Source organism: Methanobrevibacter sp. V14, assembly GCF_963082475.1.
Taxonomy (GTDB): Archaea; Methanobacteriota; Methanobacteria; order Methanobacteriales; family Methanobacteriaceae; genus Methanocatella.
Genome location: NZ_CAUJAM010000009.1, coordinates 1 through 115,343 on the forward strand (window position 1 = coordinate 1; position 115,343 = coordinate 115,343).

The window sequence follows — 115,343 nt, forward strand, 5'->3', positions numbered from 1 at the left end:
TCACGTGGCTACCTAGCTAGTGATACATGTCGGTATGAGGTGATGTAAGGGAGCTTGTGCTCCATTGTTAGTGCTTGTTTTTTTTTTTTTCAAGGAAAAGGCGGCCATCGGAGTGTAGAGGGGTTCCGTTGGCTCGGGAATGTGTATAAGAGACAGACATGATATAGTATAGTAGTTTTAAAAACGGTTGGGCGGATTTTATGCAAAGTTAAAAAACTAATTTGATTTTCAATGCATCCACCGTTATGTAAAAAATGTAGTTTATTAATATATTAAAATAAACCTTGTAGAAACCTTCTTTAAAATATTTGTATTGCTATGTAAATGTTATAGAATACATCTTTGAGTTTTGTTTCTTTATTTTGAAGGTTGTGCTTCGGCTATAGTTGCTATGTTTAATCTTTTTTTTATTACATATATCTACTTTCCACATTCATTTTTTGGGTATATGTGGTACCAGATGGGTTAGTACAATTTAGCAGATAATGTCCGGTTATATCTTTTTTAATGGTATGGTTAAATGCTCCTAATTCTTAATTTATGCATTTTTTTATGAGTTATGAATCATAAGCTTTATATGCCCGTATATAAATGTGGTTGAATTTGTTTTAATTGCATTATAGAAGATATTATGAATTGTGTGCCGTATTTTGAATCTCAATTTGCCGAATAATTTAAAATTATTCTTGTGTTGACATCAATTGAAATATGGTTTTTAATTTAGCTTTTTTAGATTTTTCATCTTATTTTACATAATATTGGTCTGCATAGTCACTTATATGTCCTGTCTCATAAATTACTGCTAATTTACAATCTATTGATGTAGGTATAGGATTAATTTGTTTAACTCTTTTAATCTTGTGTCTGACATTATTAAAAAGAATTTTGGGATTGTTATGTAATGGGGTAACTTTTTAAGTTTCAAATTGGGTTATTTTATCTGAAACTTCTAAATTTCTATTGTTTCAAGTAAGTTTGCATCGCTAAAATGGTGTGTAATTGTGATTGATTGTATTATATGGTTGCTATCACAGGAATGCTTTGTAATATCCATTTTTCAATAGTTGAATGTTAATTCAACAAAGTCAAGTAATTATTTTGATTTTGACCAAGTTCAAATAGTTTTTCATCTTTACTTTTTCCATTAATATTAATCCTAAAATTAAAAGAGTTAACATTCCTGAATTTAAATAATAATGTGGAAATAGTTTATTTTTTTATTTATATTAATAATTATTCTCAATTATGCATATTTATAATTTATTATTAGGTTTTTTAAATAATGTCATGTATTAATTCAAGTGTAAAAAAATTAAAGTAATCAAATAGCTTAAAATTAAAATCAAGGCGAGATATGAAAAAATTTTCTCAAAAGTAAAAGTGCAAGTGAAAAAGAGTAATCAATAAAAACATGTTAAAAATAAGAAAAAACCATTTAAAATGATTATTTAAATAAAACAAGCAAAAAAATTCGATATTCATCAAAATTTTAACATGCTTTCTACAAGGTTTAAAAATCTTTTTATATTATTTTTAACAAATACTTATAGAAAGTTGTGGTAATAATGTTCGGATTTTTAATGATAAATTGGGTTTATGTTATTCTTTTGTTTATTTTAGGTTTCATTACTTATAGAAGAAAATCTCTAGATTTATTTGGTTCAGCAGTTATGATTGTCATGGGAATAATAATTATATTCTCTGCAGGTACGAACTGGCTTTTATTAATTGTTCTATTCCTTGTCATGTCGTTAATTGCCACAAAATTCTCTAAAAAGTATAAAATGTCACTTGGAGAATTTGAAGGAAGGAGAACTTCTAAAAATGTAATCTCAAATGGTGTGGTCGCATGTTTTATGGCTGCATTTGGAGGATATTATTTGCCATTCGTTGGAGGATTTATTGGGGCTATTGCAACTGCAACTGCAGACACACTAGCTTCTGAAATTGGTGTATTGGATACTCATCCTCGTTTAATTACAACTTTGCAAAAAGTAGATCCCGGCACAAATGGCGCGGTTTCAGTATTGGGAACGGCAACTGGGATTTTTGGTGCAGCGATTATTGGTATTTCAGCATACTTTTTAGGAATTTTAGAAAATCCTCTCTCTGCAATTTTAGTTTCAATAGTTTCTGGAACCATTGGTTGTTTTATGGATAGTATTTTAGGAGCATTATTTGAAAATCAGGGACTTTTAACAAACGAACATGTTAATTTAATTGCAACTATCGTAGGAGCAATTGTTGCAATATTATTAATTTAGATTTATTTTGTTATAGTATATTATGAAAAGTTTATCTCTGAAATGACAAATATCTATTCATGAAAACTTCAGATAAACTTGAACATGATGAGATTAAATTACTTGAAGAGCATTTTAAAGAATATAGGCAAGCTCATAATATTTATATGAGAATACATCTTTAGAATGGTTAAATTTGGCCAAACCAGATCTCTGCTTGGTGAATATATTCATAGGATAGAGAAACAATTGGAAATCGGTGATGAAATTTTTTGGGGTAAACATTTCGTAAAATACTATGGAACAGGATTTGCTTAAGGAGGATATTAATAATCTTAAACGCATGATGGAAATAAATTATATTTCCCGCTATTTTTATAAATAGATTCTTATTATTCCTTGGATTTTATCAAAGTCTGAATCGAATGACACTGCAACAGAAGGGGTGCTGTCCATAATTGTGTTTAATATAGTGCAATCATAGTAGTTAACCCCTAGATTGTAATATTTAAATAGTTTTAGGATTTCTCCATAATCTTTATCTGTTAGAAAAACCACCTTGTCCCGGTTTAGCAGGACTTCTACTATTTCATCCGGTTCGATTTTGTAATCGTTCTTTTTTAGGCTGTTTAGCACTTCCACCAGTACTGTGTTATTGATTAGTTTCATTTCCTTGTGTTTTTCTGGTTTCAACAATTTTCAATTTCAGCAATTGTTTAAAGTCTTCATTTATTCTAATTGTTTTGACCATATAATAATCACATCCAATATTTGTATATTTCCAATACTTATCTGACAATGTCTTTATTAAATTAATGGGCAATGGAAATTACACATTTAAAAATTGCATATTTAATAATATTAATGCAACTGGATCACATCAGTCAGTAATCTGGTTAAATTACGGATATGCATTACTTGAAAATTGTTCTTTTACAAATTGCAGATGTAGTTTTGGTGCAGTAACCAATTATTGTTCCTCTTGGGGTACTGCAGTTAACAATGCTAGAATGACTGTTAAGAAGTCTATATTTAAAGATAATTATGCTACTACTGAACCTGGTGCAATTAATAATTGTGGACAATTAGTTGTTTATGATTCCATTTTTGAAAATAATGGTGCATACTGGTGGGCAGGAGCAATTCATACACATAGTAATGCTAATACAACAATTATTCGTTCTAATTTTACAAATAATTATGCCAGATGGAATGGCGGTGCATTATACACTTACAGTTATTTAACCGTCATTAATTCAACTTTTACAAATAATTATGCAACAACCAACACTGGTGGAGGTGCTATTGGGGCAAGTAATTATATGAGTACACCAAAAGTTGTTATTAAAAATTCAAAATTTAAAGACAACACTGCACTAACAGGTAATGGTGGAGCAATTGTTATAAGTTCAGGAACTTTAAACGTGGAAAATTCAAATTTCACTAATAATACTGCACTTAAATTAAATGGTGGTGCAATTTCAAGTAGCAGTTGTAATGCAAATATTTCCAATTGTAACTTCATAAACAATAGTGCTAATGAAACAGTTGGTAAAGGTGGAGCAGTATGTGGTGGTGGAAAAGGTAGCTTAAAAGTTGATAGGTGTGAATTTATCAATAATAGGGCTAATAATAATTCAGGCCATGCACTTGCATATTATTATACTGGAAACAGCAATACTGCAGCATACTTAACCTATACCAATAATGGATTTTATGGACCAAATAATGGTACTGGATCTGTTTTTGTGGCGAATGACAAAGTAAACGTTGTTCAATATAACAATACTATTTCTGATTATTCCAGTAATGTTGAGCCTGAAAACAACACAAATGGAACTAATACAGGCAATATAACAATTCCCCCAGAAACTAATGTAGGCAATGCTACTTGGAATATTTCTTTAGGTAGTGCATTAAGTGGCACTCCAGTTATTAGTGGCCAATATATTTTAATTCCGGCAAATCATAGTTTGTACTGTTTTAATCATACTAACCATGCTCTTGTTTGGAATTTCACAACTGAATTTGGATATTTCCATGAGCTATTAGTTGAGGGAAATACCATTTATGCGCCAGCATCATGGGACGCATTATATATCTTTAACTTGACAAATGGTGCATTTTTAACTAACGCAAACATTTATCAAGGCTCAAGCCTTTATAAACCGGTGATTTATAATAACACCATTTATATAAGCAGTGAATATGGATATGGCAACAATGATAATCATTGGATTTCAATGATTAAACATGATTCAGATTACTATTACTATGGTAGTATTTTAGAACTTACTAATGTAACTTATGGCACACCAGCAATATTATCCCAACCCTACATATATGGCAATACTCTTTATGTCAATACAATATATGGTTTAATTGCTTATAATTTAGTTGATGGGACAAGTCATAATATTAGCGGTACTGTAGGTAATCCTATTATTGATGCTAATGGAACTATCTGTGTTTTATCAAATAATGGCACTGCTATTTCATTATTAAATTCCAATTTAGAGGTTATTACTTCAACCACATTAAATGGTACTTGCAATAAGTTAATTACCGATGGTAATGGTAATGTTTACACTGTAGATGCTAATGGCTATATTTATTATGCTAGTTATACTAGTTCATCATTAACCTGCAGTAAAACTGATTTCAACATTAATCCAGTTACATCAGCCATGACATGTTATAATGGAACACTTTACATTGGAGACAATAACGGCATATTATGGGCATTTAATGCCAATATGTTAGATAAAAATATTACCCAAAGTTTAAGTTGGGCTTTTAATGCTGGTTCTGCTATTGTCGGCAATATTGTCGTTAATAACAATGGCACTGTATACATTGGTACTGACGATAAGCATTTTTATGCCATAAAATACTAGAAAAATCTAATTTATATTTAATAGGAAGTTTTCGAATAAAAAAATTTTGAAACATTCTATTATTTTTTTAAAAATGATTGAATAACTATGAGACTAAATAAAAGTGTTGTATTTGTATTAATGATTATTTTTTTATTGAGTTTGAATTTTATTGTTGCAAAAGATGTTAATAAAACTAACTTAAATGCAGATTCTTTTGAAATAGATAATGAAGATTCAATTTCCAATTCATATGATACAAATTTACAAGAGTTAAATCAAAATAATATTGTAAAAGCTGATGAAATATTAGAAAAATCAGATAATACACCAAATAGAATTCTAGAAGAAGATAGTAATAGTAGTGGGTGGTTAGGTGATGGTGTTAATTTAAAACACCTTTATGTTTCACCAGATGGTAACGGCAGTGGTTTAGATGAAAACAACCCCAGAGATTTTATAACAACATTAAAAAACCTTGAAGATAACACAGTTATCCATATGCTTAATGGAAATTATACACTTTCAGGCATTACTCCAAATGATTTTGTATTTGCCTATTTTTAAGTTTTTGATTTTTAGTGTTGCGATTCCGTGTTTGTTTGTTGTTTGTTTGTATGTTTTTCCTTCGAATTTGAATGTTATTGTTTTTTTAGGGTTTGCTTTTCCGTTTGTTTTTATTAGTTTGGCTTTGAATATTGTTGTTTTTGTTTTTTTCTTGACTACGTTATTGGCTGTTAGTACTGGTTTGATTTTGATTGTGTTTTTTTGTTTGAATTTGGAGTATTTTGTGGTTATTGTGTATTTTCCAGATTTTTGTAGGATTTCGTATTTTGCGTATCCGTTTTTGTTTGTTTTTTTAGCGTATGTTTTACCGTCAATGGTGAATTTAACTGTTTTTCCAGCCCCTACAGATTTTTTGTTTAGTTTGATTATTTTTACTTTAAATGTTCCTCCTAAAAAGTAGATTATCATGTTTTTGTTTTCTGTTATTGGAGATTTTATGATTTTTAGTGTGGTTTTATATAAACTTGATCCGTAGTCACGATCTCCGTTGAATCTGGTGATAACTAAGTATTTTCCAGGTTTTTGTTTAAGAAGTAAAATTGCATAACCCTTTTTGTTGGTTTTCACATAGTAGTTTTTATTTGCAATTGTGATTTTAACATTTTTATTAACTAAAGGATTACCTTTGTAGTTGGTTAGTTTAACCTTATACTTTGTTCCGTCGTTATAAAACATTAGAATATTTTTAGCCCTTAAATAAGTATCACCAGTTATAATTATGTAATTTGAAAAACCATTAAATACCATTTTAATAGTATTTTTTCCATTGCGTAAATTATTAAAAGTAATACCATTATTTAACAAAGAATTAACAATATTAATACCATTTTTATAGTATGCAACAGGATAGTTAGTCTCCGCATCGTAAATTAAATTTTTAACATTAACAGTAGCTGTTTTTTTAGGACGATAGATACTAAAAATACAATTATAAATCGCACTTGATTTATAAAAATAAATAGCATTACCTTTATTACTATCAGCATAGTTATTAACAAAAGAACAACCACTTAATTTACCATTATTAACATTCCAACAAACAGCACCACCATAATAGTCTTCAACATGGTTATTGTTAAAAGAAGAATAACTTAAAGCACCGTTAGACCATGCCAAAATACAACACCACCATAATAGTCTTCAACATGGTTATTGTTAAAAGAACAATGACTTAAAGCACCATTAGTGCCATCCCAAAATACAACACCACCTAATAGTCTTCAACATGGTTATTGTTAAAAGAAGAATAACTTAAAGCACCATTAGTGCCATCCCAAAATACAGCACCATAATAGTGTTCAACATGGTTATTGTTAAAAGAACAATGACTTAAAGCACCATTAGCACCATGCCAAAATACAGCACCACCATAATAGTCTTCAACATGGTTATTGTTAAAAGAACAATGACTTAAAGCACCATTAGCACCATGCCAAAATACAGCACCACCATAATAGTCTTCAACATGGTTATTGTTAAAAGAACAATGACTTAAAGCACCATTAGCACCATTCCATTCAACAGCACCACCATAATACTTAGCATTGTTATTGTTAAAAGAACAATAATTTGAAGCATACATTATCACCACTCCAATAAACAGCACCCCCATGCTGAGCAGTGTTGTCTATAAAAGTACAACTTGTTATTTGACAATTAAATCCTTGTAAGTAAATAACCACCAAAATTTTTAGCATGGTTATTCTCAAAATGACAATTATTTAAATTAGCATTATCCCCAAACCAATCAATGGCACCACCATAATCTGTTACTATATTATTAGCATTTATGAATCTTATATTTTTTAATGTAACTGGATTGCCTTTTATACAGAATATACTTGAAGCTGATTTACCATCAAGTGTGTGACCTTGTCCGTTGATAGTTATTGGTTTATTAATTGTTATCACATTGTCACCTGGTTCATAGGCATAGTTTTGATATAGATTTAATGCACCTCCATCAGGAGTAATGTCGATTAGGTTTTGCAAATCAGCAAATGCCGAACCACCTCCCCTTAATTCACTTTTATTCATTTCAACATTCAGTGTGTCATCATTTTCTTCAACTTCTACAATTGTTGTATTTTCATCTAAACCTATTTCAGATGTAGCATTATCCTGTGCCGAAACAGCAGAAATAGATAAAACTATTAAAAAAAGAAATACAATTACGAATTTGTTTAACTATGCCGAATAAAATGATTCTTTTAAAAATATTGTTGATTCGAAATTTTTATAGAAATGCTATTTGTATTTGAGTTTGTCCAATAAATTTATTACTAAAAAAAATATAACTTAAAACATAAGGAGACATATTATGGTTAAAATTAATTTGAAATTGACATTTTTACTTTTAGGATTGTTGTTTATATTAATTGGCGCTGCTTCTGCTAGTGAAAACACTACAGATTATAGCTAATGATGTAAATACCACACCCCCAGAAGAAGTTGAAAATATCTCAACTGACATCACCAATAGCTCAGTTGAAACAAATCCTGTTAAAAAACCCCCTGTAAAAATCGAAGCTAAACCTGTTAGTGGCAAACAAGGACAAAAAGTCAAAATAACAGCAAAATTTAAAACACAAGACAATAAAGTACTGAAAAATAAAAAAGTGACCTTCAAGTATGATGGTAAAACCTATAAAACCAAAACAGATAAAAAAGGAAAAGCCAGCATAACTATTAAACTTCCTAAAACAAAATACTTCAAAACTATCAAAAAACTAAAAGGAAAAATTCTTACAGTTGAAAAGGTTTATAAAACAACAAGAATTTGCAATATAAGTATTGGTGGGTCTGATACTCAACTTAAAGGTTCCGTTAATGTAAAAGTTACCTCTAAAAAGAAATCCAGCATTAAAAAGTACAAATATGCAAAATATAGAACAAATGTAATTCCTTTCAAAAAAGGAGAGCGAAAATACACAATTGGTTCTATAGTTATTGGAACTTTTAATTATGTAGAAAAAGACATGCAATATATTTTGGTAATAGCTGGGAATAAAACGGCAAAAACCTATCTGGACATCACAACAAAACTCAAAACACTCCACCATAATGGAAAATATTATTGGGACCGCTCTTGGGAGTCCTGCTTAGACTTTAATGGAACCCCTGGTGTAGTGTACTGTCATGATTTGAATAAGGTGAGTAAAATTAAAATCAGATACGAATCCCCACATTATGAGCGAATAAAATAATCGGGGAGTAATCCTCATTATTTTTATTTAAATGAATTATGGCATTTTATGAATAGGAATTACTTCTTTTCATAAGATTGTGGCAATCAACAGCGAATCTGATTCTTTTTTTAAGATTTCAACTATCCGAATTACTGCAAATCATTATGCTCTCCAATAAGACCATTATTATCAGAGTTACTTTGGATTATGCGGCAGGTATGGATATTAAATTGAGATGAATGGTTATGATGAAAGTTATTTTTTAATAAGTCCTATACCAAACCTTCGCTTTATAAGGAGCGTATCCTTTAATCAATCCTGTTGAAATATGAGCGCTATTTCCTTTGACTGTTTTGGTTTTCACGTGTTTTTTTACATTTTTAAAGTAAAATTTAACTTTAACTATCTTAGTGTGATGGGGTTCAATGTCCCCATTCATGCCATTTCCAATATACCATGCTGTAACGCCTGTTCCCCTGTCAAACTGCATATTGCCTGAGTATGTAACGTATCCGGCTATCGCATCCCCATTTTTAAGTTTGACCGCTTTTGGAGCCCATAATACTCCAGGTTTAAAATCATGAATCCTAACTGTTACTTTTTTAGTTTTAGCCGCATCCACATCTTTTGCTAAAGCCACACCCATAACAAGCAAAGCACAAATGAAAATTAATAAAATCATTGCATGTTTTTTATTGAATCCCATATTATCACTAAAAATAATTTATTTAACTCCTTCCATAGCCCCAATCATTAATGGCATGTTTTCTGATTTAATGACAACCAATTTATCATTTTTCATATAAGAAAATGTATAAGTGCCATTTTTATCTACAAGATAACCCTTTTGAGACCCAAGCATTGTTTTTCCGGAAGTGATGTTTTTTGACATGTCCTTTTTAACTTTTTCAACAGTTCCATTATCCGCAACAGAAATATTTAACTTGTTTTTTCCATGTTCGAAATCCATTTCAGTGTTATTTTCATAAGTTATATTATAATCTGCAGGTATTGTAAAGTTAATCCCATTTATCTCAAAGATTTCCACTTCCCTAAATGCAAATGTTCCAGATTCAGGAGTGAATTTCTCACCATGAACACATGCAATTAATGTAAATAAAATTAAAATTGCAAGAACATATCTGACTTTCATAACCATGATTTTGTTTAAATTTATTAATATAATTATTTACCAATTGAATTTTTAAAAATATAGATTGAATTTGATTTAGTCAAACCTAAATGCCTTGAATCAAAATTTAGGCATGTAAAAATAAATAAAACTTTAAATAAGACATATAATATATTACTATGCATAACACACTCCTGTGTTATACTAAAAAAATTTTTTAGTTTAAGTTCTAAAGGTACCATCCGCCTTTAGACTTAACAGTATTTATAAGATTACCTGAGACAACCTTGTTTCATTTGTAACAGCTATTATTATACCTTTATCACCTTGAACATATCCAAAGTAGTGTAAGCCGTCTTCAGTATAATTCCAACCAGTATGATTATTTATTGTTGATTTATTAGCACCCTTTTTGTACAATTCATCTAAACTCATGCCCATCCAGTCTGAGATGACGGTTATGATAATTTCTCCCTTGGCTTCATTAATATAAAAACAAGTTTTTCCATCAGATCCCAAATCATTGAAGTTTTCATTATCTTTTGATTCCCCATATCCTGCAGGAATTGTGAATTTCACATCCCTGAAGGTTATATTTTTTGCTTCATCTGAATACTTCACATCCTCGCTTGCACTTACAATACCCATAAGAAACATTGCCAAAAGCACAATAACTGCCAACTTCACTTTCATGGTTAAAATATTTATTTTAATATATGATAAATATTTCCATGCCCATTTACTAAAAGGATGAATAGACAATTTAGTTTAAATGACCCAAAAGTATTAAAATAATTAGCTGCAAAGTAAATATAATTAAACATACAAACTAAAGTGCAAAGGATTTGAGGATAATGAATACCAATTCACTAAAATATGGAATTTTCTCATTTATCATACCCGGTCTAAGCCAATATTTAAATGGGGACAAACAGAAAGGATTATGGCTTTTTAGCGCAGCAGTACTTATCCACATAATCGTATGGTTTTTTATAAATAACTCCCTTGGAAGTGGTCTTCAAACATTATACCACCTATACTCCGGATATGATGCATATAAAAATTATTAAATGATGTCAGTCATTTGCCGGTTTAATTTTTGTCAAAAGAATTGCAGCAAGAACTGCGGCAACAATAATCATTAAATCAACCATAATCTCAAATGTTTTTGCAGTTGAAAATAGCTGAACTATACCGATAGCCCACATCAGGATTAAAACACATGGAAGCAAATATTTAATCACAAATACCCAAGTTCTGCCAACTTTAAATGTAGAATGTTCGTTAAGTACAGACAGGAAACGTTCCACACCATAAAACCAAGCAAATGCAATACATTGAACACCTATTAAAAGTAGAATTCCGAATTCATTTACAAATGAATCTATAATACCAACAAGGTAACTGCTAATGCCTGTTGTTAAAATGACTGAAAATATGCATCCAACAATGCTTAAAACTGTTGCGGTTTTCTTTCTAGACCATCCAAGTTTATCTGATGTTGAATTTAACATCGGTTCTAAAAAACCTAAAGCTGAAGTAATGCCTGCAAATAATATGGCCAGGAATAGCAACGGCGCTAAAACTCTTCCGATTGGACCCATAATGTTGAAAATCATTGGAAAGACAATGAATATTAATCCGGTGCCTTCAGTGATTAACTGAACCATAGGAGTTCCTCCAGTATATGACATGTAACCTAAAATTGAAAATACTCCAAATGTAGTGCAAATTTCAAATAAAGAGTTAGATGCAACCACTATTAAAACATTATCGATTAACTTAGAGTTTTCCGGCAAATAACTTGCATAAGTAAGTGCAATGGCCTGACCCATACTTAAGGAGAAAATAATCTGTGCAAAAGCAGCAAGCCAAATGTTTACATCCAAAAGCTTATTCCAATCCGGAGTCAATAATGTTGTAACGCCAATACTTGCACCGGGCAAAGTCAATGCATAAACAATAATAGCCCCCATCATAATAAATAGAGAAGAAATAAGAATTTTAGATGCCTTTCCAATACCCTCCTCAACATTTTTATGTGAAATAAACCATAAAACACCCCATAGAAGTAAAACACCAACAGTTGTTGGAATTAATAAAAAACTAGCATTGTCAAGATTGGAACTTCCGCCTACGCTGTTAACGAAGTAGGCCGCCGCATCAGATCCCCAGCTAAATGTGAAGCTAGATCCAAGATATACCAAATCCCAACTTAAAATTACCATATAATAAACTGTAACAATAAAGACGAACAAAACCAAAATCCATGCAATAATCTCGAATTTCGTGTTGATTTTCTTCATAATATTCGAGAAAGATTCTTTAAACGAGAACCCCACACCATATTCAAGTATTAAAAATGGAATTCCCATGATGGCAATAGCAATAAGATAAGGAATGAAAAATGAACCTCCCCCATTAGAGTAGAGCACATAACTAAACCTCCATATATTGCCAAGCCCAACAGCTGCCCCAATCATGGCGAAAATGAATGCTGTCGATGAATCCCATTGATTTTTTTGTGACATAGGTATTACATTTGTAAAAAATATATAATAAACATTTACATATTAATAACTGATGAATGTTTTTGACAAATTTATAATGGGTGAAACCACAGGCATAAATTGGTGCTTTGAAAATCACCATTTTATCGAAAGGCTCAAAGATAACGGATTAAGTCGCGAATATGTTGTTAACTGCATACTATGTGAAGAACCTATAAATTACGAACACACAGAAAATAATCTATATGCCGTAGTCTACAATGCTCCTTCAAATAAGGATTATAAAGAAATACGAGTGATAATGGCATGCAGCGGCAATTCAATAGATCTTGTAACAGTAATGAGAAATAATGAAACAGCAACCAATCGCCAAAAGAAACAATACCAATCCGATAGGGAAAAAAATATTGAAAAAAAGCGCATAAAAGCACTAGCAAAAAGAAAATGGTAGAGTTAATAAAATTAACTCATTAAACTTTATTAAAATTAAAATTGCAACTTATACCAAATCTAAATAAAACAATTCCATTTGCCCCTCCATTTTTAGCGGCTTTTGCATCTTTTAAAAGAGCCTTATGAGACAATTTTATAGCATTGCTGTCTGAATGGTAAGATTGAAGGCCGCACCAGACTTGGGCTCCATTTGATTGATCGACAAAAGTCCTTGTAACTGAAGTAATCCAAGAAGTATCCTGACCATAATTTCCTTTATAAACCATCGGAAGTAGTGCATCCAAGTATCTGCTGATTTTTGGAACATCTTGACCATAATAATACTCCATCATGCCGGGTTCAGGCATTATAGCTCCTGAAACTATACACTTGGACTTAACTTTATGAACAGATACGCTAGCCTTTTTAACGAAATAATTAATAGCTTTTGTTGAAGTTTTATACAAGTGTGCTGTTCCTCCAAATCGCATATAGTCAAAGTGAATTCCATCAACACCTTTAATTTTAGCATATTTTTTAGCTTCTTTGACTTTCTTATTTAAAAACCAGTATTTTAAAGAACCATCTTTATTAACCGGCCTTACCCATTTTCCATTATTATAGCATACTTGCATCCATAAATGAACTTTAATTCCATATTTATGTGCTTTTTTAATAAATGATACTACAGAAGGTTTTCCATGCTGATATATGGCATGGACATGGAGGAAAATATGTTTAGTTCCTTTTCCAGACAGGCGTTTAAGATTTACTTTTTTCATATGAGAAGACCATAGCCAATAGCCATTGCCTTTAGGCATTTTATTTTTCACATCAATTTTATATGATCCGCTAGAAGAAAGATATGGAAAAGATGTTTTAAAGGAATATTTTACTTTATATTTACCCTTCTTAAGTTTTAAATAGATTTTAGCATTACCGTATGCGTTTGTTTTAACCGTATAATTTTTACCATCAACATTAAATGTAACCCACTGGTTTCCAATAGCATTTCCATTTGAATCAACTAGCTTAACATAAAATAAGCATTTAGAACCTTGGCGATAATTAATATCCTTATCTCCCAATTTAAGTTTGGTTTTAATTAGATCCATAACCATTAATTTTGAAGTTGCAACTGCATTGCTTGTTAAATTATCCCCATCGTGGAAAAATTGGGCAGTGTAGGAACCTTCAGCTAATTTAACATTTAAACTAACTTTACCGTTACTATCAGTGATTTTGTTATATGTTACCCCATTTAAAACAATTTTAACATTTTTAGAAGACAGTGGCGTTCCATTTGATGTTAATATCCCTGTGATTGTTGTGGGAAATGATTTATATCCGACCACATCTGAAGAGGATATTTCAGAAATAGCTATATCCTCATTAGTGTTTGTAGAATTTGTATTTTCAATTATTGAATCGTCAATTTCATTTATTTGAGATTCATTAGTAATTATGCTATCCTCCACTTCAAAAGTACCGGTTACATTATCATTTGCCGATATCGCAGAAGCGGATAAAATAGCCATTAAAATCATTGAAAAGATTAATATTTTATTGTTCATGATTAAACCTCTGCAAAGTCAATATAGTTAATTAAACCATACCTAAATAAGATTACTCCATATGCTCCACCAAGCGCTGCCGCATCTGCATCCCTCATCAGTTCTTTGGCTGAAATCTTTTTAATATTTGAATCTGATTTGTAAGTTTGAAGGCCTGTCCAGATTTTTGCCTTAGCTGATTTTTTAGAAAAGGACTTGGTTACCGATTTAATCCATTTTGAATTGGCATGATAATTCCCTTTATAAACCATAGGGACGATGATATCCAAGTATTTGCCCATTGTGGAGATGTCCTGACCATAATACGTCTTCATTGAAGAGGGTTCAGGCATAACTGCCGCCGATACAATGATTTTCTTATTTACTTTATGGATTTCCTTAGTTGCTTTTTTAGTAAACAAGTTAACTGCTTTTACAGCATTTTTATACTTATAAGCAGTGCCTGGGAAACGTAAATAATCAAAATGAACTCCGGAAACGCCTTTTATCTTGGCATATTTTTTAGCTTCCTTAACTTTTTTATCAATTAGTTTATGATTAATTTTGCCATTTTTAATTGGATTTACCCAACCTCCATCTGAGTTGTAAAATACCTGCATCCATAAATGAACTTTAATGCCTTTGGATTTAGCGGTTTTAATCCATGATTCAACATATTTTTTACCGAATCTTTCAATGCATTTGGAATTCAAGAAAATGTGCTTTGTTGAAATCTTTTTAAGGCTGGTAAAATTAACTTTGCCCATATCAATGGAAAGTAGCCACATTCCATTGTTTCGAGCCTGTTTTGGTTTAACTTTTATTTTAATAGTCTTTGAAGTTTTATTATATATTGAGGTCTTTTTAAATATCGCCTTTACTTTATATGTTCCTGTTTTTAATTTGATTTTAACTTTTGCAATTCCGTTGCCGTTTGTTTTTTTAATATATGTTTTGCCATTTACTTTAAAAGTAACTTTTTTGGATTTGAGCAAGTTTCCACGGGCATCATAAAGTTTGACCTTAAGATAATCGGCTTTTTTATGTCTATAAATTACAGAATTTTCCTTTTTAATTTTGGTAGGAATCCCTTTTATGACCTTAACTTTAGCTTTGCATTTTGCAGAATCAATATTGTCCTCACCATAATAATAGCAGCATATATTATAGGTTCCTTTAGGTTTTTCAATATTAAGACTTGCTCTGCCATTTCTGTTCGTTTTTTTGATATATTTTTTACCATCAATTTTAAAAACTATTTCCCTGCCGGATAATGGAACATCACCAACTGTTAAACAAACTGTGTATTTATTTTTAATCCCAATATAAGCATTATAATTTGAAGCCAATATCTTAGAAGCAGAAGTCGGGATGACAAATATTTTAGTTGAATTTTCACATCCAGCATATCCATCAGAAGAAAACGAGTATTTGACTGTGTATTTTCCAACATCCTTTAAAATCTTAAGTTTTGCAGTTCCATTTTCATCAGTCGTGACATTAGTGACTTGAGAATCCAGAGTGAACTGAACTGATTTATTTGCAACAGGTGTGGAATTTTCATCTGTTAATTGTACAGTGAAGTCATTGCCTTTAACAATATTAGTATTGTTGCTTTTAATTGTTGTTTGAATTTCTCTTTGATTGTCCAAAAGTACCTCATCGTCTAAAGAGTCATCAGGAGAATCAACTACATCGGTTTCATTAACTGCACTAACTGCACCTATCATGAAAAATAAGATTAGCACAATTGATAAAATCAATGTTTTGTTCTTCATCGAAATTTTTTCACCACCTCAAATTGAGTGATTAATGGTTTATATAAAAACATATATAAACCTTTTTAATAAGATATTTGGATTGAGATAGCTTAATTTTTAAAAAATAGCTTTAAACAGTATAGAACTAATTAAAAAAAGAATAATGATGATAAAATAAATTTAAATAAGTTGAATTAAAATTTATTTAATAATGAAATTATAAGATTTCAAATCTTGATTTGATAGAGTATTTAAGAAAAAATAAAAAGTATTTAACTGACAATAAGATATATCAGTTAAATCAAGAGCTATTCATCACCGGTTGCTTCATTTTCTTCAGAAAATAACTGATTCAGCATCCATTCAGCATCATATTCCCTGATGTCGTCATATCCTTGACCAACACCTAAAAACATGATCGGTTTTTTAATAACATGACCAATAGAAAGCGATGCGCCACCTTTACTATCAGCATCGGCCTTGGTAAGAATTACACCATCAATATCAATAGCTTCATTGAATTTTCTGGCCTGTTCGGTTGCATCATTACCAGTGATTGCATCTCCAACGAAAATGACCAAATCAGGTTTGGATACTCTTTTAATCTTTTTCATTTCATCCATAAGATTAGTGTTGGTTTGCATTCTACCTGCAGTATCTATCAAAACCAATTCTTTGCCTTGAGCACATGCATGTTCAACTGCATCATATGCAACGGCCGCAGGATCAGATCCCTTCTGGTGTTTGATGATTTTAACACCGACATTATCGGCATGATGAGTTACTTGTTCAATAGCCCCTGCCCTAAATGTATCTGAAGCGGCAATGACTGGAGTGTAACCTTTTTTTAAGTAATAATTAGCCAGTTTACCAATAGTGGTGGTTTTGCCTGTACCATTAATTCCAACAAACATTACCACTAATGGCTTCCTCTGTGCTTTTTTTTCTTCAAGCATTTCAGTAATTGATTTTGCAGGAATATCAATTATCTCGGAAATTGCATCTCTTAAGGCATAATAAACATATTCAGTAATATCATTGCTTCTTTTGATTTTTTTACCTATAAGATCCTCTTTAACGCTTTCTACAACCTCAGTTGCAACCTCCATTGCAACATCTCCCTGCAGCAATTCCATTTCAAGTTCAAATAGAATATCATCAACATGTTTTTCCTGAATGGTTTTTTCACGTACAAAAGAAAACATTCCACCTTTAGCTTCGCCGTCAACAGATTCAACAGGTTTTTTATCCCTTTTCCAGAAGTGAGATTTTTCCTCATCAACTTCCTCTTCAAAAATCTCCTCTTCCACTTCTTCAGGAATTTCACCAGCACCAGAGAGTGAATTTTCTTCCTCTTCTTCATTATTACGTCCAAATGAGAAAAATGAGAATCTGTCACCTGATTCTTCTTCGATATTGTCTTCATTTTTTGCTTCTTCAACAAGCTCTTCTTCTAATTTTTCACTTGTTTTTGAAAGTTTCTTTTTTAGTGATTCGAACAAAACTAACACAACCTGTTAAAATGTGAATATTAATAGTAAGTTTATCATTTATATTAAATAAATGGTTTTATAAAAAAAAGTGAAAAAAGATAATTTAACCCATTTGGGTCGTATTACCTTGTGCTGCAGCTGCAATTTGCTGTGCTTGAGCTTCAAGATTGCCGGCGATGTCGCTTACCTGTTGTAAATTAGCAAGCATTTTATCCAAACTGTCTTTTAATTCCTCTTTTTGTCCGGATAATATTTCACGAGCACCTTCGGCATCTTTTTTAACTGCAATTCCTGCACCGATACTGACAATGATTTCGTCAGTGCTTTTTAATTCTCCTTTAACAAAAGAACCGGCACCAACAGGTACAAATGCTTCAACAGATTCCTTACCTTCAATATCATCTAATGTAGTAAATAGTGCATCCACTTCACTAATAGAAGCCTGTATTAATTCAATTTGTTGTTGAATTAAATCTGCTTGTTGCCTATATACATTGATTTCATTAACAAGACTGTTTAATCTTTGTTGATCTTCCATGCCAATCCCCCAATGCAGTTATAAAATTTCTTTAACGACTGGGTCTATAACATCTTCAGGAGCAATTTCTTCAATTGATTTGATTGAAATTTGATTCCTGTTGATACCATGTTTACTTCCAAAATTAGAATAGATCTTGTCTTCTATATCACTTTCACAAGTTGCTTTGTATTCTTTAGTAAATCCATGGTATTCATCACCCATTACAAAAGTACCTTTAACTCTGTAAATTTTTGTTATCATATAAAATCCCTCATGATTATATTAATTAAAAATCATCTAAAAAGCCTAACGCTTCCTCAACTCTAGCCATTTCAGGACCAGTACTGCCTTTAGCGACTATTGCACCCTTGGAATTGCCAATAGTGCAGGCGCCTACTAATGGAATACCTCTTCCAACAGTACCTATATCTCCTTCAACACCAAATACTTCACGAGCGAAGTTAACTTCAGATTGCAGGGCGCTTGAACTGATTAGGAAACCCTTATTAGTTACTTTAATCAGTGAACCGATAATGTCACTTCCAACAATATGGGAAGTTTTAACATCAACATCTAAAGTTTCTTCAAGGACCTCAATAGCCTCGCCTTCCAAAAACGGACTAGCTATTGCACCATTATCGTTTGCGGCAACAATATTTCCAACTGCAGTATAATTGCCCGGAATTGTAGCAACGTTTAAGCCCATATCCCTGAATTGTTTAACTTCTCTATCCAAAACATGTGGGGAAACAACAATACCATTTGAATTAGCTACAGATAAAGATCCTATAAGGCTTGACCCTGAAATAGAAGATTTTAGTACCTCAACATCCAATGTTTCCTTAATAATATCTACTTTATCATCTAAAAGATTATAAGGAACAATTGCTAAATTATCGGTTGCTGTGATAAAAACTCCCACATTCGGATTTCCTACAATATCTACTCTTTTTAACATATTGTTACCTCACATTAATTATTGTGTGTCTATTCAGCTAAAGTAGCTTTTACAACACCATCATCATCTTTAACTGCTTTTACAGTGATTTTTGAAGGTATTTTTTGAATACCCCTTTCCCAAATAGCATGATTAATAGATTCGTCGATTTTAACTTCACTAGCTTTCATGTGTTTGGTTAAGAAATTTTTAATTTCCCTAATAGCTCTAGGAGCCCTGATAGTCCTTTTGACTTCTTTCACATTTCTAAGTGGAATTGTGTAAACTCTTTCCATAATTACCCCTCTTATAACTTAAGACTGTTTCTTCTCCAATGTCTAGGTTTAGGCCTGTATCTAAGTTTACGGTTAGTTTTAGCATAAGCCCAAATTGGAATTCTCCTATTTTGTTTATTTGCTTTTGCCATTCTTAATTTTTTAGCTAATGGTTTATTTCTACTCATTTTCTCACCTTAATAATAATTATTGTTTATATCCTATAACACGAGTTTGATAATGCACCGGGAATATGTCTAGAGAATTTCCCCCCATATCATCAATCATGGACCTTATCTCAACCTCAAAATCCGAACTATTGTCTTTGCTAGATTTCTCTTTTGAAATTTCAAATAAATTTTGCGTGATTAATCTGATTGATTTGTGACCAAAACTGTCTAAATTAATATATTGTACATCAAATCTATCTTCAAGACTTTTAATTTGATTGATATTTAATTTTGGAGTTCTATCATCTCGTCTTGTCCCATCTGCTATAATATCATGATTTTTAGCAAGTTCCTCAACTGTTTTTTCGTGGATGTATTTTATTCCATCATTTGGAAATCCATCTTCCAAGATTTTCTCACATGTTTCTTCTAATATGCTCCTATTCATTTTAAAAACATTGTGCTTAAAACCTAAAGACTTAGCGGATTTTGATGCAGGAACATACGAATCATAAACACCGAAGTTAGCCGTGTATAATTCAACGTCAAGACCCAGTCTTTTAAGCATGACCGCAACAAAAGATGAATCTTTACCACCGCTATATAAAACAGCTGCAGACATGATATTATTTCCTTGTAATCTTAATTTCTCTTTTTTGACCAGCAATTTGTCTAAGCAAGACCTTTAACTGTTCATCAGTGACTTTTCCTCTTAAGCTTCCAGATTGCGCTGATTGAATCAATTGAAGTTCGATTTGATTAACCAACTCAGGTTTGGTTAATTTAAGATTGGCCAATCTTTGACGAGCTTCAGGAGTCATGATTTGACCTAAGATTTGTTTTTTCTGAGCTTCGAATTGTGCTTGAGCTTCATGCTGTTGAGCTTGAGCCATAGCTTGTTGTTGAGCTTGGTTTTGTGCAGCAGCTTGCTGAGCTTGCAATTCAGCCATTCTTTTTTGACGAATTTCATCTAAATCGCTCATATCAAACTCTCCTAATATAATTAATATTTTGCAAGTTCAGGAATGTCTTTAATTATTTCTCCGGAAATTTTATCTAAAAAGGATCTTCCTTGAGGAGTGACAACTCTTCCACCTTTTACTTTTTCCACATATCCTGCATTTTCAAGTTGATGAAGTGCAGTTCTAATAATAGATCCGCTACCTTTCCTAAATGCTTCAGGGCGTACACCACGGTCTTTTTTACCACCGTAGAAAGTTCTTAAACTTGAAACACCAACAGGTCCATCAATGTAAACTCTTCTGATGATTGAAGCAGTTCTTATAAACCACCAATCAACATTTTCTGGTTTTCTTTCCTTGTGAACACCGGTTCTAACAAAATTGGACCATGCAGGAGACTCTATCTTATCATTTTCTTTAAATTCTTCTGCGACTTTTTCAATTAATAAATCTGCAGGTACATCAAATACAGTAGTCATATTAATTCTCCAATATTTTTTATTGTAGCTTAATCCACTGTAAACTTAAGACCTAAAAAAATAGGGCCTGTAACTCTAAATTTATAATGTTTAAGGCTTTTTCTTGTAAATAACAGCAACGTGTCCTCTAACGTCTATGAGCTTGGCTTTAGTTTTAGTGACAATTTCGTCGATGTATTTATCTTTATCGCGAGCGATATTTTTTGCAAATTTAAGTTTAACAATTTCATTAGCTTTAAGTTGACGTTTGATTTCTTCAATAACATTATCATTAACGCCTGATTTGCCAATGTTAATTGTCATCGCATTAAGAGCTCTATTCATCATTTCCTTCTTTTCTTGACTCATATTTAGCTCTCCTTTTAAACTTTTTCTCCTTTTTATAAGGAATCTTCATTACATGACCGCATTCACCACAAAAAATGTTAACCTCCTCGTTAACGAGCCGGACGGTGCAATTGCGACCAGGCTGTAGAAAGGATTTGCAACTCTTACAATACCTTCTTGACCATTCTTCAGGTATTTTGGTATTGTACTTAGTAGACAATTTAAGTGCTAATTCGACATAACGATTGGATCGCTCAGGATGGTTGATGAATTCCATCTCAGCACGGTTAAAAAGAATATTCATTCTCTCAATCGCTATTTCAATCATCCACTTTGGTCTTTTTCCTCTACTCAAAAATATCCTCCCTTAAAATGTAGGATATAATATTCAAAATTGAATTAAAATGATTTGCGCAAATTAAAACAAAAACCATAGTTAAAATAACCTTAGGTTAATATGAATATTAAGAATAATTATGTTTATTACTATTAATAAAGGTTGTGAATTTGAGACAATTCAGTACCTTCAAAAACTTGGATGATGGATTATTTTTTTGATTAATTGGAGTGTTGGCAGAAATTATTTGATTTTGAACATTTTTTCATTTTCAAAATTCTGAAAAGCTGACCATGAAATTAAATCTGCCATCTGCAAACCTTTATAATGCATTGAATCCGCATGTTCTATATTAATATGTTGCTTTTGAATATTATTCAGACTGTTTAAAAAGATATCATTGAAATTATCAATTTTTTCTTGCTTGTTTTTTGACCTGTCAATGAATATGAAAGTGGATTTATCGATATTAATTAATTCCGCCAGCTTTGAAGCTAAAATGTCATACACTTCCTTGTTGTCATATTCATAACCTATTTTATATCTGTTTAATTTGTCGAACGATTATGAAAACTTCATAATCCATGTCTTTTAACTTTTTGAGGATTTTGATTTTTAATTCATAGAGTAAGTTTCCGCCTTTGATTTCAGCAGAACTTAACATTTTCTTTCTAGAGAACCTTCGGATTTTCTTAATTATCTTATCTAACTTCTTGAATCCTCAACTTTAATGACAGCCATGATAAAATACTTTGAACTACCTTGTTTAGTTCCCAAATCACCGCTTTCATCAATATAAATATAAGACGTGTTTAAAACCAGATTATAATTATTTTAATAACACTATTACTCTAAAACACAACAATAACTTATTGTGCAATCAACCAATCCATAAAGTCAACACTGCCAACTGGATAATCTCCTCCATTAGCAATCACATCTTCAATTAGTCCAATTGCTTCACTAATTTCTAAATCACTAATATCCAACTCAAAGACTTTATCACCATATTTTTCATAGCTTTCAGCTGAACAAATCCCAAGCGCTTCTGCTTCTAGGTTTTCACGGATTTTTGAGGTGGAATAATTTCTTGCTTTAAGTCTTGACTCTAAAATTTCTGGACGGACCCTCAAAACGATTACCTTATCTGCCCCATCACATAAATGTGAGAGGTGACCTTCACAAATTACCACACCTTCAAAATCTTTAGTGATATCAGATATATGCTCGCTTAATCTTGGAATGTCAATGATCTTATATCCTTTATCCTCATCAATACCCAATAAAAAACCATTGTTTATTGCAACATCGTTTATTTTAATTAAGTGCCCATTTAATTTAGAGGCAATTGTTGTTTTGCCGACACATGGTGTGCCGGTTATAAAAATAGTTGTCATGATTATTTCTTTAAAATTACACGCAAAATATCTTCATCATCAAGTACATGATCAGGACCTACTTTTTGACCATGGAATTTAACAGAAGTTCCCCATACCTTGGCATGTCTAAAGTTTTTGACGAACTCGCGGTGAAGTTTGCCGCAGGCATCAATAACAGTGGAACCTTTTTTAATAACCAATGGGTCTTTCATGTCAGCTTTACGTCCTTGTGGTTTTAAATAAATCCGCACCAAATCAAGATTATCAAAGATAATGTCTTTTAACTCATCAATGTTAGTGTTTTTATCTGCGGAAATTGGAATGAAATCCGGAATATACTTCTTTAATTCATCAATATATGCATTATCGACCAAATCTACTTTGTTAAGTAAAATTAACATTGGAACGTATGATTTGTTGCGGTCCAATACATCAATGAACTGATCCATGCTTACATCATCACGGAAGAGCACATCAGCGTTAATATATCCATACTCGTTGAGGATTGATCTGATTGTTTTTTCATCCAATTGAGTTAGTTTGCAGGTGGATGAAACTTTAACCCCGCCCAGCTTTTTCCTTTTAACTGTGACATCAGGCGGTTGTTCATTCGGTCTAATGCCGATGACCCTAAGTTCTTTTAGAATAACATCCAGGTGTTGTGGATTAAGTGTATCGAGAACAACTAAAATTAAATCTGCAGTTCTTGCAACTGAAAGGATTTCCTTGCCTCTACCTTTACCGCTGCTGGCTCCTGTAATAATACCCGGAATATCAAATACTTGTATTTTGGCATTTTTATGCTCCATTACACCAGGTACAATATCTAAGGTGGTGAACTGATAAGCTCCAACCTTACTTTCTGCATTTGTGATGTTGTTTAATAATGTTGATTTGCCAACAGATGGAAACCCTACAAGCACTACTGTCGCATCACCGGTTTTCTTAACATGGAATCCTTGACCTTTAGACCCTCCACTGCTTCTCTGTAGAGATTCTTCTTTTAACTTGGATAATTTAGCTTTAAGCTTGCCAATATGATGTGAAGTAGCCTTATTATAAGGTGTTTTTTGAATTTCTTCCTCAATATCTTTAATCTTCTCCTCAATACCCATGTACGAAAACCTCTAAAAAAATTAGTCAATCTAAATAGTATATTAGATTATTATAATATAAATAAGTTTAAAAAATAAGAAAAAAGTAGTTAAATAAATTAACTTCCTTCTTTTGTTTTATTGGAGTTTTCTTTGAATAACCTTTCCCCGCTTTCAGTGTGTACTGGCTCAAATATTTTTTGGCCCGATCCTCCAAGTAGGTATAACTTAGTAAACATGGAATCGGTAAGTTCATTACTCATCAAGATTGGAGTATACTCGTTATTTTGTGCCATTACAAACAAAGTATAATTACCATCACTAGCACCTTTAATGGATTCATTCTTCATAACATATCCGTTTTCGATTAAAATTAACTTGGATGCTTTTAATGGATTATATTCACTACCATTAACTTCAATTGGCTTGCCTGTGTCGGTGTAAACTGATTCAACATGAACATTGGTAGTGTTATTACCGTTACCCCTTTCAATTACAGCATTTACTGTCATGCCTTGGTCTTCAAGTAATCGTACCTTAGCAGAATGTCCTGCAGTTACTTTCGCTGAATCATATGGCACATAGTAGTTGTAGTTTTCGGAAGATTGGTTTTTAAAGTTCCATGCACCAAAGTAACTCCACCATCCAGCTTTTTGAAGCATGTCTGAAGATGCGACAAATATCACAGGCCTTATCTTGCTTGGGTGAGTATATTTAACCGTTTGTTTAGCTTCAGCTGAAGTCAAATCATATTTACTGATTAATGTTTTTTGAGCATTTTCTTTAGTCATTGGCAGAATATCTATAAGTATCTTGGTTGTTTTACCTGTGCTGCCTGTTACATTTACTAAATACTCATCGGCCAAGGTACCGGTTGAATCCAGCATTCTAAATATGCCTGCAGACAATTCTAAATCCCCAGTAGTCATAGCCTGACCCAGCCAGAAAGCACGTTCCCCTGACTGGGAACCTCCATCGAATGTTACCTGCCTATCAGCAGCAACCTCAAAGAGGTAACCAAAGTCCCACCAGGATGTAAGTACAGTATCCTTAGGTTGAGTTTCATTAACCCATTCAAGTGCATTCCACATGTAATCATTTGTACCTGGAACAACATTTTCTGAAGTTTGATAAGCTCCGCAGACAACAGGAGTGATTAATGCAAGTATTACAACACAGATTAACACATATTTTTTAACTGGAACATAATTTTTATCTGCAGAGTTAGATTTAAGAGCATAAATACTAACTAAACCGATGGCGGCAATTGTAGCAAATGCTAAAATACCATAAGTCTTGTTGATTGTTGCAAGTGGCACACCCACTAAAAATCCGCAGAATGCTGTGCTTACTGCTAACAATTTATCATTGTTAAGTCTGAATTTAATATAATCATAAGCATAACCAACAAATACCCCTGCTAAAAGTGCAAACGGCAATACGATTGTGGTAATAAATCTTGAACCTTGGTTAACCGCTAAAGCAGTTACTACTACCCATACAACAAATAATGTTGCATATAATACGGTTAAACGTTTATTTGATAAAATTGGATCGTCCCCACCGAATTTTAAATCGGTAAGTGCAAGTTTGAATTTGCGACTGTCATCTAGTTTTTTAGCTGCAGATAATCTTTGACCTTTTTGAGGCTTTTCATTAACAACAGGTCTTTGACTTGAATTTCTGAATTTCCAAGCCCTTATAACTAAAATGACCAATACTGCAAGAGCTGCAAAGAATACTGCAATACCTCCGATACCATTTATGAAACCTTCGGTGTTTGCTAAAAACATTGAAGTCATTCCAGAACCTAACATATTAGGTGCTTGCATCTCTGCAACAGAAATGAGTACATTCGGGAATCCTCCTACAACAACAGATGCAGATTGTAAGCTTAATAAGCTAAATACTCTTGAAAATATTCCTAAAACACCACCAACACCTTTAAATATTGCAAGACCTGCAAAACCGACAATACCCATAAGTACAATAGACTGCAGTTCTTTATTATGAATCAGCCATTGACCTTTACTGTCATATAATTCTTTATCCTCATCAACATTGAATATGAATGTTGCAATTAAATATATTACTGCAAACAATCCCATCATCGCAACGTAAAAGATCCATCCTGTCCATTGAATAGAAAATAGTCCGATTGAGATAATTGAAAGTGCTGCAAAGACTACTTTCCAAATCCAATTATCACTTCTAATTGATTCTACAAAGAAGAATATGAATAAAAGTGAAAATATGTAATAGAACATATCTGTATCGAAAAATCCTGGGAACGTGTGCGCAAAGTAGTTCGGAGCAAGCGCAATAATCAATGTTGCAACTATTGCCCCATAATCGTTAGTTATCCTTCTTGAAAATATAAATGCCGGAATTACACATAAGGTTGATATAATCGCTCCTGTCCAAAATGCAACTTCTTTAACGGAGTAATCTCCAAAGAAAGTATTAACTACACCATGTAACCATGATGTCAAATAGACAATACCCAACTCATAATCAATTTCATTTCCTGTTGGGGCATACCTATGCATATCCCATTCACTACCATTTATAATTTTATCTCCCACATAACCATGATCTACATAATCATTAGTCAACCTGTAGTTATAATATGAATCCATTTCACTGAAATAAGGAAGACCAGATGAATCGGTGTATAAAGCTTTACCTTCATCATCAAAGTAATGTAAATCAGCTGCAGGAACTTTTAATGCAAAAACAACAGCTAAAAGAATTAAAACAATGATAATTCCTTTACCTACTGTTAATCATCACTACAAACACTTGATGAAAAGTTATTTTTATTAATTGATGAATCACACTTTGATAAAGATTGGTCAATTTCAGGTAAAATAATCACTGATAAATCTAAAAACATATTTGCGATTTTCACAGGTTCATCAGCAATAAATCTTGAATATAGTGCGGAAGCTGCAAGAAGGATGATAAGATATCCAATAACTCCCTTAAATTATTCACAACACTTAAAATTAAAATATAATTATCACACAGACATTTCCAACAATTTAATAGATTTAGTATTTAATGGTAATGTTGATGATGCAATAATAAAAGAAAAGCAGGTAAATCAGGATTTATTAAATCTAAAAAATTATCATTCAATGGATTGGGATAATTATTTTAAATTTGGCGGATTTCCATCAGTGATGCATGATACGAATCACAGAAATGCATTTAAAAAATTATACTACTCAGTTGAAACTGTAGTAACAAAAGATTTAGGGACAATGAATAACCTGACTGCAAATACACAAACAAATGCATTAAGATTAATGAAATTTTTAGCGGAAAAATATCCTGGGGACATTTCACAAAATGCACTTGCAAATAAAATCAAAACTTCTGCGGGAACTGTTAGTACAATAATGGACTTGCTTGAAAAGACTCATTTGATATTTCACATAGAACCCTATGCTGGTGCAAATGCAAGAGCAAAAAAATCATGGCAATATTATTTCGCAACACCAAGCATAATGCATGCAATAAATACAAAATTTGGATTTTCATCAATAAACTTAACAGAATATGAAGGAATATTGCTTGAAACATTAGTCGGATCAAACCTTGTCAACCTGAAAAATAGTGAACAGTTCTTTGAATTCAGTATATTCTACGACACCCATAAAGTGAAAAAACAAAAGGTTGACTTTATAATAAAAAAAGATTTTGATGAAGTAATTCCAATAGAAGTGGGGTATGGTAATAAGGATGATAATCAAATTAAGGATGCGATAAGGAGGTATAAATCTCCACATGGAATTGTTATATCGGATACAACAAAAACAATTGAAAAAGTTGATAATGTAATATTCGTGCCAATAAAAATATTTTCATTGATGTAAAATATTAATTGGGAAATATTATTTATTTTCCCTTTTATCTTAAATGTGAAAGAATATTCCGACCTCTGTAGGTCGGAGATGAATTTCACAAAAGGAGTGTGTTTGGTAAAAAATATTACTTATCAAACGCTCTACCACTTTTTATATATTATCTTATTTATATTATTATTTAGTATAACACTTTTAAAAAATATCTTAACTATCATCATTTAGGTTGTGATTATTATTACTGAATTTGTTAATAAGAATTTAAAAATCCGTATTTATCCATCTAAAGCAGATTTTAATGATAAAGATGAAAAGATTGTTAGTATTAGTAAAATTGAGCAGATTTCGGTAATTCAAGGTTTGTATGGAATCAAACATTAAGTTTCATAAAATATTTTAAGAAATTATTAATAAAATATGGATTTGATTCACATATTAAAGTCAATAATACTTCATGCAATATCATTTTAGACATGCTGAAAGAAGATAATACTTTTTTAGAATTATCTGAGTCAAGCAGCTTACAGCAAACGCTAAGAGACTTGAATACAGCATTTAAAAGATACTTTAATCCTAATTTAAAATCAGCCCATCCCAGATTTAAAAGCAAAAAGAACAAAAAAGAAAGTTTCAGAATACAAAACAACAATAACAATGTAAGACTAACAAAAAACAAATACTGTGGTTCATATAAATTAAAATTAGTAAAATTAGGAATAATAAAATTCAAAACCAGCAAAAAATACAAAAAATTACTAAAAAAAGGAAGCGATAAAAATGACCAAACAGTAAAAATACAACCTTGTAGAAACCCTCTTCTAAAAAATTTGTATGGTTCTGTAAATGTTATATAATACATCTTTGAGTTTTGTTTCTTTATTCTGTTGTCTTGTATTTCTACTAAAATTAATGCCATTAAATTCTTCTTTTTATTACGGAAATTACGCTTTCAACATTCATTCTTCGTGCATTGACATCATGCCAGAAGGATTGTAGCGCTATTTAATCTATAATGTCCTGTTGTCGCACCTTTTTTTTAATGGTATTTGGTCGAATGCTCCTACTTCTTCATTTTATGCATTTTTCTTATTTCTTCGGAAATCATATGCCTTGTCTGCTAGTATGTAATAGGGGTTTGTATGGTATTAATTGTCTAATTGAAGGTAATGCAAATTGTGTATCATGTTTTGGACTTTTATTTGCTGCGTAATTTTAGGATCATTCGTATGTCAACATTTGATTGCAATATTGGTTTTTAATGTAAGCATTTTCTGCATTTTCCCCTTATTTATGCGTAATAATGGTCAGCATAGTCACTTGTGTTTCTGTTCCATCCATATGGCAACTAATTTTACATTCTGATGGATGCATAAAAATTAATTAAGTCATTTAAATCTTTTAATTATGGTGTCTGAAATTCTTTTACAAAGAATTTTTGAATAGTTGTGAAGTGTGGTAACTTATTAAGACCTAGAAATTTTCTTATTTTATCCATAAGCTCCAAACATTCAATTATCTCGCGATAGGTTGTCTTTAAATAAGTTTTCATTGCTAAAATAGTGAATAATTGCGGGGCTGATTGTACATAATAGATTGCCTGTAATCACAGGAAATACTTTGGAAAAAATCCATCTGGAAATAGTTTATAGGTCAATTCAACAAAATTTTAACAGCATATATTTTCATGTTTAGCAATGGAAAAAATAGTTTTTCTTCTTGAGTTTCATTTGTTAATTTTAAATCCAAAATCCAAAAGGTTTAACTGTCTTGAATTCAAATAAATAATATGGAGAGTATTTTATTTTTCTGTACATATTAATATATATTCTCAATTTTACTATATATAGTTATTTATCGCATAATTTGGATAATAGTAAGTTATATTTTAAGTGTAAAAAATTAAAGAAATAAAATCGCTTAAAATTAAAATCTAAGCATTTTTGGAAAAATTTTTTTGCTAAGTACATGTTCAAGTGAAAAATAATAATGAATGAAAAACATGTTAAAATTAAAAATAAAGAATTTATATGACTTATTTAGACAAAACAACTAAATAAATTCGATGTTACCATAAATTTTGATATGGTTTCTACAAGGTTGATAATTTATAAGAATTTAGATGATAAAACTTTCAAAGAACGTGGGAAAGATTTTTTAATTAATTTTGGACTATCATCATTGCAATTTCTATTTTCGCAGTTATATGATAAATTTTCTAATAGTGGAGGTGCATTAAATGGAATTTCAATTTTATAATAAACATGAACTTAAATTATGTGCTATACGATGTTTTATTATTGGAATTATTATTATGGGACTTGGAGGATTAATTTTATTCCTCATTTCCCATAATTTTATTATTTCAAATTTTATAATAATTGGAGGAATTATTTCTTCAGCAGTATATTCCATCCTGATTTATTCAAGAGATTTTATTGATGAAAAATATGGAATATTTGATTCTGAATTTTCTGGTTTTTCATATCAATATATGGTCATATTACTAGGATGTTTATGTATTGGATTATCATTTGCCTCATTTGGCATAGGTTTAGTTCAAGGAGGCATTTATTCTGCTATTGCATTTAGTTTAACCAGTTATTTTCCATTTATTTTCATGTTTTTGCGATTAAATGTTTATAAAAATGAAAATTCAAGATGGTTAAAAGTTGAATGTGAAAATGGAGATGCATATTATAAAAAAGTTTTTGGATATCATCCTGTTTTTTATTATTTAATTGGAACAATCTTTGTTATGGGACCATTAGGAATGTCTACCCATAATATTTTAAATTCCATATTTTTAAAGAGTTATCCGGTAAACATGCAGAAAGATAAAAGATGATAAAAAAAAGAATAAAGTTAAGTAATTTAGTTAATTACTTTACTTTTGATAATTTCCACTCTTTTAAGTGGGTAGATTTTTTTAGCATTGTGATAAATTTCAGATGCTAATTTACCGTTTACACAAACATTTACCAAATCGTCAAAGGATTTTTCAGCAGCTGCATCAATGAGTAAATCTTCAATAGTTCTTCTCATGTATCTTTGTTGGGAAGATTTAGCTCTTCTAGTAGTTACAGCTAAAACGTGTAATTTTAATTTATAATTATCTTTGGTTTTAACTACTGTGGAAGCATCGATTCTGGAAGTTCCTCTTCTAATCATACTTCTTACATAATCAGTAGTGGTTTTGTGACCTGTGAATTTGGTGTTTGCAACATTGCCTGCAACATTGTCAATTTCAAATCTGAGTTTGATGTATTGTTTTGAGAAGTCTCCGGTTAATTCCCTCATGGTAACTTCCACACCTCTTCCAATGAGAAAATCTGGATCCCTAGATGGAGTTTCTCCAATTTCTTTATCTTCAAAGTTCACTGGTGTTTTAATAGTATACCAGGATTTTTCTTTCCATGTATCACGTACTCTACGTCTTGCTTTTGCTTTTGCCATTATATCTATCCTATAAATTTAATCTATAATATTAGCGTTGCGCCATTAAAATTTTAAAACTAGCCTTAACTAAATTGTAAAAATGATTTCAAATAAGTATAAATTTACAATCGTTAAAGAAACTCATGTGAGTTAATCTCACGTTATTTTAAGTAAATATTTTAAATAAAGTTTTAATTTATAAAACCCGCCCATAAAGGTTATAATTACTTATTTTATTCATAATATATAAAAGTTTTTGAATTTTAAAAATATAGGAAAAATTTTTGAAAAATAAAAAATAATAAAATTTTTAAAAGTTATTTATGATCATGTAAAAAAAGAAGCAAATATCTTAGATTTAAAAACCAAGTGCCGACATTTAGTTTTTCATGAAATTTACATGATCAATATATCTCTTCAAAACCTCTTCAATTGGCCCTTCATCCATGACCAATTTAACATCAGCATCGTCTGCTTTGATTTTAGATTTAAAACCATATTGAACTGAAATTATAGCATCACAATCCTTGCAAGCTTGAATTACTTTTCCGCCTTGATGTTTTGAATCATCAGAAATTTCTAATTCACGTTTTTCAACAAAATCCATGTCATCATAAACGTATATGGTTTTACCCTTTCCAAGATGAGTGTCAACATTTTTACCATCAGATGATACCACCGCCAAACGCATTTTGAAATCCTCCATTTTAATTAAATAATAATACAATTATAATACCACTTACACTCCAGCACCTTGCAATGCATGAAGACAACTGCAATCTTCCTCATCATCAACATTTTTTATGAAGTTATATATTAATTCATATAGGTCAACTTCTTTTTGAGCAAGCATCTCAAATACCTCATCTATCGTAAGCTCATTTTCAGAAATTCCAGAAGCGTAATTTGACACTATGCAAATGGAATTATAACAAATTTCTCTTTCACGGGCCAAGGTAACTTCAGGAAGTCCAGTCATTCCAACAATATCCCCCCCAAGCATTTTAAACATTTTAATCTCGGCAGGTGTTTCGAATCTGGGCCCTTCAGTGCAAACATAAATTCCCCCCAATATTACATCCCCTGAAGCATCTAAAACATTAGCCAAACTAGGACAATAAGGCTCTGTAACATCAATATGAACCACACAATCTTCATAGAAAGTTTTATCCCTGTTTTGTGAGAAATCTAAAAAATCATCTGGAACAACAAAAGATCCCGGAGGCATGTCCTTATTCATTGAACCAACAGAGTTAGTAGCTATTACCTTTGTAACCCCAACATTTTTAAGTGCATCAATATTTGCACGATAATTGATTTTATGTGGAGGAATAGAATGTCCAGAAGCATGACGAGGAATAAAAGCCACTTTTTTAGAACATATATCTAAAATGGATACCTCAACATTCCCATATTCAGTTTTGACTAACTCATTTTTACAAAAGTCGGCTTTTTGAGCAATTTCATAAACTCCGCTGCCTCCAATAATACCTATCATTGCAATCATCCTTTGCAAACGGACAACGGTTTTACTTTTGCAACCAATTTTGCAATACCTGTACTGTCAGAAACCCTAACTACTGAATCTACATCTTTATAAGCTCCAGGAGCTTCCTCTTCAATGACATGCTTACTGCTAGCTTTGACTTTAATACCTTTTGATGCTAAATCGTCAGTGATTTCATCTGCATCATAATCCTTCTTAGCTCTGGAACGTGACAGGATCCTGCCGGCTCCATGAGCTGTAGAACCAAATGTTTCCCTCATTGCAGTTTCGCTACCATACAATACATATGATGCAGTTCCCATTGTACCTGGAATTAAAACGGGCTGTCCCACATCCCTATATTTTTCAGGGACTTCCTCCCTTCCAGGACCGAATGCTCTTGTTGCTCCTTTACGGTGAACTATGACCTCTTCTTCGCGATTATAAATTTTATGGGTTTCCAATTTTGCAATATTGTGAGCCACATCATAAAGAATGCTCATTTCCATTTCTTTTGCAGATTTGCCTAAGACCTCTTCAAAAGTTTCCCTAATCCAATGAGTTATCATTTGTCTATTAGCCCATGCATAATTAGCCGCAGCAGACATTGCCTTAATATAATTATGTGCTTCTTTTGAATCAAGTGGAGCGCAAGCCAATTGCCTATCTGCAATATTAATTTTATAATTTTTATAAGTCTTATCCATTATTCTTAAATAATCAGAGCATACCTGATGTCCGCAGCCTCTTGAACCTGTGTGAACCATAACAACAATCATTCCTTTTTCAAGCCCAAATACTTCTGCAACTTCTTCATCATAGATTTCATCCACAATTTGAATTTCTAAAAAATGATTGCCTGAACCAAGTGAACCCAATTGTGGAATACCTCTTTTTTTAGCCTTATCAGAAACGATACTTGAATCGGCATCCTCCATCTTACCATTTTCTTCTAAAACTTCTAAATCTTCAGCCCATCCGTATCCATTATCTACAGCCCATTCAGCACCATAATCAAGTACATCGTTAATTTCATTTTCTTTCAGTCTGATTTTGCCTTTGCTGCCTACACCTGAAGGGATGTTTTCAAATAACTTTTCTGTAAGTTCATCTAGGCTATCTTCAATATCCTCCAATGCCAGATTTGATTTGATTAATCTGACTCCGCAGTTAATGTCAAATCCAACCCCTCCAGGAGATACGACACCATTTCTTATACTGAATGCTGCAACTCCCCCTATCGGAAATCCATATCCGAAATGAATATCAGGCAATCCTATTGCATATCTTTGAACACCTGGAAGACATGCCACATTAACAATTTGTTCAATAGCTCCCTCTTCCAAATCGTCAATGTATTCATCTGCAATATAAAATCTTCCAGAAGCCCTCATAGATTTGTTATAAGAACCCGGAATCTCATAAACATTATCTCTCACTTTTTTAATTTCGTCTTTAATTGTCATAGTATCACAAAAAATATAATTGCTTTTATATATATTATTGGCATTTAAATAAGGTTTTCTAAAAAATCATTTTCTAAATAATGATGAAACACCTGCAAGAAGTAAAAATATCGCACTTATCACATTAATATAATCAGATCCAAGAATAACGAACATAGTTGCGATTATAAAACCAATACCTGCAATCTCAGCATTTTTTCTAACATAATATGTTGAAGCAATACCTAAAAATGATGCAACGACTGCAATTAATCCTAAAAAAGGAGTATGTGCATTGGTTGGAACACTTCCAAGGAATATTAAAAAGGAACCTGAGAATATTCCGACTAGTGAACCAACAATACCCAATATCATTTCAAAAATTCTTGAGATGCTTTTAGTTCTTTTCATGATAATAAATTTATAAGGGATATTATAAATACTTTAAAAATCCCCTTCTTCATTGTTGTCAAAAAAATAGCTTTCCCTGACTTCGATTTTGGTCCTGCCCTGCAGGGTGTCTATGGTGTCCATGTTCAGTCCGATTTCACGAAGCTGGCTTGCATGGAATTTTTTCAGCATGTGGATAGGGAAGCGGTTGTTGTATCCACCTTTTCCCAGTCAAAGCTGGTTGTTGATTGTTCTGAACTTTTTGATGAAATGCTGTTCTCTTATTTTAAACAGTTGGGAGTCCGGTTGCAGATACCTGTTTTCGCTTAAAATGTAATTGATTATTTCAACTGTTGCTTCAGCTGCAGCAGGTGTAATAATACTTGTTTATTTTCTGCCTTTTAAGATAAAAGAGTGGCAAGATTGCCTGATTGTCTTTCATCCTTTTGAGTGTTTCATAGATGTCATCGATTGTGGCAGTCCTCGGTGGCTTTGATGAATTCACACTGTAAGGTTCAGTGTTTCCATTCTTGCACAGCTGATGAGCTCATGAATAGGATTATTGACTTCATGAGAGGAATGGATATTTTCAAAGCTTTTTTGATGATGTTTTTGTCAGGCAAGTCTTTAAAGCTGATTGCCACTTCATCTATGTTTTTGGTGCTGATTGGAAACAATGGACGTATCTCTATTTCTAAATGTCTGTAGAATGCCAAGAGTTTGCTGAATATGCTTTTGGTTGTGGAGCATGCGTGTTTTTCGTATAGGTATGCCCTGAAGCCCAATAGTCTTTTCTTAGAGTTCTGTATTTCCAGCGTCTTTCTTCTTCTTTTTCAGCCTCATCAAGGAGTTCCGCCCTGTTTTTTCATTGTAATTGGAGCATTCATGCTTTATGAAAATACTTCCTATGAAACTAATTATAAGTCAACAATAACCTGAAGCTCAACATGGTCTGTTTTTCTAACCTCCATTTTATGAAATGTTATTGCTTTTATTTCTGTTTTTCGCTCATGTTTATTCCAATTTATGGTTTCTCCTTTAATTTTAGCTTTTAGGTGTAAATTATCACTAATCTCAACATGAAATTCACTAAACAGCATGAATTTGATTTCATGATAGAACAGCAGCTCCTCCAAATAATCATATAAAAGAGATACTTCATCTTCTGAGGTTATTTCGAATTCAATTTCATTTAAAGGTTCTATATTTGAAGTATCAGATATTATATTAAAAATAGCCAGTCCCGCATTTTCAAATGCTTCGGTTATATCCATTCCATAAGATGTAAATCCAATATCTGCCGTGGCTTCAAAATATTCATAATTTTTCATGTGATTACCTCAAAAATAATATTCTTCAAATGCTCTCTATCTCTTTTTTTATATATGGATTTTAAACAATTTAAGATTAGGGATTAAAATGTTAGGCAATAAAGACACCTCAATTAAAGTAGATTTAAGAAAAAGAAATTCATTAAAAGACGAAATAATATATCACAATATAGACATTCAATCTTGCATGGTAATGCTTGTAGTAATAGCAGCATTACTTTTCTCTGTTATTTCAATTGTAGCAGCTCAAGCTCCAGTAGTATAACCTGGAGCATTAAATAGATGCCAAACCCTTAGTTGCACATTAGACTATGAGCTTGCCATGCAAAAAACTATACTCTAATGTTTAAAAACTAATTTCCAGTTACAGGAAAGGCTATTAAAAATCATAGTCCTTGGGGTTGAAACGCAATATAATTTCCCTAGAATTTCCTACAGCCCCTTTTCCTGTAAATTTGGTATCTATTAATCTTACAAATTCTAATTTGTCAACCACCCTATTAAATGAAGAGTAACTTGATCCTGTTTTTTCTTTATATATTTCGGACATCTCGCCAATAGTGTGCCTTCCTTCATTTTCAGAAATGAACTTTAAAACATCTTTTTCTGTATCGGTTAAAGTTTTTAATGTTTGAGATATGTTAACAGATACAAGTGAATCAATAGCCTTATCAAAATGTTCTTGAGCAATTTCACGGCTTGCATCAGCTTCAGCAATATTTCCGCAACTTCTCAAAAGATTAATTCCAACTCTCAAATCACCATTTTCAAAAGTGTACATAGCAACCTGCTCCAGGATATCATCAGAGACAACATCTGGGAAAAAACCTGCCTTAACCCTGTCACGTAAGATATCCTCTATTTCCGAGTAGGAATATAATGGGAATATTATTTCCTGAGGAATGAATACCGTAGTTACGTTTTTATCAAAAGCATATTTGAATTCCAAATCTGACAGGATTGCAAAAATAGATGTTTTTACACCAGGATACTCCTCATATGCCCTGAGCAAATCATATACTACTTTGTTAGCATTTTTTGATTGGAACAAATAGTTAATATCATCTAGCGCTACAACCAGAGATTTTCCGGTTTTTTGAAGTTCTTTCATTATTTGGCCATAGATTCTTGAAAATGGAACACCTGTTTCAGGTGGAATGTGTCCGAAGATTTTTTTATATATTTGTGAAAATATTCCAAAGCGTGTTGTGTGTAGCTGACAGTTAATATAAATGCACAATACTTTTTCTGTTGTCTTTTCGACTAACTCAAATACTTTTTTAATTGCTGTTGTCTTTCCAGTAGCAGGTGAGCCTAGGACTGTTGCATTTGATGGTTTTCCTCCCCGGATAGCTGGCCTTATTGACATTGCCATTGCTTCCATTTGAGTGTCTCTAAAATTATAGTTAGGAGGGAAATAATCTGGATCAAATGCGTTTATGTCTTGAAAAAGACTTTCATCATACATTAAAATATCTTCGATTCCCATGTTATCATATTATATTGTTTTATTATAAAACGATTATTATCTAGACAAGTTAACTATATCCACATCTTCATTGTCAATTATCCATTGTGTGAATTTCTCGGCGTAATACAGTTTTTTCTTTTTAAAGTCGTCTGCTTTGGCCAATGAAGTTTCTATATTGGGTCTTGAGTATTTGGTTATGATTTCACCGAAATCCATACCTGCAAGGGTGATTTCCTTTGCATTAAGTGCAACTGCTAAAAATAATGCCCTATCCCCATCGCTGAATCCTCCAAAGTTGTAAAGATTTCCAATTGGTTGGGATTGTGTAGTTCCAAGCACGCTTGTAAAGAATTTTGTTAAATTTGCAATTTTATCAATATTGTCCCCATGGGCATGGATTACAATGTTTGCTCCCCTAAAGTTAGCAAGCAATATGTCATCAAGATTTCCATCCAAATCCGTGGTGATTATGTCCGGTGCGATTTTCTCTTCAATCAGTGCAGTTGTTGCACCATCAGCTGCAACCAAAACATAATCTTTTAAATCATAGTTTTCCTTAAAGAATTTTACATGCTCTTTTAGAGATGGTCCTGCGCCAAATATGATGTATTTATCTGAAAAATCAACAAATTGAGATAGGGCATCTAAAGTTAAGCAGCCTTCACTTGATAAAATTTCGTCCAGCAGCAGTGCGGATTTCTCATCATTTTCACGCAAAAATCCGAAATCCTCAAGAATTTCCGTATAGTATTTTTCCCAAAGTCCAAAATCCATGGTTAAAACCTCATTATATTATATTTAAATTTTTGATTTATTAATCTATTTATTTGCAACCTTAATCTCAGAGCCTGTAATATAAGTATGCAAATTATTAATTTGTCTTAATGTAAATCCGACCATAAAAGCAGATATTACTGTTCCAATATTCACTGCCCCTAAAATGTTTGTATACCACAATCCACACATTATAAGCGATATCACAACCATCACCGCATCAAAAGCAATTTTTATAGTTGAAAATCTCCAGCCGCTTACGATTGCAATAGCTTCCACACATCCTTCACCAGGAAGTGGGGCAATATCAGCAGGCATATAGACAAATATTCCCAATGCTGTTAGGAATATACTTAAAATTAAAAATAGAATACTCATTTCTATTGATCCGTCAAACGGGATTAAAGAAACTGTGTTTAGTGCCAAATCAGAAAAATATCCAAATAACACGCAGTTAATCAGCTGCAATAATCTTTTTTTGTGAAATTTTGAGCGCAAAATGATGAACTGGATTAAAATTAAAGCTGTGTTAAAGATGAATGTTGTAATTCCAAGGCTGATGTTTGTTATTAAAACCAACGAATAAGAAATAGAGCTTATAGGAGTTGTTCCATATGCAGAAATTATTGCAAATGCCACACCAAATGACATCATTAGCAACCCAAAAGCAAATGAACAAATCCTTTTTATCATGATATAAGATATACCTTACATCATTTTTAAATCCAGATGATTTGGCCGAAAAGACTAAGTTGCCCAATAATTGGAGCTGGCGCTGATTCAAAAATACATTTGAAAAATCACTTAATGTTAACTTTTAAGCCACAAATTCCATACTAACAATCAGTTTTAAACAAACAGGAAGATTAATAATATTTTATTGCACAGCATAGTAAAATCGATATGTGAACATGTTCATTATTGAATAAATTATATATTGAAAATATTTAATAAGTATAAAAATTAAAGATAGTAATGCTAGAAAAGCTTATTACAATTGGAGGATATTTAATGAACGATATTTTGTTAATGCTTCCCGGACCAACAACAGTGCATCCTAGAGTACTCAATGCAATGTCACAGGCTGTTGTTAACCACAGAGGAGCTAAATACAGTAAAATCTTAACCGAAACTACTGAATTAATGAGCAAGGTTTTCCAAACTCAAAATGATTCTTATTTATTAACTGGATCCGGAACTGCAGCAATGGAAGCAGGCATTGCCAATACTGTAGCCCTTGGAGAAAAAATGTTAAATGTTGTAGGTGGAAAATTCGGAGAACGTTTCATGAAAATCGCTGAAACTCATGGAATCGATGCTCAAGAATTAGCAGTTGAGTGGGGAACTGCTGTAACACCCAAAGCAATCGAAGAAGCCCTTGAAGCTGATGAAGATATTAAAGCTGTAAGTGTTATCCACAATGAAACTTCCACAGGTGTGGCAGCACCTATCGAGGAAATTGGTAAAGTAATGAAAAATTATGATGCATTATACATTGTCGATACCGTATCTTCACTTGCAGGAGATGAAGTGAAGGTTGATAAATTCGGCATTGATGTTTGTCTTACCGGATCACAAAAATGTATTGCTGCGCCGCCAGGAATGGGAGCAATTACCTTAAGTGACGATGCTTGGGCGGCTGTTGATAAAGTAGAAAGCAACACTTTCTATTTGGATATGAAAGCGGCACGTAAAAGCGGGAATAAAGTGCCTCCTGAAACACCATACACCCCTTCCGTTTCACTTACATATGCAATGAATGAAGCTTTAAAAATGATTATGGAAGAGGGAATAGAAAACAGAGTTGCTCGCCACCACAAAGCTGCTAAAGCTAGTGTTGATGCAGTAAAGGCATTGGGGCTTGAATTGTTCGCTGACGAGGAAGTTTCTTCCGCAACTGTAACTGCCGTCAAAATACCTGAAGGAATTGCCGATGCTGAATTTAGAGGAACCACCCGTGACAAATATGGTGTTGAATTAGCTGGCGGTCAAGATCACTTAAAAGGAAACGTTTTCAGAATTGGACACATGGGTAATGTTTCATATAAAGAATTAACTCAGACTTTTGCTGCTATTGGCATGACTTTAAAAGGTTTAGGAGTTATTGATGAAGCTGGTGCCGGTGTAGCATCTATTGCAGAATCATACTTATGATTCTGATTTTTTTCTTTTTTTATTCAGTTTGATGTAACATATTTTTTATAGTAAGTTATAAGTGAAAAGTTACACTTGAAATGCATGTCTGCAAATTGTGTCTTAGAACTTATAAGTGAAAAGTTACACTTGAAATGAATGTCTCCACCTTGTGTATTAGAAGTTATAAGTGAAAAGTTACACTTGAAATACTCCTCTCCAAAAGGAATTTTTGAAGTTATAAGTGAAAAGTTACACTTGAAATACACGTCTAAAATTAGGTGTAATTAAAATTTTACACTTGAAACCTATGCATTATAAGTCTAAAAAGTAATACCCGAGCATACAATATAAAATTATTTAAAATAAAAATGCCAAACTTATATACATATAAAGGATGTGAAAACCATGTCAGAAAATATTAAAACAACTGTTGAAGAATTGCGCAAATTGATTAACGTGGACAATGTAATTGGAACTCCAATTGAAACTGAAGATAAAGTTCTCATTCCAGTGATGAAAATGGGAGTAGGATTTGGAGCCGGTGAAAACATACTTGGCAGTCAAGGTAGTGACGCGGCAGGTGCTGGAGCTGGAGTAGAACCAATATCAATGGTGATGATACCTAAAAAAGGCAACGATGCTGAAGGGGTCCGTGTACTTGACTTAAGCAAAGGAACCGAAACCAACAAAGCAATATCTGATATCGGATTGATAATTACTGATCTTGTAAAAAGCTTTTTAGACACACAGCAAGGTGTTGGTGAAGAATACTACGATGAATCAGAATACATTGAACCTGAATTCAGCACCAGTGATGATGCAAAAGAAGAATAGGGCTTTACTGCATGCTAAACATCCTAGAGGTGATTATCCTAATAATCATCTTTTTTATTATTATTTTACTTGCAACAGGAATCAAAATAATATTCAGGTATAATAAAACTGGCAGTGAAGTTAAAGGATGTTTAAAAATACTAATTTTTAAAAAAATCAAAATTTACAGTCTTGATTTACCCTTTGAAAATAAGGAAAATAAAGATAAAGACTTTAAAGAAATAGTGAAACTGGCCAAGCCTTGTTCTAAAGACTTGCTAAATTATTTAAAGCTTATTTTAAAAACAGTTGATATTAAAAAAATAGAAAATCACATTGTTTTTGGCCTTGAAAGCTATGCTGAAACTGGAAAATACATAGGCATCATCTGGGGGGTTTTAGCGGTGATAAATTCAGCCAATAAAAACCTGAAGATAAGTGCTGAACCATCATTCAGAGGAAGCGTATTTGACATGAAAGGTGAAAACGAATTTGAATTTTACCCATTTAAAATTTTAATGCCAACAATCAGGTTAATTTCAAAAAAAGAGATTAGACTATTAATAAGGAGTGTCTTAAATGGGTGAAAATTTTGCAGAGGACATAAAAGAGTTTTTCAAATGCAAAACAGATGAAATTATTGAGTTTAAAAAAATCTGCGGATTCACATTTGTTTTTATAACAAAAATAACCATGATTAGAGATAGATTATCTTCTGCCGAGATAAAACCGGTTGGCATAATTTATAATGAAAATGACCAATATTATTTTGCACCATTAAATGGAAATGTTAAAAATATAGAAGAGATTGTTGAAAAATATGTTAAGGAAGAGGAATATTTTCACTCTCAACAATAACTTCAACAACAAGAGGCCCTTCTAGATTCCTATCTAAAAGCAATTCCAAATCGTTTAAATTGTCTACTTTTACAGCATCAATCCCATAACTTGCAGCTAATTTTGCAAAATCAGGATTATTTAATTGTGTTTGATATGCATCCATCCCATAGACATCCTCTTGCCATTGGCGAATAATCCCATACTCCGAATTATTTAAGATGAAAATGATTACATCCAAATCCTGTTCTTTAATAGTTGCAAGCTCCTGGAGATTCATCTGGAAGTCTCCATCCCCATTGATAACAATGATTTTCTCATCAGTTGCAATGGCAGCTCCAATAGCTGCTGGAAGACCATAACCCATCGGTGCCATGGCTCCTGAGAATAATAATTGTCTTGGCTTTGAAGATTTCTTTAAAAGAGCGGTCCAAGTGGTATGGGATCCTGCATCTGAGACGACAATATTGTCATTGAACTTATCTAAAATTCTTTTAATGGCAGCTTGTGGTTTTAAATCATCATCAAGACCTTCTAGATGATATGAATCATCAATTTTAAAAATATCCTCAATCCAGTTGACTTCCTTAAATCTGGCTTCAAGCATGAATTCCATTACTTGCCCCTGAATTGGATAATCCCCAACCAAAACATCTTTATTGATATTTACATGAATGAAATTATCTGGAAGCTCAGTCAATGTCCTCTCACTAGCTTTAATGCCTAAACCAATTATGCAATCAGAATTTTCAAATGCATATTTAGCTTGAGGATTTGCCCGAATTCCACATAACCCCAAGTTTAGAGGAGATTCATCAGGAATTATTCCTTTTCCATGATAGGTTGTTGTTATTGGAATTTTATATTTCTTAGAAATCCTTTCAATGTTATCTCCATATGATATTGCCCCTGCACCTAAAATAAATAATGGCTTTTCAGCCTTATCGATCAGCTCTTGAGCCTTACCTAGATTTGACATGTCATCATCACACAAATAGCATAAATCAAAATCATTGAAATCCTCTTGAAGGAGAATGTCTTTTGATAAATTAATATGAATAGGACCTTTTGGGAAGTTTTTCAACTCATAAATAGAAGCACGCAATGCATACATTACTTCTGTACCATTTAAAGGATAATATGATGCTTGAGTAATGTTTTTAAAGATCTCAAACTGAGGAGTTGTTTGGAAATAATCGCTTCCTCTGTATTCTAAATCATTGTCTCCAGTTAGGAGCAATACCTGGAGGTTATCTTTAAAAGCGGTAGCCATTGCCATTGTAGCATTTAGTGCGCCCGGTGATGCAGTTGTAATGCATACTCCAATTTTGCCTGTTGACCTTGCAAATCCATCTGCTGCATGAGCCGCTGCTTGTTCATGACGTGTTAAGACATGATTAATTTCGCTTTCAGATAATGATTTATAAATAGGCATTATCTGCTCACCAGGAATTCCAAAAACAGTGACAATTCCTTCTTCAGCAAGTATTTTAACGATTTTATCAGCTACGTTCACATTTTTACCTCCTGATAAGAACCATTATATTCTCCCGAACCCTCAACAGAATACACAACAGCTTGTGCAATTCTATCTCCCGATTTGATTTCATATTCAAAGTCTCCATGATTGTATATTAAAAACATCAATGTTCCATAAAATCCAGGATCCCCAACAGCAGTTTGTACAGAGACAAATGACCTTAAAAGAGTAGATCTGGGCAAATACAACATTGCATAACCTTTCGGGATTTTAATTTTCCTTTTAATACTGGCAAGATATGCCGTATGAGGTTTTAAAGTGTATATATCCTCTTCAAGCTCTTCAATTTCAGGCAGGTTTTTTTCATTGTCAATAAGTGACCCTTCACTTTTTTGAACATAAACCTTGTCCAGTTCCAAGTCAATTCCAGAGGGCTGGACTAAATCTGCAAAATCTGGAAATAGTTTAACTAGTTCTTTTTCGCCAAGCATAATTATCAAATCCTTTTAATAATTTATTTATCTAGATAACTTAATATATTTTAATGGTGATAAAATGCCCGTAGTGACAATTGCTGGAAATGAAAAAATAAGTATTGAGAAAAAAAGAGAAATGGTTAAAAATGTATCTAAAACCGTAGCCGAAGCATATGATTTGCCTATTGAAGCTATTACTGTTTTAGTTCAAGCTTACCCTGCAGATAATGTTGGAGTAGCTGGTGAACTGTTAAGTGAAAGAGAATAAAAATTAAAAGGAGAGTTTATATGACTCTCCTATAAGTTCAAACCAAAAAAAGAAATTTGTATTTGAATAACAAATACGCATCAATATTAATCAAAGATATTATTTAAAAATTACTTTTTAGCGTAATAATTGCCATTTTTAACAATCAAATCTGATTTTATAAGATCCTCTAAGTTTTTTTGGATTTTTTCATCAAAATTCTTTGATTTAAATCTAATTAATGATTTTTTAATATCTTCAAAGCTGGAGTTATTAACCTCATCATAAACACTTTGCTGGAAAGGTGTTAAGTTAAATATAATATCGTTTAGAGGATTTTTCCTCTCTTTAAATGACCAAACCTCATCCTGAACTTCAATATTGAATTTGTCTTCTAAAGCAGGGATTTTATCCCTAAGCTCATCTAAATCCGGATGTTGGGCAAGTCCAAGTTTATGTTTAAATATTTTATTTAAGAATTTCTCGTGCAGTTCATTAAGATTAATATCTTCTTTAGTTTTAAATGAATCTAACACATATATCTTATCACCAATTACCTCTAGAACTTTATAACTGTTTGTTTCCTCGTCAAACTCGATTTGTTTAAATGCACCTAAATTCCAATGATTATCTAAAAGAAAGTTCCTCACAAATTCGGCATCTTCAAGAGAGTTATAATATCCAAAGATACAATCCTCACCAGCAATTTGTTTTTTAATAACAAATGTATCAAAGACTTTAGTAATGTTTAAACCATATTTTGAACTATTAGGATTTCTTTTATATTTTTTAACTATCCCATCAATTTTTGTGATGGTTTTCTTTTATATTTTTCAAGGAGATTTATTTTCCCATCAATACTTACAACAAAATAAGTATCCTCAAATTTATATAATTGTTTAATTGAGTCTAAATCCCAAGCATTATCTATTAATTCATCTCTAAAGAATCTTGCATCATCTAAACTTGCAAATTTACCATAATTTTTTGAATTTTTAATAATTGTATATGAACTATTAATCAATCGAATATATTTTTCAGCCATCAATATGACTTTGTTTTTAAAAACAGATAAGTTTTGAGATTGAAACTTTAGATAAGTTGTTTTATAAGTTACTTTTTTACCAATTTTAAGTTTAGACATTGTCTTTGATTCTAACCTGTTTTGAACAGTTAAACCTAATTATATAATGTTGTATAGGACCGGTGGTCTAGGGGTATGATTCCTCTTTGACGTGGAGGAGATCACGAGTTCGAATCTCGTTCGGTCCATATGCCATGGTAGTTCAGATGGGAGAACGCTAGACTGAAGATCTAGATGTCGCTGGTTCAAGTCCGGCCCATGGCATCCTATTTTATTATCTTTTTTTATAACTAATTTCCGGATACAATATTTTAATTTTGAACATAAAATAATTTAGAAAATCTTTATTATGCTCTTGGAGATATTGGATTAAAAAAGGTGATGGGTTTTTTAATCTATTTGCTGGTTTTACCTAAGGTAATTGGTTTAGGTTTTACTTGAGTGTTTTCTCTTAATGTTTTGTATCTTTTAACAATTTCATAACCTTTGTCACTTCCGATTAAATCTGCTCCTCCAGTTAAAATTTGGTTTGCAAATTTATATTCATCAACACCGCCATAAATTTCAATTTTTATTTGAGGTGCATATTTTTGGATAATGTTAATGTCATTTACATGTTCAAAGATATGGCCTGGAGCTACAAATCCGGTGGATGTTTTAATATAATCTGCTCCACTTTTTTCAACTACTCTGGCAGCATTAGCTTTTTCATAATCTTCTAAAGCTTTACTTTCAATAATTACTTTTAATACTTTGTCTCCCATAACTTCTTTGAGTTGCTTTATCTCATTTTCAAGTAAGGAATATTTTTCATCTTTGAGGTAGCTCAAATTCATCACTACTTCGATTTCATCCACTCCTTTATCAAGTAATTCTTTAGTTTCAGCTATTTTGCTTTCAGTATCTTCAAAACCTAAAGGAAATCCTACCACACTTCCAATCTTAACGTCACTGTCTTTTAAAACTTCTTTAGCTAATGATATATATGTTGGTGAAATAACTACTGAATTAAACTTCAATTCTTTTGCCTTTTCAAGAAATTCTTTCATTTCACTTTCAGTAATTATGTTGTTTAAATTGGTGTAGTTAATTAAACTTGCTAACTCTTTTGAATTTTTTATATTGTACATCATAACACCCTCTCTTAATTAGTTAGTATATATACGAACATCCTATTTAAATATTGTTATATTAATTTTTTCATCATATATGGTCCGACTTTTTCATAATCGAATTTGCGATAATAATTTCTAGATCCAATACCACTAATAATGGCCATTTCTTCTTTACCATTATCAATAGCAATATTTTCAGCCTCTTTTAGAAGTCTTTCACCAAATCCGGTATGCTGACCTATTTTAGGATTCCTACCGCCAATTTTGATCATATTTCCATAAACATGCAATTCCCGAACGAGCGCTGTGGATTCATTAATTTCAGCTCGAAAATGATTTTTTGATGGCAGGCGTAATCTTAAAAATCCTGCAATGCTTTCTTCATTTATATCTTCAATAGATAAGAAATGCTCTTCCCCTTTACATGCAGTATAACTTTCACTATACAATTCAAAATCCTCTAAACCATATTCTCTAGATGTTTTTTTATGGCCGATTTCACGGCAACGAATACACTGACAATTTATATGCTCTTTTTCTAAATTGTTGTAAACAAGTTCTCCAAGATTGGATTTTTTAACCCCCGCTTCAATAAGTGTTGAAGGAATATCTCTTTGAATTCTCATTGTTCTAACCCATTTTGGAAGAATTGATTTAACTTTCGTTATTAATTCAACAGCCTCGTCGTCATTATATGGATTATAATTTCCCTCTTTCCATAAATCATATAACTCGCTTCCTTTAGTAACTAGACATGGATAAATCTTCAACATATCTGGTTTAAAATTATCATCGCTAAATAATCGTTTAAACATTTTTAAATCTTGATTTTGGTTTGAAAATAACCCAGGCATCATATGCATAGCCACTTTGATAGATGAATCTCTTAAAAGCTGATTTGCCTCTATGACATCATTTATAGAGTGCCCACGTTTAATTCGTTTGTACAAATCATCTGATAATGTTTGAACGCCTAACTCGACTCTTGTTACTCCAAAATTAAGCATTCTATTGATATGTTCTTTTTTACAAAAATCAGGCCGTGTTTCAAAGGTCATGCCAACACATCTGACTTTTGAATTTTCATTAACCCTTTGAACATCTTCAATTAAAACATAATCGTTAGGTTCGTAAGTTTTTAAAACCCCTTTTTCGAATAATTTAATTTCGTCACGGTCAAGATTATAATCATAATTTTCTGGTTTATTTTCCATTATTAAACCAAAATCGCACATTGCCTTTAGGCATTGTGAAACAAACCATTCTTGATATGATAAATCTCTTGAAGGGAAAGTTCCTCCCATTATAATTAATTCAACTTTATCAATTGGATGGCCAATTTTTTTAAGTTGTTTCAAACGGTTAAAACATTGGATATATGGATGATATTCATACATCCTACCTCTAAGTGCGGCCGGTTCTTCACCAGTATAGCTGGGAGGAGCAATATCACTTTCCGGACAATAAATACATCTTCCATGAGGGCATTTATGTGGGTGGCACATTACTGCCACTATTGCAACCCCCGACATTGTTCTTGTTGGTTTTTTCTTTAAAAATCCAGAAATAATTTCCTTTTCTTCAGGTTTTGCAAATTCTAAGATGTCTGCATTGCTCATGAACTTGGATAATTTCAAATCACGACATAATTGTCTTTTTTCAACTTCTAGCTCTCTTCTAGTTGTGATTTTGCCGTTAAGAATGTCATTAATTATAATTTGACATGCATTTTCCATTTTTCAATCCTCATAATTTAAATAGTTAAACTTATATGTACAATTTATTTAAATATTTAATGATTTATACATTATATATAAAAGGTGAAATCATGAAAATTAAAGAATTTATCGGATCTACCGTTTTAGACAAAAATGCAAATGTAGTCGGAAGAGTTGATAATGTTGATTTTGACACTGAAACTGGTAAAATTGACACAATCACTTTAACCTTGCAAAAAAATATTTTCTCTAAAGATGAACTCGAAATCAGCTTTGAAGATATTGCAACTATCGGTGCATATGTTATCTTAAGCACTGAAATCACATACGAAAATGAAGAAGTAGAAGAAGACGAAGAAGTTAAAACTGTTGAAATTGAAGTTGAAGAATAGCCAGGTATTAATATGGTTTTTGATGCAAGGGGATTGGAAATTACTCTAGATTCTCATGTTAGATATGTTGACACAGGAACAATGGGTAAGGTCATTGATTTAAAATCAGAAAGTGGCTCAGAATGGGTAATGCTTGATAAAACCGAATTATGGTATCGTTCCGATTTAGTTGAATTGCTTGAAGAAAAGGACATTAAAAAATCTTCCTTTTATGATAGGGAAGATGATGGTGAAATTGACATCGATGCAATGAAAGAAAAAGCAAGAAAATTGGAAGATATTGAATTAGATTCTAATGTTGCTGAAGGGGGAGGTTAAAAACCCACCTTTTTTTAATTTTTTGCAAATAAACTTATTTTCTCAGCTAATTTAGGACCAATGCCTTCAACTTTTTGCAGTTCATTTTCAGAAATGCCACTTAAGTCATTTCCAAAGATATTGACTAAATTTCTAGCTCTTTTTCTTCCAAGTCTTTTAACGCCAACCACTAATGGAATAATGTCTTCTTTCACGCCGTAATATAATCTGGCAGATAAAAAGTCAAAGTCTTTTAATTTTGAATAATTTCCTAAGACCTCTGATGTATCCTTTGCAAATTTAACAAGGCGTGATGCTTCATAAGCAGATCTTCTAGTTGATGCGGAATAAACATTATATTTATTTTCAATTTCATATTCATTTCTCTCATCAACCCATTCCATTAATGACACGGCAGTAGCTTCAATGTTTCCAATGTCAACTGCAAATAATCCCTCTTCAGATAATTTGTCAAGAACAGGATCTTTTGATTTTCTTCCTTTAAACGAGATCAATGGCACATCAGGAGTTTCACATAATGCATAAATAAACTCACTAACATTAATTTTATCAATGCTTGAAACATATTCTTTAATTTTAACGGCAGTTTCAACTGAATAATTGGATTTGGCTATTAAATTACCAAAATCAGTCGTTGCTAATCCTTCAGGTGTTGCTCTTATGATTCTATTTTGAAGTAGAAAGTCTATTGCATTTTCAAGTTCATATTTGATGCTGTCTTCTGCGAATAATGCCATTGAAGGATTATTGGTCATTTGATAACCGTATAATGTTTTTCCAAAAAAGTCAGTTAGCTCATCAAGATTTTTGGAAAGTGATGAATTTATTTGGGCAATAATTTGTTTGTAGATTGCATCTTTATTGTCAACAAGTTTAGAGTTAGTTAATTCAATTTCTCCTTCAACGTAATAGTCTTGCAGGTTTGAAGCTTCATCCATAGTTTTAGCAACTAAGTAAGAATATCCTACATCATCGTATTGGGGCCTTCCAGCCCTACCGGACATTTGTTCATAATCAAAGACAGGTATTGGTTGAGGTCCATTTCCAGTCCAACGAGTAGTATCTCTAATTACAACTGTTTTTGAAGGTAAGTTAACTCCATACATTAAACTTGGAGTTGCAGTAATCATTAAAATATTGCCATTTCTAAATTCATCTTCAATAATTTCTTTTTGTTCATTAAACAATCCTGCATGGTGGAATGCAATACCATGTTCAAGGCTTTCAGCTAATTTAACACATGTGCTTGTTGGAAGTGAACCTTTCTTTTTTGGAACTTCCAATATTCTATCAGAGACTTTTTTAAATTGTTCTCTTTGTTTTAAATTGATTTTTTTGTTGATTTTTTTAGATACATATGTTGCAAGGCTTTCGGTAAACCGCCTTGTAGAAACAAATGCCAATGCTTGTGATTTGTCTTTAATTGATTTTTCTAATACTTTTACAATAACGTCATTTTTATTTTTAGTATTAAACATCTCCGCATCTAAAACTTTTTTGTGAAGAGGTACTGGGCGATAATCATGTTCAACACATTTTCCTTCAAGCCAGCCTTCTATTTCCTCAATATTTCTTAAAGTAGCAGATAATGCAATAATTCTCATAGATGGATTGATAATTTTAGCTCTTGTTATGGCTGATTCAAGAGTTGGTCCTCTTGTAAACTCCCCAATCATATGAAATTCATCGATGATTAATGTGTCAACGTCTCTTAGTGTGTTCCAGGAAAATCTTGTAAGCGCATCAAATGATTCAAAAACCATGACTGATAAATCAGAGCTTGCAGGGTGTCTACCAACATTAATTCCATGTTCTTCAAAGGATTTAAATTCTTTCACTTTTTCATTTTGTATTGAAAGTAATGGTGCAGCATAAACTGCTTTTCCGCCATCCAGTATTGTCTTTAGCATAGGAAGCACTCCTAAAACAGTTTTACCGCTAGCTGTTGGAATGCAGATAATATAATTTGATTTATCTTCTAGATAACCGGACTCGATTACCGCTTTTTGAGCAGGGTTAAATTCCTTAATATAAGGATACGCACTATTGATTATTGATTTGATATCGTCTCTTAAATTTTCCATTTTAATCATTTAATTATTTTTTTAATTAATATATAATAAATATTGTTAGGAGGTATAATATGGCTCTTTCAAAAACTTGTGTGATTTTTTTTGTTTTCATTTTTTATGTTCCAATAATTTAGTTTTAGCATGAATCGGCTTAAAAGACCCAATTCTATTTTCATTGTTCTTTTTATGTGTTTTGGGAATACTTTTTGGAATATATTTTCGATTTTATTGTTCGTAGATGGAATATTCGTGTTTTCAAGGTGGTTCGTTAATTTTTTAAAGTAAGGAATGATGAATTTCCATAGAATTTTGTTTGTGAAGTTGTTTTGAGGGTATTTTTTATCAATCAAAATATCTCGTAGTTTTTTAGCATCATTGAGTGTTTCTGCATCTAATATTTTATAAATATCTTGTTTTAAATCTGTTAAGATTTCTTTTTCTTCGTCTGTTAGTTGGTTTTTGTTGAAATAGTCTTTAAATCTTTTGTTTATGTTTTGTTTTACATGAAATTTGCAGAAATGATGTTTTACTTTTAATTTATTTATTGCTTCTTGATATTCGTGTTTTAAATCTGTTCCTATTGATATTTTCTTTTGATTTCTTAGGGATTCGTTTAAGAATTGATAAATGGTCTTAGAATCTTCTGATTCGACTAATTTGACTGAAACTAAAGTATTTAGTTTAACATCGAATAATGCTAAAAATATAATATCCAAATTCCATTAATTTTGACCCAAAGACTGTCGAATAAGTAATAAACCATAAATAAGTCCAATTTTCATGGTTAAATTGATAATTTGAGTTTAATAATATGTTTTCTATGCTTTGATGTGAGATTTCGATGTTGTGTTGATTTTTTAAGTCAAATCGTATTTTATGGAGTCCAGCTCCATAAATTTGATACAAATTCTCAATACAATCAACAACAGGCAATGTAATATTAGAATTAGAATAAACAAGTGAAGATAAATCTGTATAAAAGACTTTACCGCATTTTTTGCATTTATATTTTTGAATAGTGCACATTTGTTCTCCAATTCTTAAAAAAATTAGTTTTCTTTCGTAAGTTCCATTTTTAACATTATGTGTTGATTTACATCTTGGACAAATGCTAATTCTATTTTTCAAAAATAAGTTTTACCTCTTTTTTCCAGTCTAATATAGATTATCAGCAATATTTTCACAACCAAATCGGGAAAGATCATCAGATTGACGGAATTCAGAAAAAACTCTGGAATAAAATCGGAAAGTTTATATTCTTTTAACTCCATACATTCATATGGAGCTTTAATATTGTTATTAATCATATTAATATTTAAGTTCCACCTTATATATTAATTTTACTACTTTTAAATTAAAAATAAAGAAAAAATAGAACGAAAAAATTTCGTGACTCAAAAACTAGTAAAAATTCAAATCACACAAGTTTTTGAAAGTGCCAGACATTCCTAGAAACTTAAGGGTTTTCCAGATGAAATTTTTAATTATTATCATTATTAATAACATTGTTATATCACGTTTAGAGGAGGATTTGAATTTTCGTAAGCTTTATATATGTATTGTGAACAAAAAGGTAAACAAGAAAAGATTAATGCACTAAAAGTTAATGTGTCTTTAGTGTGTTTTTTTCTTGTTTCCCGGATGTTTGTTTTCAACATCCGGGGCTTTTCGTGCTTTTTTATATTTTTCGTCTATTTTTTCTTGTGTTAATTCTTTTGAGGCTTCTTTTACTATGAAATTAATTATTTGTTCTCTTTTTTGTCTCGTTTCAAAAATCAGGTCGAAGAATATACAGGTATATGTTCCCTGTTATTTTTGCGAAATTTGATTGATAAACGATTTTTTCATCTTTATTTCTTGGTGTTCGTGTTTATATGGTTTTCTGCATGTTTTTTAATTGTTATTGCTAGGTTTATAGATGAATATGTGTGCGTAAAATATCTTGTTCGATTATTGTTCTTCTTGTTCCATTGAAATCTTCGATTTTCGATTTAGATTTTTTTAATATGTCGAATCCTGTTTTCTACTGTCCATCTTTTTCTGTATAATTCTTTTAAATCTTCTGTTGAGAATTCTTCTGGTGTTAGATTTGTTGCAAGTATTTTATGGTTCATTTTTTCCTATATCAACTAGTGCAATTCGGATTTTATAATCTTCCTATTTTCTGTGCTTTTTCTTTTAATTTTTTGTCACGAAAACTTCTTAATCTGCTATTTTGTTTAGATTAATTGTTATTATTTCATCATTAGTTTTCATTTGTTTGATTTGATGTTGGAATACATTTTTTTGGCCGTCGTATTTATGGAATTTAGAGTTTAGATCCATGGTTTTTACCATTTAGTTCAATTGACGAATATCCTCTATCGTAAAATGGTGATTAATTTTTCAAATGTTGAATCGACGTTTCATGTTTTCTAAGTGTTCTATTTGCTAGATCTATTTCGTTTTACTGTTGTTTCAACAATTTTTGCTGTTATAAATATGTTTAGAATGAACATCTAAAAAGCGAAACTCTTGCCCGAATTCTTTTTTCCCGTAACAAATTCTCATCACCAACAGGGAACTGTATACGGGTAAAATCCAGAAAATTTATCCATATAATTTCTCAATAAAAACATTCATTTAAGTCGATGAATGCCTGTGGGTTGATGAACATTCTTTGTTTTCCAATTGCTTGACTTGAAATCGTCTCGAAATCTTTTTTTCATCATTAATGTGAAAAATCTTATCGATTCAATATAATCCTGTACATCCTCTTTGAGAAAGAATATAAACCATACAATCTTTTTGGTTCATTTTCCTTTCCCTAATGAATCTATTGGCCTCAGTAATATATTTTTTTGACACAAAACAATCGAATATTTTAAAAAAATCTATGATGAATCTATCAAAATAATACATCAGTCCACCTCCATATTAACTTAATCAGTGACTAAAAAAACTTTAATCACTAATATTAATATTTATAGTTAATAATATATAAAATAAACTATGCTTAATTATTGAAACTAACTATAAGTAAATTAAAACTATTCAATAAAGTATCAGAATAAGCACAGGTAAAATCAATTAAAATAAGTAAAAACTAAGCAATTTAGTAAAAAAATTAAGAATAAAAAAAGAAGAAAAACCTTAAGTTTCTAGGAATGCTTCCTCCCCCACTTAACACTTTTATTTTTTGATTTAATAAAATGTTAAGAGAGAGAGAGCTAATGATAGTAATTGATATTTTCTATAGTATCATCATTGCCATCACTATTTAAAAATTTGGCCCTGGAATTTAAACACATCACAGCTTTCATCCATCCAGCTGTCTGCACTAATTCCTGCTTTCATACATGTGTGATCTAAAAAGTCTTCTTTTGTAAATGCATTTTCAACAGCTACTTGGGGAAGCAATAATCCTCTAGCATATCCTTTTTGAATAATTAATCCGTCACGACCAATTTCAATTTCATCAAAGTATTGGTTATAGTGCCCTACAACAATCATTTCAGGTTTTGTCAATACTGTAACTTCAAAATCCAAATCTTCAAATTCACTTTCACTTACTTGAGGAAATCTCGGATCATCAAGTGCAGCTGCTAGTGCCATTTCCATTGCCGCATCAATGGCTGGCTTAATAGGTTCTGCATACCCAATACAACCTCTTAATTCATTGTTTTTAGTTAAAGTTACAAAAACGCCCAATTCTTCATCTAATTCAATTGGATAATCAGTAGGTTTTTCTAATTGCGTACCTGTTTTTAAAAAATGTTTAATAGATTCTTTTGCTATTTTAACTAAATACTCTCCTGCCCTATCACTTATCATTTAACCCATGCCTCCAACAAGTGCATTTAAAATTCTTGTATGAGGTCCCCCATCACCTACCGGTGCTGTTTGACCGTCTTTTCCACAAAATCCAACACTCAATTTAAAGTCATTACCTATTGCATCAATGTTTTTCAGGGTTTCTAAAATGTTCCCGGATAATGATACATCTCTTAAAGGTGTTGTGATTTCACCATTTTCAATTAAATAACCTTCAGCAGCATTAAATTGGAAAATACCTTTACCAGTATCAACCTGCCCTCCTCTTGAGCCTTTAAGATAAATTCCATTATCGATGTCTTCGAATAATTCACTAACTTCATTATCTCCAGGTTGTAAGAATGTATTGCTCATTCTAACGATTGGTTGGTCTGAAATTATGGATCTTGCATTTCCGGATGATTTCATTCCAAGTTTTGATGAAGTTGATCTTGAATTTAAAAGTGAAATTAGTTTCCCATCTTTAACTAATTGGTTTGGTTTGGTTTTAACTCCTTCAACATCATATGGATAGTATCCAAATCCTTCTCTTAAGCTTGCATCATCAAAAATATTAACAATATCTGAAGCAATTTGTGTACCAATTTTGTCTTTCAGGATAGAATCGTTTTGAAGTATTAAATCACCTTCAACGGCATGTCCTAAAGCTTCATGGATTAAAACTCCTGTAAGCTCAGGGTCAGCTATTACTGGGAATTTTCCAGATGGCGCTGGTTTGGCATCAAGCAATCTGACAGTTTTTTCACCAATTTTTTTCCCGAATTCTTCAATATCCGCTTCAGCTATTATTTCAAATCCTCTTACACCACCAAGACTCCCATGTCCGAATTGAATTATTTCTCCATTGGTTGCAGATGCGTTTAATGCCATTCTGCATCTGCTTGTTTTGATTTGAATTTCACTGCCCTCACTGTTCATGAATAATTCGTTTACCTCACTATCAGCATAGCTTACTGTGGTACTGTTGACTTTGTCAATTGATGCAGCATCATTAGCTTCTTTCATTATGTCTTTTTTTTCTTCAATTGAAATATCTTTGAAAGGTATTTTAACATCAATTTCTACTTTATCTTTGATTATATCACTTTCACTTAAACTAACGTCTCCTTTAAGTGAATTGGATAATTTTAATGCGGTTTCAGTAATTTCATTAATTTTTGATAAATCTGTAGCATATGCAAAACCCCAAGCTCCATTTTTCAACACTCTAATTCTTGCTCCTAAATTCATCCCAGTGTTAATTTCATCTACATTTCCATCTTTCATTAATAGGGAAGTATCTTCTCCCATTCCAAATCTGATATCCATGTAATCTACTTTTTTAGTGGTTTTTGCAATAATATTTTCGAATAAATTTATATATTCTTCCATGTTATCACTCATAAAATATTTATATATAGTATACATTGGATAACATATTTAATAAAAGGTTGCAAGGCTCTTTCAAAAACTTTGTTGATTTTCAAAATAGATTCTTCGATTTCCATTCCAAATCAAATCTCTGCGGCAGATTCGTTTTAAACACCTTGTGTTGTCTTAAATGTTCTTTTCCTTGATTTTGGCATAGTTTTTTGAAAGAGCCTGTTCACAAGAAGCATTATTATAAACTAAAGTCATAAAATATCAAAACACCTAAACTACTAAAACAAAACCAAAACATTTAAGTGTCACAAAGTGTATAAAAATAAAATGTGAGAAGTGTTTTGGTTTCGTGTTGTTAAATAACTATTTATCTTCTCACATACTTATAATTAACTATTTTTAAAAATAAAAAACATGAAATAAGAATTTTTTTAGAAGCATTTAATAAAAAACTTAGAAAAAATTATTTATTGGACAGATTCAATCTAATTTTTTTCTTGTTTTGTAATTGATATCATTTCATCAATAGTTTTTCCTATACAAGATTCAAAGTGTTTTATGGATGAGTTATATCCTGCTCTTGTTGCATATGCCAAATTTCTTTCCAGGAAAATTGTTTAGTCTTTGATGACATATTTTTATTTTTCATATAGGATTATCCGTTTATTTTATGTAAGATCATTTGAAAAGTAAAATTGTGAATAAATATTGAAATATTCAACCACCGAATAACTCTTCAATCTCTTGGCGCACATATGGATAGTCATTACTATCAGTTAAAACATGTATCTGATCACTGTATATAATATTAAAATCCTCAGTTGGAATCATATACTTTCCATTTCTTATAACTGACACTACAATTGCATTTTTAGGGAAAGGAATATCTTTAATTTTAAAATTAATATAATTACAATCTAAAGGAACTATATATTCTGACAATACATGTTTTGAAGGTTTTTTAACCAATTCCTTATTTTTATTTAACAATAACCTATCATAAAGTGATTCATAAATTGGTTCGTTTCCAAGAAGTGTTGGAACAACATAAGCTATTAAGGAAACAAAAATCATAGCTACCAACGATTCCGTTGACCCTGACATCTCAGCTAAAAGAACTATTCCTGTAATTGGAGACCTGACAGTTGCTGCAAAAAATCCTGCCATTGAAATAATTATAAATCTATAAATTAAATCATGCTGCCATCCAAATGCCGGAACCACGACAGAGCCAAAAATAGCTCCAATATACGCTCCTAATACCAAAATTGGTAAAAATATACCTCCCGGAGCTCCAGATGAGAATGAAAACATTGAAAAGAGATATTTTAAAACCAATAATGCCAATAATACACTTAGTGAAGGAATAGCTACATCCAATATATCCATCATAAAGTGTCCGCCATCACTAATCTCCGGAATTAATAATGCTACAACACCGGAAAGCATGAATACCAATACAAATTTAAGCCATGATGGAATTTTAAGATTATTCAGCACATCACTTGATTTAATCAGTCCAATATTATAACCATAACCTAAAAGACCAATAATAACCCCTAAAATGATTAAAACCCAATATGAATCTAAAGGAATATCTAAAACTGGGAAATTAAGTATGGTGGATTGGCCAAAAATAATCTTTGATATGAAATCTGAAACAATGGCTGAAACTAATGCAATAAAAACTAGAGTTTTGTCAAATCCATGATTAATTTCTTCAAAAACGAATATCACCCCAGCTAAAGGTGCATTAAAAGCGGCTGTAATACCCACTGCAGAACCAACAAGAATTAATCTCAATTCATCTGTTTTTGATCCTTTAAAAATTTTTGCAATACCTTTTCCGGCCATACCTCCAATTTGAACTGATGGACCTTCAGGACCTAAAGACAGCCCGCCAATTGCAGTTAAAACTCCAGAGACAACTTTAGAAAATAATACTTTTGCCCAATTTGCTTCCATGTGTCCTTTTACCTCAGCATAAACTTGAGGTATTCCGCTTCCGGCTGAATCAGCTTCCCATTTAGTTAGCCAATCTATTAAAAGACCTAAAATTGCCAGAACTATGAAAAATAAGACAATGAAAAATATGTTTCCCTTTATTATGCTTAAATAACCTCTTAAAACACTTTCAGAACCTGCAAGCAACCATCTATATAAGCATACCATTAAACCTGCAAAAAAACCAACTAGAACACCTTGGACGGTTAATCTAAAAATATATTTTGGATTTTCACTTACAGACCTTAATGTTTTCTCAAGATTTTTCATTAGTCATACTTTATATCCCAAATAGTATAAATTAATTTCGAAACATTCCTCTTTCTTAAATTTAAAAACACGCATTCATTTTTAGTTGATAAATACCAACACATTTTAAAAAAACAATATGTCCATCAGAAGCGCATGGTGCAAGTGCTAATGGTTTTGCGATTGCATCATAATGTTCACATTCAGGTTTATCTTTTTCAGCCCGGTCCATAAAATATTGGTATATCCTTGCAAGACATTGTATACTTTTATCCCAGCATTTATCAAAGTTTAAATTATTTAAAAAGACAAAGGCCCTTAATTAATGGAGAAGTTAACATTAAGCATAACAATTTTACAATTGATAAACTATCATGAAAACAAGGCATTTCTAATTAGAACTTCGCCAAGTATTTCCGCACTTTGCACAACGGATAAAATTAGTTGGCGCTTCATCAGCAGATCTTGTTTGCACTGTCCACCAATAACCTTTTGTCCCCCCACATTTATAACATGTTATTTTTGTAGTTGGGAGTGCAACATTTTTATTGTCAGTCACAATGACTTTAGATTGAGGATTTTTATCTCCTTCAAATGTATATTGCTCTTCAATATCATTTTTAGTTAAATCTTTCCCATATCCACATTTACATTTGATTTTGCCTTTTTTAGGCATTAACATTGCACCACAATCAGGACAGAATTCCATATTAAAAAACACCATTAAAAAATTAGTAAATATTACATTTAGAAAAACAAGTTTATAAAATAATCGGTTAAAAAAAGAAAAAAAAGTTATATGTGGAAGGCTTAGCCCTCCACCATTATCAGCTTACCTGTAGCGGGGTCTTTATAAACTTTACCCATTTCAGTATAACCTTGACCAGAACTATTTGAAGTGTCTGGAGTCTCGTTTAATTGTTGACCTTGGTCTACTTCAGTCATTTGTTTCTGCATTTGTTCTTGAACATTATGGTCCGGATCAATCATAGCTTGCATGTTCCAACTTATGATAACAAAAACTAAAAAACCAACAGCAATAACCAGCATCGCATCTACAAGGTTAGATGTACCAGTCATCGGGTCTTCTTCGACACGTTTAGACCTACGTCTACTATGTTTTCTTACCATAAAACCACTATTCATTCATTTTATCTAATACTGTGTCAATTAAAGCATCTAAATCTGATAAGTATCTATCATACCATCCGGAACGGATTTTTCCAATAACGTAACATAATGCACCTGAACCAATACCTACAATAGTAGTGTTAAATGCAACTGTTAAGGATGATGCCAATGTATTAATATCTCCCGCACCTAATGCTGCAAGACCCGGACCCATTGGAATTAAAGTACCCATCAACCCTAATGTTGGTCCAATACGAGTAATAATATCAGTATTTTGTAAAGTATTCATAGTTTTTTCTTCTTCAAACTCGAATAATTTACGTGCTAAAGCTTCTCTGGAAGTATCGCCAAGTTCACTTGAAGAAGCTATTTCAAGTAAAACTTTTTTTTGTGATTTAGGAATTTTAGCATTTGAAATTACATTTTTTAATGATTCAATAGAATCTGTAGCATTAATATCATATATTAAATCTCTTATGGTTCCAATTGGAACTTTACGTCTTGATGTATACTCTGCAATAGCCCCACCTAATGTAATAATGGAAATAATAACAATAACAATTAAAATAATCAAAACTGGTATTGTCAAACTCTGGGATATCACATCAAGAGAACCTGTTAAAAACTCTCCACCCGGTATATTTAAAGCCATATTTTTCACCTATTCTAAAATACTTTTACCTCTTTTAGTTAAAACCATACCGCAAAATAGTAAAATAGCAAATGCTATGACTATCATGAGTAAGTCTTGAGGAGAACTCATTGTAATTGGACTTGTTGTTTTTGATAATGCTCCCGCAATATTTGGTATAACAATTGCTGAAAGTAAGAAATATGCACCAAGCAATAACATGAAATTACCTAAAACAATAGGATAAGGCCTGTTAATAACTTTAACAATAGTATTTGATGCAAAATAAGTTACAATCATCACAGCAACAAGTGCTCCAGCAGCATACCAACTTAAATTAAGAGAACTAACCCCAATTGTTGGTGCAACAATTAAAACACTTGCAATAATTGAACCAAAACAACAAGGACAAGGAGCAATAATAGCTAAAGAAGTTGCAGTTGAAGTATTTTTATCATGTATTTTCCACTCTCTTATTGTGAATAATCCTGCAATAATCATTATTGATGCCATCATAATGTAAAATATTGTATTATAACTGTAGATTGCTTGAACTAACTGTTCAGAGTAAAGTGAAGCAATAGCAGAAATAAGCACAACACCTCCACCATAAGCAATGCAAATTACGGTAAATAATTTTTTAGGCAAATTAGCCAATCCTGAAGCGAGTCCTATCTTAATTCCAAAAACTAAAACAGACGCAAAGATTCCAACCTGCCATAAAACACTCATCATATCCATAGTAAATTCTCCATAATAAATTAAAATTAATTAATAAAGTATTAAAATAAATAATAACGGATTAAAGCAAAATAAATCAAAATTAGCAATTTTCAATGAATAAACAATGATAAAAAAAATAAAAAATCTTAAGTTTCTAGGAATGGTTATATTTTGAAAATGTAAAAAAATTATACCAAACCATTATTAAATGAATACAACCATAATGCAACTGAAACCAATATTGTAATCACAATCAACCAAGCAACAATGAATACTTTTTTAATATCGGATTCCCCTTTAGTAATGTATTTTTCACCGGGCATATCTGAAGATACCCTACGGTTATTTTTATATTGGTCATCATTTCTTAAATAGTTATAGAACGTCCTTGTAATAAAATAAAAAATTACAAACATTACAATACCGATAACAGGAAGTAATCCTCCATTTAAAAACATTACAGATATTGTCGAAAATAATAATGCTAAAAACAATAAAAACACACCGGATAACACTATTGAAATGCCCTTGTTAAAAATCATTATATTACACCTATTAATTAAATATGGAATTTATTATATTAAAACTTTAGGAAAACCTAATAAATTAAGTATTAATAAAATATATAAATATTAAGGTAGTTAAATTAAAATGTATTTTTTTAAAAATTCAGATGGTGTACTAATTGAAAGTGGATATGGAAGAATGCGGAGTTTGTGAAGACTGTATTGATGTGTGTGTGGAAGAGGCTATAAGTAGACGAGCATATAAAATCATTATTGATGATGATAAATGCACTAATTGTGGTGAATGCGTTGATGTTTGCCCTGTTGGAGCATTATACGAAGATTAGGATTAATTATGAAAATGAAATTTACAATAATTGACTATATAATTATAATTTTAGTGATATGTGGCATTGCATTTGCATTTATCCACATTACAACAGACGATTCATCCAGCTTACAGAAAACCGCTTTTGATGAATCAACAATTAACAAAATACCAGACACTTACCTTAAATACTATAAAGATGGATTTATCGTAAACGCTACTGTTAAAGGTTTCAATTCCACCAACGGCAATCCGACAACCTTAAAGGGCACTGTTATTTGGGAAGATGACAATAATGGAAATGAGGTCAAATTACTCGTCAGATCAAATAACCACACTTATTTAGTGGGATTGTATAAAAACGTTCCTAATGCTGATGTTTACATAGACCATATTAGTTTAGAAAGCAATGGTGACAAATATAAAAACTTATGCGAAATTAAAGTTAAACCTGAAGAAATTACCTCTCTTAAAGATTTAACAGGCAAAATTTCAAATGACGCCAATTATGAGCTTACTGCAACTGTAACCCTCGATTCACTTAACACAAAAGATACACAGGAAATTGCAAATAAACTCTCAGCAGATAAGCAAGTGTCCATTAAAACAGCACCCAGTGACAATGATAATCAATTAGTAATTAAACAAGCAACGAAAGACAACCTAAATGATGCGGATTCCATTTTAGGAAATGTCGATGCATTAACTGATTACATTACCATTAGAATTTATGATTCGACCGACAGTCAAATAAAAGAGATTAGTGAAAACTTTGATGTTGTCAATATACGGAAATTTTAAGTTGTGTAGACTATGAGTATGATTTATTCAACTTTAACTTCAAAAATAAATAAGATTTGTGATAAATTTCATGAATCTTTCTTATTTACATTCATTTTTGCCATTTTAGGATTTCTTGAAAAACATTGGGTTAACAGCTATTTTAAAAGATTTTATCCCAGTGAAAATTTTTAAGCTTTTTAAATAAAAATGCCATATTGAAAAATCATATTTTCAATCCATTGATTGTGCTTTTCTTATTTGGATTGTTTTTATTATTATCTATGAACCCCCCATCAAATAGTTTGGTCATCACATTAATCATTGCTTTTATTGGATTTTTTATTGGATCCTGCATTCTTCCAAGGTATTTTATAAACAGTAATGTAAAAAATATTCTTAAATTTAAGCGAAAAGATATTTATTCTATTGGTTTTTGCTTAATGTTAATTAGTATAGCATTCTTCTTTATCTGCATTGCCTCAGTTGGAGGAATTCCACTTTTAAAACCATCGATTAGATATTTATTGAAGCCCGCATTTACCATGCCGGCATTTTTAATTATTCCGGCAACATGTTTAATAGCCAGTGCATATTTGAACGATTTTCAAGATGGAAAAATTACCCGACCACAAGCAAGATTCAGATTCCTAATTTTATTATTTATTGACTGTGCATTTTTATTGCTTTTAGGATATAGAACTCCACTACTTGCAACATTTCTTATCATAATTATCATAGGTTTCTACGGAAATATTGTTTCTCTTTGGGAAGTTGTAATTGGTGCAATGATTGGAATAGGTGCAATAATTGGAATTGGATATTTTCGTTCATTAGGTGAGATGACAATAACCTCATCAACTAGTCCGCTCTATACTTTACAGTCAAGAGCTGACTTTACACTACATGTTTTAAACCTACTTGATTTTCTTGGTGGTAACTTTGGCCTTACCCATGGACATATGCTTACAAGTTCCATTCCAGGAAGTGATTTAGGACCAAGGATGATGGTTGGAAAACTTATTGCATGGAGAACTGAAGTAACCGTGACCCCAACATTGATTGGACAAATGGTAGTTGATTTCGGCAAATTAGGTGTCTTTGCTGAAATGTTACTTTTAGGTTTTACGTTAGGCATAGGATTTAAAATCATACAGATTACCAAAAATTACTTTTATATTGGAATTTACTCATTGATTTTAACATACTCCATTTTAGGCATTGAAACCGGAATTTTAGACATTCAAGTTCTGTTATATTTCATAATAGCTATTTTTATTTATTTAATAAACATCAAAATTGCAAGAAATTAAGCTCATTTTTGACATTTCAGTATTACTAACAATTTGAAATAATACTAAAAAGTATTATTTTAATAACATTTATATAATGAAATATGAATAACATTATAATGTCAAATTGAAGAATATCTGTTTTATTAACCATTATATTAAACAGAACTCCCGAAAAATTTGATATTATGTAAATTAACAAAAATAATACTTTTAGGTAATACATCCAATGTAAACAGAAACACGAAAAAGTATTACTTAAAAAAATGGAGGAAAAAAATTGCATATCCCTGACGGATTTATACCTGTTGCACAATGTTTAGTATATTATGTAATATTAATAGTTGCTTTATACTTCTCCGTGAAATGGGCTAAATCAAATTTAGACGAAAAACGCATTCCGCTTCTTGCAGTTCTTGCAGCAGGAATATTTGCAATCATGTCCATGAACATGCCAATTCCATTTGGTACCAGTGGACATATGGTTGGAGGAGCTCTTGTAGCTATTGTATTTTTAGCTCCAGAAGCAGCAGTACTGGTATTTACTGTTGTGCTCCTTATTCAAGCATTGATATTTGGAGATGGAGGAATTACCGCTTTAGGAGCAAATGTATTAAATATGGCAATCATTGGAGGAGCAGTAGGATTATACACCTTCAAAGGATTAAACGGGACAATTGGAAAATACCCTGCAGCAGGAGTTGCAGCATGGCTTGCAACCGTTATTGCAGCATTAGCATGTGCTATTGAAATGGGCATTGCAGGAACATTCCCAATGAACGTTGGTATCCCATCTATGGTACTATACCACTTCTTTATTGGAATAATCGAAGCAGTATTAACTGTAATCGTTCTTGTAGCATTAGACAAATTCAGACCAGATTTACTCACATGGAATAAAGGAGATGCATAATATGGATAAAAAAGACATGACTTTAATTGGAGTAGCATTACTAATCTGTGTTATAATCTGCGTTCTCTCACCATATATTGCATCTGGTGACCCAGATGGATTAGAAAAATCAGCAGAAGATTCAGGACTTGCTGAAGATTATTCAGTAGAAGAGATTAATGGAATCCCCGGTGCAATCTTCCCAGATTATGCATTTGCAAATGATCCGGACAACCAAGTACTGCAAATCGTTGCTCTGGTAATAGGTGCAATTGTAACCTTAGTTATAGGATACGGAGTTGCATACGTTGTTAAAAGTAGAAATTAAATATTAATTTCTATCTTTTCTTTTTTTTAAAGAGTATTTGAAAAATACTAAATATGATATAAGCAAATAATAATATACGACTAATTTTAATATTATACTAGTGAATAAATATGGTTGATATAACACAAATAATGAGATTTGATGATTTAGCATCAAAAAATAGTCATGTTCATAATTTAGAAGGGCGAATAAAATTAATATCAACTATTTTTATTATTTTAGTATGTGTTATATCCAAAGAGCTTTTTATACCAATAATATTGGAAATAATTTTATTGATAATACTTAAAATAGCAGATCTGTCATATTGGGATTCGGCAAAAAGATTATTAATGTTACTTCCATTTGGCGGAGCAATCATAATATTTCAACCTTTTATACAGCCAGGAAATATAATTTGGACATATTCATGGTTAACGGTCAGTGATGTTGGTCTTAATTGGGCAATATTGCTTTTAGTACGTATGGTTGTATGTCTAACAGCAATCATAATTTATTCCTCAACAACACCATTGCAAGAAATGGCAAGCTCTTTTAGAAAATTGAAAATGCCAAGAGATTTAGCTATGATACTGTCAATCATGGTTAGATTTTTATTTTTATTTGTTGATGAACTCGCATCTATTAGGAAAAGTCAAAAATCAAGAAATTTTAGCATTCACAGTAAAAATACTTCCTATAAATGGAGAGTAAAACAGGTCGGATACACAATTGGAATGATGTTTTTAAAATCATATGAGCAAGGAGAACGAGTGCACAAAAGTATGATAAGCCGTGGATTTTCAGATGCTTCTGAAATGTTCGATGAAAAGAAATCTCCTGAAAAAAGTGATTATTTATACTTAATTTCAATATTCATTATTGCAATAATCTTAGAATACATTATATTAAATTATTCCGGACAATTAGGTTACTTAGGCATGAATTTAGCAATTAATTAGGTGGCAAAATGGAACATATACATTTAAAGACAAGGAATTTATCTTTCACATATCCCGATGGAACTGAAGCTTTAAAAAATATAAATATTCAAATCAACAAAGGAGAAAAAATAGCTATTATGGGACCAAACGGCGCCGGCAAATCAACATTATTTTCTCATTTTAATGGTTTATCTGAGCCTACCTCCGGACATGTTGAAATTGATGGAGAAAAAATTGTTTTTAAACGTGAAGAGCTACTTAAAGTTAGGCAAAAAGTAGGAATTGTATTCCAAGACCCAAATGACCAATTATTTGCACCAACAGTTAGGGAAGATGTTGCATTCGGACCGATGAATTTAGGCCTTGATTATGATGAAGTTAAACGAAGAATAAGCGAATCCCTAGAAATGGTAGGCATGAGCGGATTTGAAGATAAAACTCCTCATCATTTAAGTGGAGGCCAGCAGAAAAGAGTTGCTATTGCAGGCATCATTGCAATGAAACCTGAAATAATGATTCTTGATGAACCAACTGCAGGTCTTGACCCTGAAGGTGTTGATAAAGTATTAAATATCCTAAATAAACTTAACAGCAAAGGAATAAGTATTGTTATCTCATCACATGATATAGAAATGGTTAATCAATTTGCTAATAAAATTTATGTTTTATATGATGGCGAAATAATAGCATCAGGCGATAAACATCAAATATTTTCAGATAAAAAATTATTAAAAAAAGCCCATTTAAAATCACCAATAACTACTGAAATATTATACAAATTAAAAGAAAATGGCTTGAATGTGGATACTGAAAAAAGTGGAATAAATGAGACAGTTGAAGAAATATTAAAAGTAAAAAAAGATTAGCTAGAAGATTTCTTTCTATTTTTAAATCTTTCTTTAATTTTTTTTATAAATTCAAATTCCTCGTCAAGTTCTGGATGGTTTCCAAATCCACAATTGGGACAATGGATTTGATTTCAGTTATCATGTTTTCCACAGCTTGAACATCCCCTATTCGCTACTTCATTTTCATCGAATTCAAAACCGCACATTCTACATTTCATAATAACCCTCCAATAAAATTAATTTAAAAAAAAAAAATAAAAAATAAAAAAATTGAAGTTATTTCACTTCAATATTTTTAGCTTCTTCTTTACGAAGACAAATGTCATATCCTTTAATACTCATTTCGATAGGATCACCTAAAGTAGCTACTTTTTTAATTTTAATTTCTGCTCCTTTAACGAATCCCATACCTAATAAGTGTCTTCTTAACCCCACATCACCAGTATCATGGTATTTTACCAGTGTTACTGTTTCACCAGGAGTTACATCTTTTAAGGTTTTCATTTTATCACCAACTAAATAATTAAAATAAATTTTAGGCATACTAAATTTTGTATATGCAAATATATAAATATTTAGTACAAACTAAAAATTTAAAATGACAATTAGAATAATCTAATCATCATCTTTTGGAATTTTTACACCTTTAATTCGACTTCTACTATTCATAGAACACAATTAAAATCCTGCCAATAAACCGACATTGTAAATTATTAATGATACAATATATGCAGTTACTAAAGTAATGGCGGACATAGTTAAAGGCCATTTCCAACTGTTGGTTTCTTCTTTGATTGCACCGATAGCTGCAAAACAAGGAACATATAATAAACAGAAAGCCATGAAAGAATATGCAGACAATGGATTAAATGTATCGTGAATCATTGAAGCGATTCCATCCTCATCATCTTCTTCAAGTCCAGCCAATGTACCTAATGTAGCTACTACAATCTCTTTAGCAACTAAACCAGTGATAACAGCAATACCTGCTTGCCAGGTTCCGAAACCAAGAGGGGCAAATATAGGTGCAATTGCACTACCAATAATACCTAGAACACTTTGTTGTGATCCGTATTCTACACCGAACGGCAAGTAACTTAAAATCCATACAATGATGGTTGCACCAAGAATAATAGTACCTGCTTTTCTAAGGAATCCTTTAGTTTTCTCCCAAGTGTGTAATAATACACCTTTTACAGAAGGCACTTTATAAGTTGGAAGTTCCATTACAAATGGAGCAGACATTCCTTTGAACATGGTTCTTTTGAGGATGGCTGCAACAATAAGCGCCACAACAATACCCAACAAGTAGATGGATAATAAAATCATACCTTCGTTTGCAGTAAAGAATGCTGCAACAAAAAGAGAATAAATTGGTAATCTTGCAGTACAAGACATGAATGGAATAAGCATCATGGAAAGTAAACGATCAGATTCGTTTTCCATGGTTCTGGTTGCCATGACTGCAGGCACTCCACAACCAAATCCTAAAATCATTGGGATGAAAGCTTTTCCGTGAAGACCTACAAGAGTGTGCATAACTTTATCCAAGGTAAATGCAGCTCTTGCCAAATAACCACTGTCTTCCAATATACTTAAGAATAAGAACATGAAAATAATTTGCGGTAAGAACACAAGTACTCCACCTACACCACCAATAAGTCCGTTTTGGATAAATGAAGTAGCCATTTCATTACCTACCATACCTCCCAAGTATTCTCCTAACCATGCAAACCATCCGTCGATAGCATCACAAAACGGCGCTGCAATGGTAAATGTTAACTGGAATAATAAGTACATTATAACAATAAATATGATAGGAGCTAAAATCCTATTGGTTACAATTTTATCTATTTTATCTGTAGTGGATTCTTTTTCAATAGCTGGTCTTTTTACAGCTTCAGCCATTAATCCACCAATAAATGCATATCTTGCATTTGCAACAACTTCTTCTGCACCTTCCTTGTAAATATTTTGAAGGTGCCCTGCTACTTTGTCTGTTTCAGACATAATAGCTGAACTTTGAGAAGATCCTTGAACCTTTTCAATAACAATTGAATCTCTTTCTAACAATTTGATTGCAGTCCATGCTGAAGGAACATCTAATAAATTATTATCTTTTTCAATTAAAACTTGTAAATTCCCTAAGTGTTCTTTTAGTTCGTCACCATAGGATAATTTGGCACTGGAATCAATTGGATTTGCAGCTTGTTTTTCAACAGTGTTTAATAAATCTTCAAATCCTTCACCAGTTTTAGCATTGATTTCAACAACTGGGAATCCTAAAAGCTCACTCATTAAGTTAATATCAATTACATGATCTTTTTTCAATGCAAAATCGTTCATATTAAGTGCCATTACTAAATTAGCACCAAGTTCCATCATTTGAACTGTTAAATATAAATTACGTTCTAAATTAGCAGCATCAACTAAATTAACAATAACATCAGAGTCATCATCTACAATGAAATCTCTAGATACGATTTCTTCCATAGAATGAGCACTTAACGCATAGTTACCTGGTAAATCTATAACCTCATAGTTGTAACTTCCATGGGAAAAGCGACCTTCTGCTCTTTCAACTGTCTTACCCGGCCAGTTACCTACATGTTGGCGCATACCAGTTAATCGATTGAATACAGTAGTTTTACCCACGTTTGGGTTTCCTGCTAATCCTACAATTAATTCTGTCATTAACCATTCTCCCGTATTTTTTAACTTTTTATGAATAATATTCTCTTAAATATTAATCATTACTAAAAAAATTTTTTAGTTTAAGTCACTAACTAACAAAAATTAGGTTAACCTAAACATATTATGTTTTGGTTTTTATATTATATAAATATTTAGGCACATTAAAAAATTTAGAATATTACATGCTAAACAAAACTTTAGTTAAAAACTTTTTTCTGATATTAAAATTTATTTTTGTAATTTAAATTCCAATAAATTGTATATCGTTGAATAAGTTAAGTTGATAAATAAACCAAAAAATAATTTATCACTTAAGCTTAAAAGTTTCTAAAAATTAGACTCTTTCAAAAACTTGTGTGATAACTAATTTTTTCGATTAATCTATTCATTTAAATTTTTCAAAATAACTGATTAATTAGCTTTAAATTATAAAAATAACTCCAAATATTAAGAAAAAGTTTTTAATAAAAAACTTGCAAATATTTAAATCAAACAAGTTTTTGAAAGTGCCAAAATTTAGGCATACTATAATTACTTATATTAAAAGAATAATATTATTACAGAGAAAATAATTCAGTTTTATCAAAAGGTTGATATAATGAGTGAGTCCATTGAACAAGCAAAACAATATATAGCTAGTAAAAATTGTAAAGAGGCACTGAAATTAGCTAGAAAACGACATGGAAAAGATGATATTGAAAGTTATATCGGCATTTTAGACTTATTAATTAATGAAAATTACCTCCTTGCACTTGAAGAGAAAGGATTATATTACCAATATTATGATGAAAACCATGATGGCGGAGATTACGGTGAAAAATACTTTGATCAATATCTAGAAAAACAACCACGCTCTGTTAATGTAATCTGTGATAAAGCATTATCCAGATTTAATAAAGGTAGAATTGAAGAAGCTTTAGAACTTATGGACAAGGCTTATGACAAATATAAATCATATTCACAAATTGAAAAACCAAGGATCAAGAAAAAAGAGGTTTTAATGGGCAAAATTGAGCTTCAAATTCAAGCAAAAGAATATGGAGGCGCTTTAGATAATTTAAATAACTATGAATCTCTATATGGGCTTGATGAAAAACTACAATTATATAAAGGTCAAATGCTTCAAAAGGCCGGGAAAAATAGAGAGGCTCTTGACTATTTAAATAAATCTTTAGAAACTGAAGACACCTTAGTTGGATTTAATGCAAAAGCTGATGCATTATATGAACTTAAAGAATACAAAGAAGCGCTTCACTGCTATAATCAATGTATCCAATATGAAAAAAGAGCTGAAGTCGATTTAGAATTGCTCACAAACTTCAATTATAAAGCTGCATTTTGCTGTGTTAAGTTAGGAGATGATCAGGAAGCAGTGAAACACTTAAATAAAACTATCAACATGCTTAATGAACACGGAAGACTTCCTAAAGATTTAGAAGAAATTTATCAAAAATGTTCTTTTGAAAAAGAAAGAATTATGAAAGAAGGGAAAGTTGAAGATAAGGAATTCAAGAAAACACACTTCGTCTCATCAAAATTTGCAATTTATGCATTAATCGTCATATTAATATTATATGTAATTTTAAGATTACATGGATACCATTAAATTTAATCATGCCTAAAAAAATTGGAAACCTTTATATACTATGACAACCAATTCTTATACAAGTGACTTAAATTTAGGTAAACCTAAATTTTTCACTTTAACAAACATATTATTAGTCAATAATAATACAATCTCCAAATATAAATATCGTGTTAAATTAGTTTCCACAATTTTCTAATTTAATGCTTGGAAAATTAACTGCCTAAATTTTCCAAAAAACACATTATTGGTGTTTAACTCTCCTCCAACAATTAAACACCAATTATTATCTCTTTTTAATATCCTTCCCCATCATAAGTATAAGGATCATCGTAAATTTCTTCGTCCCAATAGTTATACTCGATATAATCATCTATTTCTTGGTTTAAACCCCAATTATGATTATCATAATAAGTATATGCATTGAAATTACTTTTCACATCAATATTTTTAGTTTTCTTAGCTTTTTTATAATGGGAATCTCCGAAGAATTTCACTTTAACTTTGTATTCCCCCTCATTACACTTTACCAGGATTCCTTTATTATAGGATTTATAAACCCACTTATAATTACCATCTTTATCAGTGATAGTATAATTAACCATGCCATTGGATTTGATTTCACGTCCATCTTTATTAACTAATTTAATTACAATATATCCAGTATTATCAATAAAACAATCGTCCGTTGTGATTTTAACTTTAACTTTCTCTTTTGCAAAAACAGGACTTGCAACTAAAATACAAACAGACAAGATTGCTAAAATGATGATGATTTTTTTATTCATATTATAGACTTGTTACAAATAATATTTAAATATTAATATATCAATATAATAATCAAGTGATTTTTTTATGATTGAATATGATGATATAATTAAAGACTCCCCATTTCTTGTAAATCATTTGATTACATTAAGTAAAACCCATGATTTCTACATCACCAAACACATAAAAGCCAATACAGACATATTGCCCAGCCAATATTACATGCTACTATTTTTATATTATGAAATGGGCTCAACCCAATCAGATATTGCTAAGGCATGCCTTATGGATAGAAGTGGAGTTTCAAGAGCTTTTAAAGACTTTGAAGACAAAGGATTAATCATAAGAGAAATTGATGAAAAAAACAAAAGAGCATATAAAATCACTTTAACTAAAAAAGGAATTAAAACAGCTGAATTTCTAATTGAAAAGGAAAAGGAATGGGACGATATGATTTGTGAAGAATTAAATATCACCCGTGAGGAAACACTTAAATCATTATCCAAAATTTCAATGAAATCTTTAGAGTTTAATCGTGAAAAATTTTAATCATAACCTTGAGATTCTAAATAATCGTCAATCTCATAATTGTCCCCATATTCATAATGATCATAATAAGAACCAGGATCACTTCTAGATAACGAATGCCTATCAGGCACTACTGTGTGATATAATCAATGAAAAATATATTTTTTGCATCATAATAATTATATGAACCCTTAGAAGCATCAAAAACACCCTCAGGAAAGTTTTCTTCTTTAATTTTTAAAGATTGATTTAAATTGACGACTAAAAAGTTATCTCCACCTATATCCTCAGCAATATGATCATCATAATCAGCATGAGAAGGCATTAAAAAGAAATATGCAAATACAATCATTACAATGCCCATCAGGATAAGCAGCGCTAAAAACTTTGCCCTTGTCATAATAATATATTAACGATTTAATAACATTTATAATTATTGGAGTATGACAATTATATTAAAAGACTTAAATTTTATTAAATAAAAACAATAACAGTTAATTGCTTCAACAAAGTTTAAATTAAAATACATTCAATTAATAGCTATGATAGAATTAGTTATAGCATGTTTTATAGGAATAGCCATTGGAGCAACAACTGGGATGATACCTGGAATACATGTTAACACAGCCGGAGCAATAATATTTGCTTCCTCGACATTCTTATTAACAATAGTATCTCCCGAATTTCTATGCGTACTTATGGTTTCAATGTCAATAGCTCATGCACTGATTGAATTTATCCCTTCAATGCTTTTAGGAGTTCCACAGGAAGGCACAGCAACATCAATACTTCCAGGACATAGAATGGTACTTCAAGGCAGATCAAAAGAGGTTATTAGAATTGTATCCGTTGGAGGATTTGGAGCTATTTTAGTGACTATTTCAATGCTTCCACTTTTTGCAATAGTGCTGCCAACATTGCATGATGTAACAAAACCATTTACATGGATTATTCTTTTAGTTGCATCAATTTATCTAACCCATAGTTTAACTGGAAATTTTAGAGATTTCTTATGGTCTTTATTACTGTTTGCGTTATCTGGAATTTTAGGTTGGATCATTTTTCAAACACCTATTTCATCTGGAATTACATTAATGTGTGTATTTTCAGGATTATTTGGAATAAGTACCATAATATTCAGTTTAAATGATTCATCGACAATACCTCATCAGAATCCATTTTACGAGCTCAATATTGATTATGATAAATTTAAAAGTATTTTTGCAGGAGGAATGACCGGTGCGATACTTGGTTTTTTACCAGGTTTTGGACCTGCCCAAGGAACAGTGATCGCTCAAGCAGTGAGTGGAACAAACGATAATAAGGATGATGATACAGCAAATTTTCTTCTAGCAACTTCCGGACTGAATGTTTCAGATTGTCTTTTTTCATTAATTGCAATATACATTATTGGAAATCCCCGAAGCGGAATAGCCGTTTACATGTCTTATTTAATATTTGAAATGGGTTTGAATCACTTGGCAATTTTTATATTTGCATCACTGATAGCTGTTTCTGTTTCTCTTGTATTGTCATTGAAATTAGGAGATTCATTTTCAAGATTAATGAGTGGTGTTGATTATAAAAAACTCTCAATTAGTGTGATTGTGCTTCAAATTGCAATACTTTATTTGTTTATTTTCTATTACAAGGCCCCTGTAATTTATATGACATTAGCTTTGATTACTTCAACTGCAATGGGAATGCTTCCGCACTATATTGGAGTTGGCAAATCTCATTTAATGGGAGTTTTGATTATTCCAGCGATTGTGATTTATATGCAAATGTTTATTGGGTGATGAAATTGAAGACGACTTATTAAATGAATTTGAATATGTTAAAAGAGGAACTGGTTTAAATAATGTGTTGAATATTGCCATTAATGGTGCAAATGGTTCTGTCCTGATTGTTTCAGTGCGGTTCATTATACCTTCCTAAAAAAATATTTCATGAAAGGAACTTCCTCAAATGCAGGCAAAATATGAATGATAATTGGTGAAATTGAAATTAACCTCAAAGAAACAATAAGCAATTAATTAGGCCGGGAAATAAAATAGAAAAATCCTTCAAATATCCCGAAAGATATTGAAAAATGTTTGAAATGATTTTAAAAATAAATAATAAGAACTAGCTAGACCTTAAATACATTATCTGCTATTTTTTCAGCCTTTTTAACAAATCCTTCAGTATCTATTCCGGGAAATGCATCTATTAGACATAAATCAACATGATTAAAATCTAAATCTTCAAATGCACCATTTAATATTTCATAGCCCTCACGAATTCCATTGTATTCAAGATTACTTTTAAGTGCTTCAATCATTTCAGGATTTATATCATTGAATATTACTTTTTCAAAGCCGTATTTCAGTAAATAAATTCCTAATGCTCCAAGCCCGCACATTCCATCAATAGCCACTCCCTTTTTGACTTTATTATTTTCCAAGTAATTGTGAAGAGATACTAATTTTTGTTCGGTAGTAACGGCCACTTCTATATGATGCTTTGATTGATTTTTGACAATGACTATCTTATCTCCAATCAATGTCCTCATTACATTTACCTGAGTATCATCACCTTCAAGAATTTCAAAGTGATTAATTTGTGAGTTTTTATCTAATTGCCCTACTGTATTTCGGGCACTTCCCCTTAAAACGCATGTGACTTCTGGAACTTCATTAATCAGTCTTGATGCAATTTTGGAGTTGAAATCTGGATGAAGCAATATCAATGTATCCTCACCAATGAATTGTGGATTTAAACTGCTATAATAAAAATTAGATAAAGGAACTGGAGAATTACGTCTTAAAGTAGCTTTCTGGGAAACTGTTTCCTCTTCAATCATGATTTTTAAAATATGGCTCATGACTATGTCCAATGGCCTTTTTCCACAATCGCATTTCATATATTCTCCGTTGAGAATTTCAAAATCTATCAAATCTTTTAATGGCGAGAACTTTTTAATTTGAATATCACTGCATTTTTCACATTCCGCCAGTGATTTAATTTTATCATCAATGTTCAGGATAAAAACCACCTCCTGTATTACTATTGTTTTGGAAGTATAATAATGCTTTGAGCAGTAATAAAAACTATATTAATTAGTATTACTAATTAGTAATTATACCTAAAAATCGCCATTGGTGAAATTATGAATGAAGATACAATACCGCAATATGAAGTAGTGAGGCAAGATTATTCTTCCGATGAAAAAGTTCTTTTAGGAGAAATTCGTGAAAATTTGGTTGATTTAGCTATATCTTCAGGCAACAATTATCAGGTAAGTGAAGAGAAGTTATTAAATGACATTAAGAATTTTTTATTCAGAAGGTTGGATGCAAACAATCAAAATAATCACATCTCGAATGAATATTTAGATAGTTTATCTCAAAAGTTCCTCAGGGACATCATTGGATACGGAGAAATTGATCCATTAATCCAAGATGATGAACTTGAAGAAATCATGATAATTGGAACTGGCAAGCCACTTTTCGTATATCATAGAGAATATGGAATGATGAAAACAAATCTCAAATTTAAAAACAAACAAGAAATCAGAGATTTAATTGATTCGATAGCAAGGCAAATTAACCGCAGAATAGATCAGGAATCCCCAATTCTTGATGGAAGATTAATAGATGGCTCCAGAATAAACGCCACAATCCCCCCAGTTTCACCAGATGGCCCGTCTTTAACAATACGTAAATTTAGAAAAGATCCATTAACCATAATCGATTTAATTAATGCAAAAACAATTTCACTAGATCTTGCAGGATTTTTATGGTTATGCATTGATGGCCTTGGAGTTAAATCCGCAAATGCAATCATATCTGGTGGAACCAGTTCAGGTAAAACAACAACATTAAACGCTCTTTCAGCCTTTATTAACCCTAACGAGAGAATAATCACCATTGAAGACACATTAGAATTGCAAATTCCCCATGAACATGTCATTCGTATGGAAACTCGCCCTGCCAATGTTGAGGGTAAAGGTGAATTAACTATGAATGACTTAGTTAAAAATTCCCTAAGACAACGCCCAGATAAAATAATTGTTGGAGAAGTAAGAGCTCAAGAAGCAATAACTCTTTTTACTGCTCTAAATACTGGACATTCCGGTTTTGGGACATTGCATTCAAATGATGCAAGAGAAACCATAACTCGGTTAACTAATCCTCCAATGTCTGTTCCAAAGATAATGATTCAAGCAATTGATTTTATTATAATGCAAAATAGGATTTACACACCATCCGGAGTTTCTTTTAGAAGAATTAATGAAGTTGCCGAAGTCGTTGGAATTGAAGAGAACACCATACAACTAAATAAAATATTCCAATGGAATCCTGAAAGAGATACAATTGATAATGTAGGCATAACCAGCAATGCATTGGTTCAAATAGCAAAGTTAAGTGGCAGATCCATTACCGACATGCATAATGAAATTGAAAATCGGAAAATTGTTTTAAAGCATATGCTTAATCACAATATCCGCTCTGTTAGTGGAGTGAATAATGTTATAAAACTCTACTATAAGAATCCTCGAAAAGTTTTAAATAAAATTATATTGAACGGGTGATTTAATGTTTAATAACTTTTTTATCATGATAGGAGGAAGCGTACTATCTGTTGTTAATTTTTTTAAGAACATATCCTTTAAAAATATTAAAACAGACAAATTAAAATCAGATGATATCGATTCATCAATCTTTGAAAAGCTCGACTTAACAGCACAGCCCATTAAAAAAAGTGAAAGCAAACTTGATGAAATTAGAGATAAATCAGTTAAATACATGTTAAATAACAAGACCCTATTCATTTTATTTATCGGTCTGATTTTAATCAGCATTTTAACAAGTGCTGAAATAAGTGGAATCTATTTAATCAGCATTGTAATTTTATACATATTTTTGTTGTATTATCCTCAAATGAAAGAGCAGAGAGGATACAGTGATTTGAATCAGGAAATGCCTTATGCTTTACGACATATGGGGATAGAACTAAAAGCCGGAAATGGCCTTCATGATGCATTAATAAAAATTAGGGATGCGAATTATGGATCTCTTTCAAAAGAATTTACAATAGTTCTAGAAGAAGTGAAATTTGGTAAATCAACAGAGGACGCATTAATCGAAATGAGCCATCGAGTAAAATCTGAAGGCCTATCCCGTGCAATTCATCAGATTGTTGGAACTTTAAGGGTTGGAGGCAATTTAGCCAGAAGCTTAGAAATCATTGCAAGCGATATTTCATTTGATATGCAAATTAAACTAAAGGAATATTCTCAAAAACTTAATTCATTTATTTTGATTTATACATTTATAGCTATTTTAGCACCAGTAATAAGTTTAATAATGTTAATGGCAGGTTCAACAGTTATGGGAGACATTATATCTTCAGAATTATTATTTGTGATATATGCAATATTTTTTCCATTAGTTGTGATGTTTATGGGATTATTTATTAAAAAATTAGAGCCTAAAGTATAAAATAAGGGTTTAAATTACTGATTCAAACCCTTTTGATGCAAGTAATCCTACAAATGCACCTTTTTTATCCATTACTATATTTCCTTTAGAATATTGATCAATTGCTGCATTTACCATTGCAGATTTGATATCCGGATTGCTTGAAGCCGCATTGGCTGCCGCTTTTACAATATCCATTACAGCATCGGCTCTTGAAACACCATTGCCCCAATTTTCTTCACGAATTATGTCGATACCGCTGGCATTAGTTATCTCACCATTAATCTCCAATGGTCCTGCAGCAGAAAGTATTGCATCTAATGCTTGACTGTTTATTGCTACAACAGAATCTATTGTTGTATTAGTCTGATATTCAACAATCTCTTTAGCATAATTCATGCCAACATCATTATCCTCATCCCAAAATGCATCATGAAGCAGTAATGCAGAACCGGCACCTTGTTTTTGTGCCTCTAACGGTTCACTGGCGTTAGGGTGGGTCATGCCTCCCGGATAAATGGCTGTGTAATTTTTAAGTGTCCCATTTTCCAAATGAACAATAAATGCCATGTCACAAGCTCCAAGCCCTGGGCGATCTTCACCTTCATCAATTGCACATACTAAAATATTTTTATTTCCTTGAGTAAGCTCATTGTCATGTCCAATAAATAGCGAACCAGCAATTATTGCCACCAATCCAATGAAAACAACAATTAATATTGTAATGATGAGTCTTTTTGTCCTATCCATACTATTACCTACTAAGTTGTTTATTGCAAATATATTAATATTTTTATAAGTTCACTATAAATAACTTTAGTAACAAGTTTAATTAAAAAGAGTCAGATTTAATGATAGGTGAAATTAAATATGATGAACATATTTAATTTCGTGAGAGTAGTTATATGCTTTATTAAATTAGAAAAAGAAACTTAAACTAATTTAATAAATAATCGGAGTGTAGTAATATGGTTTTAATATAAAACCACACCAGCAATAAAAATTAGATTTTAGGTAGACCTAATTTTTTATCACTAATTATAGTGTTGTCACAAGGAGTATATAAATGTTTCTAATTTTTTAGGCACACCTAAATTAATGAAGTCCATTATAAAAATTTCGAAAAAGAGATAAAAATTGGTGTTTAGTGTTTGAGGAGAGTTAAACACCAATTAAGTTTTCTGGAAAATTTTGGCAGAATAATTTTCCATGTACCGAATCAGAAAATTGTGGAAAGCTAATTCAATACAAATATCTATATCTTGGAGATTGTATTATTATTGACTAATAATATGTTTTGTATAAGTGAAAAATTTAGGTATACCTAAATTCATGTCACTTGTATAAAAGTTGGTCGTCATAGTATATAAAGGTTTTGAATTTTTTAGGTGTGACTAAATTTTTTCAATTGAATTTCACAACCTCGATCATATATTTTTTCCATTTTGAGCTTTAAAATAATAGATTCAGTTACTTTTCCATTTCATTATGAAAACAGCCCCGATTAAACCCACCAACAAACCAATAATCAAACCAACGATTAATGGAGTGGTGAAATCGGATGATGTATCTTCATTGACATCAATAGCAACTAATTTTTGAACATTATCTTCGATAGACTTATTATCATCGCCACTAACAATAACCCTGTTTTTTAAATCAGGATGATCATTCAAATAATCCTCTACAGTATCCTGATAAGAAATAGCTAAAATTCTTTTATTCGGATTAGATAATGCATGTTCTAATTGGTGTTCAACATCACCTTCTGAAACATATTTATACACTTTAACATTATCCAAACCCAAATCGTCAACAATTGATTTAGCTAAAATTCCATTGCTTTCATTTGCCATAATCATCGTATCTTCAGTTAAATCAGCACCATGGGCACTAACTGAAGAAATGCCTACGAATAATATTAAACTTAATATTAATAACCCATAAATTTTCATTTTCATAATTAAACCTTCTCAACTTCTAAAATAGCGCTATTAGTTTTTGAAATAAATTCTAAAATAACAACTGTAATTAATCCTTCCATAACCCCAATCATCAAATAATAAGGCAATAAACTAGCAAACAAAACATTTAAGCTAGATGCTCCAGCAGCAGCTAAAATAAATATTTGAGCAAAAGTGGCTGCAAGAATGCCCATTAATGTTGAGATAAAAATCGCAAAGCGCATATTGATATTAAAAAATAGTTTATAAACTCCCCCCACAACAAAACTTAAAACAATACCCATGTCTAGAACATTAGCTCCCAAAGTAGTGATGCCCCCTTCGCCCAAGACAAGTGCTTGAACTAAAAGCGCTAAAAAAGAAACTAATGAAGTATTGCATGGACCTAAAATAAACACAACCAATGGAATTATAAATAAATGCATTGGAATTCCCATTGGTGATGGAATTGTTAGGGAAGTTGCAACAACCACAATGGCGGTTAAAACACCTGACAGCACCAAACGTTTTTCCATATTGGTCTTTTTTGAAACATGATAAAATGAAATGCTCAAAATAACAAGACCAATAATTAAATAAACCACACCTTGCTCAAAAGGAAGTAAACCATCTGGAATGTGCATTTATTCACCTATTTTAAGTTCCAATACAAGGAAAAATATAATAACTAATATTAAACTGGATATTTTACTTTTATTCATATAAACTCACTTAAACAATTATATAAAAAATTTATTTCTAAACGGATAACCTGGTTAAAATAAATCATGACAATATTGATATATTTATTATATATATTAATAAAATTTACTATAATAGTATTAATAATATTTAGACAACATTTGATTTTAGCCGGAAATAAAATTAAAAACATCCAATATTCCTTTAAAACAAAAAAAATTGTAATCGGCGACATATAAAATAAATAAAATCAGCAAATCACATCTCAACTGAGACATGTGAAAAAAATAGAATAAAATAGGAGTTATTAAAAATAACAACTCCAAATAATCAAATTAAGCAATAAAAAGTAATAATATCTACATTAATCTTCCAACGCCGGTAATCTCAATACTAGCAACGCCTTCAATAGCTGAAACCATTTCTTCAACAGGTTCAGATCCGCCTTCACCATCTTCAGTGATGAAATTTAAAATAATAGCAACCAAACCAAAAGCAATTGGTTCTTCAGCGATTTCATGAAGTTTTGCGCCTTCAGGCATTGAACTTTCAATAGTGGATTTGATAGCTTCCAAATCTACTTCAGGACTATCCGGCATGATTTTCATAGTAGTTAATACTTCACCCATTCTAATTCCTCCATTAAACCTATGGTCCTTCAAAACCACATTCGCATTTGTATTCATGGCCAAAAGTACGGCATTTTTCACATCTTGCAATTTTAGATCCACAAATTGGGCATTCGAATTCAACGAAAGTGCCAGTTAATGGAATTTCTTGTTTACAACTAATACATTCTACTGTTTTCATATTAATCACCTGTTATTTCTGTGTAATCGAAGTTATAATCATTTATACTATCATCTATTAAAGATAACACCCTATCTGGGTACTTCCCATTCACAACATAACAATTAGTCCCAAACTTTAATAAAAGAGATGGCAACATTACATCAACCGATGACTCTTGAAAATTCAGTAAGGTTTTTGCATCGATTTTACTTATGAATGTTGAACCTGACTCTTTAGGTTCTTGGGTATATATACCATTTACATTTGTTATTATTAAAAGTTTTGCATTTAACAAGTGTGAGATATATGCCGCTATTGAATCTGAAGTTACATCCCAACTACAATCAAAAGGATCTTCGCTCTTTAAAAATTCAGATACTGCAAAAATCGGAGTAAAACCTTCATCAGATATTTTATTAACCTCTTCAATGGAATATGCCAATTTTGTAGATTCAACTTTATCACTGACAAGTTTGGCTATTATGTCCATGCAATCAATAGCTGTCCAGTGAGCGGTTTCCTTGGAAAAGCTAAGTTCATCATCATATTCTCTAATTAAATTAGCAAATTCCCCACCTCCTAAAATAATTACCGAATTTGTGTTTCTGAGTTGTTTTGCCAATTCCATAGCATGATTTGGAAATAAGCTTCCTCCAATTTTGACTACCTGTTTTATGATAATAATCACAACCTTGTTTAATTGAAAATAAGATAAATTAAAATGACAGAAACGTTATAAAAGTTTTAAATCCCCAGTCACTTCATCAATAATTTCGTCCTCATCTGGACCAAGTGCTAAAACTGTGACACTTGAGGTAGGTATTTGAGTTCTTCCAGCATCGACTACCAAATAATTAGCTATTCCTTTTTTATCAGCTAATTTTTTAAGCTCGGTTAATTCATCCAAGGTTTTAACTTTTAAAACAACCTTTCCATAAGCATCATTTTCCCATTTTCGAATTTTATCTTTGGAGGATTTCTTATATGCACCTATAGCTCCATGACAACACTGTGCTGCAATTTTCCCTTTACCCATTTTTAAATCAGTTCTCACGATCAATACCTGTTTCACATTATCACGATTTCCCACTTAATTAAAAAAAAGGGTGTTCGCCAAAAGTAATTTTTTTGATGCAAATTTTTCTTTGTTTTTGAATTAAAGTAGTTTTAATCAGTTTCAAAAATTAATTTTAGAGTTTTGGCGGACACGCTTAATAAAATAAAAAACATATTTTAACTATGAACATTTAGTTATAGGTGCAGGCGGAGTTGGAATTGGACTTGCAACATCTGTTGGATCACAAGGAGCTGATATCGCAATTTATGCAAGAGGAGAAACTGCAAATGCAATAAAAGAAAATGGAATTAAAAGAACGGGATTATTTGCCCACATTGAAATTAAAAATGTACCAGTTTATGAAAACTACAATGAAATTCCAAAAAATAATTTTGACTATATCTTCATATGCTCAAAAACCACAGCTAATGAAGATATTGCATTAAATCTAAATAACCATAAAGATATCTTAAAAGACAGCACTAAAATCATCATTTTCCAAAATGGATTTGGAAACGATGAAGTTTATTTAAAGTATTTTACTAAAAAGCAAGTTTTCTCAGCACGTGTAGTAACTGGTTTTACAAGACCCCAAAGACATGTTAGTGAAGTAACAGTCTATACCGAGCCAATCCTTCTAGGTTCCATTAAAAATGAAAATCCGGAATGTCTAGATGAAATTGCTGATTTAATTACAAAATCTGGAATAGAATGTGAACTTACAGATGAACTGGACAAATATTTATGGGCTAAAATGATATATAACTGCACATTGAATCCTTTAGGCGCCATATTGGATGTGACTTACGGACAGCTCAGCGAAAACCCATATAGTTTGGAAATAATGAACAACCTCATTGATGAAATATTTAATGTAATAAAATCAAGCCCATATGGAACTTTGTGGGATGATTCAGAGGACTATAAAGAAATATTTTATAAAAAACTAATCCCTGATACCTATAACCATTACTCATCAACACACCAGGATATCCATTTGAAAAATAAAACCGAAATAGATTCTCTAAACGGCAAAGTAATCGAACTGGGGAAGACATATAATGTTAATGTAATTACTCATGAAATTATTTATAATCTTATAAAAGCTATTGAAAGTACCTTTTTAAAAAACTAAAACTTTATATATGTTGAAAATTAAAATAGTATTGTTCATATTGTTATATACTATTTTTTTATAATATGAACAATGGTGATGGTTGAAATGAGCATTCGTTTGTATTCCTTTAGTGGTGTTTAGGAAGAGAATGTTCATTTGTTTTAAAAATGAAAAAAACTATTTTTTAATGATTATAAAGTACTTAGGTGAAATCATGAGTGAACTTAAAGAATTAATAGATGAATACATCGAACTTGAAGAAAAATTAGACGAAATCGAAGATGATGAAAGCGAAGAATATAATAAAATTGCTGAAAAATTAGATGGCAAAGGACATGAAATTGATCATTTGGTTTATAGCGAAGAATTCGTTATTGTATACAATGCAGATACTGAAAATGATGAAGTTGTTGCTTTAATTATATCTAATGAAGAAGATGAATGTGAAGAATTCTTTATTCCGGTTTACACTTCCGAACAAGAAGCCGAAAAAGCTATTGAAACTTTTATTGAAGAATCTGGCGAAGTTAATTTTGCATTTGACAAAGTAGTTGGAAATGCAATTGTTCAAGCATATGCTGATGACGATGAATTCTTAGGTCTCGCCATTAACGCTCCACAATGTGATTTTGTCATTTTTGGTGAAAGTGTACACGATTGCTGTGAATAAATATGAACCCTAAAGATTACGAAGATTACAAGAAAAATAACCTTAAAGCTTCTAAAAGCCAACTAAAAGAATATATTCAAATATATGCAGATATGGCTAAAAAACTTAAAAGTGAAAATGCCATTGAGCTTGAAGCTGTTAAAAATAATATTCGTGATACTTATCCAACTGAAATTTACTTTACGCTTGTCGATGAGGCGTTAAAACCTGTTAAATTAACAATTACAGAAATTAGCAAAGAATATGTCATTCCCCTATTTACCGACATGAGAGAATATGCAGCAGGTAGTGCTAAAATATCTAAATTGTTTTTAGACAAACTTGACCTAAAAGTAATAACTCCAAAAGACATTGCTGATTTAGCTAGTGAAGATGAATATTTCCAAGGTTTTGTTATTAATCCCCATTCACAAAACTTTAATATGAACAGAAATGGCGATTTCTAATGTATATCTGCCCAACAATTGGAGAGAGCCATGAAAAAGATTTCCTTGTAAGCGGATCTTTAGATGATTTTAAAATTATTGTTTTTTCCAACAGGAAAGAATACAACAAAGGATTTGAATATTTAGAATTAGTCGATTATAAACCTACTAAAGTACCTGATGAATTATTTAGGGAACTTGCAAAAAACGATGATGCATTCAGTGGTTTGATTTTAGATATTCACAACCAAAATAAAATAATACCGAAAGAAGATTTACTCCTGAATGAGTAATATCTTTATTCCTTTTTAGAGTAAATGCTGTTTTTAACATTATCAAATCAGCAGAAATTAATCTAATACATTTCAATATTTAAATCTGATTAATAAGTATGGCAAATTTTAATTTTGTAATGCTCTTATTAAATTTAATTAAAAACCGTTCATATTCTTTTAAAACTCAATTCAGAATAACTATTGGCGAACACCTGATTGTAAAAAAGTTTATTAAAGAAGAGTTATTCTGACTCCTCTGTTTCATCAACTTCATCTGGAATTTGACTTTGATAATATTTATACCTATAAGACATTTTAAAGCCGGTAATAACTTCTCTTTTAGGTCTTTTTTTACGTTTTATATTTGGACCATTCATTTCTTTGAATTTTTTTGAAATGGTTTAGCCATGTTTTTATTTTTCTTTTGAATTGAGAAGTTCTATGCCTAACATGTGGTGATTTAAACATTCTTTTTCTAACTAGCCTTCTATTACTAGTAACTCTTCTTAGCATTAAAATCACTTATAAGTTCTATTTATATTTTTAGTAGCGGATTTATCTAAAGTAGATTGAATTTCATCAATTCTTTCAACTACAACTTTAATAGCTTGTTCACCTTGACGAGTAGGATTAATACCTTGTTCTACAAGTAATGCATCCCTAATATCTCTTAATCTGTCAATTGAATCAATTTTCATAATTGTACTATAAAACATGAGTTTTCCTCCTAATTACTAATAATCTTTGATTAATATAATAAAAATATTTTATGTTTAATGATAAATACTTAATCATGTTCGAAAAACAATATGTGATTTATCTTGCTGGAGGATGCTTTTGGGGTGTTGAAGCATTTATTTCAAGACTCCAAGGCGTTAACAATACCGAAGTTGGATATGCTAACGGAATTGATTTAGCTCCAACTTATGAAAAGGTATGCACTGGTAAAACTGGCCATGTAGAAACCGTTAAAGTAACATATAATCCTAAAATTATATCCCTTGTTGAAATTTTGGAGAATTTTTTTAAAATCATTGATCCCTATGTAAAAAATCGTCAAGGTTCGGATATTGGAACACAATATCGTACAGGCATTTATTGGCAGGAAGAATCACAGAAGGATATTGTAATTAACTTTTTAAAATCAAAACAGAAAGAAGCATCTGAAAAAATTGTGGTAGAGGCTTACCCAATTAGTTGTTTTTATCCAGCTGAAGCATATCATCAAAAATACCTAGAAAAGAATCCTCACGGCTACTGTCATGTTGATTTAAATTTAATTGATGATAAAGAATTCGACCACCTGACTCGTGAAGAGTATGAAATAACACAGCTTGCTATGACAGAACCTCCATTTAGTGGAAAGTATGATAATTTTTTTGAAGATGGTGTGTATGTCGATGTCATAAATGGTGAAATTTTATTTTCTTCAGATGATAAGTTTGATTCAGGATGCGGTTGGCCAGCATTTTCAAAACCGGTTAAAGAGGATGCAATTACAAAACACAGAGACTTTTCACATGGCACAACACGTGTTGAAGTTAGAAGTTCAAAATCAAATGCGCATTTAGGTCATGTTTTTAATGATGGTCCAGGAGGAACTCCAAGATATTGTATAAACTCCTCTTCTTTGAAATTTATACCAAAAAAGAAAAATAAATAGAAATTTAACATTTCTATTTTTTAATTTTAATAGTTTTCCTAATAGATTCTTCAAGATATGTTATTTTTACATTATACTTACCAATTTTTGTCAAATGTTTAACTTAAAAAGTTGCAACTCCTTTTTATTGGTTTTAGCATTTGAATTTTTACCTTTAACATTTATAGTAAACATTTTACCGCCAATAACTTTTCCTGAAGAAGTTTTTAAAGTAACTTTGTATATAACTGGAGTGGTCTTTTAATTATAACTGATCCGGACAATTCTGTATTGGCTCGTGAATCAAATATTGACCTACCTGGAGAATATTGCTTAAGAGTAAGATAGAAGTTTTATTGTGTTGCCGGTTGGTTCCGTAAGATAAAACACCAACAACATTTTATTTTTAAAAATTTTATAATTTTGTTCCGTCCGAGCGTAAGCGAGGACTGGACGCCTTGAGCGTTAGCGAAAGGCTATACTATAGACATATCAAAAATAGATTTGTCAAGGTTCGAGGAACAGGGGCTTGTCCCCCTGTTCCGAGTTTATGGTTTTGAAGTAGATGAATTTGTCAAATTTAAGAACCGACCATTTATCGGTCGGTTCGAGGGTTAAGTTTTGTTAACTTGATTAATATATTGAAGGAGAAGTGAAAACACGTAAACACTTCCCCATATTAACAACGAGCTGACATAATGGCTCCGGTGAAAATAGCAAAACACCATCATCGCTAAATTCTAGTTCTGTTAAAGCCCATATCTTTCAATATCTTATTGTATTCTTCACGGGTTGTAAATGAAGGTGCATTTTCATTTCCAGTGCTTCCGGTTGAACCGGTTTCACTTATGTCTCCGGAGTTTTGAGGGTTACGTCCGCCAGGAGTTGAAATATCACTAGCTTCAATTTTAATTCTTCTCTCAGCCAGTTTTTCCATTAGTTCCATATCAACATCACCTGATAATAGCTTATCGATTATTTCCTTGTCCTGTGCGTTTTCATTATAGTTAAAGTTGTATTTGGCTTCGTACTCTTTTATTTTCCTTTTATTTTCAGATTTTCTTAATTCAGATAATTCTTTTAAAATATCTTCTTTATTATCTATGAATTCCTTATTTTCTTCTATAGACTTTTTAATCTTATCATACTTCTTAGATTCCTTTTTTAAGCTATTAATTTCATCTTGCAATTTTCCGATTTCTGCATCTTTACCTTGCAGTTTTTCAAGCAATAAATTAGTAGCTACATTAGCGTCCTGATTTTGTGGTTCTGGAGGTTGGGGAGTAGGTTGTGGATTTTCAATTTCGCCAGTTGCACCTGTTTCACCAGTTTCTCCAGTCTCGCCAGTTATTTCAGAATTCAACAAAGTTATCTTTCTTGGGTTTTTGGTTACACCAACATCTATTAAACTCATAGTATCAATTCCAAATGAATCTCCATTATCTTTCAGTAAAACATCAACTTTTGGAGATAGGCCTTTACCTTTCATGTCCAGCTCATCCGGAAGGTCAATGAATAGCTTTCCCTTATCTTCTTCAAAAACTATGTTGTTTCCGATGCCAATATAAACCCTATCGTGCTCAGAGGTTAAAGGAATTCCGCCCCGATAGTTTTCAGCTATTTGCTTTAGATCTTTGGCCGTCCATTTTACAGGTTTATCAAGTCTATCATCTAGGTCGGAGTAGTCATATAATCCGACTTCAAAAAGTTCATGTTTCATATTATCACTTTATTATATTATTTATTATATATTTTATTATTTATTTTATATAAATATTTATTATATTTCATTTCCACTTTCAGATGAAATTCTCTCACCGACAGGCTGTTCCTCTTCAAAGTTACTGAGATAATTTTTATAGATTTCATCACCTTCAGAGGACAATTCCATAATGTATCTTAATACATCATCCCTTGAATAGCTGAAATAAATGTTTAAGGTTTCATCAATTCCCATCAGTTCTAGTTGCATATTCAATAGCCGATTGCAGTATTTTAAAACCCATTTTTGGTCATTTGCTACATTAACAATAAATCCAGTAATAGCCGAATCGTTAATGTACTCTGCCACATTCTGATTAGACCTTTCATTACCGGCCTGAGACTGAGGAGTAACAAAAGTTCTTAATATGTTGTTTCTGAAGATTTCAGTCTGTCTAGTATAGTCTGACTGGTAGTTGTTACCACCTAAAATTTTGGATTCAATTCCGGGAGGCACAATAGCTACATTACTGTTAGCAGTTGTCCCATAATCCGCATATAGATTTTCCTTTGCAGTTGAAGACAGTTCCATTATATAAGGCCTACCGTTTTCATCAATCGATGGCTTGACCTCAATAATATTGTCTTTATTAATTCTCTCAACTTGGTTTCTTTCAAGATTACATTTATGATAAATGTCATCTAAACAATTCAGGATAATACTTTGGGCTTCTGAGTATATTTCATTGTACATGAAGTTAATAACCTGTTCCGGTTCATACTTGACCGTTAATGTCCCCTCTTCAACGCTAATGAAGTTGTTGAAATCTTCTGGAGATCCGTTGACAACATCCTTAGGCATTTCATGCAAGTATAACTGCACTTCATTATCGTCGTTGAATTCCTTTTTAAGCCCGTATCCATGTGCACCGATTTCTAGAAATATTGGTTTGATGTATTTGCCTATGGATTTGTCCCATCTCTCGACAGGTTTGATTAGGCCTTCACCATCAACCATTCCTCCCTGCAGGATTTCTTTAGCAACTTGACGAATGTCAATTTTTCTTGCCCATAAGATTAAAGTTAATTTCTGCTCTTGAGATAGTTTATTATCCTTATCTACAAGTACAATATTAACATTAGCTTTATCAATCCTATTTTTCAAAATACCTGAAGTATAACCATCAAGCTTAACAGCATATCTAGCATTAGCTATTGTCTTATTAATCACTGGTGGAAGTGCATCTGCCAAATCAAGGCCAGTATTTATTCCATCAGTTCTAGGTTGCCTTTCATCTTCACCCCAATAGCTGCGCTTGGTGTTGTATTGTTCTACTCTATTATTCAATAATTTAGTTTTAATATAATCAGTAATTCCCATAGCAATCATTTCATGTTTTTTATTATATTATTTATTATATTTTTTATATAAAATTAGTAATAAATTTTGGGGGCGGAAAATAGTTGAGAGATAGTAAATGAATAGATAATCTAATGATTTAAAATGAATGTGAGTAATTTGTATTAATATACTAATCTTATTTTTAAAATAAATATAATTGGTGTTTTAAATGATTTATGATGCCTTTAAAAAAGATATTATTAATGAATTTAAAATTAAAAGAGATAGTGCTGTTACACGAAATATATTGAGATATGACAAGTATGATTATTTATTTCAAATAGATGACAATTTTAGTTTATATCAATATTTAATCCGTTCTTTTGACACGATATGTAGATCTAATGTTTTAAAGTTAGTTGAAACATTATGTGAAAAATATAATTTTGACTTTGAAGAAGATCCCTATCGTTTATTTGATTGTTCTATAAATTTAAGTGAAAAATTTCTTATTCGTTTTATACCAAGACCCCAAAGTCTTAATGCATCTGCAACTCATGACTTCGCTCAACAAATTAATGACCGTGGAACTTCTACTATAATTGTTTTTTTAATAAAGAATAATGTTGATGCTCAAAAAGGAGTGAATGGATTCTTAAATAGGATTAAAAGATATACCGACAATACAAATATTCAATGTTTTACATTTGAAGAATTTTTATTCAATACATTCGGTGAAAGCGAATTAATTGGTTTTCAATCTTCAATGTCTACAATTAAAGAGGAGATTCGGACTGAATTTGGTTATCAAATAACTGAAATTTTTAATGAACACACTTTAGCAAAATTTAAACAAAAATTAGAGAAGACAATTGTTGAGTTTGATTATGATGCCATTAAATCAAATGCACAAACTAATCGATTTATAACAGATTATAATTATGACCATATTAAAAATTTATTTTTAAATAATGGAAAATATAAAGTGTTACTTGGAAATGGAGATTTTGCAGAATCTTTAATAACTTCTGAATGGTTATATCATAATTATATCTTTTCAGAACATTTGGATAATACTTATATTGTTGCAGGTTATTTAAAATCAATAGAGCAATTGTTATGGGATATTCTTTTGATTATTGCCAAAGGCAAGCAAATAAATGGTTGTCCAATTGATGAATCCAATGAAGAGATAATTAATAATACGTTGGGGTCTCTAAACTATTTTTTAAATGATTGGGCCAATAAAGACCTTTTTGAAAATGCTTTCGGTAATTCAACCACATATGTTATGGGTTATATTAATGAAATTATTTCTAATTGGAGGAAATTACGAAGAAATGGTTATTTCCATAAAGATAATTTAAATGATATAAATAAAATTGATTTAATACGTGACGAAACTTTTTTCATATATATGTTAATTATCGGATCTCTTGAAATATCAGAAAATGACTTGGATAAATTAATTTTATAAAATTTGTGTTAATTTATTTTAAAAATAAATTTATTAAATTAAATTTCAAAAATAATGGGCACATGGTCGCTCAATGTCATCCAATATTCGGGATTGGGAATCTGTAAATCTTTAACTGTACTCGGTGATGCAAACACATGGTCTAAGTGAAATGGCTTACTTAAATTTCTATTCATGAAAAATGTTGATTTAGTTTCTTCACCTTGAGTTTCATCATTTAAATAGTGATAAACATCTACAAGACCTACTTCTGATAATTTATCCATCATCTCATAAACATTTTTTCCGTGAGTCTTATTTACTAATCTCACATCACAATTAAAGTCCCCGCAGATAATCATGTCTTCATTAAAGAACCCTGAATCTTTGTGTTCTTCATAGTATTTAGTAATTTCTTTAGGATAGTGAATTACTTTACTACCTTCTATATTTGGATTTGTCCAAATACCTAAAAGATTAAAATCATCATTAACTCTAACAGGTATGAAATATCTAAGCCCTTTATCATCCAAATCTATTAATTCCAATTTTACATTATCTTTAGCAAATATTCCTAGACCATAATATTGGTTTTGACCAACCCAATAATAATTAGAAGCAAATTCATTATATTCCTCTGAATCAATTATTGGAGGATTTTGACATTCTTGAATTACATAAATGTCCGCATCTTCTTCAAGAATGGCTGGAAATCTTTCACTAAAGTAACCATTTGAATTCCAGGTAATTATTTTCATTGTTTTCACCTTTTAAATAAAATCGCTTTTAGGTCTTGCTTCAATTCCCAATTTCTTATACATTCTTCTTGTATTAGGATTAGATTCAATAGCTAAATATTTCTCCACATCATCACCATGTTGTGGTATAACTTCATTTTCCATCCAATACTTTTTGACTTGTGGAGGTTGGCCCCCAAAGTTCCAGTAAGATTCATCAGGTTCAAAACCTGTCTTTTCCTTAATGTCTCTTAAAATTTTATGAGAACGTTTATATGGACTTGCAGTAATTAAAATAACATAATTATCTTTAATTAATTCAATTAAATCCAATTCATACTTTTGTGATTTGATTTTCTTCTCAAGAGGATAATTAAAAATTTCCTTAGAGTTAGCTATTAATGTATAATTCAAATCCAAAAGGATTATTTTGTCTTTTGCTATTTCCAATTTATTTTCACTAACGATTTCGTCCTCATCATCTTCAATAGATAATTTAATTCCGCATTGGTCGCAGAATTCATTAGCAGATTTATTTAGTGATCCACATACTTGACAATAACTGATGTCTAAAACTAGTGGAGCATGATCATATTCTACTTGAGCAGGTAGGATGTAACAATCATTAAGTTTATTTCCTAAAGTCTTGGAAACTAAGAAGTAATCTAATCTTATGCCTTTATTCTCAGCTTTTAGCTCTTTACTTTTCCACCAGGTATAATTATCCCCTTCAGAGTGGAATTGACGAAAAGCATCAATGTATTCTGTTAAAATTTCTTTAAACCATTCTTGTTCTTCAGGCATGAATCCAGATTTGTTTTTCATAAGCTCGGGTCTTTTGGAATCAATCTCTGCCGCCATTCTATTAAAGTCACCACATATAACAACGGGCTTTTTAGATTTCTTAAAGTATTTTGTAAACTCATCATAGAATCTATACTTACGATTTAATTTGTCTTTAGAACCTGCACCTGATGGTGAATAAACATTATATAAATTAAAGCTTTCAAATTCAAATTTAATGACTCTACCCTCGGCATCAAATTCTTCATCATCAAATCCTTTAACAACAGATAATGGCTCTATTTTTGTATAAATAGCTGTTCCATAAAAATTTGTACTTTTAGATGCAGGATAACTATAAAGAGCATAACCATCGAGATTTGGAACTTCTTTAGTCTTAATTTCTTGAATACATAAAATATCAGGGTTTTCTTTTTCAATAAGATTTTCTAGATTTCCATTTTTATATGTTGATTTGATTCCATTCACATTCTTCATATTTACCTTCATGAATTAATTCATTATTTAGATAATCTCTGGTTTCATCAGAAAGTCTTGACGCAGTATATTTTGCTGAATCTACTCCTCTTTTGGATGAAAACTGATTAAAATTCTCAGTTAAAATTGCTTTTTCATGATTTCCCCAAATATTACAAATGATCATTGAAGATAGATTATCTTTAATATACTCTACAACTTCATTAGATTGCATTCCATAATCTATTAAATCTCCTAAAAGAATAATAAAATCAATATCATTAAAATTACTAATTACTTCTTTTAAGGCTAATAGATTTCCATGAATATCTGATAAAATTGCATATTTTGACATGTAATCACATTATAATTCATCAATTAAGGTTATAATATCTTTAATGGAAAGTAATTCTTCATCAATTTCATGTGCTCTGTGATGTTTTAAAATACTTTTCGCAGCATTTTGCATTGCAGGAAAAGCAGCTCTTAATAACTGATTAGCATAAATAACAATATTAACTCCATGAGAAATTAATTCGTCTTCAGTTATGGAATTATATGATGAAGGAACAACGATAATTGGAGTTTCTTTATCTCTAGCTCTAAATTTATCACAGAATTCTAATATTTCATCAGGTTCTTTTTTTCTACTATGAATCATTATCCCATCAGCACCAGCATATCTAAATGCAAATGCTCTTTTAAGCGCATCATCCATGCCTTTTTCAAGAATAAGACTCTCAATTCTTGCAATAATCATGAAATCCTCAGATAACTGAGCATTTTTACCTGCAGCAATTTTTTCACAGAAATGCTCAATATCATCCTGAGTTTGCTCGACTTCGGTTCCAAACAGCGAATTTTTCTTTAAACCTATTTTATCTTCAATGATAACTGCTGAAACGCCCATTCGCTCAAGTGATCTTACAGTGTAGACAAAATGTTCTGCAATACCTCCAGTATCTCCATCAAAAATTATTGGTTTAGTTGTAACTTCCATAATATCATTAATTGTTCTAAATCTAGAAGTCATATCAACTAATTCAATATCGGGTTTTCCTTTTTCTGTACTATCACATAAACTAGATATCCACATTGCTTCAAATTGATCAATATGATTTTCCTCAGCAATGACAGTTTTTTCAGCAATTAAACCAGTTAAGCCACTATGAACTTCAATAGTTTTAACAACAGGAACCATTTTTAATAATTGTCTTAATCTTGCTCTTCTAAGTTCAGGCATGGCCAATTTTTCTCTCATTTGCCTATCGGTTTTTTGAACTTCACTGCTAAAAGTGTATGGAACTTCAATTAATTCTCCACCATATTCATTAAGGACCGTTAAGATATTTTTCTTAATTACTTTCATTGAATCTTCGATCCAATTATCCCCATGAATAATATAATTTGGACGAAGTTCTTTCACTACATTATCATACATTATGTCATCTTGAATTATAACTTGTTTTACATTTGGAATTGATTTAACTAATTCCACACGTTCACCAGTAGATTTTAATGGAAATCTATTATATTTGACCATTTCAGAATCACATAAAACACCAACTACAACATCACCATATTTATTAGCTTCATTAATTAGATTTAAGTGACCATCATGGATTACATCAGTACAAAAACAAGTATAAACAATTGGATTATTAGATTTCATAGAAATTACCTTTATACAGATATATATGAAAAAAAGAAATATTTAAAAATTTCCAAGATAAATATTATAACTAACAAAATTTAACTAAAAAAAATATTTAGAAACGTTATGTGTAACTATGAATTTTAAAATAATTGCAATAATCTCAGTTTATAATATTGGAAAAACTTTAGAAAATGCAGATTCCAGATTCTTTGATAAAGATTTCTTTATAAAATATATTATCAAGTAAACAAATTACAATTTGCTAAAATCTTATGTTTATAGGTATTATGCTCTTTTCATTGCAAAATTTTATTTAATCCATTTAATAAGATTATTCAAATAATATATTATCAAACACTAATGTTAACAAGTAATAGGACATGAATCCAAAAATGCTTAATAATTATCAACTAAACTTATAAAAATGATAACAGATAGTCAAGGAGAGAAAATATGTTTAAATCAAAAAGGTATGATGATGAAACATTAAAACATCTTCAAGAAGTTCAGATAATGATTTTTAAAGATTTCATCAAAATTTGTGAAGAAAATGATTTAGATTACTATGTATATGGTGGAACTTTACTTGGTACAATCAGACATGGTGGTTTTATCCCTTGGGATGATGATATAGATGTAATTATGTTTAGAAAAGAGTTCGATAAATTAAATAAAATTATGGAAACTAATTTAGATGAAAAATACGATTTTTACAATTGTTTAAATGAAAAAACCTATTTCTATACATTTGCTAGATTAACTTTAAAAGGTACTTTATTTGAAGAATGGTGGGCCAATCAAGTAGAATACATTCCAAATATATTCATAGATATTTTTATTTTAGATAATATTCCAAATAATAAAATCAAAAGATTTTTTCACATGACCACTTCTTTTTTACTTAATCAGTTTACAATGTATTCTTATATTAAATATGAAAATTTTTCTAAATTAAAAAAAAATATTCAACAAATCGCATATTATCTATTAAAAATTTTACCAATATCTCCACAAAAAATTAAAGAAAAATGTATTAAATCATATGAAAAATATAAAGATATAGAATGTAGTCATGTTTGCGATTTTCCAGCAATGTGTCAAATGCCAATTTATGATAAAAAAGACTGGTTACCTATAAAAAAGGCAAAATTTGAATCTATAGAATTCAATATACCAAATAATCCTGATAAAATTCTCAGTAGAATTTATGGAGACTACATGAAATTACCTCCAAAAGAATCAAGATTTAGACCCTCTCCTGAAAAAATTGATTTTGGAAAATATTAAAGAATAGTATATTTATGAAAAGAGATGATAAAATGAAGTTAAATGTTGCAGTTATTGGTGCTGGAGCAATGGGAACTGCTATTTCACAATCAATAGCTAAAAATGTAAATAAATTATTTTTATATGCTCGAAAAGAAGAAATTTGTAATGAAATTAATTCAAAACATTATAATACGCACTATTACCCTAATTTGAAATTGAAAGACAATATTATCGGCATTAATGATTTTTCTAAACTAAACCAAGTAAAGGTTATTTTTTTATGCATACCTTCATCAACCGTTAGAGAACTGACAACTGAATTGAACAAAGTTATTTCAAATGATTGTATAATCATCACAACAGCTAAAGGATTAGAATCAACCACTAATAAACGTATGACTGAAATAATAGAAGAAATTACAAAAAGACCCGCAGTAGCATTATCTGGACCCAATATTGCATCTGAAATGGCTAAAAATTTATCAACTGCCACAACAATTGCTTGTTCTGACGAAAACTATTTGAAAATTGTTGAACGAATCTTAAAAACAAAAAAATTTAAAGTTAATTCAAATACTGACGTTATAGGAACTGAGTTTTGTGGAGTAATAAAAAATGTATTGGCTATTAGTCAAGGAATTTGCGAAGGGTTAGATATAAATGATAATGCTAGATTTGCATTATTTACCAAAAGTTACAACGAAACAAAAGATTTAATTGAATTATTAGGAGGGAACAGAGATACGGTGGATGATTACTGTGGATTTGGAGATATTATAACTGCCTCAACATTATCTGTAAGTAGGAATCATACATTAGGAGTTTTATATGGGCAAGGAATTGTAGTTGATGAAAAATCGTCGGGAATACTATTTGAAGGCAAAAATACTGCAATTATATTAAAAAAATTATGCGAAAAAAACAATTTTGAAAGTTTAACCGTTAATTTTGTTTATGATATAATTGTTAATAAAAATAATGCCAAACTATCATTTAATAACTTTTGGGACGGATTATAATATGATTTTTGCAGCAATACTCGCTGGAGGTATTGGAACAAGAATGGGATTAAACAAACCAAAGCAATTCATATGCATTGGAAACAAACCAATCCTTATACATTCAACTGAAACATTCCTAAAAGCTAATAAATTTGATAAATTAATATTATCCTCTCCTAAAGAATACTTCAATACAACAAAAAAACTAATTATTAAATACTTTCCAAATAATCCGCGAATTGTAGTCATACAAGGAGGTAAAACAAGAAATGACACTATTTTAAATTCAATTAATTATATTAAAGAAACCTACAATAATAATCATATATTAATTACACATGATGCATCTAGGATCTTTGTAAGTACAGGATTAATTAAAAAAAGTATTAAAAATGTAATTAATCATGATGCGGCAAGCCCAGTTATTCCTGCTATCGATGTGATATTTGAAAGTAAAGAAAAAGGAAAATTAACTGATATCCCTCAACGAAAGAATTTATTTCATTCACAAACTCCTCAAAGTTTTAAAATCGATAAATTTATGGAAATTTATGAAACACTAAATGAAAATGAAATAAAGCAATTAGATGAAGCTATGATGTTATTTTTCTTAAGAAATGGAAATGTTAAATTATTTGAAGGAGAATCAACTAACTTTAAGATCACCCGAAATATTGATTTGAAAATTGCGGAGACATATCTAAATGAAAATAGTCTATAAAATATTAACTCTTAGTGAAAATCAAGAAATCTGCAAAAAATTTAAACTATCAATTTTTAAATAAATAAAAACAAAATCAAGATGTCTAAATCATAAAATGCCTTAAATAGCATAATAATCATTGCCAAATATTTACTAAAAATATCCAGTAACTATCAAGGTAACAGAAAACTTATTAAATTAATAAAAAATAATAATAAAAATATAAATTAAAATAATTACACTGCGAGGATAACTATGGATTTAAGTAAGTTATATAAAAAATTACCCTCAAAAATTCAAGAATCAGATGAATTATTAATATTGCTTATGAAAATTTCTAAAACTATCAGAAAAACTAACTCAAAATCAACACCAAATTATGCATTAAATTCTATGTTTAAACATAATAATGTGAAAATTACAGGATCTCTTCGCCATATCCAACAAATGTATTTAGAATTATTACGATTTATAGATAATATTTGCGGAAAATATGATTTAGACTATTGCTTAATTTATGGAACATTGATTGGAGCTATGCGACATGAGGGTTTTATTCCATGGGATGATGACTGCGATATTTTAATGATGAGAAAAGATTATGAAAAATTAATTGAAGTATTACCTCAAGAATTAAAAAAAAATGAATTTTTAAAAGAAAATTGTGCGCTAACAAAATTAATTAATAAAGAAGAAAATTATTTTAAGGACATGAATTCCATTTATAACAAAAAATTGGGTCATGATGATTATTTCAATCAACCACATTTAGGAAAATCAATATTTTTACAAATTGGTTGGTTAAAACCTATGGTTAAATTAGATATTTTCCCATATGATTATGTCAAAGAAAACAAAATTGATTATTACAATAAAAGTTATAGTGCTTATAAATTTTCATTTAGAAGTTCCTTATTTGAAAAAAATAACTTTAAATTTAATGAAGAATTTAACAGAATCTTCAGTAAAATGGGTTTAACCTTGAATAAAACTGATTATATTGGAGAAGGAATTGATGCTAGCGAAATTGATGATTTTGGATGGTTTCCAACAGAATACATATTTCACTTGAAAACAATTCAATTTGAAAATTATGAATTCAAATGTCCTAATAAACCAGATAAATTACTTAAATTATGGTATGGTGATGATTATATGGATATCCTCAAATATTACAATGCATGGTTATCAAGAATATAATTCCACATTATTTAATTCTCAGACAGAAATGGAAATGTCTTTTAAAAATACTATAAAAAAATTAAAGAGATTAATGATGAAATAGAACAAAATATTTAATATGAAATTAAAAATTGAGAATAAATCAAGACACATCAAATATTTTTAAATGAATCGGAATATATTAATAATCCTTTTTAGATATTTGTAAAAAATTATTATGATTTATAAGCTTTAATGATTAAACAATATTTATGTCCATTAAAATAAAATATCAAAATAATAGTGAATACATACCTGAATAGAAACTTTAAAAGTTTTATTATGAAAAAATATGAACTTTAATCTTTTAAATCGTTGCAAAAATTAAAAAAAATAGATTAATTCAGTATATACAAAAAATATATTTAAGCAAAAGGAGACATAATATGGGCCAAATAACAACAATATTTAAAAATATGAGTTGGATATTAATTTCGCAAATCATAGCAAGCATATGTGGATTTATTTGGACTATTCTAATAGCAAGATACCTTGGAGTTCAGGAATATGGAATTTTAGGATTTGCCACCTCATTAACTGCTATTCTATCAATTACTAGTGATTGGGGCATCAGCACCCATATTGTTCGCCATATTGCAACAAATTATGAATCATCCCCAAAATATCTAGGAAATGCACTTCCATTAAAATCCATTTTTGCAATAGGTACATTATTTTTGACATGTATATTATTATTAATAATGAAATCTGATGAGATTACACTTACAGTGACATTACTCTTCACCCTAGAAATAATAATCAAATCATTCATTAATTTATTAAATGGAGCATTCCAAGCATTTGAAGAAGGAAAATATCAAGGAATAGCAATACTTTTATTTAAATTTTTATTACTCATATTTATTCTAATTGCAATTTTCACGGATTTAGGAATCATTGGAATCGCAATTTCTTATTTAATAGCTAATTTTATTACATTAACTTTTGAATATTATTATCTAAATAAAAAAATTACAAAACCAAAATTTGAATTAGATACAACTTTCTGTAAAAAAATAACATTATATTCGCTTCCTTTTGCTATATCAAGTTTATTATACTCAATTTACTTCTCAATAGATGTTGTAATGTTAACCCATATTTCAGGCAATTATGCTACGGGAGTGTATAATGCAGCATACAAATTAATTACTGTTTTAACAGTATTTTATACTGCATATACTGCAGTAATATTTCCAGTAATGAGTAAATTTTTTAAAGAGAATGAAAAAATTTTAACAATAATATATGAAAAATCAATTAAATATTTAATGTTAATTATGATTCCTCTATCAATAGCAACACAAATTTATGCAACAGATATTGTCCAATTAATATATGGACAAGAATATTATGCCTCTGCACAAATTTTATCAATTTTAATATGGACTGTCTGTCTATTATTTATAGCTAGTCCCGGAAACATACTATTAGATTCATCACACAAAGAAGTAACTGTTACAAAAATTTACGCTATAGTTGCAGTATTTAATATCATTTTAAATTTTATTTTAATCCCAAAATTTTCATTTATAGGAGCTGCAATTGCAACCGTATTAAGTGATATCTTGATTGTGATAATCCAAAAATATATAATCCATAAAATTGGCCATAAACCAAATAAAAAACTATACACTGATTTAATAAAAATCACCATAGGATCAATAGTTTTAGGAATCGCACTCTACTTCTTAAACTTAAATATGTGGATAGCCATACCTATTGGAATAATGATTTACTTAACAGTTGTTTACCTCTTAAAAGTCTTTGATAATGATGATAAATACGTGATAAAAGAAATTCTAGGTAAAAATTAGCCCATTAGAAAAAAGAGTATAAAATTAAAAAAGATTTTGTTATAAATGTTCAATCCAGATTGGTTATTTTCTTCTTATTCTAGAAAATGCTCCCAGTGAAGGTTTTTAAAGATAATGATTATCTACATTATTCCGAAAGGGTTAAAAAAGAATTTAATGAAAAACATGGTGAAACTTCCCTCCCATATGGAAAGTAAAGTTTCCGAACCTATTTAATTCTTAATATACTTTTTTAAAACGTCAACTTTATCTGTTTCTTCCCAAGGAAGCCCTTCAATACCAAAATGACCTTTTTTAGCTGTTTGTTTGTAGGTAGTGTCTCTCAGGTGAAGAGATTCGATGATGCCATCTGGAGTTAAACTGAAGTTTTCAAGTACAATTTCTTCCATTGTCTTATCACCAATGTCTGCACCGGTTCCAAAGGTATCTATCATGACCGAAGTTGGTTGAGCCACCCCAATTGCATAAGACAATTGGATTTCACATTTTTCAGCAAGTCCACTAGCTACAATGTTTTTAGCAATGTATCTTGCCATGTAACATGCACTCCTATCTACCTTAGTACAGTCTTTTCCTGAAAATGCCCCTCCACCGTGTCTTGCATATCCACCATAAGTATCTACGATGATTTTACGGCCAGTCAAACCGGCATCACCATGAGGTCCGCCAATTTCAAATTTGCCTGTTGGATTAATGTGTTCTTTAGTGTCTTCAGTCATTAGCTCTTGGGGAATAACCTCTTTAAAGAGTTTCTCACGAATATCTTCTTTCAGTCTGTCCTGATTGTCTGAAACAGACTCGTCATGCTGAGTTGACAATACTACCGCATCAAGTGAAACAACATTTCCATCACCATCATAGTTAACTGAGACTTGTGCCTTACCATCAGGCCTTAAATATGGTATCTCCCCACTTTCCCTAAGTTCTGTTAATTTATTTGTGAGTTTGCGAGCAAGATCAATTGGGAATGGCATTAATGATTCGGTTTCATTGGTTGCATAGCCAAACATCATACCCTGATCTCCAGCACCAGTTTCTTCATCTTCTCCTCTGTTTACACCTTGGTTAATGTCTGGAGACTGTGAATGAAGTTTATTTGAAATTATACAATCATGCCCATCAAATTCTAAATCAGGACTATCATAACCAATTTCAATGATTGTATCTCTTATAATCTTTTCAATTTCATCACCTGAAATATCAGCAGTTGATGTAATCTCACCAAATACCATACAAAAGTCGGTTGTTACGCAAGTTTCACATGCAACATGTGAATATTTATCCTGTGCCATATATGCATCCAATATTGCATCAGAAATTATATCAGCAACTTTATCCGGATGCCCTTGAGTTACTGATTCAGATGTAAATGTCCTATATACTTCGCTCATTATTTCACCATTTATGAATTATTAAAAGTCAGTTTCTTAAACATTCACTAAGAAACGATAAACATACATATTTTAATATCTTTTAATTATTAAAACTTATTAAAAAATGAAATATTTTATAAAAATCCACATCCAGTGACAATAATCCAATTAATTTTATTAATATTGAAAAACAATTATTATATAGATTAAAATGAATGACAAAATTAGTATTATTTTACCTATTTTTAATGTTGGAGACCATCTCAAAGGTGGAATTGACTCTTTAATTAACCAAAGCATAGGTAATGAAAATTTAGAAATCATAATGGTCAATGATTGCTCAACTGATGAATCTAACATGATAATAGATGAATACGATGCTAACTATGATTGTTGTCATGCCATCCATCATGAAAAAAACAGCGGCGCCGCATATACTCCCCGCAACACCGGTATTGAAGCATGCACCGGAGACTATATAATGTTTCTTGATCCGGACGACAGATACACTCCAGATGCAATTGAAACACTATACCAAGCAGTTAAAGTCAATGATGCCCAAATAGCTTTTGGCCGTTTTAGAAGAATATTCGAATACGGAGGCAAAGTTCAAAAGTCATACTCCCCATATAAAGATGAGATAGAAAAGCACTACCCGAATGAGGTTTTTGAAACTGAAAACTTCATTAATGTTCCGGATTTCCTTTGGGACAATTTTGTTGAGAGATTCCTATATGGCAAAACATTAGAAGTAACATACCCAAGAGACACTCCTCTCGATATTATAAAGGTAGATAATATTGAACAGGAACCGGATATTCTGAAAATGCACCCGTCAGTGTGGAGTAAAATTTATAGAAGGGACTTAATCATGGATAATGGCATTCGTTTCCAGCCATTTGTTTCAGGAGATGACATGGCATTTGCCCTTGAAACGTTCCTTAAAGCTGAAGGAATAGTATTCTTAAATAATTTCATGTGCTATGACTATTATATTCGTGATTTGCCAAATGATAAATCAATTACAAAAACCGTCAATGTCAGATTGCTTGACGAATTGATGGAATCCTATATTTACTGTAGGAAATGTACCGATGGCTTTTCAAAAGAAGTGCAAAACGTTAGCGTGAATCCTCACCTCCTACATTGGACATATACTTGGAAAAACTCTCCGTTTACCAAAAAAGAGAATAAATTACTTTTAAGTAAAGTAAATAAACTTAAAAAGATCCACTATACTGATTTAAAAACTAAATGCCTGTTATCTTCCATTACAACAGCATTAGAAAGTAAAATTTATACCACACGTGAGTAAATCTCACGAAATAACATTTTAAAAAATAAGGAGTCAATCCTTTTTCGTACTTAAATCATCATTATAAAAACGATAGAAATCAGCACAGAAATCACAAATCGGAAATTGGCCATTGCGATAATATGCCAAGTCGGCTTTATTCATATCGAATTTCTTGCCGCAGATAAAACAAGTTTCTATTTTTTCTTCCGCCATATTAAACCTTAAAAAAAAGAAAATGATTAGGTTAAATTATATTTAACCTATGTTGTATTTTTGCAAGAGCAAAATCTCTTCGGTAGATACTTTTCCACCTTTTTTGAATTTTTCAAAGATTTGCTGTGCCCTTTGTCTTTCTTCACGGTTTTTATTAGGGCCGGAAGATCCTTTGTTATCAGGTTTTCTACGTTTAGGTTTGTTGGAACCTAATTTTTTGTTGATAACATGAATATCACTTAAGATAGCTTTAAATTCTTCATGTTTAGCGGATGCATTTTTACGTGCTTCAATGAAGTTTTTATGTGCTTCATCTGCTGCAGTTCTGATGTCATCTGTTTTTCTGAAATATTTAAGCATTTCCTCGTGAGCTGTTTGAGCTTTTTCTGAAAGTTCAATAACTTTTTCATGTTCTTTTTCAGACAGTTTTCTCAATTCATCAGCTTCAGCTTTAACAGATTCATCTTCATGAATGTCCATTAATTGTTTTCTTAAATCATTTGCATTTTTAACAAGCTGATTTTCTTTCTTGATATCTAAAACGCGAGTTTCAATGATCTTGTCGATTTTTTTGATTTCATTTTCTATTTTAACTTTATCGCGTTTACCGGAATTCCATTCAATATTTTTGATTTTGATGTTTGCTTCATTACGAGCTCTTTTAGCAGCTTCAACATCTTTATTGATTTCATTACGCTCGTTTCTGTATTCAATAGCTTTGTTTAAGTTTTCCTTTAAAGATGCATTTAACTCATCTCTAATTCTACGGTGTTCTCTAGCTATTTTATTGAACTCTTCCCTTTCATCAGCAGCTTTTGCGATTTCAGCTTCTTTTTCATTTTTTTGTTTTCTTACGCCTTCCATGGTGTCGGCAAGAACAAATTCAGGTTTTTCTTCAGAAGCATCTTCGGCTTCTTCAACAGTTTCTTCTTCAGCGGTTAATTGATTAAGGATTTTATCTAAGACTTTGGTTAAGTCTTTTTCTTCTACTACAACATCAGCTATTTCCTTTACAGAATCTTTTGCATTGAATGCAATTCCGCAACCAGCTGATTCAATCATGGAAATGTCGTTTGCGCCATCTCCAACAGCAACTACATCTTCAAGTGCAATTCCTGCTTTTTCAACATGGTCTTTTAATACATCTAATTTAGAACCAGAAACTAAAGGACCAGTCACTTCGCCAGTTAATTTACCATCTTCGACTGTGAAACTGTTAGTGTAAACTGCTTCAACTCCGAGTTTGTCGCAAACTTCGCTAGCCACTACATCAAAACTACCACTGATGATAGCCACATCAATATTTTTTTCCTTCAAGCCATTGATGGTGTCAAGAGCACCAGCCATTAATGGAAGTTCGCTAGCAACTTTTTGGATTTCCTCAATTGAAGTTCCTTCAAGAAGTTGAACTCTGTCTTTAATAGAAGTTTCAAAGTCTATTTCACCTTGCATAGCTTTTTCAGTAATTTCAGCTATGTCTTCTTCAACATTTGCTAATTTTCCTATCTCATCTATTGCTTCACCATCAATAATAACATTATCTAAGTCAAATACTACAAGTTTAATCAATCATACCACCAATTATAATAAATCTAGCTCACTTAATCTATCGTAAGCTCTTTCGACACCAAGTTTAGCGTCGCTTTTGGTTTTAGCACCGGTACAAACCACTTTACCAGAACCAAATAATAACAATACAACTTTAGGGTCAGATAATCTGTATACCAAACCAGGGAATTGTTCAGGTTCGTATTCAGTATTTTCCAATTCTAAAGCGACTGCTTCTAAGTTTAATGTGGATTCTAAGTTTGCAGAAGCCACAATGTTTTGAATTTTAATATCGAATTCGTGAGGAATTTCAGTATCAATACTCCTCATCAAGTCGACAGTTTTTTTAATTGCTAATCTAGAATCATCTATAGATTTTGCTCCAGTACAAACAAGCTTACCAGAGCTAAAAATTAATGCTGCTGTTTTAGGATCTTTGAGTTTAAATACCAATCCCGGAAACTGTTCACGATTAAAATTAACCCCTTCCAAAGCTTCAGATACTTCAGTTAAGACAATATCTTTTCCAATGCTTGCAGAAGCAACAATGTTTTCAATTTTAATATCAACATCGGTCAATTTAAAACCTCCAATTTGTTTTTAAAAGTAGTAAGTAAAATTTAAGAAAACAAAAATATTAAATTAAATTTTCACTAAATAAATATTTTATTTAAATAGTATATAAAGTTATGTTTATTTAAAATAGATTAGACTTTTTATAAAAAAAAAGCAAAATAATGACTTTTCGAAATAAAAGTTTATTTATAAATAAAAATCAAAAACATGTATTGAAAAAACCTGTTTATAAATGTTGCTACTTTTCAATAATATTTTATAAAAACCGGCTATTAAAAAATGAAATTGCAATAAACACCAAATCAACCACCGATGTTCACTAATCATTATATATAATAATCAATGCTGACAAAAATACATTTGATAGCATGATTGAAGTTGAAGTAAAAGCTGAAATAAATAATTTTAAAGAAATGGAAGAAAAACTAGAAAAACTAGGTGCTGAAAAAAGTAAAAAGGAATTTCAGGAAGACATATACTTTGCAAACCCAATTGTAGACTTTGCCAGAAGTGATGAAGCCCTAAGAATAAGGTCTACAAACAATGACACTTTCATAACCTATAAAGGCCCAAAACTCAACGATAAAGCAAAAACCAGAAAAGAAGTTGAGATGGCAATAGAAAGTGCAAGAAAAGCCAGAGATATCCTTGAAGAGATTGGTTTTAAAGAAGTAAGGCGCGTTAGGAAAAATCGTCAATACTACACTTTTGAGAACTTTGAAATTTCACTTGATGATGTCGAAGGATTAAGACCATATATGGAAATAGAAATAGCTTTAGAGGGCAATTCTGACTACAGTGAAGCCCAAGATAAAATTTTCAAACTCTTTGAAAAATTAGGCATCACAGAAGGCTTTGAGAGAACCTCTTATTTGGAACTTTTAGAAAACTTAAATAATGACTAAATAATAATATTAAATATTAACTTAACGAAGTGATATATTGCAATATTTTATAAGTCATTATAATAAAGAATGTGAAATTACATTTCCCGACGATTTCATAATTTATGATACAACCTTAAGAGACGGTGAACAAACTCCCGGAGTTTGCTTTAGCCTTAATGAAAAATTGGAAATCGCTAGAAAATTGGATCAATTAAAAATTCATCAAATTGAAGCTGGATTTCCTATTGTTTCACAAAGCGAAAGAGAATCAGTAAAAGCAATAGCCAATGAAGGTCTTGATGCTAAAATTTTGGCCCTGACAAGAACAAAGCCGGAAGATATTGATGCGGCGATTGATTGTGATGTTGACGGAATAATCACATTTGTTGGAACCTCCGACATTCACCTAGACCACAAAATGCACATTACACGTCAAGATGCCATTAACTTATGTGAAACTGCAGTTGATTATGCTAAAGATCATGGATTATATGTTGCATTTTCCGCAGAAGACGCAACCAGAACCGATATTGAATTTTTAAAAAGGATATATTCAAAAGCGCAGGAATGTAAAGCTGACAGAGTTCATATTGCAGACACCACAGGTGCAATAACACCTCAGGGTATCGAGTATATGGTTCGCGAACTTGTAAAAGACCTGGACATCAACATAGCTCTTCACTGCCACAATGACTTTGGCCTTGCAGTCATAAACTCAATTACAGGAGTCTTGGCCGGTGCTAAAGGTATTTCAACAACTGTAAATGGAATTGGTGAGAGAGCAGGCAATGCTTCACTTGAAGAAATAATTATGGCTTTGAAAATCCTTTATGGTAAAGATTTAGGTTTTAAAACAAAATACATTACAGAACTGTCAAATATTGTTTCAAACGCCAGCGGACTTCCGATTCCATACAACAAACCTGTTGTTGGAAACAATGTATTTAGACACGAATCCGGAATCCATGTTGATGCGGTTATTGAAGAGCCGCTATGCTATGAACCTTATATACCTGAGCTTGTTGGACAGAAACGTCAATTAGTGCTCGGCAAACATTCCGGATGTAGAGCTGTAAGAGCTAAATTAAATGAATGTGAACTTGATGTGAGTGATGACGAGTTAATTGAAATTGTAAAACAAGTTAAAAAACAAAGGGAAGAAGGCAAATACATTAACGACACAGTATTCAAGGAAATTGTTAAAAATACTAAAAGATAAGGCAATAATATGAATATTACTGAAAAAATCTTATCTGCAAAAGCGGGCCATGAAGTAACCCCTGGAGAAATCATAGAAATTCCAGTTGACCTTGCAATGTCTCATGATGGAACAAGCCCCCCTGCAATTAAAACATTCGAAAAAATATCCAACAAAGTATGGGATTCGGAAAAAATAGCCATTATCTTTGACCACAATGTCCCTGCAAATACTATCGGTTCGGCAGAATTTCAAAAAGTCTGTAGGAATTTTATAAACGAGCAAAATATCACAAAAAACTTCATTCATGGGGAGGGAATTTGCCACCAGGTAGTTCCTGAAATGGGTCTTGTCGAACCTGGAAAAGTTATCGTTGGTGCTGATTCACATACCTGCACCTATGGTGCATTCGGAGCATTTTCAACTGGTATGGGAGCAACTGACCTTGCAATGGTCTGGGCAACTGGCAAAACATGGTTTATGGTTCCTCAAGCCATTAAAATAAATGTTACAGGAAAACTGAATGAATACATTGCTCCTAAAGACATCATACTAAACATTATCGGCAATGTAGGAATAGGTGGCGTAACTTATAAGACTGCTGAATTTACAGGTGAAACTATCGAAAATATGGGCGTTGAAGGAAGAGCGACCATGTGTAATATGGCAATTGAAATGGGTGCTAAAAATGGCATAATGGAACCGAATAATGAAGTAATCCAATACATTTGCCAAAAAACAAATAAAAAAGAGTCCGAATTAAATATTGTTAGGTCTGATAAAGATGCAGTTTATGAAAAAGAACTCGATTTTGACATTAGTGATTTAGAACCGCAAATTGCCTGTCCAAATGATGTGGATAATGTAAAGGACATCTCAAAAATTGATGGAACATCAATTGACCAATGCCTAATTGGATCATGCACTAATGGAAGACTTTCAGATTTAAAAGAAGCCGCTGAAATTTTAAAAGACCATGAAATTGACGACAGCGTTAGACTGCTAATTCTTCCAGCTTCAAGAGAAATATACAAAGAGGCGATGCATCTAGGTTTCATTGATACATTTATTGATGCCGGAGCCATCATTTGTAATCCTGGCTGTGGTCCGTGTCTTGGAGGACATATGGGCGTTTTATCCAAGGGAGAATCCTGCATTTCCACTACCAATCGTAACTTTAAAGGCAGAATGGGAGATCCTAAATCTGAAGTATACTTATCCAGCTCCAAAGTAGTAGCGGCATCAGCCATTACTGGAGTTATTACAAATCCAAAAGATTTATAGGTAATTAAAATGACCCCCGATAAAAATGAGATCAACAAAAGCCTCATCGAAAAAATAACAGAACTAGAAGAAAAACACGACGAAAATTTCTCGAATACACAAAAAATCCTACTAACAACCGACGGATCCATTACCGCAATTTTAGATGTATTGTACGGTAAAATTACCCTTAAAACACTTGACCAGCATTTCGAAGATGCAGATGAAAATCATGCAAGATTAGTGAATGTTGGTGAAGGCGAGGAGATTAATTTTAGAGAAGTTATAATGCATAGAAACGGTAAGCCTTTGATATATGCCATCTCGCATATACCGTTAAAACGATGCTCCAAAGAAGTTTGTGCAGATTTGATTAGGGCAGATATACCGATTGGTAGAATCTTAAAAAATTACCATATTGAATCCAGACGTGAAGTAAATAACATATTCATAGAAAAACCAAATGAAACTCTAAAAAAGATTTTCAAAACAGACGAGGACATGCTGGCACGTGATTACGTTATAATCCACCATGATGAAATATTGATGTGGATTAAAGAAGTATTCCCAATTAGCTATTTCAGGTGATTGAAATGGGTGTGAAACTTAAAGATATTGTTGAACCGGAATCGATTAATTTCAAAGATCTAGAAGGAAGAATCGTCTCGATTGATGCCTTCAATACACTTTATCAATTCCTATCGACTATTAGGCAACGTGACGGAAGACCGTTAAGTGATGAAAACGGCAATGTAACCTCACATTTAAGTGGAATATTATATAGAAACTCTTCAATGATTGAAAAAGGCATTAAACCTATTTATATCTTTGATGGAAAAGCACCTGAACTTAAAAGTGAAACACAAGCAAAAAGGCGGGAAGTAAGAGATGAAGCAGAACAAATTTATAAAGAAGCTCTAAAAGAAGGAGACACTGAAAAAGCAAGAAAATTTGCAATGAGATCATCCAAACTCTCACCAGAAATTATTGACTCCTCTAAAAAACTGTTAACATATATGGGCATTCCATATGTTGAAGCTAAAGGTGAAGGAGAAGCACAGGCAGCATATCTTGTATCCAATGGAGATGCATATGCAGTTGCCTCCCAAGATTACGATTGTCTATTGTTTGGAGCTAAAAGAGTTGTAAGAAATCTTGCAGTTAGCTCAAATCTAGGAAACCTTGAATATTACCAGCTAGACAAAGTGCTGTCACAATTAAATGTTACCCATGAACAATTAGTAGACATGGGGATTCTAATTGGAACTGATTTTTGTGAAGGCCTTAAAGGCATTGGTGCGAAAACCGCACTTAAATTAGCCCACAACGGAATGTTACAGGAAAAACTAGATGAACTTCAAAGTCAATCCACACATGACTTAAAAGAAGTTCGTGAAATATTCCTAGAGCATAATGTAAATACCGATTATGAAATAAGATGGCAAAAAGCAAAAAAAGATAAGATTATTGAATTTTTATGCTACCAGCATGGTTTTTCAGAAGACAGAGTATTAAAAGCTTCTTCGAAACTTAAAAACTTAAATTCATCCCAAGGAAGCCTTGATGCATGGTTTTAATTATTATTGATTGCATTAACAATAGCCAACATCTTTAATTATTTTTTCATTTTCAAAAAAGTTCTAATTGATTGAAAATACCCTCATGTAATGATTGACCCATATAAATTAATCAAACCCCTATTTCAGTATGTGATTTCACTTTAAACAAAATTTCCCTGCCATCGGAGTTATTTCTATAACTTAAAGCTTATAAATAGCTTATCGTGAAACAATTGTGCATAAATTAATCAAAAAGCAATACAGAGACAAATTTTTAAAAGAGACCATATTCCATTAAAAAGACAATTAATTGGATTCTGGATACTTCATATACCCTTCCGGAAACAATGAATATCAATATGGAGGAAAATTCTCTCCAAAAACTTTTTTTGCATATTTCATAGCCAGTTCAACTTGCCTCCGGTGATGTTTCATCATTTCCCTTTCAAAATAATTCCGTGAAGGTGATTTTAAAATTAATTTAAGCAAATCCTCATAAGTTTCAATAGCTAATTCCATATTAAAATTGTGTTTTTCAATTAATTCCGGAGTTAATTTCTCAAAGCATGGAAATTCCAATGTTTTACATACAGCATCAGTTGAAAAATAAGTCATACGAATTAAAGGAGATATTGAGGATACAAGCACATGGTTTCCAAGTTTAATCAATGGAGGAATTCCGGTTTTTTCATACCTCTCCATTGAGGTTAGTTTATCATGATTTTTAAGATCATAACAGTGCAGTTCTGTGTAAAAATCAGGGCGGAAATAATTTATTAAACCTAAGATTTTCAAACCTAATTCAGACTCATAATATTCTTTTTTAATAGTGGAAATATATGGAGTTTTGTCAAAATTGTAAAAATAAAACTGCCCATCCGATAGGTCATCTTCATTAATGCGTTTTAAGAACCTGCGAGATGTTAAACCTTCATTTCCATGAATTCCACCAATGAATAATTTGGTTGGTCCCCTACCATTGTCAATATATCTAAAATAAGACATGTGAAAAAAAAGTATTTGGAAGGAAAATCTATGTTCCTTCCTGCCAATTATTCATGTAATCTTTTTGCTTATCTGTTAAAGAATCTATTTCAATGCCCATAGCCTCTAATTTCATAGTAGCTACATTATAATCGATTTCATCAGGTGCTTTAGTAACTCCAACAGACAAGTCATTGTCTAAAATGTGTTTAGCGGACAGTGCCTGTACGGCAAAACTCATATCCATAATCTCAGCAGGATGACCTTGTCCACGTGCAGCTGATAAATTAACAAGTCTTCCATCGGCCAATAAGTAAATTTTACGTCCATCCTTAATGGTGAACTCTTCAATACTTTCACGTACTTCTTTTACTTCAGTTGAGATTGCCTCTAAATCTCCCCTATTGATTTCAACATTGAAGTGACCTGAGTTTGCAAGCATGCAACCATCTTTCATGTATTTAAAGTCATCACCACAGATAATATCGGCATTGCCTGTTACGGTAATGATCAAATCAGCTTGTTTTACAGCTTCACGAATGGTCATTACACGATATCCGTCCATTCTAGCTTCAAGTGCACGGATTGGATCAACTTCAGTTACGATTACATCGGCACCAAGACCTGCCGCTCTTAAAGCAAGGCCTCTTCCACACCAACCGTATCCGCATACGACAATTGTCTTGCCTGCAATTACCATATTGGTAGTTCCCATAATCGCGTCAAAACTGGATTGTCCTGTACCGTAACGATTATCAAATAAGTATTTGGTATAGGCATCATTTACAGCAATAACTGGGAATTTTAATGCGCCATCAGCATGCATTGCCTGAAGTCTGTGGACCCCAGTGGTGGTTTCTTCACATGCCCCCCTAATATGACTTAAGAGTTCAGTTCTTTCATTGTGAAGTACCATAATCATGTCTGCACCGTCATCAATGATTATGTCCGGTTTGTGATCAAGTACCATGTTAATGGTTTGGTAGTATTCTTCATCGTTTTGTTCCCTCCAACCATAAACGTTCAGGCCTAAGTCAGCAGCTCCAGCTACTGCATCATCATGAGTAGATAATGGGTTGCAACCAGTCATTGCCACTTCGGCACCGCCAGCCATTAAAGTTAATCCTAGGTTAATGGTTTTAGGTTCCAAGTGCAAACATGAGCCAATTGTTATTCCTTTGAATGGTTGAGTTTCTAAAAATTCTTGTTTAATGTGTTCTAAAACAGGCATATGTTTTTGAACCCATTCAATTTTTCTTACACCTTCAGGTGCAAGTGAGATATCTTTTACTTTACTCATAATATCATCATTGAAAATTTGTTAAATAATATTTTATTAAATTTAAAAGTAATTAAATATAACTTTTTAATTGGTGACATTTTTCAAAAACTTAAGTGATAAAATATTTTTTTGATTAATATATGCACTTAAATTATAAAAATATTCCCATGTGAACTGTCCAATAGCTTGATTTTTATAATTACTGTATTTATCGCATTATTTAAGCTTTAGCTTTATTATCCATAGTGTTCTCCAATCCAACCCTGATTATTTGGCCAACTGCAACTATAACAAAAATCTGGATCTTCTAATAGTTCACCACATTCCGGACAATATTTTTCTTCTTCATCTTCCTCTTTTCCTTTATTACGGCAATATTCACATATCCATAAATCCGTTCCATGATCAAAGAGTGTTTCACAATTTTCACAAGTGTAAAAACCTTCTCCCCTATCAGTTTCACCGCAATATGGGCAAACAAACTCTACATACTCAGTATATACTTTTTCATCACAAAATGTGCAAGCAAACCATGCATCCTCATCATCTGCTTTTTCATTACAATCATTATATTCTACCATTTATATCACCTTTAAAAAGAACCCTGTACTTTATTTAAATAATTTTTAATCCGTTTCTTATCAATTTTCCTTTTCACTCGAACTTTTATTTTTGTTAAAGTTTTTTCATAAAATGCTTGGATTTTACATTTAAGCGATTCAACTGCTTTGCTTTTTTTACACTTGAAAAAATACTTGGCATTATTTAAAAATCCCAATAATAAATTATGAATAGTGTAATGGAAAATAATTATTATCAATGATAATAAAACAGACCATTCTTCATATTATTGTTTGAATTTCAGACATTTAAATCTTTTGGGTTTTGGGCTTAATATTGATGGAAAAACTCAATTGGCGAAAAACAATGGATTATCCGGCGCTGTCTAAAATTATCATGACAGCACCATGTTTATTTAAGTATTTACAAGCTGCATTTATTCATGATGATTTGAAAACTTATTTATTTACCATGATAATAGAATGCTCATATTTTTTTAAATGAATTAAATTGACTATGCCCTTTATTTCCAGGCAGGGTTATTGTAATTTAAACTATATGCTTTTATATGGATATACTCCTTTGGTTTCATATTCATTTTTCAGCCATGCTTTAAAAACAAAGTTCGGTATGCAATAATTGTTATTCTCCATTTCGATTAATCCATTATCTTGTAGTCTGTTTAGTGATCTGCCTATCGCACCACTAGTCACCCTTAACTTTTTAGCAATTCCTGACCTATTTAATGATTCATCAAGAAGTGTTGTTAAAATTTTTTGTTCCTGAAGACTTAATCTAAACCAGGAATTTGAAAAATGCATAGCCAGTACCGGTAAAAATTTAATGAAATTCTCTTTGACTGAATCTGAATCCAAATTCACATTTCTAGGCAGCAAATTTCCAAATATATTGATATAAAATGGTATTCCTTTTGTGCAATTATAGAATTGGTCAAAACCATCTTTTGTAAATTTCAAGTATTCCGCATTATCGTTTAAGTAGTTTTTTGTTGTTTCATATGAAAACGGTTTAATCTCAATTGTAAGAATTCTTCCTCCAAATGCTCCGTTGCTACCTGCAATTTCTTCAATAAGACTATCTTTAACACTCATACTTCCTGAAAATACATAAGAAACATTGTTTTGTTTTTGTATGAAACTTCTCATATACCATAGAAAATCAGTTAAATCATCTCCCAGTTCTTTAATAATTTGAAATTCATCGAAAAACAGGAATATTCCATTAATATTTTCATCATATTCATCATATAAGTATTGAGGCAGTTCCATTACAAAATTAGCTAATTTTTTATAATTCCTTTTAGTCCATAAGAATGGCACCGGATACCCATTAATATTTACTATTTCCTTTAAAGCAACATCATGAGTTTTAATGTACTTTTCTATTTTATTATCAACAGTTGTAATTCCAACTTCCCTACATTCATTTATGATTTGGTCATAGATTAATTCTATGATGGATTCTCTTGAAAATTCGTCTGTTTGATAAGCGTTTGAGGCGGACAAGTCAATGTAAACAATCAAATAGTTTTCGTCTCGAAAATTTTTCTGTATTTTTTTCATTAATGCAGATTTGCCAACACCACGAAAGCCTGTCAGTAAAATTGAGGGAGATGTGCCATATCGGCTGCTTTTTAGTAAATTGGAAATGAATTCAATATCTTCAAACCTATTGTAAAATTGATTATCATTTAAGTCATTATTAGTTCCCCATGCCAGTTCATTCATATAATCACCTGATAAATATTTTTGGTTTTATCACAATTAAATGTATGTAATTTGCATAATATGTTTAAATTTAATAAAAAATATAATTTGTGCA

The 115,343-nt window shown here is 31.2% G+C and carries 132 protein-coding genes, 2 tRNA genes and 2 pseudogenes; 53 read left to right on the forward strand and 83 right to left on the reverse strand.

The features are described from left to right. Positions 1-1,562 precede the first annotated feature (1,562 nt). Together Q9968_RS07515 and Q9968_RS07520 are read left to right on the forward strand one after the other, a co-directional pair. Positions 1,563-2,264 (forward strand): TIGR00297 family protein, encoded by a 702-nt coding sequence (locus tag Q9968_RS07515; RefSeq protein WP_305515687.1) that lies wholly within the window; start codon positions 1,563-1,565, stop codon positions 2,262-2,264. Between the two features lie 165 nt (positions 2,265-2,429). Then, positions 2,430-2,561, forward strand: coding sequence for a hypothetical protein (locus tag Q9968_RS07520; protein ID WP_305515046.1), 132 nt, complete (start codon positions 2,430-2,432; stop codon positions 2,559-2,561). Between the two features lie 57 nt (positions 2,562-2,618). On the opposite strand, the gene Q9968_RS07525 is transcribed toward Q9968_RS07520, so the two are convergent. Continuing rightward, positions 2,619-2,939, reverse strand: a complete 321-nt coding sequence (locus Q9968_RS07525; protein ID WP_305515047.1) for a PIN domain-containing protein — start codon at positions 2,937-2,939, stop codon at positions 2,619-2,621. A gap of 119 nt (positions 2,940-3,058) precedes the next feature. Here Q9968_RS07525 and Q9968_RS07530 point away from each other — a divergent pair, with 119 nt between their 5' ends. After that, the gene (locus Q9968_RS07530; protein ID WP_305515049.1) at positions 3,059-5,140 is read left to right on the forward strand and encodes a PQQ-binding-like beta-propeller repeat protein; all 2,082 of its coding nucleotides are present in this window, start codon (positions 3,059-3,061) and stop codon (positions 5,138-5,140) included. A gap of 87 nt (positions 5,141-5,227) precedes the next feature. Further along, the gene (locus tag Q9968_RS07535) at positions 5,228-5,686 is read left to right on the forward strand and encodes a hypothetical protein (protein WP_305515051.1); all 459 of its coding nucleotides are present in this window, start codon (positions 5,228-5,230) and stop codon (positions 5,684-5,686) included. Here Q9968_RS07535 and Q9968_RS07540 read toward each other — a convergent pair. The 3 genes from Q9968_RS07540 to Q9968_RS07550 form a co-directional block, all read right to left on the reverse strand. Then, entirely contained in the window at positions 5,645-6,802 is a 1,158-nt protein-coding gene (locus Q9968_RS07540; RefSeq protein WP_305515052.1) for a hypothetical protein, read from the reverse strand. The two genes, Q9968_RS07535 and Q9968_RS07540, sit on opposite strands and share 42 nt — an antisense overlap. 94 nt (positions 6,803-6,896) lie before the next feature. After that, positions 6,897-7,268 carry a hypothetical protein gene (locus Q9968_RS07545; protein ID WP_305515054.1) on the reverse strand — a complete coding sequence of 124 codons (372 nt, stop codon included), beginning with the start codon at positions 7,266-7,268 and terminating at the stop codon, positions 6,897-6,899. 74 nt (positions 7,269-7,342) lie between these two features. Further along, complete coding sequence (locus Q9968_RS07550) at positions 7,343-7,723, reverse strand: hypothetical protein (RefSeq protein WP_305515056.1); 381 nt, start codon at positions 7,721-7,723, stop codon at positions 7,343-7,345. Between the two features lie 13 nt (positions 7,724-7,736). Between Q9968_RS07550 and Q9968_RS07555 the strand changes: the two genes are divergently transcribed. After that, the gene (locus tag Q9968_RS07555; RefSeq protein ID WP_305515058.1) at positions 7,737-7,886 is read left to right on the forward strand and encodes a hypothetical protein; all 150 of its coding nucleotides are present in this window, start codon (positions 7,737-7,739) and stop codon (positions 7,884-7,886) included. Positions 7,887-8,082: 196 nt separating this feature from the next. Next, positions 8,083-8,892 (forward strand): Immunoglobulin-like domain BIg-containing protein, encoded by an 810-nt coding sequence (locus tag Q9968_RS07560; protein ID WP_305515060.1) that lies wholly within the window; start codon positions 8,083-8,085, stop codon positions 8,890-8,892. A 244-nt stretch (positions 8,893-9,136) separates the two neighbouring features. On the opposite strand, the gene Q9968_RS07565 is transcribed toward Q9968_RS07560, so the two are convergent. From Q9968_RS07565 to Q9968_RS07575, 3 genes are all read right to left on the reverse strand, one after another. Further along, positions 9,137-9,580, reverse strand: coding sequence for a hypothetical protein (locus Q9968_RS07565; protein ID WP_305515062.1), 444 nt, complete (start codon positions 9,578-9,580; stop codon positions 9,137-9,139). Positions 9,581-9,598: 18 nt separating this feature from the next. Continuing rightward, on the reverse strand, positions 9,599-10,033 hold the full coding sequence (locus Q9968_RS07570; protein ID WP_305515064.1) for a hypothetical protein: 435 nt from the start codon (positions 10,031-10,033) through the stop codon (positions 9,599-9,601). Between the two features lie 237 nt (positions 10,034-10,270). After that, complete coding sequence (locus Q9968_RS07575) at positions 10,271-10,699, reverse strand: hypothetical protein (RefSeq protein ID WP_305515070.1); 429 nt, start codon at positions 10,697-10,699, stop codon at positions 10,271-10,273. Between the two features lie 161 nt (positions 10,700-10,860). On the opposite strand from Q9968_RS07575, the gene Q9968_RS07580 reads away from it, so the two are divergent. Beyond that, complete coding sequence (locus Q9968_RS07580) at positions 10,861-11,076, forward strand: hypothetical protein (RefSeq protein ID WP_305515071.1); 216 nt, start codon at positions 10,861-10,863, stop codon at positions 11,074-11,076. Positions 11,077-11,082: 6 nt separating this feature from the next. Here Q9968_RS07580 and Q9968_RS07585 read toward each other — a convergent pair whose 3' ends face one another. After that, positions 11,083-12,537: a sodium-dependent transporter gene (locus Q9968_RS07585; RefSeq protein ID WP_305515073.1), complete on the reverse strand. Its 1,455-nt coding sequence runs from the start codon at positions 12,535-12,537 to the stop codon at positions 11,083-11,085. A 52-nt stretch (positions 12,538-12,589) separates the two neighbouring features. On the opposite strand from Q9968_RS07585, the gene Q9968_RS07590 reads away from it, so the two are divergent. Further along, complete coding sequence (locus Q9968_RS07590; RefSeq protein ID WP_305515074.1) at positions 12,590-12,967, forward strand: DUF4258 domain-containing protein; 378 nt, start codon at positions 12,590-12,592, stop codon at positions 12,965-12,967. Positions 12,968-12,986: 19 nt separating this feature from the next. On the opposite strand, the gene Q9968_RS07595 is transcribed toward Q9968_RS07590, so the two are convergent. From Q9968_RS07595 to Q9968_RS07680, 18 genes are all read right to left on the reverse strand, one after another. Then, positions 12,987-14,522, reverse strand: a complete 1,536-nt coding sequence (locus tag Q9968_RS07595; RefSeq protein WP_305515077.1) for a putative glycoside hydrolase — start codon at positions 14,520-14,522, stop codon at positions 12,987-12,989. Positions 14,523-14,524: 2 nt separating this feature from the next. Then, positions 14,525-16,279: a putative glycoside hydrolase gene (locus Q9968_RS07600; protein WP_305515079.1), complete on the reverse strand. Its 1,755-nt coding sequence runs from the start codon at positions 16,277-16,279 to the stop codon at positions 14,525-14,527. Between the two features lie 290 nt (positions 16,280-16,569). Next, on the reverse strand, positions 16,570-17,763 hold the full coding sequence (gene ftsY, locus Q9968_RS07605) for a signal recognition particle-docking protein FtsY (protein WP_305515081.1): 1,194 nt from the start codon (positions 17,761-17,763) through the stop codon (positions 16,570-16,572). 94 nt (positions 17,764-17,857) lie between these two features. After that, positions 17,858-18,292 carry a prefoldin subunit alpha gene (gene pfdA / locus Q9968_RS07610; protein WP_305515083.1) on the reverse strand — a complete coding sequence of 145 codons (435 nt, stop codon included), beginning with the start codon at positions 18,290-18,292 and terminating at the stop codon, positions 17,858-17,860. A gap of 18 nt (positions 18,293-18,310) precedes the next feature. After that, entirely contained in the window at positions 18,311-18,535 is a 225-nt protein-coding gene (gene rpl18a, locus Q9968_RS07615) for a 50S ribosomal protein L18Ae (RefSeq protein WP_305515085.1), read from the reverse strand. A 25-nt stretch (positions 18,536-18,560) separates the two neighbouring features. Next, entirely contained in the window at positions 18,561-19,232 is a 672-nt protein-coding gene (locus Q9968_RS07620) for a translation initiation factor IF-6 (RefSeq protein ID WP_305515087.1), read from the reverse strand. 29 nt (positions 19,233-19,261) lie between these two features. Beyond that, the gene (locus Q9968_RS07625) at positions 19,262-19,507 is read right to left on the reverse strand and encodes a 50S ribosomal protein L31e (protein ID WP_305515089.1); all 246 of its coding nucleotides are present in this window, start codon (positions 19,505-19,507) and stop codon (positions 19,262-19,264) included. 11 nt (positions 19,508-19,518) lie between these two features. Then, the gene (locus Q9968_RS07630; protein ID WP_004032463.1) at positions 19,519-19,674 is read right to left on the reverse strand and encodes a 50S ribosomal protein L39e; all 156 of its coding nucleotides are present in this window, start codon (positions 19,672-19,674) and stop codon (positions 19,519-19,521) included. Positions 19,675-19,693: 19 nt separating this feature from the next. Beyond that, entirely contained in the window at positions 19,694-20,278 is a 585-nt protein-coding gene (locus Q9968_RS07635; RefSeq protein WP_305515093.1) for an asparagine synthase-related protein, read from the reverse strand. Between the two features lie 4 nt (positions 20,279-20,282). Continuing rightward, the gene (locus Q9968_RS07640; RefSeq protein WP_305515095.1) at positions 20,283-20,639 is read right to left on the reverse strand and encodes a DNA-binding protein; all 357 of its coding nucleotides are present in this window, start codon (positions 20,637-20,639) and stop codon (positions 20,283-20,285) included. Positions 20,640-20,659: 20 nt separating this feature from the next. Beyond that, entirely contained in the window at positions 20,660-21,097 is a 438-nt protein-coding gene (locus Q9968_RS07645; protein ID WP_305515097.1) for a 30S ribosomal protein S19e, read from the reverse strand. Between the two features lie 90 nt (positions 21,098-21,187). Then, a complete protein-coding gene (locus Q9968_RS07650) occupies positions 21,188-21,445 on the reverse strand; it encodes a YhbY family RNA-binding protein (protein ID WP_305515099.1) in 258 nt (85 codons plus the stop codon). Beyond that, positions 21,414-21,779 (reverse strand): ribonuclease P protein component 4, encoded by a 366-nt coding sequence (locus Q9968_RS07655; RefSeq protein ID WP_305515101.1) that lies wholly within the window; start codon positions 21,777-21,779, stop codon positions 21,414-21,416. Before Q9968_RS07655 ends, Q9968_RS07650 begins: the two co-directional genes overlap by 32 nt. Positions 21,780-22,004: 225 nt before the next feature. Further along, positions 22,005-22,271, reverse strand: a complete 267-nt coding sequence (locus Q9968_RS07660; RefSeq protein ID WP_305515102.1) for a DUF3800 domain-containing protein — start codon at positions 22,269-22,271, stop codon at positions 22,005-22,007. Between the two features lie 359 nt (positions 22,272-22,630). After that, positions 22,631-23,161: an adenylate kinase family protein gene (locus Q9968_RS07665; RefSeq protein ID WP_342765954.1), complete on the reverse strand. Its 531-nt coding sequence runs from the start codon at positions 23,159-23,161 to the stop codon at positions 22,631-22,633. Further along, complete coding sequence (locus Q9968_RS07670) at positions 23,161-24,255, reverse strand: GTP-binding protein (protein ID WP_305515105.1); 1,095 nt, start codon at positions 24,253-24,255, stop codon at positions 23,161-23,163. Before Q9968_RS07670 ends, Q9968_RS07665 begins: the two co-directional genes overlap by 1 nt. A 98-nt stretch (positions 24,256-24,353) precedes the next feature. Then, complete coding sequence (locus tag Q9968_RS07675) at positions 24,354-27,002, reverse strand: STT3 domain-containing protein (RefSeq protein ID WP_305515689.1); 2,649 nt, start codon at positions 27,000-27,002, stop codon at positions 24,354-24,356. Positions 27,003-27,016: 14 nt separating this feature from the next. Continuing rightward, on the reverse strand, positions 27,017-27,145 hold the full coding sequence (locus tag Q9968_RS07680) for a hypothetical protein (RefSeq protein WP_305515107.1): 129 nt from the start codon (positions 27,143-27,145) through the stop codon (positions 27,017-27,019). A gap of 49 nt (positions 27,146-27,194) precedes the next feature. On the opposite strand from Q9968_RS07680, the gene Q9968_RS07685 reads away from it, so the two are divergent. After that, a complete protein-coding gene (locus Q9968_RS07685) occupies positions 27,195-28,115 on the forward strand; it encodes an ATP-binding protein (protein ID WP_305515109.1) in 921 nt (306 codons plus the stop codon). Between the two features lie 461 nt (positions 28,116-28,576). Continuing rightward, entirely contained in the window at positions 28,577-28,957 is a 381-nt protein-coding gene (locus Q9968_RS07690; RefSeq protein WP_305515111.1) for a hypothetical protein, read from the forward strand. A gap of 548 nt (positions 28,958-29,505) precedes the next feature. Here Q9968_RS07690 and Q9968_RS07695 read toward each other — a convergent pair. Beyond that, positions 29,506-29,697, reverse strand: coding sequence for a transposase (locus tag Q9968_RS07695; RefSeq protein WP_342765955.1), 192 nt, complete (start codon positions 29,695-29,697; stop codon positions 29,506-29,508). A gap of 642 nt (positions 29,698-30,339) precedes the next feature. Between Q9968_RS07695 and Q9968_RS07700 the strand changes: the two genes are divergently transcribed. Continuing rightward, entirely contained in the window at positions 30,340-30,948 is a 609-nt protein-coding gene (locus tag Q9968_RS07700) for a hypothetical protein (RefSeq protein ID WP_305515113.1), read from the forward strand. Between the two features lie 26 nt (positions 30,949-30,974). Here the strand turns inward: Q9968_RS07700 and Q9968_RS07705 are convergent, their stop codons facing one another. The 5 genes from Q9968_RS07705 to Q9968_RS07725 all read right to left on the reverse strand — a co-directional run bounded on the left by Q9968_RS07705 (position 30,975) and on the right by Q9968_RS07725 (position 34,880). Continuing rightward, complete coding sequence (locus Q9968_RS07705) at positions 30,975-31,556, reverse strand: 30S ribosomal protein S3ae (RefSeq protein WP_305515115.1); 582 nt, start codon at positions 31,554-31,556, stop codon at positions 30,975-30,977. 361 nt (positions 31,557-31,917) lie between these two features. Then, on the reverse strand, positions 31,918-32,229 hold the full coding sequence (locus tag Q9968_RS07710; protein ID WP_305515117.1) for a NifB/NifX family molybdenum-iron cluster-binding protein: 312 nt from the start codon (positions 32,227-32,229) through the stop codon (positions 31,918-31,920). A 48-nt stretch (positions 32,230-32,277) separates the two neighbouring features. Then, the gene (mtnP, locus tag Q9968_RS07715; RefSeq protein ID WP_305515118.1) at positions 32,278-33,036 is read right to left on the reverse strand and encodes an S-methyl-5'-thioadenosine phosphorylase; all 759 of its coding nucleotides are present in this window, start codon (positions 33,034-33,036) and stop codon (positions 32,278-32,280) included. A 5-nt stretch (positions 33,037-33,041) separates the two neighbouring features. Next, the gene (locus Q9968_RS07720) at positions 33,042-34,490 is read right to left on the reverse strand and encodes an RtcB family protein (RefSeq protein WP_305515119.1); all 1,449 of its coding nucleotides are present in this window, start codon (positions 34,488-34,490) and stop codon (positions 33,042-33,044) included. 66 nt (positions 34,491-34,556) lie between these two features. Then, positions 34,557-34,880: a hypothetical protein gene (locus Q9968_RS07725; RefSeq protein WP_305515121.1), complete on the reverse strand. Its 324-nt coding sequence runs from the start codon at positions 34,878-34,880 to the stop codon at positions 34,557-34,559. 474 nt (positions 34,881-35,354) lie between these two features. Here Q9968_RS07725 and Q9968_RS07730 point away from each other — a divergent pair, with 474 nt between their 5' ends. Next, entirely contained in the window at positions 35,355-35,567 is a 213-nt protein-coding gene (locus Q9968_RS07730) for a hypothetical protein (protein WP_305515123.1), read from the forward strand. Positions 35,568-35,776: 209 nt separating this feature from the next. On the opposite strand, the gene Q9968_RS07735 is transcribed toward Q9968_RS07730, so the two are convergent. Then, positions 35,777-36,190, reverse strand: a complete 414-nt coding sequence (locus Q9968_RS07735; RefSeq protein WP_305515125.1) for an archease — start codon at positions 36,188-36,190, stop codon at positions 35,777-35,779. A gap of 88 nt (positions 36,191-36,278) precedes the next feature. Between Q9968_RS07735 and Q9968_RS07740 the strand changes: the two genes are divergently transcribed. After that, positions 36,279-36,455 carry a hypothetical protein gene (locus Q9968_RS07740; RefSeq protein WP_305515126.1) on the forward strand — a complete coding sequence of 59 codons (177 nt, stop codon included), beginning with the start codon at positions 36,279-36,281 and terminating at the stop codon, positions 36,453-36,455. Between the two features lie 114 nt (positions 36,456-36,569). Here Q9968_RS07740 and Q9968_RS07745 read toward each other — a convergent pair whose 3' ends face one another. From Q9968_RS07745 to Q9968_RS07755, 3 genes are read right to left on the reverse strand one after another with little or no spacing between them, the layout of a single operon-like run. Then, positions 36,570-37,679, reverse strand: coding sequence for an ORC1-type DNA replication protein (locus tag Q9968_RS07745; RefSeq protein ID WP_305515128.1), 1,110 nt, complete (start codon positions 37,677-37,679; stop codon positions 36,570-36,572). Positions 37,680-37,715: 36 nt separating this feature from the next. Further along, positions 37,716-38,435, reverse strand: a complete 720-nt coding sequence (locus tag Q9968_RS07750) for a 6-hydroxymethylpterin diphosphokinase MptE-like protein (RefSeq protein WP_305515130.1) — start codon at positions 38,433-38,435, stop codon at positions 37,716-37,718. Positions 38,436-38,480: 45 nt separating this feature from the next. After that, positions 38,481-39,089 carry a YitT family protein gene (locus Q9968_RS07755; protein ID WP_305515132.1) on the reverse strand — a complete coding sequence of 203 codons (609 nt, stop codon included), beginning with the start codon at positions 39,087-39,089 and terminating at the stop codon, positions 38,481-38,483. Between the two features lie 357 nt (positions 39,090-39,446). On the opposite strand from Q9968_RS07755, the gene Q9968_RS07760 reads away from it, so the two are divergent. The 4 genes from Q9968_RS07760 to Q9968_RS07775 all read left to right on the forward strand — a co-directional run bounded on the left by Q9968_RS07760 (position 39,447) and on the right by Q9968_RS07775 (position 42,242). Then, positions 39,447-40,589 carry an alanine--glyoxylate aminotransferase family protein gene (locus Q9968_RS07760; RefSeq protein ID WP_305515134.1) on the forward strand — a complete coding sequence of 381 codons (1,143 nt, stop codon included), beginning with the start codon at positions 39,447-39,449 and terminating at the stop codon, positions 40,587-40,589. 387 nt (positions 40,590-40,976) lie between these two features. Next, positions 40,977-41,405: a GerW family sporulation protein gene (locus Q9968_RS07765; RefSeq protein ID WP_305515135.1), complete on the forward strand. Its 429-nt coding sequence runs from the start codon at positions 40,977-40,979 to the stop codon at positions 41,403-41,405. 29 nt (positions 41,406-41,434) lie between these two features. After that, on the forward strand, positions 41,435-41,971 hold the full coding sequence (locus Q9968_RS07770; protein ID WP_305515137.1) for a DUF2953 domain-containing protein: 537 nt from the start codon (positions 41,435-41,437) through the stop codon (positions 41,969-41,971). Beyond that, on the forward strand, positions 41,964-42,242 hold the full coding sequence (locus Q9968_RS07775; protein WP_305515139.1) for a hypothetical protein: 279 nt from the start codon (positions 41,964-41,966) through the stop codon (positions 42,240-42,242). The genes Q9968_RS07770 and Q9968_RS07775 overlap by 8 nt, the downstream gene beginning before the upstream one ends. Here the strand turns inward: Q9968_RS07775 and Q9968_RS07780 are convergent. Beyond that, positions 42,208-43,737 carry a thiamine pyrophosphate-binding protein gene (locus Q9968_RS07780; RefSeq protein WP_305515141.1) on the reverse strand — a complete coding sequence of 510 codons (1,530 nt, stop codon included), beginning with the start codon at positions 43,735-43,737 and terminating at the stop codon, positions 42,208-42,210. The two genes, Q9968_RS07775 and Q9968_RS07780, sit on opposite strands and share 35 nt — an antisense overlap. After that, complete coding sequence (locus Q9968_RS07785; protein ID WP_305515143.1) at positions 43,734-44,192, reverse strand: deoxyuridine 5'-triphosphate nucleotidohydrolase; 459 nt, start codon at positions 44,190-44,192, stop codon at positions 43,734-43,736. The genes Q9968_RS07780 and Q9968_RS07785 overlap by 4 nt, the downstream gene beginning before the upstream one ends. A 64-nt stretch (positions 44,193-44,256) precedes the next feature. Here Q9968_RS07785 and dmpI point away from each other — a divergent pair, with 64 nt between their 5' ends. After that, positions 44,257-44,445: a 4-oxalocrotonate tautomerase DmpI gene (gene dmpI, locus Q9968_RS07790; RefSeq protein ID WP_305515145.1), complete on the forward strand. Its 189-nt coding sequence runs from the start codon at positions 44,257-44,259 to the stop codon at positions 44,443-44,445. A 110-nt stretch (positions 44,446-44,555) separates the two neighbouring features. Here dmpI and Q9968_RS07795 read toward each other — a convergent pair whose 3' ends face one another. Together Q9968_RS07795 and Q9968_RS07800 are read right to left on the reverse strand one after the other, a co-directional pair. Continuing rightward, the gene (locus Q9968_RS07795) at positions 44,556-45,074 is read right to left on the reverse strand and encodes a hypothetical protein (RefSeq protein WP_305515147.1); all 519 of its coding nucleotides are present in this window, start codon (positions 45,072-45,074) and stop codon (positions 44,556-44,558) included. A 143-nt stretch (positions 45,075-45,217) separates the two neighbouring features. Next, positions 45,218-45,568 carry a hypothetical protein gene (locus tag Q9968_RS07800; protein ID WP_305515149.1) on the reverse strand — a complete coding sequence of 117 codons (351 nt, stop codon included), beginning with the start codon at positions 45,566-45,568 and terminating at the stop codon, positions 45,218-45,220. A 56-nt stretch (positions 45,569-45,624) separates the two neighbouring features. Between Q9968_RS07800 and Q9968_RS07805 the strand changes: the two genes are divergently transcribed. Both Q9968_RS07805 and Q9968_RS07810 read left to right on the forward strand, forming a co-directional pair. Further along, a tRNA-Val gene (locus Q9968_RS07805) sits at positions 45,625-45,696 on the forward strand. Between the two features lie 3 nt (positions 45,697-45,699). Then, a tRNA-Phe gene (locus Q9968_RS07810) sits at positions 45,700-45,772 on the forward strand. 131 nt (positions 45,773-45,903) lie between these two features. Here the strand turns inward: Q9968_RS07810 and deoC are convergent. After that, positions 45,904-46,641 carry a deoxyribose-phosphate aldolase gene (deoC, locus tag Q9968_RS07815; RefSeq protein ID WP_305515151.1) on the reverse strand — a complete coding sequence of 246 codons (738 nt, stop codon included), beginning with the start codon at positions 46,639-46,641 and terminating at the stop codon, positions 45,904-45,906. Between the two features lie 53 nt (positions 46,642-46,694). Further along, positions 46,695-48,359 (reverse strand): tRNA uridine(34) 5-carboxymethylaminomethyl modification radical SAM/GNAT enzyme Elp3, encoded by a 1,665-nt coding sequence (locus Q9968_RS07820; protein ID WP_305515152.1) that lies wholly within the window; start codon positions 48,357-48,359, stop codon positions 46,695-46,697. A 92-nt stretch (positions 48,360-48,451) separates the two neighbouring features. Between Q9968_RS07820 and Q9968_RS07825 the strand changes: the two genes are divergently transcribed. Both Q9968_RS07825 and Q9968_RS07830 read left to right on the forward strand, forming a co-directional pair. Next, positions 48,452-48,733, forward strand: coding sequence for a PRC-barrel domain-containing protein (locus Q9968_RS07825; protein WP_305515153.1), 282 nt, complete (start codon positions 48,452-48,454; stop codon positions 48,731-48,733). A gap of 12 nt (positions 48,734-48,745) precedes the next feature. Continuing rightward, positions 48,746-49,051, forward strand: coding sequence for a DUF2098 domain-containing protein (locus tag Q9968_RS07830; protein WP_305515155.1), 306 nt, complete (start codon positions 48,746-48,748; stop codon positions 49,049-49,051). A 14-nt stretch (positions 49,052-49,065) separates the two neighbouring features. On the opposite strand, the gene Q9968_RS07835 is transcribed toward Q9968_RS07830, so the two are convergent. From Q9968_RS07835 to Q9968_RS07895, 13 genes are all read right to left on the reverse strand, one after another. Beyond that, complete coding sequence (locus Q9968_RS07835; protein ID WP_305515156.1) at positions 49,066-51,144, reverse strand: DEAD/DEAH box helicase; 2,079 nt, start codon at positions 51,142-51,144, stop codon at positions 49,066-49,068. Between the two features lie 59 nt (positions 51,145-51,203). Further along, the gene (locus Q9968_RS07840; RefSeq protein ID WP_305515158.1) at positions 51,204-51,839 is read right to left on the reverse strand and encodes a hypothetical protein; all 636 of its coding nucleotides are present in this window, start codon (positions 51,837-51,839) and stop codon (positions 51,204-51,206) included. Next, complete coding sequence (locus tag Q9968_RS07845) at positions 51,805-52,251, reverse strand: hypothetical protein (protein WP_305515160.1); 447 nt, start codon at positions 52,249-52,251, stop codon at positions 51,805-51,807. Before Q9968_RS07845 ends, Q9968_RS07840 begins: the two co-directional genes overlap by 35 nt. An 863-nt stretch (positions 52,252-53,114) precedes the next feature. Beyond that, complete coding sequence (locus Q9968_RS07850) at positions 53,115-53,237, reverse strand: transposase (protein ID WP_305515162.1); 123 nt, start codon at positions 53,235-53,237, stop codon at positions 53,115-53,117. A gap of 1,141 nt (positions 53,238-54,378) precedes the next feature. Continuing rightward, complete coding sequence (locus Q9968_RS07855; RefSeq protein WP_305515164.1) at positions 54,379-54,936, reverse strand: TIGR00296 family protein; 558 nt, start codon at positions 54,934-54,936, stop codon at positions 54,379-54,381. Then, positions 54,937-56,307, reverse strand: coding sequence for a TldD/PmbA family protein (locus Q9968_RS07860; RefSeq protein WP_305515166.1), 1,371 nt, complete (start codon positions 56,305-56,307; stop codon positions 54,937-54,939). It lies immediately after the preceding gene. A 708-nt stretch (positions 56,308-57,015) separates the two neighbouring features. Continuing rightward, positions 57,016-58,572 carry a ClC family H(+)/Cl(-) exchange transporter gene (locus tag Q9968_RS07865; protein ID WP_305515167.1) on the reverse strand — a complete coding sequence of 519 codons (1,557 nt, stop codon included), beginning with the start codon at positions 58,570-58,572 and terminating at the stop codon, positions 57,016-57,018. Positions 58,573-58,633: 61 nt separating this feature from the next. Next, positions 58,634-58,783, reverse strand: coding sequence for a hypothetical protein (locus Q9968_RS07870; protein WP_305515168.1), 150 nt, complete (start codon positions 58,781-58,783; stop codon positions 58,634-58,636). 159 nt (positions 58,784-58,942) lie between these two features. After that, a complete protein-coding gene (locus tag Q9968_RS07875; RefSeq protein ID WP_305515170.1) occupies positions 58,943-59,260 on the reverse strand; it encodes a transcription factor S in 318 nt (105 codons plus the stop codon). 101 nt (positions 59,261-59,361) lie between these two features. Beyond that, positions 59,362-59,682, reverse strand: a complete 321-nt coding sequence (locus Q9968_RS07880; RefSeq protein ID WP_305515175.1) for a DUF2149 domain-containing protein — start codon at positions 59,680-59,682, stop codon at positions 59,362-59,364. A 7-nt stretch (positions 59,683-59,689) separates the two neighbouring features. Then, positions 59,690-60,334 carry a MotA/TolQ/ExbB proton channel family protein gene (locus tag Q9968_RS07885; RefSeq protein WP_305515177.1) on the reverse strand — a complete coding sequence of 215 codons (645 nt, stop codon included), beginning with the start codon at positions 60,332-60,334 and terminating at the stop codon, positions 59,690-59,692. A gap of 9 nt (positions 60,335-60,343) precedes the next feature. Then, positions 60,344-61,054, reverse strand: coding sequence for a DUF2162 domain-containing protein (locus Q9968_RS07890; protein WP_305515179.1), 711 nt, complete (start codon positions 61,052-61,054; stop codon positions 60,344-60,346). Between the two features lie 170 nt (positions 61,055-61,224). Continuing rightward, on the reverse strand, positions 61,225-61,578 hold the full coding sequence (locus Q9968_RS07895) for a hypothetical protein (protein ID WP_305515181.1): 354 nt from the start codon (positions 61,576-61,578) through the stop codon (positions 61,225-61,227). Positions 61,579-61,721: 143 nt separating this feature from the next. Here Q9968_RS07895 and Q9968_RS07900 point away from each other — a divergent pair, with 143 nt between their 5' ends. The 7 genes and pseudogenes from Q9968_RS07900 to Q9968_RS07930 all read left to right on the forward strand — a co-directional run bounded on the left by Q9968_RS07900 (position 61,722) and on the right by Q9968_RS07930 (position 66,951). Next, complete coding sequence (locus Q9968_RS07900) at positions 61,722-61,889, forward strand: 4Fe-4S binding protein (RefSeq protein ID WP_342765952.1); 168 nt, start codon at positions 61,722-61,724, stop codon at positions 61,887-61,889. An 8-nt stretch (positions 61,890-61,897) separates the two neighbouring features. After that, a complete protein-coding gene (locus tag Q9968_RS07905; protein ID WP_305515183.1) occupies positions 61,898-62,671 on the forward strand; it encodes an adhesin in 774 nt (257 codons plus the stop codon). A 12-nt stretch (positions 62,672-62,683) separates the two neighbouring features. After that, a pseudogene (locus tag Q9968_RS07910) lies at positions 62,684-63,963 on the forward strand (oligosaccharide repeat unit polymerase family protein). Positions 63,964-64,222: 259 nt separating this feature from the next. Further along, positions 64,223-64,855, forward strand: a complete 633-nt coding sequence (gene cbiM / locus Q9968_RS07915; protein ID WP_305515185.1) for a cobalt transporter CbiM — start codon at positions 64,223-64,225, stop codon at positions 64,853-64,855. A gap of 1 nt (position 64,856) precedes the next feature. Next, positions 64,857-65,162 carry a PDGLE domain-containing protein gene (locus Q9968_RS07920; protein ID WP_305515187.1) on the forward strand — a complete coding sequence of 102 codons (306 nt, stop codon included), beginning with the start codon at positions 64,857-64,859 and terminating at the stop codon, positions 65,160-65,162. A gap of 110 nt (positions 65,163-65,272) precedes the next feature. Continuing rightward, positions 65,273-66,103, forward strand: coding sequence for a cobalt ECF transporter T component CbiQ (gene cbiQ / locus Q9968_RS07925; RefSeq protein WP_305515189.1), 831 nt, complete (start codon positions 65,273-65,275; stop codon positions 66,101-66,103). 8 nt (positions 66,104-66,111) lie between these two features. Then, positions 66,112-66,951: an energy-coupling factor ABC transporter ATP-binding protein gene (locus tag Q9968_RS07930; RefSeq protein WP_305515191.1), complete on the forward strand. Its 840-nt coding sequence runs from the start codon at positions 66,112-66,114 to the stop codon at positions 66,949-66,951. A 258-nt stretch (positions 66,952-67,209) separates the two neighbouring features. Here Q9968_RS07930 and Q9968_RS07935 read toward each other — a convergent pair whose 3' ends face one another. Both Q9968_RS07935 and feoB read right to left on the reverse strand, forming a co-directional pair. Next, positions 67,210-67,437, reverse strand: coding sequence for a FeoA family protein (locus Q9968_RS07935; protein WP_305515193.1), 228 nt, complete (start codon positions 67,435-67,437; stop codon positions 67,210-67,212). 174 nt (positions 67,438-67,611) lie between these two features. Beyond that, complete coding sequence (gene feoB, locus Q9968_RS07940) at positions 67,612-69,627, reverse strand: ferrous iron transport protein B (RefSeq protein ID WP_305515195.1); 2,016 nt, start codon at positions 69,625-69,627, stop codon at positions 67,612-67,614. A gap of 598 nt (positions 69,628-70,225) precedes the next feature. Here feoB and Q9968_RS07945 point away from each other — a divergent pair. After that, positions 70,226-71,233, forward strand: a complete 1,008-nt coding sequence (locus Q9968_RS07945; protein WP_305515197.1) for a lipopolysaccharide assembly protein LapB — start codon at positions 70,226-70,228, stop codon at positions 71,231-71,233. Positions 71,234-71,508: 275 nt separating this feature from the next. On the opposite strand, the gene Q9968_RS07950 is transcribed toward Q9968_RS07945, so the two are convergent. Further along, positions 71,509-72,000 (reverse strand): hypothetical protein, encoded by a 492-nt coding sequence (locus tag Q9968_RS07950; RefSeq protein ID WP_305515199.1) that lies wholly within the window; start codon positions 71,998-72,000, stop codon positions 71,509-71,511. 67 nt (positions 72,001-72,067) lie between these two features. Here Q9968_RS07950 and Q9968_RS07955 point away from each other — a divergent pair, with 67 nt between their 5' ends. Beyond that, entirely contained in the window at positions 72,068-72,529 is a 462-nt protein-coding gene (locus tag Q9968_RS07955) for a MarR family winged helix-turn-helix transcriptional regulator (RefSeq protein WP_305515200.1), read from the forward strand. A 109-nt stretch (positions 72,530-72,638) separates the two neighbouring features. Here Q9968_RS07955 and Q9968_RS07960 read toward each other — a convergent pair whose 3' ends face one another. Continuing rightward, positions 72,639-72,908: a hypothetical protein gene (locus tag Q9968_RS07960; RefSeq protein ID WP_305515203.1), complete on the reverse strand. Its 270-nt coding sequence runs from the start codon at positions 72,906-72,908 to the stop codon at positions 72,639-72,641. Positions 72,909-73,050: 142 nt separating this feature from the next. Between Q9968_RS07960 and Q9968_RS07965 the strand changes: the two genes are divergently transcribed. Beyond that, complete coding sequence (locus Q9968_RS07965) at positions 73,051-74,307, forward strand: tripartite tricarboxylate transporter permease (protein WP_305515205.1); 1,257 nt, start codon at positions 73,051-73,053, stop codon at positions 74,305-74,307. After that, positions 74,300-74,446 (forward strand): hypothetical protein, encoded by a 147-nt coding sequence (locus Q9968_RS07970; protein ID WP_305515207.1) that lies wholly within the window; start codon positions 74,300-74,302, stop codon positions 74,444-74,446. Before Q9968_RS07965 ends, Q9968_RS07970 begins: the two co-directional genes overlap by 8 nt. A 193-nt stretch (positions 74,447-74,639) precedes the next feature. Here the strand turns inward: Q9968_RS07970 and Q9968_RS07975 are convergent, their stop codons facing one another. Continuing rightward, positions 74,640-75,545 (reverse strand): methyltransferase domain-containing protein, encoded by a 906-nt coding sequence (locus tag Q9968_RS07975; protein ID WP_305515209.1) that lies wholly within the window; start codon positions 75,543-75,545, stop codon positions 74,640-74,642. Between the two features lie 114 nt (positions 75,546-75,659). On the opposite strand from Q9968_RS07975, the gene Q9968_RS07980 reads away from it, so the two are divergent. Both Q9968_RS07980 and Q9968_RS07985 read left to right on the forward strand, forming a co-directional pair. Beyond that, positions 75,660-77,084 carry a CpaF family protein gene (locus tag Q9968_RS07980; RefSeq protein ID WP_305515211.1) on the forward strand — a complete coding sequence of 475 codons (1,425 nt, stop codon included), beginning with the start codon at positions 75,660-75,662 and terminating at the stop codon, positions 77,082-77,084. Between the two features lie 4 nt (positions 77,085-77,088). Further along, positions 77,089-77,994: a type II secretion system F family protein gene (locus tag Q9968_RS07985; protein WP_305515213.1), complete on the forward strand. Its 906-nt coding sequence runs from the start codon at positions 77,089-77,091 to the stop codon at positions 77,992-77,994. 9 nt (positions 77,995-78,003) lie between these two features. Here Q9968_RS07985 and Q9968_RS07990 read toward each other — a convergent pair whose 3' ends face one another. The 7 genes from Q9968_RS07990 to pth2 form a co-directional block, all read right to left on the reverse strand. Then, positions 78,004-78,723: a DUF4012 domain-containing protein gene (locus Q9968_RS07990; RefSeq protein ID WP_305515215.1), complete on the reverse strand. Its 720-nt coding sequence runs from the start codon at positions 78,721-78,723 to the stop codon at positions 78,004-78,006. A 716-nt stretch (positions 78,724-79,439) separates the two neighbouring features. Next, positions 79,440-79,934, reverse strand: a complete 495-nt coding sequence (locus tag Q9968_RS07995) for a hypothetical protein (protein ID WP_305515217.1) — start codon at positions 79,932-79,934, stop codon at positions 79,440-79,442. Positions 79,935-79,936: 2 nt separating this feature from the next. Beyond that, entirely contained in the window at positions 79,937-80,560 is a 624-nt protein-coding gene (locus Q9968_RS08000; RefSeq protein WP_305515219.1) for an energy-coupling factor ABC transporter permease, read from the reverse strand. A gap of 417 nt (positions 80,561-80,977) precedes the next feature. Beyond that, positions 80,978-81,247 (reverse strand): elongation factor 1-beta, encoded by a 270-nt coding sequence (locus Q9968_RS08005; RefSeq protein ID WP_305515221.1) that lies wholly within the window; start codon positions 81,245-81,247, stop codon positions 80,978-80,980. 19 nt (positions 81,248-81,266) lie between these two features. Next, the gene (locus tag Q9968_RS08010; RefSeq protein WP_305515223.1) at positions 81,267-81,428 is read right to left on the reverse strand and encodes a zinc finger domain-containing protein; all 162 of its coding nucleotides are present in this window, start codon (positions 81,426-81,428) and stop codon (positions 81,267-81,269) included. 1 nt (position 81,429) lies between these two features. Further along, a complete protein-coding gene (locus Q9968_RS08015) occupies positions 81,430-82,098 on the reverse strand; it encodes a delta 1-pyrroline-5-carboxylate synthetase (RefSeq protein WP_305515225.1) in 669 nt (222 codons plus the stop codon). Between the two features lie 45 nt (positions 82,099-82,143). After that, on the reverse strand, positions 82,144-82,482 hold the full coding sequence (pth2, locus tag Q9968_RS08020) for an aminoacyl-tRNA hydrolase (protein WP_305515696.1): 339 nt from the start codon (positions 82,480-82,482) through the stop codon (positions 82,144-82,146). 181 nt (positions 82,483-82,663) lie between these two features. Here pth2 and Q9968_RS08025 point away from each other — a divergent pair, with 181 nt between their 5' ends. The 4 genes from Q9968_RS08025 (at position 82,664) to Q9968_RS08040 (ending at position 84,972) form a co-directional block, all read left to right on the forward strand. Further along, on the forward strand, positions 82,664-83,602 hold the full coding sequence (locus tag Q9968_RS08025; protein ID WP_305515697.1) for a ketopantoate reductase family protein: 939 nt from the start codon (positions 82,664-82,666) through the stop codon (positions 83,600-83,602). 196 nt (positions 83,603-83,798) lie between these two features. Further along, complete coding sequence (locus tag Q9968_RS08030; RefSeq protein ID WP_305515227.1) at positions 83,799-84,254, forward strand: hypothetical protein; 456 nt, start codon at positions 83,799-83,801, stop codon at positions 84,252-84,254. A 2-nt stretch (positions 84,255-84,256) separates the two neighbouring features. Continuing rightward, positions 84,257-84,700, forward strand: coding sequence for a hypothetical protein (locus Q9968_RS08035; RefSeq protein WP_305515229.1), 444 nt, complete (start codon positions 84,257-84,259; stop codon positions 84,698-84,700). Continuing rightward, positions 84,700-84,972 carry a hypothetical protein gene (locus tag Q9968_RS08040; protein ID WP_305515231.1) on the forward strand — a complete coding sequence of 91 codons (273 nt, stop codon included), beginning with the start codon at positions 84,700-84,702 and terminating at the stop codon, positions 84,970-84,972. Before Q9968_RS08035 ends, Q9968_RS08040 begins: the two co-directional genes overlap by 1 nt. 224 nt (positions 84,973-85,196) lie before the next feature. Here the strand turns inward: Q9968_RS08040 and Q9968_RS08045 are convergent, their stop codons facing one another. Then, a complete protein-coding gene (locus Q9968_RS08045; RefSeq protein ID WP_305515233.1) occupies positions 85,197-85,331 on the reverse strand; it encodes a hypothetical protein in 135 nt (44 codons plus the stop codon). 141 nt (positions 85,332-85,472) lie between these two features. Further along, on the reverse strand, positions 85,473-85,670 hold the full coding sequence (locus Q9968_RS08050; protein ID WP_305515235.1) for a hypothetical protein: 198 nt from the start codon (positions 85,668-85,670) through the stop codon (positions 85,473-85,475). Positions 85,671-85,723: 53 nt separating this feature from the next. On the opposite strand from Q9968_RS08050, the gene msrA reads away from it, so the two are divergent. Both msrA and Q9968_RS08060 read left to right on the forward strand, forming a co-directional pair. Beyond that, complete coding sequence (msrA, locus tag Q9968_RS08055) at positions 85,724-86,617, forward strand: peptide-methionine (S)-S-oxide reductase MsrA (RefSeq protein WP_305515237.1); 894 nt, start codon at positions 85,724-85,726, stop codon at positions 86,615-86,617. A gap of 225 nt (positions 86,618-86,842) precedes the next feature. Then, positions 86,843-86,944: pseudogene (locus Q9968_RS08060) on the forward strand (DNA-directed RNA polymerase subunit E''); the annotation flags it as partial. Positions 86,945-87,329: 385 nt separating this feature from the next. On the opposite strand, the gene Q9968_RS08065 reads toward Q9968_RS08060, so the two are convergent. Together Q9968_RS08065 and Q9968_RS08070 are read right to left on the reverse strand one after the other, a co-directional pair. Then, the gene (locus tag Q9968_RS08065; RefSeq protein ID WP_305515239.1) at positions 87,330-88,316 is read right to left on the reverse strand and encodes a hypothetical protein; all 987 of its coding nucleotides are present in this window, start codon (positions 88,314-88,316) and stop codon (positions 87,330-87,332) included. Between the two features lie 60 nt (positions 88,317-88,376). Further along, the gene (locus tag Q9968_RS08070; RefSeq protein ID WP_305515241.1) at positions 88,377-89,687 is read right to left on the reverse strand and encodes a hypothetical protein; all 1,311 of its coding nucleotides are present in this window, start codon (positions 89,685-89,687) and stop codon (positions 88,377-88,379) included. A 181-nt stretch (positions 89,688-89,868) separates the two neighbouring features. Here Q9968_RS08070 and Q9968_RS08075 point away from each other — a divergent pair, with 181 nt between their 5' ends. Then, positions 89,869-91,116, forward strand: a complete 1,248-nt coding sequence (locus tag Q9968_RS08075; protein ID WP_305515242.1) for a hypothetical protein — start codon at positions 89,869-89,871, stop codon at positions 91,114-91,116. Between the two features lie 38 nt (positions 91,117-91,154). On the opposite strand, the gene Q9968_RS08080 is transcribed toward Q9968_RS08075, so the two are convergent. Genes Q9968_RS08080 through aepX form a run of 4 tightly spaced genes read right to left on the reverse strand, consistent with a single transcriptional unit; the run spans position 91,155 to position 94,764 of the window. Continuing rightward, the gene (locus Q9968_RS08080; protein ID WP_305515244.1) at positions 91,155-91,853 is read right to left on the reverse strand and encodes an endonuclease/exonuclease/phosphatase family protein; all 699 of its coding nucleotides are present in this window, start codon (positions 91,851-91,853) and stop codon (positions 91,155-91,157) included. Between the two features lie 12 nt (positions 91,854-91,865). Continuing rightward, the gene (locus Q9968_RS08085) at positions 91,866-93,113 is read right to left on the reverse strand and encodes an exodeoxyribonuclease III (protein ID WP_305515246.1); all 1,248 of its coding nucleotides are present in this window, start codon (positions 93,111-93,113) and stop codon (positions 91,866-91,868) included. After that, positions 93,079-93,447 carry a metallophosphoesterase gene (locus Q9968_RS08090; RefSeq protein ID WP_305515248.1) on the reverse strand — a complete coding sequence of 123 codons (369 nt, stop codon included), beginning with the start codon at positions 93,445-93,447 and terminating at the stop codon, positions 93,079-93,081. The genes Q9968_RS08085 and Q9968_RS08090 overlap by 35 nt, the downstream gene beginning before the upstream one ends. A 9-nt stretch (positions 93,448-93,456) precedes the next feature. Further along, the gene (gene aepX / locus Q9968_RS08095; protein ID WP_305515250.1) at positions 93,457-94,764 is read right to left on the reverse strand and encodes a phosphoenolpyruvate mutase; all 1,308 of its coding nucleotides are present in this window, start codon (positions 94,762-94,764) and stop codon (positions 93,457-93,459) included. Between the two features lie 438 nt (positions 94,765-95,202). On the opposite strand from aepX, the gene Q9968_RS08100 reads away from it, so the two are divergent. The 5 genes from Q9968_RS08100 to Q9968_RS08120 all read left to right on the forward strand — a co-directional run bounded on the left by Q9968_RS08100 (position 95,203) and on the right by Q9968_RS08120 (position 100,760). Beyond that, a complete protein-coding gene (locus Q9968_RS08100) occupies positions 95,203-96,036 on the forward strand; it encodes a phosphorylcholine transferase LicD (protein ID WP_305515253.1) in 834 nt (277 codons plus the stop codon). Between the two features lie 32 nt (positions 96,037-96,068). Continuing rightward, the gene (locus Q9968_RS08105; RefSeq protein WP_342765956.1) at positions 96,069-97,037 is read left to right on the forward strand and encodes an NAD(P)H-dependent glycerol-3-phosphate dehydrogenase; all 969 of its coding nucleotides are present in this window, start codon (positions 96,069-96,071) and stop codon (positions 97,035-97,037) included. A gap of 1 nt (position 97,038) precedes the next feature. Continuing rightward, positions 97,039-97,740 carry a 2-C-methyl-D-erythritol 4-phosphate cytidylyltransferase gene (locus Q9968_RS08110; protein ID WP_305515257.1) on the forward strand — a complete coding sequence of 234 codons (702 nt, stop codon included), beginning with the start codon at positions 97,039-97,041 and terminating at the stop codon, positions 97,738-97,740. 237 nt (positions 97,741-97,977) lie between these two features. Beyond that, the gene (locus tag Q9968_RS08115) at positions 97,978-98,922 is read left to right on the forward strand and encodes a phosphorylcholine transferase LicD (protein WP_305515259.1); all 945 of its coding nucleotides are present in this window, start codon (positions 97,978-97,980) and stop codon (positions 98,920-98,922) included. A gap of 437 nt (positions 98,923-99,359) precedes the next feature. Further along, positions 99,360-100,760 (forward strand): flippase, encoded by a 1,401-nt coding sequence (locus tag Q9968_RS08120; RefSeq protein WP_305515699.1) that lies wholly within the window; start codon positions 99,360-99,362, stop codon positions 100,758-100,760. Between the two features lie 212 nt (positions 100,761-100,972). On the opposite strand, the gene metK is transcribed toward Q9968_RS08120, so the two are convergent. Further along, complete coding sequence (metK, locus tag Q9968_RS08125) at positions 100,973-102,151, reverse strand: methionine adenosyltransferase (protein WP_305515261.1); 1,179 nt, start codon at positions 102,149-102,151, stop codon at positions 100,973-100,975. A gap of 193 nt (positions 102,152-102,344) precedes the next feature. Here metK and Q9968_RS08130 point away from each other — a divergent pair, with 193 nt between their 5' ends. After that, a complete protein-coding gene (locus Q9968_RS08130) occupies positions 102,345-103,448 on the forward strand; it encodes a glycosyltransferase (RefSeq protein WP_305515263.1) in 1,104 nt (367 codons plus the stop codon). A 33-nt stretch (positions 103,449-103,481) separates the two neighbouring features. Here Q9968_RS08130 and Q9968_RS08135 read toward each other — a convergent pair whose 3' ends face one another. From Q9968_RS08135 to Q9968_RS08145, 3 genes are read right to left on the reverse strand one after another with little or no spacing between them, the layout of a single operon-like run. Continuing rightward, the gene (locus tag Q9968_RS08135; RefSeq protein WP_305515265.1) at positions 103,482-103,643 is read right to left on the reverse strand and encodes a hypothetical protein; all 162 of its coding nucleotides are present in this window, start codon (positions 103,641-103,643) and stop codon (positions 103,482-103,484) included. A gap of 42 nt (positions 103,644-103,685) precedes the next feature. Continuing rightward, the gene (serB, locus tag Q9968_RS08140) at positions 103,686-105,212 is read right to left on the reverse strand and encodes a phosphoserine phosphatase SerB (protein WP_305515267.1); all 1,527 of its coding nucleotides are present in this window, start codon (positions 105,210-105,212) and stop codon (positions 103,686-103,688) included. A 12-nt stretch (positions 105,213-105,224) separates the two neighbouring features. Beyond that, positions 105,225-105,770: a TATA-box-binding protein gene (locus tag Q9968_RS08145; RefSeq protein ID WP_305515269.1), complete on the reverse strand. Its 546-nt coding sequence runs from the start codon at positions 105,768-105,770 to the stop codon at positions 105,225-105,227. 365 nt (positions 105,771-106,135) lie between these two features. Here Q9968_RS08145 and cyaB point away from each other — a divergent pair, with 365 nt between their 5' ends. The 5 genes from cyaB to fen are packed head-to-tail and all read left to right on the forward strand — an operon-like array spanning position 106,136 to position 110,692. Continuing rightward, the gene (gene cyaB / locus Q9968_RS08150; RefSeq protein WP_305515271.1) at positions 106,136-106,672 is read left to right on the forward strand and encodes a class IV adenylate cyclase; all 537 of its coding nucleotides are present in this window, start codon (positions 106,136-106,138) and stop codon (positions 106,670-106,672) included. Between the two features lie 37 nt (positions 106,673-106,709). Next, positions 106,710-107,873: a homocitrate synthase family protein gene (locus Q9968_RS08155; protein WP_305515273.1), complete on the forward strand. Its 1,164-nt coding sequence runs from the start codon at positions 106,710-106,712 to the stop codon at positions 107,871-107,873. A 9-nt stretch (positions 107,874-107,882) separates the two neighbouring features. After that, positions 107,883-109,136, forward strand: coding sequence for a homoaconitase large subunit (gene hacA / locus Q9968_RS08160; protein WP_305515275.1), 1,254 nt, complete (start codon positions 107,883-107,885; stop codon positions 109,134-109,136). Positions 109,137-109,145: 9 nt separating this feature from the next. Beyond that, positions 109,146-109,703: a chorismate pyruvate-lyase family protein gene (locus tag Q9968_RS08165; protein ID WP_305515277.1), complete on the forward strand. Its 558-nt coding sequence runs from the start codon at positions 109,146-109,148 to the stop codon at positions 109,701-109,703. Positions 109,704-109,708: 5 nt separating this feature from the next. Next, the gene (gene fen, locus Q9968_RS08170; protein WP_305515278.1) at positions 109,709-110,692 is read left to right on the forward strand and encodes a flap endonuclease-1; all 984 of its coding nucleotides are present in this window, start codon (positions 109,709-109,711) and stop codon (positions 110,690-110,692) included. A gap of 336 nt (positions 110,693-111,028) precedes the next feature. On the opposite strand, the gene Q9968_RS08175 is transcribed toward fen, so the two are convergent. The 4 genes from Q9968_RS08175 to Q9968_RS08190 form a co-directional block, all read right to left on the reverse strand. Beyond that, positions 111,029-111,679 (reverse strand): DUF2119 family protein, encoded by a 651-nt coding sequence (locus Q9968_RS08175; RefSeq protein ID WP_305515280.1) that lies wholly within the window; start codon positions 111,677-111,679, stop codon positions 111,029-111,031. A 28-nt stretch (positions 111,680-111,707) separates the two neighbouring features. Continuing rightward, on the reverse strand, positions 111,708-112,958 hold the full coding sequence (locus tag Q9968_RS08180; protein WP_305515282.1) for an adenosylhomocysteinase: 1,251 nt from the start codon (positions 112,956-112,958) through the stop codon (positions 111,708-111,710). 218 nt (positions 112,959-113,176) lie between these two features. Beyond that, positions 113,177-113,521, reverse strand: coding sequence for a hypothetical protein (locus tag Q9968_RS08185; RefSeq protein ID WP_305515284.1), 345 nt, complete (start codon positions 113,519-113,521; stop codon positions 113,177-113,179). Positions 113,522-114,055: 534 nt separating this feature from the next. After that, positions 114,056-115,249: an ATP-binding protein gene (locus Q9968_RS08190; protein ID WP_305515286.1), complete on the reverse strand. Its 1,194-nt coding sequence runs from the start codon at positions 115,247-115,249 to the stop codon at positions 114,056-114,058. Between the last annotated feature and the right edge of the window lie 94 nt (positions 115,250-115,343).

Excerpts from the sequence above, each read along its gene's own strand:
- Q9968_RS07520 (WP_305515046.1), top strand. The coding sequence starts at position 2,430 with ATGGTTAAATTTGGCCAAACCAGATCTCTGCTTGGTGAATATATTCAT.
- Q9968_RS07530 (WP_305515049.1), top strand. The coding sequence starts at position 3,059 with ATGGGCAATGGAAATTACACATTTAAAAATTGCATATTTAATAATATT.
- Q9968_RS07535 (WP_305515051.1), top strand. The coding sequence starts at position 5,228 with ATGAGACTAAATAAAAGTGTTGTATTTGTATTAATGATTATTTTTTTA.
- Q9968_RS07545 (WP_305515054.1), bottom strand. The coding sequence starts at position 7,268 with ATGTATGCTTCAAATTATTGTTCTTTTAACAATAACAATGCTAAGTAT.
- Q9968_RS07550 (WP_305515056.1), bottom strand. The coding sequence starts at position 7,723 with ATGAATAAAAGTGAATTAAGGGGAGGTGGTTCGGCATTTGCTGATTTG.
- Q9968_RS07565 (WP_305515062.1), bottom strand. The coding sequence starts at position 9,580 with ATGGGATTCAATAAAAAACATGCAATGATTTTATTAATTTTCATTTGT.
- Q9968_RS07570 (WP_305515064.1), bottom strand. The coding sequence starts at position 10,033 with ATGGTTATGAAAGTCAGATATGTTCTTGCAATTTTAATTTTATTTACA.
- Q9968_RS07575 (WP_305515070.1), bottom strand. The coding sequence starts at position 10,699 with ATGAAAGTGAAGTTGGCAGTTATTGTGCTTTTGGCAATGTTTCTTATG.
- Q9968_RS07580 (WP_305515071.1), top strand. The coding sequence starts at position 10,861 with ATGAATACCAATTCACTAAAATATGGAATTTTCTCATTTATCATACCC.
- Q9968_RS07585 (WP_305515073.1), bottom strand. The coding sequence starts at position 12,537 with ATGTCACAAAAAAATCAATGGGATTCATCGACAGCATTCATTTTCGCC.
- Q9968_RS07590 (WP_305515074.1), top strand. The coding sequence starts at position 12,590 with ATGAATGTTTTTGACAAATTTATAATGGGTGAAACCACAGGCATAAAT.
- Q9968_RS07595 (WP_305515077.1), bottom strand. The coding sequence starts at position 14,522 with ATGAACAATAAAATATTAATCTTTTCAATGATTTTAATGGCTATTTTA.
- Q9968_RS07600 (WP_305515079.1), bottom strand. The coding sequence starts at position 16,279 with ATGAAGAACAAAACATTGATTTTATCAATTGTGCTAATCTTATTTTTC.
- pfdA (WP_305515083.1), bottom strand. The coding sequence starts at position 18,292 with ATGGAAGATCAACAAAGATTAAACAGTCTTGTTAATGAAATCAATGTA.
- rpl18a (WP_305515085.1), bottom strand. The coding sequence starts at position 18,535 with ATGATAACAAAAATTTACAGAGTTAAAGGTACTTTTGTAATGGGTGAT.
- Q9968_RS07620 (WP_305515087.1), bottom strand. The coding sequence starts at position 19,232 with ATGTTAAAAAGAGTAGATATTGTAGGAAATCCGAATGTGGGAGTTTTT.
- Q9968_RS07625 (WP_305515089.1), bottom strand. The coding sequence starts at position 19,507 with ATGGAAAGAGTTTACACAATTCCACTTAGAAATGTGAAAGAAGTCAAA.
- Q9968_RS07630 (WP_004032463.1), bottom strand. The coding sequence starts at position 19,674 with ATGAGTAGAAATAAACCATTAGCTAAAAAATTAAGAATGGCAAAAGCA.
- Q9968_RS07635 (WP_305515093.1), bottom strand. The coding sequence starts at position 20,278 with ATGTCTGCAGCTGTTTTATATAGCGGTGGTAAAGATTCATCTTTTGTT.
- Q9968_RS07640 (WP_305515095.1), bottom strand. The coding sequence starts at position 20,639 with ATGAGCGATTTAGATGAAATTCGTCAAAAAAGAATGGCTGAATTGCAA.
- Q9968_RS07645 (WP_305515097.1), bottom strand. The coding sequence starts at position 21,097 with ATGACTACTGTATTTGATGTACCTGCAGATTTATTAATTGAAAAAGTC.
- Q9968_RS07650 (WP_305515099.1), bottom strand. The coding sequence starts at position 21,445 with ATGAGTCAAGAAAAGAAGGAAATGATGAATAGAGCTCTTAATGCGATG.
- Q9968_RS07670 (WP_305515105.1), bottom strand. The coding sequence starts at position 24,255 with ATGGGTATTGAGGAGAAGATTAAAGATATTGAGGAAGAAATTCAAAAA.
- Q9968_RS07685 (WP_305515109.1), top strand. The coding sequence starts at position 27,195 with ATGATAAGATATCCAATAACTCCCTTAAATTATTCACAACACTTAAAA.
- Q9968_RS07690 (WP_305515111.1), top strand. The coding sequence starts at position 28,577 with ATGCTGAAAGAAGATAATACTTTTTTAGAATTATCTGAGTCAAGCAGC.
- Q9968_RS07700 (WP_305515113.1), top strand. The coding sequence starts at position 30,340 with ATGGAATTTCAATTTTATAATAAACATGAACTTAAATTATGTGCTATA.
- Q9968_RS07705 (WP_305515115.1), bottom strand. The coding sequence starts at position 31,556 with ATGGCAAAAGCAAAAGCAAGACGTAGAGTACGTGATACATGGAAAGAA.
- Q9968_RS07710 (WP_305515117.1), bottom strand. The coding sequence starts at position 32,229 with ATGCGTTTGGCGGTGGTATCATCTGATGGTAAAAATGTTGACACTCAT.
- mtnP (WP_305515118.1), bottom strand. The coding sequence starts at position 33,036 with ATGATAGGTATTATTGGAGGCAGCGGAGTTTATGAAATTGCTCAAAAA.
- Q9968_RS07720 (WP_305515119.1), bottom strand. The coding sequence starts at position 34,490 with ATGACAATTAAAGACGAAATTAAAAAAGTGAGAGATAATGTTTATGAG.
- Q9968_RS07725 (WP_305515121.1), bottom strand. The coding sequence starts at position 34,880 with ATGAAAAGAACTAAAAGCATCTCAAGAATTTTTGAAATGATATTGGGT.
- Q9968_RS07730 (WP_305515123.1), top strand. The coding sequence starts at position 35,355 with ATGAATTCACACTGTAAGGTTCAGTGTTTCCATTCTTGCACAGCTGAT.
- Q9968_RS07735 (WP_305515125.1), bottom strand. The coding sequence starts at position 36,190 with ATGAAAAATTATGAATATTTTGAAGCCACGGCAGATATTGGATTTACA.
- Q9968_RS07740 (WP_305515126.1), top strand. The coding sequence starts at position 36,279 with ATGTTAGGCAATAAAGACACCTCAATTAAAGTAGATTTAAGAAAAAGA.
- Q9968_RS07745 (WP_305515128.1), bottom strand. The coding sequence starts at position 37,679 with ATGGGAATCGAAGATATTTTAATGTATGATGAAAGTCTTTTTCAAGAC.
- Q9968_RS07750 (WP_305515130.1), bottom strand. The coding sequence starts at position 38,435 with ATGGATTTTGGACTTTGGGAAAAATACTATACGGAAATTCTTGAGGAT.
- Q9968_RS07755 (WP_305515132.1), bottom strand. The coding sequence starts at position 39,089 with ATGATGTCATTTGGTGTGGCATTTGCAATAATTTCTGCATATGGAACA.
- Q9968_RS07760 (WP_305515134.1), top strand. The coding sequence starts at position 39,447 with ATGAACGATATTTTGTTAATGCTTCCCGGACCAACAACAGTGCATCCT.
- Q9968_RS07765 (WP_305515135.1), top strand. The coding sequence starts at position 40,977 with ATGTCAGAAAATATTAAAACAACTGTTGAAGAATTGCGCAAATTGATT.
- Q9968_RS07775 (WP_305515139.1), top strand. The coding sequence starts at position 41,964 with ATGGGTGAAAATTTTGCAGAGGACATAAAAGAGTTTTTCAAATGCAAA.
- Q9968_RS07785 (WP_305515143.1), bottom strand. The coding sequence starts at position 44,192 with ATGCTTGGCGAAAAAGAACTAGTTAAACTATTTCCAGATTTTGCAGAT.
- dmpI (WP_305515145.1), top strand. The coding sequence starts at position 44,257 with ATGCCCGTAGTGACAATTGCTGGAAATGAAAAAATAAGTATTGAGAAA.
- Q9968_RS07800 (WP_305515149.1), bottom strand. The coding sequence starts at position 45,568 with ATGTCTAAACTTAAAATTGGTAAAAAAGTAACTTATAAAACAACTTAT.
- deoC (WP_305515151.1), bottom strand. The coding sequence starts at position 46,641 with ATGATGTACAATATAAAAAATTCAAAAGAGTTAGCAAGTTTAATTAAC.
- Q9968_RS07820 (WP_305515152.1), bottom strand. The coding sequence starts at position 48,359 with ATGGAAAATGCATGTCAAATTATAATTAATGACATTCTTAACGGCAAA.
- Q9968_RS07825 (WP_305515153.1), top strand. The coding sequence starts at position 48,452 with ATGAAAATTAAAGAATTTATCGGATCTACCGTTTTAGACAAAAATGCA.
- Q9968_RS07830 (WP_305515155.1), top strand. The coding sequence starts at position 48,746 with ATGGTTTTTGATGCAAGGGGATTGGAAATTACTCTAGATTCTCATGTT.
- Q9968_RS07835 (WP_305515156.1), bottom strand. The coding sequence starts at position 51,144 with ATGATTAAAATGGAAAATTTAAGAGACGATATCAAATCAATAATCAAT.
- Q9968_RS07850 (WP_305515162.1), bottom strand. The coding sequence starts at position 53,237 with ATGAACCATAAAATACTTGCAACAAATCTAACACCAGAAGAATTCTCA.
- Q9968_RS07855 (WP_305515164.1), bottom strand. The coding sequence starts at position 54,936 with ATGATAAGTGATAGGGCAGGAGAGTATTTAGTTAAAATAGCAAAAGAA.
- Q9968_RS07860 (WP_305515166.1), bottom strand. The coding sequence starts at position 56,307 with ATGGAAGAATATATAAATTTATTCGAAAATATTATTGCAAAAACCACT.
- Q9968_RS07865 (WP_305515167.1), bottom strand. The coding sequence starts at position 58,572 with ATGAAAAATCTTGAGAAAACATTAAGGTCTGTAAGTGAAAATCCAAAA.
- Q9968_RS07870 (WP_305515168.1), bottom strand. The coding sequence starts at position 58,783 with ATGGACCGGGCTGAAAAAGATAAACCTGAATGTGAACATTATGATGCA.
- Q9968_RS07875 (WP_305515170.1), bottom strand. The coding sequence starts at position 59,260 with ATGGAATTCTGTCCTGATTGTGGTGCAATGTTAATGCCTAAAAAAGGC.
- Q9968_RS07880 (WP_305515175.1), bottom strand. The coding sequence starts at position 59,682 with ATGGTAAGAAAACATAGTAGACGTAGGTCTAAACGTGTCGAAGAAGAC.
- Q9968_RS07885 (WP_305515177.1), bottom strand. The coding sequence starts at position 60,334 with ATGGCTTTAAATATACCGGGTGGAGAGTTTTTAACAGGTTCTCTTGAT.
- Q9968_RS07890 (WP_305515179.1), bottom strand. The coding sequence starts at position 61,054 with ATGGATATGATGAGTGTTTTATGGCAGGTTGGAATCTTTGCGTCTGTT.
- Q9968_RS07895 (WP_305515181.1), bottom strand. The coding sequence starts at position 61,578 with ATGATTTTTAACAAGGGCATTTCAATAGTGTTATCCGGTGTGTTTTTA.
- Q9968_RS07905 (WP_305515183.1), top strand. The coding sequence starts at position 61,898 with ATGAAAATGAAATTTACAATAATTGACTATATAATTATAATTTTAGTG.
- Q9968_RS07920 (WP_305515187.1), top strand. The coding sequence starts at position 64,857 with ATGGATAAAAAAGACATGACTTTAATTGGAGTAGCATTACTAATCTGT.
- cbiQ (WP_305515189.1), top strand. The coding sequence starts at position 65,273 with ATGGTTGATATAACACAAATAATGAGATTTGATGATTTAGCATCAAAA.
- Q9968_RS07930 (WP_305515191.1), top strand. The coding sequence starts at position 66,112 with ATGGAACATATACATTTAAAGACAAGGAATTTATCTTTCACATATCCC.
- Q9968_RS07935 (WP_305515193.1), bottom strand. The coding sequence starts at position 67,437 with ATGAAAACCTTAAAAGATGTAACTCCTGGTGAAACAGTAACACTGGTA.
- feoB (WP_305515195.1), bottom strand. The coding sequence starts at position 69,627 with ATGACAGAATTAATTGTAGGATTAGCAGGAAACCCAAACGTGGGTAAA.
- Q9968_RS07945 (WP_305515197.1), top strand. The coding sequence starts at position 70,226 with ATGAGTGAGTCCATTGAACAAGCAAAACAATATATAGCTAGTAAAAAT.
- Q9968_RS07950 (WP_305515199.1), bottom strand. The coding sequence starts at position 72,000 with ATGAATAAAAAAATCATCATCATTTTAGCAATCTTGTCTGTTTGTATT.
- Q9968_RS07955 (WP_305515200.1), top strand. The coding sequence starts at position 72,068 with ATGATTGAATATGATGATATAATTAAAGACTCCCCATTTCTTGTAAAT.
- Q9968_RS07960 (WP_305515203.1), bottom strand. The coding sequence starts at position 72,908 with ATGACAAGGGCAAAGTTTTTAGCGCTGCTTATCCTGATGGGCATTGTA.
- Q9968_RS07965 (WP_305515205.1), top strand. The coding sequence starts at position 73,051 with ATGATAGAATTAGTTATAGCATGTTTTATAGGAATAGCCATTGGAGCA.
- Q9968_RS07980 (WP_305515211.1), top strand. The coding sequence starts at position 75,660 with ATGAATGAAGATACAATACCGCAATATGAAGTAGTGAGGCAAGATTAT.
- Q9968_RS07985 (WP_305515213.1), top strand. The coding sequence starts at position 77,089 with ATGTTTAATAACTTTTTTATCATGATAGGAGGAAGCGTACTATCTGTT.
- Q9968_RS07990 (WP_305515215.1), bottom strand. The coding sequence starts at position 78,723 with ATGGATAGGACAAAAAGACTCATCATTACAATATTAATTGTTGTTTTC.
- Q9968_RS07995 (WP_305515217.1), bottom strand. The coding sequence starts at position 79,934 with ATGAAAATGAAAATTTATGGGTTATTAATATTAAGTTTAATATTATTC.
- Q9968_RS08000 (WP_305515219.1), bottom strand. The coding sequence starts at position 80,560 with ATGCACATTCCAGATGGTTTACTTCCTTTTGAGCAAGGTGTGGTTTAT.
- Q9968_RS08005 (WP_305515221.1), bottom strand. The coding sequence starts at position 81,247 with ATGGGTGAAGTATTAACTACTATGAAAATCATGCCGGATAGTCCTGAA.
- Q9968_RS08010 (WP_305515223.1), bottom strand. The coding sequence starts at position 81,428 with ATGAAAACAGTAGAATGTATTAGTTGTAAACAAGAAATTCCATTAACT.
- Q9968_RS08030 (WP_305515227.1), top strand. The coding sequence starts at position 83,799 with ATGAGTGAACTTAAAGAATTAATAGATGAATACATCGAACTTGAAGAA.
- Q9968_RS08035 (WP_305515229.1), top strand. The coding sequence starts at position 84,257 with ATGAACCCTAAAGATTACGAAGATTACAAGAAAAATAACCTTAAAGCT.
- Q9968_RS08040 (WP_305515231.1), top strand. The coding sequence starts at position 84,700 with ATGTATATCTGCCCAACAATTGGAGAGAGCCATGAAAAAGATTTCCTT.
- Q9968_RS08045 (WP_305515233.1), bottom strand. The coding sequence starts at position 85,331 with ATGAATGGTCCAAATATAAAACGTAAAAAAAGACCTAAAAGAGAAGTT.
- Q9968_RS08050 (WP_305515235.1), bottom strand. The coding sequence starts at position 85,670 with ATGTTTTATAGTACAATTATGAAAATTGATTCAATTGACAGATTAAGA.
- msrA (WP_305515237.1), top strand. The coding sequence starts at position 85,724 with ATGTTTAATGATAAATACTTAATCATGTTCGAAAAACAATATGTGATT.
- Q9968_RS08065 (WP_305515239.1), bottom strand. The coding sequence starts at position 88,316 with ATGAAACATGAACTTTTTGAAGTCGGATTATATGACTACTCCGACCTA.
- Q9968_RS08070 (WP_305515241.1), bottom strand. The coding sequence starts at position 89,687 with ATGATTGCTATGGGAATTACTGATTATATTAAAACTAAATTATTGAAT.
- Q9968_RS08075 (WP_305515242.1), top strand. The coding sequence starts at position 89,869 with ATGATTTATGATGCCTTTAAAAAAGATATTATTAATGAATTTAAAATT.
- Q9968_RS08080 (WP_305515244.1), bottom strand. The coding sequence starts at position 91,853 with ATGAAAATAATTACCTGGAATTCAAATGGTTACTTTAGTGAAAGATTT.
- Q9968_RS08085 (WP_305515246.1), bottom strand. The coding sequence starts at position 93,113 with ATGAAGAATGTGAATGGAATCAAATCAACATATAAAAATGGAAATCTA.
- Q9968_RS08090 (WP_305515248.1), bottom strand. The coding sequence starts at position 93,447 with ATGTCAAAATATGCAATTTTATCAGATATTCATGGAAATCTATTAGCC.
- aepX (WP_305515250.1), bottom strand. The coding sequence starts at position 94,764 with ATGAAATCTAATAATCCAATTGTTTATACTTGTTTTTGTACTGATGTA.
- Q9968_RS08100 (WP_305515253.1), top strand. The coding sequence starts at position 95,203 with ATGTTTAAATCAAAAAGGTATGATGATGAAACATTAAAACATCTTCAA.
- Q9968_RS08105 (WP_342765956.1), top strand. The coding sequence starts at position 96,069 with ATGAAGTTAAATGTTGCAGTTATTGGTGCTGGAGCAATGGGAACTGCT.
- Q9968_RS08110 (WP_305515257.1), top strand. The coding sequence starts at position 97,039 with ATGATTTTTGCAGCAATACTCGCTGGAGGTATTGGAACAAGAATGGGA.
- Q9968_RS08115 (WP_305515259.1), top strand. The coding sequence starts at position 97,978 with ATGGATTTAAGTAAGTTATATAAAAAATTACCCTCAAAAATTCAAGAA.
- Q9968_RS08120 (WP_305515699.1), top strand. The coding sequence starts at position 99,360 with ATGAGTTGGATATTAATTTCGCAAATCATAGCAAGCATATGTGGATTT.
- metK (WP_305515261.1), bottom strand. The coding sequence starts at position 102,151 with ATGAGCGAAGTATATAGGACATTTACATCTGAATCAGTAACTCAAGGG.
- Q9968_RS08130 (WP_305515263.1), top strand. The coding sequence starts at position 102,345 with ATGAATGACAAAATTAGTATTATTTTACCTATTTTTAATGTTGGAGAC.
- Q9968_RS08135 (WP_305515265.1), bottom strand. The coding sequence starts at position 103,643 with ATGGCGGAAGAAAAAATAGAAACTTGTTTTATCTGCGGCAAGAAATTC.
- cyaB (WP_305515271.1), top strand. The coding sequence starts at position 106,136 with ATGATTGAAGTTGAAGTAAAAGCTGAAATAAATAATTTTAAAGAAATG.
- hacA (WP_305515275.1), top strand. The coding sequence starts at position 107,883 with ATGAATATTACTGAAAAAATCTTATCTGCAAAAGCGGGCCATGAAGTA.
- Q9968_RS08165 (WP_305515277.1), top strand. The coding sequence starts at position 109,146 with ATGACCCCCGATAAAAATGAGATCAACAAAAGCCTCATCGAAAAAATA.
- fen (WP_305515278.1), top strand. The coding sequence starts at position 109,709 with ATGGGTGTGAAACTTAAAGATATTGTTGAACCGGAATCGATTAATTTC.
- Q9968_RS08175 (WP_305515280.1), bottom strand. The coding sequence starts at position 111,679 with ATGTCTTATTTTAGATATATTGACAATGGTAGGGGACCAACCAAATTA.
- Q9968_RS08180 (WP_305515282.1), bottom strand. The coding sequence starts at position 112,958 with ATGAGTAAAGTAAAAGATATCTCACTTGCACCTGAAGGTGTAAGAAAA.
- Q9968_RS08185 (WP_305515284.1), bottom strand. The coding sequence starts at position 113,521 with ATGGTAGAATATAATGATTGTAATGAAAAAGCAGATGATGAGGATGCA.
- Q9968_RS08190 (WP_305515286.1), bottom strand. The coding sequence starts at position 115,249 with ATGAATGAACTGGCATGGGGAACTAATAATGACTTAAATGATAATCAA.